Below are 114041 nucleotides of genomic sequence, written 5' to 3'. Positions count from 1 at the left end.
CGAACTGGTCGCGGTAGGGGTCGATGTCGGTGGAGTTCTCCGGCAGGACGACCAGGTCGGGCTTGGGGAGCTTGCCCTCGCGTACGGCCTGGGCCAGGCGCTTGGTCTCGTTCGCGTGGTTGCGCAGGACGACGGCGGGCTCGTCGCCGAGCACGTTCATGCCCCGGCCGGGCACGTTGCCCTGCACGATGCCGATGTTGACCGTACGGCCCTCGTCGCCGGGCCTCGGCACGGCCAGGCTCAGCACGGGCACGGCCAGGGCCAGCGCCACGGGAGCCGCCCTGCGCCAGAGCGCGCGCCCGCCGCGCGACAGGAAGGCGCGGGCCAGCAGGGCGCCGCACAACACGACGGCGAACGACACCAGCGGCACGCCGCCCAGCGCCGCGTAGGTCGTGAACAGCGACTCTCCCTGGCTGAAACCCACCCGCGCCCACGGGAACCCGCCGAAGGGCACCAGGCCGCGCAGCCACTCCATGGCCACCCACAGGCCGCCGAACCACACCGGCCAGCCCGGCAGGCGGAACACGAGCGCCGCCGCGGCGGCCATGGCGGCGTAGAAGAGGCTCTCCGCGCCGACGAGCATGAGCCAGACGTCGTCGCCGATCGTGCGCACCCACGCCACGCCGGGGAACAGGAACGCCGCGGCGCCCACGTAGCCGAGCCAGGCGGCCCTTCCGGGGCGGGTGCCGTGGAGGGAGGCGACGATCAAGGCGATGCCCAGCGGGGCCAGCCACCACCAGTCGAGCGGCGGGAAGGCGGCGAACAGCGCCAGCCCGCCGGCCACGGCCGCCGCGACCCTGGCCGCCAGCACGCGCCGCGGCTCGCGTCCCGGCCCGCCGGCGGCCTTGGGACCACGCACGTCCTGGCTCGCCTCGGACGCGGGCGCGGGCGCGGGCTCAAGCCCGGGCCCGGACCCGGCCGGGGACGGGGACGTCGGGCCAGGCCCGGACCCGGACCCAGACCCAGGCTCGGACTCCGGCCCGGACCCGGACCCAGACCCAGACCCAGGCTCGGAGGTGGGCGCGGGCTGGGATTTCGGCTCGGGTCCGGACCGCGACTCGGACGTGGGCTCGGGTCCGGGCAGGTCCGGTGCGGCGGCCGGGCCAGAGGGCGCCGCCGCGGCGGCCTGGGGCGACGCGGCGGCAGGGGCGTGACCACCGCCAGGGGTCGAGTCGCGCCCGGGTGTGGGCGGTAGGCTCGCTCTGTCCTGAACCACTCCGGGGTCTCCTCCGCCGTCATCGCACGCCTGCTTGCGAAAACGCTACCGTCCCACAGCCCCACTTCATGCAGCGCGGCGCGGGGAGATCGAAAAAAGGCGGGCGGTCGCGGCAGGGTGATCCCGCGGGTGACGGGACCACCCATGCGCACGGCGGTCCTGCGCACGAGAACGGGAAGAGGGCCCGGAAACCCTTCGGACCGGACCCGTCTCGTCGGCGGCGAGCGCGGAATTCCGTTGTCTACTGGGCTCCCGGGCCCGTCCCGGGTCCAACCCCCCGCCCGGTTGGGGTGCCCCGACTCGACGGACCGACGGCCCTGCACCTGGCTGTGTGGACGAAGTCACACTCCGTCACGGACGCAGGATCCGGCGATGTCAGAGACGGCCAACCGGCCAAGTCCCGTGCTGGACTGCGCAGCAAACTACCGACTCCACCTCAGATGTCAACCGTGTCCCGATCAGCAGAAACATCAAGTTTTCGCAGGTGGTACATGATCGGCGGCCCGCGGTAAAGCGGATCAAAGCCCTTTTGCGGGCGCCTGCGAGCGGCCGGGCAAGCCCCTCAGCGCCTCGGAGAGCGGCTGCTCGTGCACGACACCGAGCCGTTGCGTGGCACGGGTGAGAGCAACATACAGGTCGCTCGGCCCTCGTGGCGACTGGGCGGCGATGACGTCGGGCTCGGCCACGACGACCGAGTCGAACTCCAGCCCCTTCGCGTCCGTCACCCCCATCACGGCCACCGGCGCGTCGAGCGCCTCCGCGCCCTTCGCCCGGCCCGCACCCGGCGCCACCACCACGGTGCCGGCCACGGCCGCGGCGACCTCGGCGCCGAGCGTGCCGAGCAACCTGTCGGGCACCACCACGGCCACCTTGCCGCCCTCTCCCACCTCGGCCTTGACCAGCTCGGCCAGCGCGGAGAGCGGCGCGGACCAGGGTTGCACGCCCAGCTCGCGGACGGACACCGGGGCCTCGAGCGCGGGGTCGACGGTGGCCAGGACGCGCGCCGCGACCGCCATCAGCTCCACCGGCGTGCGGTAGTTGACGGTCAGCCGCTCCTGGCGCCAGCGCCCGGCCACGTACGGGTCGAGCACCTCCGCCCAGGAGCGCGCGCCGGCCACCGAGCCGGTCTGCGCGATGTCGCCGACGATCGTCATCGAACGCGTGGGGCAGCGCCGCATGACGGCCCGCCAGGCCATCGGCGAGAGTTCCTGGGCCTCGTCCACGATCACGTGCCCGTAGGCCCAGGTGCGGTCGGCGGCGGCGCGCTCGGCGGTGGTGAGGAGGGGGCCGTCGCCACGCTGGCGTTCGGCGAGGCGCTCGGCCTCCATGACGTCGGACAGGCCCGTCAGCTCCAGGACCTCGCGGGCGTAGGCGAGCTCGGCCTCGCGCTCGCTCTCCTCGGCCTGCCTGGCGGCGGCCAGCTCCTCCTCCGCCTGCATGGCGCTGGCGCGCAGCACCTGCTCGTCGATGTCGCCGAGCAGGTCGGCCGCCTCGTCGAGCAGCGGCACGTCGGACTCGGTCCACGCGCCGCCGTCCCGGCGCAGCAGCGCGCGCTCGCCGGGGGCGAGGGAGGAGGCCGCGTACTCCAGGCGCTCGGGCGAGCCGTACAGGCCGAGCAGGAGGCGCTGCGGGGTGAGGTACGGCCACAGCCGGTTGAGCGCGGACTTGACGACCGGCTCGGTGCGCAGCTCCTCGCGCATGTCGGCCAGGTCGTCCTCGTCGATGAGCCCCTTGCCGATCTTGCGGGCCTGCTGCCGGGCCAGCGCGTTGAGCAGCGACCTGACGAACACGGCCCGGGCCTGGTTGTGCGGGCGGCGCGAGCGGGTCGCCTTGTTCCTGGCCGCGTCGAGCATGGCGCGGTCGATGGTGAGGGTGAGGCGGCCGAGGGTGAGCTCGACGGGCCGGCGCGGCACCCGCTGCCGGTCGCGTACGGCCTTGGCGATCACCGCGGCCATCCGCGCGTCCCCCTTCAGCGCCGCCACCTCGGCCCGCTCGCGGGCGGTGGCGGTGACGCCGGGATAGAGCTCGCCGACCGTGGACAGCAGCACGTCGTTCTCGCCGAGCGAGGGCAGGACCTGCTCGATGTAGCGCAGGAACGTGAGGTTGGGCCCGAGGATGAGCACGCCCCTGCGCTCCAGCCGCTCCCTGTGCGTGTAGAGCAGGTACGCGGCGCGGTGCAGGGCCACCACGGTCTTGCCGGTCCCGGGGCCGCCCTGCACGACCAGGACCCCGTTCAGGTCGCCGCGGATGACGCGGTCCTGCTCGGACTGGATGGTGGCCACGATGTCGCGCATGCGGCCCGTGCGCCGCTCGTCCAGCGCGGCCAGCAGGGCCGCCTCGCCGTTGAGCGTGGCGCGGTCGTCGTCGGTGAGCGAGTCGAGGTCGAGCAGGTCGTCGTCGACGCCGACCACCGCGCGGCCCTTGGTCTGCAGGTGGCGGCGCCTGGTCACGCCCATCGGGGCGGCGGGTGTGGCGCGGTAGAACGGCTGTGCGACCGGCGCCCGCCAGTCGATCAGCAGGCGCTGCTGCTCGTCGTCGGTGAGGCCGAGCTTGCCGATGTAGAGGCGGCCCTCCTCGACGTGGTCGAGCCGGCCGAAGACCAGGCCGCGCTCGACCGCCCAGAGCCGGGCGAGCCTCACGGCGTACATCTCGGCGAACGTGTCGCGCTCCGACCTGTTCTGCATCGTGCCGACGGCGCCGCTGGCGAGCACCTCCTTCAGCTGTCGCTGGGTGCGCTCGCGCAGCTCGTCGAGACGGTCGTAGAGGCGGGTGACGTACGCCTGCTCTCTGGCGCGTTCCGTTTGACGCGTTACCGCCTGACCATTAATGTGGTTAATGGGACACTCCGGGCCATTCTGCTTGTTGTTACGACAAACGATGACATTAGCACGCCTGATGCGGCACTCCCATCGCTTCGTCCCGTTCACTGCGACTCTCGGATTATCGGTGATCCGCCGCGTAGCGGATATCCGGACCCGCGCCCGGTCATCCATAGCAGGTGCGGCAGGCGCGCTCACCACACGACACACACGGCGGAAGCCTGGTGTGCCCGGGCGCCCGCTACTGACGGCCCCGGTGGGCGCCGCGGGCCGGGCCCACCGGGGCCGTGCGTGACCTGCGGAGAACGGCGCCCGCCAGGACCGCCGCGCCGGCGGCGGCGTAGGCGGGCGTGCCGGCCTCCGGGGCGAGGTAGGCCACCGCCCCCGCCAGGGGGACGCCGAGCCACTCCCAGCGGCCGTCCAGGGCCACCAGGGCGACGATGAGCAGCGCGTACCACGGATATCCGGGGGTCAGCAGCAGGAACGCCGTGCCGGTGACCGCCAGCGCGCCCCGCCACGGCCGGTCCGGGTCGCCGCGCGTGACGACGTGGAACGTCACCGCCGCCATGACGAGGACAACGGCGGGCACGGCCCAGGAGTCGGGCAGCACCAGCCGCAGCAGCCCGTAGCGGCCGCGCGCCCCGGCCTCGCCGTAACCCTCCTCGGCCACGTACCCGGACAGGTAGCCCAGCACCGAACCCCGCGACACCAGGACGTAGGGCAGGTAGGCGGCGGCCACGACGAGAACGGCGAGCGCCGTCGTCCACACGGCCCGCCGTGCCGCCCGGCCGCTCGACGGCGCACCGGACAGCGCACCCGGCAGCACCACGGCAGGCACCAGCTTGACCGCGATCGCCCCGCCGAGCAGCGCCCCCCGCAAGGAAGGCCTCGCCCGCCCGCCGAGGGCGAGCACCACGGCGGCGACGGCGAGCATGTCGACGTGGGCGTTGTTCACCGCCTCCATGGGAACGGCCGGGCACCACGCCCAGCACGCGGCCCGCCGCGCATCGTTCCCGCGCAGCAGGACCAGCAGCGTGCCCGCGGCCAGCAGCGCACCGGCGACCTGGAGCGGCTTGTGCCGGGCGTCGCCGGGCGACAGCCGGTCCACCACCATGAAGTACGCCTCCGCCAGCGGCGGGTAGATCGTGTGCGCGGACGGCCTGTTGATCCTCGTGCACGCGCCCCCTTCGATCGGGTAGAAGTGCCCCTCCGAGCAGCGGGGGAACAGCCACAGGTCCCGGAGCGAGGCGAGGGCGGGGTCGGCCGGGGCGTGGTCGTAGGGCGAGATGCCGGCCGACTGGACGCGGCCGTCCCAGGCGTAGCGGAAGGAGTCGGTGCTGGTCGCCGGAGGCCCGAGCAGCCCGGTGGCGATCACGGCCAGGCCGCCCGCCAGCACCAGCCTTCCCGCCGCCGGGCCCGGCACGCCGCGCGACGCCCACACCGCGGCTCCGAACAACACCCACGTGATCGCGTACCACCCCACCAGGATGCTGCCGGGGGGCGCTTGGAAGATCCCGGCCAGCACGGCCGCCTGGAGGGCGAGCAGCGCGGCGACGGCCGGGCCCCGCCACTTCCCGCCCGGACCACCACGCCGCTCACCACCACGCGGCGCAACCCCACGCGACGGCCCGCCGTGTGGCGCCCCGACGCGCGGAGGGTCGGCGCGCGGAGGGTCGGCGCGCGGAGGGTCGGCGCGCGGAGGGTCCGCCGCGCGGCGACGGGGGCCCCGCCGTCCGGACTCCCCCATCGCCCGCCTCGCCTTCCCCGCCACGCCCGCGGCGTCTCCCCTGACAGGGACACGTCCACATCATCGGCCACGCTCCCCCGGAAGGCGCCGATCTCCGGCTCCCCTGGCGTGCCTCGCGAGGACCTCAGCGATCCTCCGGCGGGACGGGGTCAGCCGGTGCGTTCCGCCGGGGCTTCGCCGGCCAGTTCGGGGGCGCGGTGCTCGTAGGGGGTGCTCAGCACGACCGTGGTGCGGGTCGAGACGTTGGCCGAGGCCCGGATCTGCTGCAGCAGGTCTTCGAGCGCCACCGGCGAGGCCACGCGGACCTTCAGGATGTAGCTTTCGTCACCCGCCACGCTGTGGCACGCCTCGATGGCCGTCAGGTGCGCCAGCCGGTCCGGGGCGTCGTCGGGGGCGGCGGGGTCGATGGGCTTGATCGACACGAACGCGGTCATCGGCAGCCCGACGGCGTCGTGATCGATGATCGCTGCGTATCCGCGGACGACTCCTCGCTTCTCGAGCCTGCGTACGCGCTGGTGCACGGCCGAGACCGAGAGCCCGGTCTCCCTGGCCAGATCGGTGAAGCTCATGCGGCCGTCGCGGGCCAGCAGCGTGACGATCCGGCGGTCGATTTCCTCCACCGGTCAAAGGTAGCCGGTCATGGTCACGACATGGTCCCGACCGGGGTGACGCCCCTGCGGATGGCGTGCTCCATCAGCGTGATGAGCACCTCCCTGCCGGAGTCGCGCCTGCGGGCGTCGCAGAGCACGATCGGGATGTCCGGCTCCAGGCCGATCGCCGAGCGCACCTCTCCGACGGTGAAGGGCCTGCTGCCGTCGAAGCAGTTGAGCGCCACGACGAACGGCTGGTCGCGCTTCTCGAAATAGTCGACGGAGGGGAAGCAGTCGTCGAGGCGGCGGGTGTCGGCCAGCACCACGGCGCCGAGCGCGCCCACGGCCAGCTCGTCCCAGACGAACCAGAACCGTTCCTGGCCGGGGGTGCCGAACAGGTAGAGCATGTAGTCGTTGCGGATCGTGATGCGGCCGAAGTCCATGGCCACGGTGGTGGTGAGCTTGCGCTCGACGCCCGCGAGGTCGTCGATGTGCGCCCCGATATGGGTGAGCGCCTCTTCCGTGCGCAGGGGCCGGGTCTCGGACACGGCTCCGACCATGGTGGTCTTTCCCGCGCCGAAGCCCCCGGCGATCAGAATCTTGATCGCCGTGGGAAGCCGCCAACGGTCAGTGTGACCGAATTCCATCCAGCACCGCCTGTACCTCTCCCGCGCATGCACAACCCCGCCCCTGTGGTGCCGTGGTCAGTGGTACCTGTCAAGGCGCGTTGAGGAGGTCGATCCACATGCCTGGCATCGAGACACCCTAGCAACGCCACATTTTCCTCTCAAGCCGCAAGCTTTTACAAGAAACAAAATGTCACGGTTTGTTGCCTATAACACCCTTATTCGCCGATACTGCCGGGCCGGTGTCAAGCTCGCCTGTCAAGGAATCCGACAAGTCTTTTACGCTGTCCGGTCGAAGTCCGAAATTCCGTTGATGCCGGCGGTGAAGCCGATCTGTCGTCGCAGGTAGGTGGCGGTACGCGGGCTGCGCTCGCGTACCGGCTCGATGAGGTCCGCGGCCTCGCGTGCCAGCCCGGCCATCGCCTCCCTCACCTCGGTGCTGCTGACGCCGAGCGACAACACGTTCAGGTCGCCCCAGCTCACGTCCTTGCGGTAGGAGGTGACGTCGCCGAGCAGGTGCAGGTAGCGCTGGACCAGCCTGCTGACGTCCCGCAGGTCCTCCAGGTGCGCCCTGGCCCAGCGGTCGGCGGTGTAGATCCAGTGCGACAGGTCGACGAAGCACGAGCCGCGGCTGTCGGCGTTGTCGAGGTAGCGCTCCAGCGTCGGCACGGCGTTCCTGTCGCGCCACACCCACGCCCTGACCATGCACGCCAGCATCCTGGCGAGCTGGTCGCGCCAGAGCCACCGCAGCTCGCCGAACTCCCCGGCCGTGGCCAGTTCGTCCCGCAGGTCGGCGAGGAAACGGGTGGCCGCCGACCGGGGCACCGCTCCGTCGGCGACGGACAGGCACTCGCGGACCACGCGGCCGGCCTGCTCACGGGTGATCGCGGTGTGGTTGACCAGCTGGTCGACGGCCATCACCCACAACGCGGCCCTGTTGGCCACCTTAAGGCGGTCGGCGCTGGCCCAGGGCGCGCTGAAGGCCATGGTGAGGGTGAGGGCGTCGTAACACCCCGCGTCGAAGGCCGCCGCGGGGAACAGCCCGCTGTACATCTCCGCGCACCGTCGCAGGTCCGGCTCTGTGCTGTTACCGAATTGTTTCATGATCGCGCGCGTGCGATCAAGGTATCAGCAGCGTGACCGATCAGCCCGCTCCGATATCTGCGGGCGACACTCCCCTGGCCGGCCCCAGCCCGGCGGAGGACCCCCGGGGCGCCCTCCGCCCTGGGCGAAGACCCGGGCAGGTCTAGCCGTCCAGGCGTCCCCAGGCCACGGTGGCGTCGTCGTGCGGCTTGCCCGACACCGGCCCGCGGGCCGACTCCAGCTCCCGCACGGCCGCGATCAGCGCGGCGGGCCCCCTGTCGGCCAGCGCCGCCGGCACGTCCGACCAGCTCCATCCGTACCAGTCGACGAGCCGCGCCACCCCGTCGGTGAGCACGGCCGCCCCGGTGGCGGCCACCGCCCCGCACACGCTCTCCCTGGCCGCCTCGGGGCGCGCGCCCGCCACCCAGAAGCCGCCGGGCGCGTTGCGCGTCCGCCGCACCAGCTCCAGCGAGTACGGCCGCCCGCCAGGCAACCGCTCCAGCCGGTCGTCGACCACCGCCATGACCCCGCCATCGGCCAGGGAGCACACGACCGGCGAATCCCCCAGCACGAGGTAGTCGACCCGCCCCCGATCCGCCCGCACCATCGCCACCGTCGAGGACGGCGAATCGGGGTTGCCCAGGTCGCAGCCACCGCCGTGGGCCGCCGTCAGCTCCTCGATGGAGGCTTCCAGGATCGCGGCCAGCGCGTCGCCCTGGCCGGTGGCCAGCCGCGCCGCCAGCGCTCCCCCGAGCCGCGCCACGAGCCACGGGACGTCGTGCGCGCACCCGCTGTCCACCCCGGCCGCCGCGGTGGCCCCGTCGAGCACGACGATCCACGACGGCCCGGCGATCACCAGGTCCTCGTTCCTGCGCGGGGAACCGGCGCTGGTGGCGTACGTGACCTCAGAGAACATGGCAGCGACTGTGCCACACCCGCCCGGTCAGCGGGCGGACGGCACGCGCCGGCGCTCCTCGCCGAGGGCGGCGCCGCCCACCGGCCGGGCCCGGATCTCTCTGAGTTCGGCCCGGCTGTCGCGGATGCCGGTGATCAGCACGTACGCGACCAGCAGCAGCCCGAGGCAGAGGGCGTCGGCCGCCCACCAGGGGATCTCGGCGAGCAGCAGGTAGCCGTCGCGGTCGCTCAGCTCCCTGATCACCACCGTGACCACGGCGATCACCACGGTCACCAGTAACCAGGTGCGCAGCCGGGGCAGGCTGCCCTTGCTCCACAGCCGGAGCCGCCAGTTCATGAACACGGCGAGCACGCCGAGCAGCGCGCAGAACCCGATCAGCCACCAGGGCAGGGCGAAGGCGGTCTGGTCGGCGATCTGCTGCTGCGTGGTGCGCAGCTCCGCCTCGGCCTTGCGCTGGGCCGCCACGGCCGCGTCGAGCTCGCGTTCGAGCTGGGCCACGGTCTTCTGCTGCCGCTGGGGCGGCGTGGCGTCCTCCGTCGGCAACATCCGCGCCACGACGGTCAGCATGATCGCGATGAACGACAGCGCGAGCACGATGGCCATGAACAGGTCGATGAAGCGCAGGTCGAGCGGCGGCGCGAACGAGGTGGAGGGCCGCTTCCTCACGGCTCCCTCACCAGGGTGTACTTCTGCGGGCGGGTCTCGGCCGCGCTCATCCGCTCGACGGCGGTGCGCAGCGCGTCAAGGCCCTTGACCAGCTCTTCGGTCCTGCCCCTCGTCTGGGCCATCTCCTGCCGGGACTGGGCCAGCTCCTGCGTGAGGCCGTGCATGGCGGGAGCCGCCTGCTTGGCGGGCAGGCGCGCGATGTAGATGAGGAACACGTCGTCGGCGGCCACCACGCTGGCCCGCTCGGACCGCTCGACCAGCGCCATCGCGCCGAACGCGACCACGCTCAGGAACAGCGCGATCAGGGTGACGCCGAACGCCGAGGCCAGCTCGGGCAGCACGTGCTGCTTCAGCGCGTCGATCAGCACGCTGGGGTCGCCCTGGTCGTCCAGGGCGTTGGAGAACGAGGTGACCATTCCGGCCATGGTCAGGGCGGTGCCGATGAACCCGAAGACGGGCAGCGCCCAGATGAGCGCGTGGTCGAGATGGTGCTTGTTGGCCATCTCGCTGTCGTCGAGCGCGGAGCGGGCGCTCAGCACCGCCTCGCAGTCGTTGCCCGCCTCGGCCGCCTCCCTGAACAGGCGCAGCCGGCGCCCCACCAGGGTGTCGTCACCGGGCTTCACCGCCTGCACGTTCGCCACCGCCCGCGCCGTCGCGGCGCTCTCCCGCCGGATGTCGGGCACGGCCCTGACGATCCGGAGAACGGCGGTGAGGAACACCGCGATGATGAGCGTGACCACGAACGCCGCGCCCGCCGGCGCCGTCGTCGCGCCCACGAATGTCAGCAGCGCTCCCACCGCCCCCGACACCAGCAACAGCATCGAGACCATCAGGCTCACCGCCGGCGCGAACGCCGAATGACACCAGCCGTACCTTGACACCCTTCAACTCCACTCCGGCACACAACAAGTCAAAGGAATACCTAAGCACACGTAAAGGAGTCGTAGAGTCACGACTGGCGACCGATTCGCGGGAATCCGGACCGTCGTTCAGACGATCACCAGGTCACGCGGGGTGGTGTTCAGCCGTTCCCCGCCGTTTTCGGTGCAGACCACGATGTCCTCGATCCTGGCGCCGTGCCGCCCCCGCAGGTAGATGCCCGGCTCGACCGAGAACGCGAACCCGGGCTCCATCACCTCACCGTTGCCGGCGACGATGTAGGGCTCCTCGTGCGTCTCGATGCCGATGCCGTGTCCGGTGCGGTGGATGAAGGCCTCGCCGTAGCCCGCCCCGGCGATCAGGTCGCGGGCCGCGGCGTCGATCGACTCGCAGGGCACCCCCGGCCGCACCGCCGCGCAGGCCGCGTCCTGGGCCCGGCGCAGCACCTCGTAGTAGGCGGCGAAATCGGCGGGCGGCTCGCCCACGCTGTAGGTGCGCGTGGAGTCGGAGCAGTAGCCGTTGTGCAGCTGGCCGCCGATGTCGACCACGACCGGCTCCCCGGCCCCGATCACCCGGTCGGAGACGTCGTGGTGCGGGCTGGCGGCGTTGGGGCCCGAGGCCACGATGACGAAGTCGACGGTCGCGTGCCCGGAGGCCAGGATCGCCTCGGCGATGTCGCGCCCCACCTCGCGCTCGGTGCGCCCGGCCCGCAGGAACTCCGGCACCTGCCGGTGCACCGAGTCGATGGCCTGACCCGCCTCGCGCAGCGCCGCCGCCTCGGCCGGCGACTTGCGCATGCGAAGCTCCCGCAGCACGCTCCCGGCCAGCATCTGCTCGGCGTCCGGCAGCACCTCGCGGAAACGCAGCGACGACATGGCCCACATGCGGTCGGCCAGGCCCACCCTGGCCACCCGGCCCAGGCGCGCGGCCACGACCGCGTAGGGGTCGTCGGTCTCGTCCCACGCCACGAACTCCAGCCCCAGCCGCGCGGCGGGCGACGCCTCGGCGGCCGGCAGCTCCAGCCTGGGCACCATCATGAAGGCCTCGCCGGAGGCGGGCACCACCAGGCACGTCAGCCGCTCCAGCGGCTTGGCGTCGTAGCCGCTGACGTAGCGCAGGTCGGGACCGGGAGTGAGGAGCAGGGCGTCGAGACCGCTCTTGGCGGTGGCCTCGTGAACGGCGGCAAGGCGGGAGGTGGGATAAAGATCTGAGGACGTCACAGGCCCAAATCTACTCCTGACGGCGCCTCCTAAAATCCGCGAAAAGCTCTCACGACACCGGAAGACGTCGCTACACTCCGCCCCACGTCGCTCACGTAATGTGAGGCCAATTGTCCAGTTCCACTGCGCTTTGAGAGTGAGACCCCATGGTCGACGTCATAGGCGCCGCCGGGCTGCTCGGGCACGGGAGCGACGCCGAGCTGCTGGCCGTACGACTGGCGCACGCCCAGCGGCTGGGCAACATGGGCTGGGCGGAGTGGCACCCGCACACCGGCGAGACCATCTGGTCCGACCAGGTCTACGTGATCTTCGGGCGGGACCCCGCCCTGGGCCCGATCCCGCTGCCCGAGCTGGCCGAGCTCGTCGAACCCGCCGACATGGGCGCGCTCGACCGCCTGCTGTGGTCGGTCGTGCGCGGCTCCGAACCGGTGCAGGCCGAGTTCCGCATCCGCCGCGGAACGGGCTCCGGCGAGCTGCGCGACCTGCGGGTCGTCCTCGAGCCGCTGACCATGCCCGGCGGCCCTATGGGCATGCACGGCGTCATCCAGGACATCACCGGCCGCCGCCGCGCCGAACGCATGGTCTCCGAATCGCGCCGGCAGCTCCTCGAATCCCGCGAGCAGGCCGCCGAGGAACGCCACGTCATGCTCGCGATGCGCGACGCCGTCCTGCCCGGCCCCGCCGGACGCCTCGACCTGCCGCACGCCAGGATCGCCGTACGCTACGTGCCCGCGGAGAAGAGCGCCAACCTGGGCGGCGACTGGTTCGAGGCCGCTCACGCGCCCGACGGCCGGCTGCTGCTGGCCGTCGGCGACGTCTCCGGCCACGGCCTGCCCGCCATCGCGCGCATGGCCCAGCTCCGCCACGCCCTCGTCGCCCTCGCCATGACCGGCCGGCCCGCCCACCGCCTGCTGGCCTGGCTCAACGAGCTGGTCATGCACCAGGTGAAGGACACCACCGCCACCGCGATCGTCGGCCACCTCGACCCCGGCACGCGCGTGCTCACCTGGAGCCAGGCGGGCAACCTGGCGCCCGTCCTGGTGCGCGACGGCGTGGCGAGCCGGCTCGCCCAGCCCCGCGGTGTGCTGCTCGGCGCCGGCTGGCCGGGCCCGTACCAGCCGGCGACCACCCGGCTGCTGCCCGGCGACCTGCTGCTGATGTTCACCGACGGGCTGGTCGAGCGGCGCACCCGCGACATCGACGTCGGCCTCGACCTGGTCATGGCCGCCGCCCGCGACGTGTCCGTCCGCGACCTGGAGTCGGGTCTCGACCGCCTGCTGGCCGACATCGGCGGCCCCAACCCCGAGGACGACGCGTGCCTGCTCGCCGTCGGCGTGCCCGCGTGCGAGGAGGAGCGGTCCGGGTGAGCGGCGAGAGTGCGACGATAGAGGCGTGCTCATGCTTCTGGACACCCCATCGCTCTACTTCCGCGCCTTCTACGGCGTCCCCGAGTCGGTCAAGGGGCCGGACGGCTCGCCCGTCAACGCCGTACGCGGCCTGCTCGACATGATCGCCACCCTCGTGCGCGGCCACTCCCCCACCGCGATGGCGGCCACCATGGACGCCGACTGGCGGCCCGCGTTCCGGGTGGCGGCGATCCCGACGTACAAAGCGCACAGGGTCGCCCACGGTGACACCGAGGAGGTGCCCGAGGCGCTCGTGCCGCAGATCGCGGTCATCCAGGAGGTGCTCGACGCGCTCGGCATCGCCCTCCTGGAGTCGCCGGGCTACGAAGCCGACGACGTGATCGGCACGCTCACCCACCAGGCCGCGGGCGCCGTCGACATCGTGACCGGAGACCGCGACCTGTTCCAGCTCGTCGACGACGCGCGCCCCGTACGCGTCCTCTACACCGCCCGCGGGATCCGCAACCTGCAGATCGTCGACGAGGCGTTCGTCACCGCCAAGTACGGCATCCCCGGGCGTGCCTACGCCGACTTCGCGACGCTGCGCGGCGACCCCAGCGACGGCCTGCCCGGCGTCGCCGGCGTCGGCGACAAGACCGCCGCGGCGCTCATCACCCGCTTCGGCTCGCTCGACGCCCTGCTCGAAGCGCTCGACGCGGGCGTCACCGACGGTTTCCCCGCCGGCAGCCGCACCCGCCTGGCCGCGGCCCGCGACTACCTGCGCGCCGCACCCGCCGTCGTCGAGGTGGCCTCCGGCGCGCCGCTGCCGGCCGCCGACCTGACCCTGCCGGCCAAGCCGCGCGACCCCGAGGCGCTCGTCCGCCTGGCCGACCGCCACGGGCTCGACAGCCCGCTCAACCGGCTGCTCGACGCCCTGGGCGGTTAGCTCTCGAGCAGGGCCAGGACGGCCGCCTGGGCGGCGTCGCGCAGGCGGCCGTGCACGAGCACGTTCTCCTCGCGGTCGGTGCGCACCTCGACCAGGCGCGGCCCTTCGCCGCGCAGCGCCTTGGGCAACTCGGTGATCTCGCCCACCAGCGTGTACGGCGTCCCCGTCGCGGCCGCCACATGGCCGAGGTCCACCCCGTGCGGCGTGCCGAAGACCCGCTCGAACGGATCGCGGACCGCCGCCTGGGGCAGCAGCGAGAAGATGCCGCCCCCGTCGTTGTTGACGACCACGAAGCACAGGTCGGGCCGGGGCTCGCGAGGCCCGAGGATCAGGCCGTTCTGGTCGTGCAGGAACGACAGGTCGCCCATCAGCGCGTACGCCGGGCCGTTGTGCGACAGCGCCGCCCCCATGGCCGTCGACACCAGCCCGTCGATGCCGGAGGCGCCCCTGTTGGCCATCAGCCGGATGCCGCGCCGCGGCCGCATCGCCTGGTCGAGATCGCGGATCGGCATCGAGGAGCCGCAGAACAGCAGGGCTCCGTTGGGCAGCGCGTCGACCAGGTCCCTGGCCAGGCGGGGCTCGCTCGTGCCCGATACGTCGAGCACCTCGTCGAGCGCCGTTCTCGCCGCCTGGTCGGCCTGGCGCCAGGAGTGCAGCCACGTGTCGTCACCGGAGGCCACCGGGATCTCCACGGCCTGCGCCACCTGCGTGGCCGACCTGGTGGGGTCGGGCCAGCGGTCGAGGTCGGGCGCCACGACGATGTGCTCCCCCGCACGCCGCAACCACGACAACAGCGGCCGCGACAGCCCGGGACGGCCCAGCGTCACCACCACGTCGGGCAGGTGCGTGTCGGCGAACGCGGGCGTGCCCAGCAGATAGTGGTAGGTGGAGACGGCGTGGTCGCCGTAGCGTCCGCCGCCGTTGGGCTCCGACAGCACCGGCCAGCCCGCCATGCCGGCCGCGGCGACGTAGCGGCGCACGTTGGCGGCTCCGTCGCCGACCACGAGCACGCCGCGTCTGGTCGGCGGGAGGTGCAGGGCGACCGGTGGAGGCGCGACCCTGGCCCGCACCCAGGGGCCGTTGGCGCCGCCGTCGAGCGGCTCGCACCAGGCGGTGTCGCCGTCGGGGATCAGCGGTTCCCTGAAGGCCAGGTTGAGGTGGACGGGCCCGGGCGCGGCCGGGCCCGACGCCCGCTGGTAGGCGCGGCAGGCCAGCGACCGCCAGTAGGCCACCTGGCCCGGCCGGTCCTCCGGCACGCCGACCTCGGCGAACCAGCGGGTGGCGTCGCCGTACAGCTTGATCTGGTCGATCGTCTGGTTGGCGCCGGTGCCCCGCAGCTCGGGCGGGCGGTCGGCGGTGAGCACCAGCAGCGGCACGTCCGCCTCGCCCGCCTCGATCACGGCGGGGTGGAAGTTGGCGACGGCCGTGCCGGAGGAGCAGATCAGCGCCACCGGGCGCTCGGAGCGCTTGGCCAGCCCCAGTGCCAGGTAGGACGCGGAACGCTCGTCGATGCGCACGTGCAGGCGCACCCGTGACTCGGCGTGCAGCGCCAGCGCCAGGGGCGCGGAGCGGGAGCCGGGGGCCAGCACGACGTCGGTCAGGCCGCAGCGCACCAGCTCGTCGATCAGCACCGTGGCCAGCGCGGTAGCGGGGTTCAACGTGACGCCTCCTGCATCCGGCTCAGCCACTGGGGAGAGTCGATTTCATATGCCGACAAATGCTGATAATTCACCGTCGGACGCCGTACGGCCAGCCGCCCGTCCACCGGCACCAGCGAGTCGTCCACGACGTCACCCGACAACAAGGGCATCGTGCCCAGCCCGCACGCGTACGGCAGGGACGGCAGCGCCGCGGCCAGCGCCAGCCCCGCGGCCAGCCCCACCGACGTCTCGACGGCGCTGGAGACCACCGCGGGCAGCCCGCACGCCTCCACCACCTGCAACGCCGCGCGCACCCCGCCCAGCGGCTGCACCTTGACCACCGCGATGTCGGCCGCCTCCGCCGCCTTGACCCGCAGCGGGTCCTCCGCCCTGCGGATCGACTCGTCGGCCGCGATCGGCACGTCGCACGCCCGCCGCACCGCCGCCAGCTCGTCGAGGGTGGCGCACGGCTGCTCGGCGTATTCCAGCCCGAACCGGTCGAGGCGCTTGAGCCGCTGCACGGCCTCGCCGACCTCCCACGCGCCGTTGACGTCGACCCGCAGCCGGCCGGACGGGCCGAGCGCGTCGCGCACGGCCTCGACCCTGGCCACGTCGTCGTCGAACGTCTGGCCCCGCTCGGCCACCTTCACCTTCGCCGTGCCGCAGCCGGAGCGGCGCACCATGTCGTGGGCCCGCACGGGATCGACGGCGGGCACGGTCGTGTTGACGGGCACGCTGTCGCGCACCGGCTCGGGCCAGCCCTCGAAGGCCGCCTCTCGGGCGCAGGCCAGCCAGCGGGCGCACTCGCGCGGGCCGTATTCGGGGAACGGGGAGAACTCGCCCCAACCGGCGGGACCCTGGAGCAGGACCCCTTCCCTGACGGTCTGCCCGCGAAAACGCGTGCGCATCGGGATGCGGAAGACATGGACCCGGTGGTGATCACGGTGGTGATCATGGTGACCTGGCCCGTGCTCGGGCTCCATGGGAGAACGCGTCACGACCCTCCCTGCGCTTCTGTCCGACCTGTCGCCACTAACCTTACGAGCATGTGGAGGAACCCGTCGCATCCGGACCGTCCGCTTCACGCCATTGTGCAATCTCCAGGACCTGCCCTGTTCGCGGCGATCCGGGACGCGCTCGCGGGCGACGGCCCGGCCGTGCTCCCCCTTCCGCCCGGCCACTCCGAGGCCGCGCTGGCGACCCTGCGCCCCACCCACGTCAACGGAGCCCTCCATGCCGGCGGCGAAGGCGTGCCGGGCGACGTCGCGGTCGTCATCGCCACCAGCGGCAGCACCGGCACACCCAAGGGGGTGCTGCTCTCGGCCACGGCCCTGCGCACCTCGGCCGCGGCCTCCCTGCGCCGCGTCGAGGCCTCCAAGGGCGAGCGCTGGTTGTGCTGCCTGCCCGTCTCCCACGTCTCGGGGCTGCAGGTGCTCGTGCGCGCCCTGCTGTCCGGGAGCGAGCCGATCATCCACCCGTCGTTCGACCCGCACGCGGTCCTCGCCTCCGGCGCCCACCACGTCTCCCTGGTGCCCACCCAGCTGCACCGGCTCGTCGGGCTGGGCGCGGACCTGTCGGTCTTCCGCACGATCCTGCTCGGTGGCGCGGCGCCGCGGCCCGGGCTGCTGGAGCAGGCGAGGGATCTCGGGGCGCGGCTGGTGACGACGTACGGGATGAGCGAGACGTGCGGCGGCTGCGTGTACGACGGCCAGCCCCTTTACAATGTAGATCTCAAGGTCGGCGACGACGGCCTGATCAGGATCGCCGGCCCCGTGTTGTTCTCGGGCTACCGTTTCGGCGGGCCGGCCCCGCTCGAGGACGGCTGGTTCGTCACCTCCGACCTCGGCGAGCTGACCGGGGGCCGCCTGCGCGTGCTGGGCCGCGCCGACGACGTCATCAACACCGGCGGCGAGAAGGTCGTGGCCGGCGCCGTGACCGCCGTGTTGTGCACGCATCCCGAGGTGGCCGACGCCGCCGTGTTCGGCACGCCCGACCCCGAATGGGGCGAGCGGGTCACGGCCGTCGTCGTTCCCGTCAACCCCGACACACCCCCCACGCTTGCACAATTAACGGCATACTGCCGCGATAGGCTTCCCCCCTATGCCGCCCCACGCGAGCTGCGCCTGGAGCTCCGGCTGCCGCTGTTGCCGAACGGAAAGACCGACCTTGTGCGGTTGAGGGCAGGAACCTGATGAGTTGCGGCTGCGTCAAACCGGGGAAAGGGAGGGAGCCTTCATGGACCAGACCCGCAAGATGTGGGCATCCGTCGCCGTCGTCGGCGTGATCGTGGTCGGAGGCGCCTCCATCGCGGCGGCCGCCTCGGCGGGCAAGCTCTCGCAGGTGGGCGAGGAGACCAGGGCCGTGGTGGAGCAGGCGTCGCCGTCCGGCGGGCCCGAGACCTCCACGTCCGATCCCAGTGGCGACCCCAGTGGCGACCCCACCGGCGACCCCACCGGCGACGACGTCGTCGTCTCCCGCGAGGTCAACCCCGATCCCGGCCAGGTCATCGAATACTGGACCGGCGAGCGCATGGAAGACGCCGATCCCATGCCGATGCCCGAGGTCTCGATCGAGGTGGGCGACTAGCGAGCGAGCCGAAGGGGTGGTCCGCCAGAAGAGGCGATCCGCCCCTTTTTCATGACATTCGTCCGCACGGGGAACAAATGGCGGCGATTGGCGTTATTGATACTGGTGCGCCGTGCGGACGACGAAGCCGCCCCACCACAACCTGCCTGATCGCTTCTACTCCGTACGGAGGAGGTGTCCTCATGCCCAGAACCGCCTTGGCGACCCCGCCCGTGTCTCTCGACCAGTTGCTCGAACGAGGGCGAGCCCAGGGTCACCTATCTCTGGCGGAGCTGCGGGACGCGTTCGGCAACGCCGGGATCAGCCCCTCTGAGGGCCGCACGATATTGCGTGAGCTGTCAGAGGCCGGCGTGAGCCTGGCCGCCGAGAACGAGCCGTCTCTCAGCACGACCGCCACCCCCGCGAAGACCACCCAGAAGAAGGCGGCGACTCCCAAGAAGGCTTCGCGGGCCAAGACTACCGGCCGCAAGGCAGCAGAGGCAAAAACCCTTTCCCCGGCGGACGCGAAGTCCGTCATCCCCCCGGACCCCAAGCCGGAGCACGAGGAGGACGTGCCGGAGGAGATCGAGCTGAGCGCCGAGGACGACGGCGACGCCGTCGACCTCGACGACACCCAGTCGGTCATGGGCGACTCGGTGCACACCTACCTGAAGTCCATCGGCCGCCGCACGCTGCTCACCGCGGCGCAGGAGGTCGAGCTGGCCAGGCGGATCGAGGCCGGCCTGTACGCCGAGTACAAGCTCGAGACCCAGCCCGATCTGCCGCCCGCCGCGCGGGAGGACCTGCGCCTGGTCGTCGAGGACGGCAAGCAGGCCAAGGACCACATGCTGGAGGCCAACCTGCGCCTGGTCGTGTCGGTGGCCAAGAAGTACACCGACCGCGGCATGTCGCTGCTCGACGTGGTCCAGGAAGGCAACCTGGGGCTCATCAGGGCGGTGGAGAAGTTCGACTACACCAAGGGCTTCAAGTTCTCGACGTACGCCATGTGGTGGATCAGGCAGGCCATCCAGCGCGGCTTCGCCGACTCGGCGCGGACGATCCGGCTGCCGGTGCACGTGCTGGAGATGTTGTCCAAGCTGTCACGCATCGAGCGCGACATGCACCAGCGCCTGGGACGCGAGCCCACCCCCGAGGAGCTGGCGGTCGAGCTGGACAAGACCCCGGACCAGATCGAGGAGCTGCTGCGCACCAGCCGCCAGCCGATCTCGCTGAACGCGACGATCGGCGAGGACGGCGAGACCACGATCGGCGACCTCATCGAGGACGTCGACTCCCCCGAGGCGTCGGAGATCGTCGACCGCCAGCTGCTGGGCGACCAGCTGCGCGGCGTGCTCGACAACCTCTCACCGCGCGAGTCGAAGATCATGGCACTGCGCTTCGGCCTGGTGGACGGCAAGCCGCACACGCTGGACGAGATCGGCAGGCACCTGGGGCTGACCCGGGAGCGGATCCGCCAGCTGGAGAAGGAGTCGCTGTCCAAGCTGCGCCACCCGAGCAACACCCGCCCGCTGCTCGACTGGGCCAGCTGACAACGGAGCCCCGGCACACCACGTGCCGGGGCTCTCGTTTTCCTGGACGCCTGGTGACCGGCGCTCAGACGGTGGCGGGCACCGGGCGCGGCACCCGCGGGATGCCCCACATCCGGTTGTCCTCGCGCAGCGTGCGCAGGCGCTCGACCTGGGCCGTCCACATGGCCCCCGCGGGGGTCGCCTTGGCCTTGCGGCGCGCGATCCGGTCGTCGTAGGCCTTCACCCCGAACGTGGCCCGCTGCCCCGCCTCCGCGGCCCGCAGCGCGTCGGTCAGCGCCCGGTCGAGGGCCTGGCCCGCCGCCAGCAGCTCGATCTCGTCGGCCGCCGAGGCCTGCAGCTCGCGCAGCGTCCGCTCGGCCTCGCGGGCCTTCTCGAGCAGCTCGGGGAAGCTCCTGGAGATCTCCTGGTCCGCGTGGAAGCGAACCTCGGCCTCCCGGCTCACCCGCGGACGGAAAAACGCCATCGACTCGGCCCCTTCACGCTGTCGTCATTCGTTCCGACGCTTAGCGTACGCCGTCCCGCGACACGTGCGGAAATCGGCCAGGAGCGAGCGCCTTTACATAGTAAGATGATCTCCATGCCCGCCAAGCGACCACCCGTCCCCCTCTCCCGCGAGCGCATCATCGAGGCCGCGCTCCACATCGCCGACGGCCAGGGCCTGCGCAGGCTCACCATGCGCCGCCTGGGCGACGCCCTGCAGGTGGAGGCGATGGCCATCTATCACCACCTGCCCCGGGGCAAGGAAGCGCTGATGGACGCGCTGGCCGAGCACGTCACCGCCATCCACGTCGAGCAGCGCTCCACCTGGCAGGAGACGGCCAGGGCCTGGTGCCGGGCGAGCAGGGAGGCGCTGCGCGAGCATCCCGGCGTGCTGGCCCTGGCCCTCACCAAGCCGCCCAAGGGCGCCACGGCGGTCGCCGTCAAGGAGCAGACCGAGCAGCTCGCCGACGCGGGGCTCCAGGGCGCCGCCGAGGCCGTGCGCACGCTGCGGGCCTTCGTCTTCGGCAGCGTCGCCGTCGAGGTGCAGCAGTCAGGCTGGGCCGACCCAGACGTCGATGAATGGGTCAGACGGGACGAAAGAGCTGATATCGACTTCGAGCGCGGGCTCGACGCTCTCCTCAAGGGATTGCAAACGTGATGCGCGTGTCGCGCTTGGCCGGTTATCCTGCATAAGGCACGCTGTGTCGAAGGTCACACGCACCAGGGATCCTCCTGTAACAGCCCGAACGGGCTATGTCGGAACGCGTGACACAGTCGCACACTTGCCAGGACAACAACCCGAGCCGGCTCCCGCCCCTCCAGAACGGGAGCATCCCACGAGATATCGGAGGCACGCCGATGTGCCCGCACGACCCGGCCTGTCCGGATGCCGAGGCGCCTGACCGCGAGGCGGCACGCACCCTCGCCTGCCACCCCGAGCAGGGGTGGAGCCTGCTCTGCAACGGCGTCGTCCTGTTCGAGGACACCGGCGAGCTGCTGCCCAGCGGCACCGTCATCGCACCTCATCGGCCCGATCCGCTGGTGGGCGCGGCCTGATCCGCACGCGGGCGGCGCCGCCGGCCGGTGCTGCCCTGCCGTGGCGGCCCGCCGTAGCGGGTGATCCACTCCGCCACGACCTCGCCCACCCGGGCGGGGTCCTTTTTCAGGTCATGGCCCTCTCCCGGCAGCACCACCAGGCGCGCGGCATCCGCGGCGTCCGGCACTCCGAAGGGGTCACGATCACCGTTCACGACCAGCACGTCCACCCCGGCGCCGCGTAGCTCCCCGGCCCGGGAGCGCTCCGGCTTCCCCGGCGGATGCAGCGGAAAGGCCAGCGCCACCGCCGCCGCCGCGCCGACCGCCTTCGCCGTACGGCACGCCACCCGAGCCCCGTTGCTCCGCCCGCCCTGCACGAGGGGCAGCCCCGGCAGGCGCGCGCGCAGCTCGGACAGCACGATCTCCCACGCCTCGTCCTGCCTCGCCGGCGGGCCGGGCGCCCGCGCCCCCGCCATCCTGAACGCCTGCGTCACCCGCGCCACGCTGGCTCCCACGCCCATGGCGGCGTCGCGCACGGCCAGCAGATCGGGAGCGTCCACTCCCCCGGCCGAGCCATGGGTCAGGACCAGCAGCAGCCGCGCGCCCGGCACCTCGTCGATCTCCACGAGCGCGGGCCCGCGCGGGGTCATCACCTCCATGCCAGCACCGTACCTGGGGAGGATGACGCGCTAGCCCTCAGGTCGGATGACGACACCACTTCCGGGATGGATGATGACCTTATGCCGGACCAGCGTCCCATCAGGGAAGACCTTCAGGCCACGCTCGACGCCCGCCGCGATCTCGGGCCCGACTACGAGGCGGCGCTCGTCGACTCGTTCACCGAGCGCCTCGAGGCCACCATCGCCGCCCGGGTGCGGGCCGAGCTCGACCGCCACGGGCCCCCGCCGCACAAGAAGTCCGCGCCGGGCGCGACGATGATCCCGGTCGCGCTGGGCTCGATGGGCATGGGCATCCCGCTGACGGCCATCGGGGTGGTCAACGCCGGACTGGTGGGGCTGATCATCACGTGGCTGGCCATCGTCATCATCAACGTGGCCGCCGCGGCGGCCATCATGCGCCGCGGCTGACCTCCGGCCGGCGGAGGGAACGGGAGCACCTCCGCCGGCCCGCGGGCACGCCCGGGAGGAGCGCCTCGGTGGCGTGGGCCGGGACGTCACGCACACCGGGCCCCGGGCGTCAGGTGTCGCGCTGGTAGCGGAGCCTGACCTCCGCGGCCAGCGTCTCGTCGGCGTGCTCCAGCCCGTACGACCAGACCCGCCCCGCGTCGTCGTCGCGCCCGCGCAGGGGCAGGGTGCGGGCGAGCAGCTCGATGGCCAGCGCGCTCGTCTGCGCGTCCGCGCCTCCCTCCACGGTCTCCGCGAACTCCGCGCAGGCCAGCTCCAGGTGCGCGATGCCGAGCCGGACCCGCAGCCCCGGCGTCTCCTCCTCGGGCACGGCCTCCAGGGCGTCCAGGAGGAGCTCAGCCGCCGCCCCGGGCTCTCCGTGCTCCATCAGCAGGTCGGCCAGCTCCTGCGCGGCGCGCGCGGCGACCTCGCCGTCGCCGACCGCCATCGCGGCCCGCAGCTCCTGCTCCGCCTCCTCGAGGTTGAGCGCCCGCACGGCCAGCCGGGCCAGCGCGAGATGGGCCAGCGGGACGTACGCGGCCGCGCCGACCCCCAGCACGGCCTGCCAGGCGGCCCTGGCCTGCTCGGCCCGCCCTTCGCGCTCGAACCCCTGGGCCAGGTGGCAGGCGGCCTGCGAGGCGTATTCGGGGTGCCCCGTCGCCAGCGCGGTCCTGGCGGCGGTCCTGGCGGCCTCGACGTCGCCGCGCTCCTCCAGCACCACGGCCAGCCCGACGGCGGCCTGAGCCCTGTCGGGCTCGTCGGGGTCGGCGGCGAGCTCGCTGAGGATGGCGGCGGCGCCGTCGAGGTCGCCGCGTTCGGCCAGACGCCGGGCGGTGTCGAGAGGCGGGGTCTCCAGCTCTGAGGACGTCAAGAGAGCTCCTTCTGGCGACGGTCGCCCCGAGCCTAACGACTTCCGGCGATCATGTCTGCCCCGTTGACGCCGAAGGTCTGGCCCTCCCGGTGACTAGTCCTCGTACGCCTCCAGCGGGGGGCACGAGCACACCAGGTTGCGGTCGCCGTAGGCCTGGTCGATGCGGCGCACCGGCACCCAGTACTTGCCGTCGCGCAGCGACGGCAGCGGGTAGGCGGCCTCGGTCCGCGTGTACGGGTGGTGCCACTCGTCGGCGCTCACCGACTCCGCGGTGTGCGGCGCGTTGCGCAGGGGGTTGTCGGCCTTGTCGTAGTCGCCGGACGCCACCTTGGCGATCTCGCCCCTGATGGCGATCATCGCGTCGGCGAACCGGTCGAGCTCGCCGAGGTCCTCGCTCTCGGTCGGCTCGATCATGAGGGTCCCGGCGACGGGGAACGACATGGTGGGCGCGTGGAAGCCGTAGTCGATGAGGCGCTTGGCCACGTCGTCCACGGTGACGCCGGTCTCCTTGGTGATCTGGCGCAGGTCGATGATGCACTCGTGGGCCACCAGCCCGCCGCGTCCGGTGTAGAGCACCGGGAAGTGGGGGGCCAGCCGCTTGGCGAGGTAGTTGGCCGACAGGATGGCCTGCTCGGTGGCCGCCGTGAGCCCGTCGGAGCCCATCATCCGGATGTACGCCCACGAGATCGGCAGGATCCCTGCCGACCCGTAGGGCGCCGCGGAGACGGGCCCCACCGGCGAGCCGTCGCGCAGCGGGTGACCGGGCAGGTAGGGCGCCAGGTGGCCGCGGACCGCGACCGGGCCGACGCCGGGGCCGCCGCCGCCGTGCGGGATGCAGAACGTCTTGTGCAGGTTGAGGTGGGACACGTCGGCCCCGAACTCGCCGGGCTTGGCCAGCCCGACCAGCGCGTTGAGGTTGGCACCGTCGACGTAGACCTGGCCGCCGGCCTGGTGGACCTTGGCGCAGATCTCGGTGATGGTCTCCTCGTAGACGCCGTGCGTCGACGGGTAGGTCACCATGATCGCGGCGAGCGCGTCGCGGTGCTTGGCGATCTTGGCGTCGAGGTCGGCCAGGTCGACGTTACCCTCGGAGTCACAGGCCACGACCACGACCCGCATGCCGGCCATGACGGCGCTGGCGGCGTTGGTGCCGTGGGCCGAGGAGGGGATGAGGCAGACGTCCCGCCCGCTGTCACCGCCCGCGTGGTGGTAGGCGCGGATGGCCAGCAGCCCGGCGAACTCGCCCTGGGAGCCGGCGTTGGGCTGGATGGAGACGGCGTCGTAGCCGGTCACCTCGGCCAGCCAGTGCTCCAGCGTGCCGATCAGCTCGAGGTAGCCCTCGGCCTGGGCGGCGGGCGCGTAGGGGTGGACGGCGGCGAACTCCGGCCAGGTGATCGGCTCCATCTCGGTGGTCGCGTTGAGCTTCATCGTGCAGGAGCCCAGCGGGATCATGGACCGGTCGAGCGCGATGTCCTTGTCCTGCAGCCGGCGCAGGTAGCGCAGCATCGCGGTCTCGGAGCGGTGGTCGTGGAAGACCGGGTGGGTCAGGTAGGCGGACTCGCGCAGCAGCGGGGCGGGCAGCGCGTCGGCGGCGCCCTCGACGTCGGTGCGGGGGGTCGTGACCCCGAACGCGGCCTGCACCGTGACCAGGTCGGCGGCTCCGGTCTTCTCGTCGCAGGCGATCGAGACGTGGTCGGCGTCCACCTGCCAGAGGTTGACGCCCCGCTCGGCGGCGGCGGCGACCACGGCGGACGCCCGCCCGGGCACGCGCACGAGCACCGTGTCGAAGAACTCGGCGTGCACGACCTCCACGCCCGCCCGGCGCAGCCCCTCCGCCAGGGCGGCGGCGTGGCGGTGCACCCGGTGGGCGATGCGGCGCAGGCCCTCCGGGCCGTGGTAGACGGCGTACATGCTCGCGATGACGGCGAGCAGGACCTGCGCGGTGCAGATGTTGCTGGTGGCCTTCTCGCGGCGGATGTGCTGCTCGCGGGTCTGCAGGGCCAGGCGGTAGGCGGGGTCGCCGTCGGCGTCGACGGAGACGCCGACCAGGCGGCCGGGCAGCTGCCGCTGCAGGCCCTCGCGTACGGACATGTAGGCGGCGTGCGGCCCGCCGAACCCGAAGGGCACCCCGAACCGCTGCGAGGAGCCCACGGCGATGTCGGCGCCCAGCTCGCCGGGGGCGGCCACGAGCGTCAGTGCCAGCAGGTCGGCGGCGGCCACGACGAGGGCGCCCGCCTCGTGCGCGGCGGCGGCCACGGCGCGGAAGTCACGCAGCCGGCCGGACGCTCCTGGGTACTGGACGAGCACGCCGAAGCACTCGGGCAGCTCGCCGTCGAGGGAGTGCTCCACGAGCGTGATGCCGAGCGGCTCGGCCCTGGTGGCGAGGACGGCCTTGGTCTGGGGCAGCGCGTCGGCGTCGACCACGAACACGGCGCTCTTGGACTTGCCCGCCCTGCGGGCCAGCGTCATGGCCTCGGCCGCGGCGGTCGCCTCGTCGAGGAGCGAGGCTCCGGACACGGGCAGGCCGGTGAGGTCGGAGACGACGGTCTGGAAGTTGAGCAGCGCCTCGAGGCGGCCCTGCGAGATCTCCGGCTGGTAGGGGGTGTAGGCGGTGTACCAGCCCGGGTTCTCCAGCAGGTTGCGGCGGATGACGGCGGGCGTGACCGTGTCGTGGTAGCCCAGCCCGATCATCGAGGTCAGCACCTGGTTACGGTCGGCCAGGGCGCGCAGCTCGGCGATGGCCTCGGCCTCGCCGGCGGGGGCGGGCAGCGTGAGCCGGTCCTTCGCCCTGATGGACTCGGGGACGGCGACCGCCACCAGATCCGCCACGGACTCGAAGCCCACGGCCTCGAGCATGCGCTGCTGTTCGGACTCGGAGGGGCCGATGTGCCGGGACGAGAACGGCGGGGCGGACAGATCGGTCATGGAGATGCCTCCCGAGGCTGTGGAGACCGGCGCCAGGGCGCGGGCGTGTGCCGGATCTCCCCCTCTGTCAGCGCGGGCCCCGGACAAGCGCGGGGCCGCGACCTGAGAGCTTCACCCCGGTGGGGCTTGCACCGTCGGTGAGGCGCGCCTGGCGGGTGCGCCTGCTTTCCAGAGTTGCCTCGCCCGAGCGGTACGGGATGCCTGAGAGATTCCGGGGAGGGTTGCTCCTTCGGCGCCCCGGAGCCCAGGGGGCCCGGAGACTCTCCCGCACGGGGTCGTCGGCCTTTCTGCCCTCAGGTTACTACGCCCGATTCGTACGGCTGCCAGGAGCCGTGCTCACCCCGTGCGGCGGGCGCGGCGGCGCCGGGCGAGTTCGTCAGCGGGATGGTCGGCCGGGACGGTGTCCTCGACCGCCGCGCGTTCCCCCGGCAGCTCCGCGAGGGAGCCCTCGACCTCGCGCCAGACCCGGCCGAGCGCGATGCCGAACACGCCCTGCCCGCCCTGGAGCAGGTCTATCACCTCGTCGGCCGAGGTGCACTCGTAGACGCTGACGCCGTCGCTCATGAGCGTGATCTGCGCGAGGTCGGCGACCCCGCGGTCACGCAGATGTTGCACGGCCGTGCGGATCTGCTGCAACGACACCCCGGTGTCGAGGAGCCGCTTGACGACCTTGAGGACCAGGATGTCGCGGAAGCTGTAGAGACGCTGGGAGCCGGAGCCCTGCGCGGCTCTTATCGTGGGCTCGACGAGGCCCGTGCGCGCCCAGTAGTCGAGCTGCCGATAGGTGATGCCGGCCGCCGAGCATGCCGTCGGCCCGCGGTATCCGATGTCGCCCGGCAGCGCCGCGGGCTGTTCGTCGAAGAGCAGACCCTGCTCCCCGGCACGCTGCCGCGCGCTTTCGCGCCGCACCGGATCTTCCTGGCCGGCCGTCTTTCCCTCGCCGCTGCTGACCGCCACGCGGACCTCCGGCTTTCTCTCATCCCGTGGCCTGATCTGGGGGTACGTGAAGCGCGGCCACGGGTTTCACTTGCACCGTAGGACCGCGACCATGCTCAGTCAACGATCCGGCTCGGCGCGTCGTGAAGCGTAAATGCACTGAAATACCTACCCCGCCCGGCCGAAGTCCTCGGGAGTGATCGTGTCAAGAAACTCCCTGAACTTCTCCACCTCGTCTTCCTGGTCGTCCGGGATGATCACCCCGGCCTCCTGGACGACCTCTTCGCTGGCGAAGATGCGCGCCCCGGTGCGCAGGGCGAGCGCGATCGAGTCGGACGGCCGCGCGCTCACCTCCACGCCGTTGGAGAACACCAGGTCGGCGAAGAAGATGCCGTCACGCAGGGCGACGATGTTGACCGCCCGCAGGCCTACGCCCAGCGCGCTCAGCACGTCACGGAAGAGGTCGTGGGTGAGCGGCCGCGGCGGAGGCTCCTCTGCCTGGGCCAGAGCGATGGCCGTGGCTTCCGTCATGCCAATCCATATAGGAAGGAACCGCTCCCCGTGTGCCTCCTTCAGCAAGACGATCGGCTGATTTGTGGGCATTTCAACCCGAACGCCCACAACCTCCATCTGCAACACGGGCTGCTCCGTATTCCTGACCGGTGACCCGGCACAGCTATTTGGTCGTTGCTTCTGCTGACTGGCTTCTGCATTTCAACGTAACACCCGGCGGGCCTGGAATGTGCCGCCGCCTCCCAGCTCGCCGCGGTCTCAGCGCCCCAGCACGGACCGGACACCCGTGCGCACAAGGGATGCGTGCAGGTCGAGCAGGAGTGCGGAAAGCTCCCTGGCCACCTCGTCGGCCTCGCCGATGGCACCGGGGGCGCGCCGCTTGAGTATCGGTGCGACGGTCTGCTCGACCAGGCCGCACTCGCGCTCGGCCGCCGCCTTGACCGCGCGCAGATGCCGGGCGCGCAGGCCGAAGCGGGCCAGGGCGCCGACGGTGCGGGCCACCGCGAGCGCCTCCTCGTCGTAGCGACGGGCCACCGGGGCGAGCAGGCCGTAGTCCTCCAGCTCGGCGAGGGTCTCCTCGTCGATGCTCGCGGCCTCGATCAGCTCGGCCCGGCTGAGCCTGATCTCCTGCTTGCCGTTGTCCTGCAGGGCGCGCGGGCGGCCGAAGCCCTCCGCCATCTTGTCCTTGATCACCCGCAGCGGCAGGTAGTGGTCGCGCTGCTCGGTGAGGATGAAGCGCAGCTGCTCCACGTGCAGGTGCGTGAACTTGCGGTAGCCGGACGGGCTGCGCTCGGGCTCGATCAACCCTTCGCCCTCCAGGAAACGGATCTTGGAGATGGTGACATCGGGGAACTCGCCCTGCAGGAGCGCGAGCACCTCCCCGATGCTCATGTGCGAGCGTGCCGCCTGCGACGTCATGCGCGCTCCTCCCCTTGCCGCATGGTCACGCACGAGACGGCGTCCGCCGGTCGCCCGCTTCGCCCCCTCATGCCCCGGAGCTGCCCCGCATCAGGAAGACAAGGCGGAACTTGCCGATCTGCACCTCGTCGCCGGAGTGCAGGGGAACCTCCTCGATCCGCTCCCTGTTGACGTAGGTGCCGTTGAGGCTGCCCACGTCGCGCACGGAGAACTGGCCGCCGCGGTGGCGGTAGAACTCGACGTGGCGGCGGGAGACGGTGATGTCGTCGAGGAAGATGTCACTCTCCGGATGGCGCCCGGTCGTGGTCAGGTCCTTGTCGAGCCGGAAGCGGCTGCCCTGGTTGGGCCCCCTGGTCACCGTGAGCAGCGCCGCGCCGGGCGGCAGCTGCTCGACCAGCGCCCGCTCGGCCAGGAGCATGTCGCCTGTCTCAGCCTCATACGCCTCGATTCCCGCCACCGAGATCGTCGATGTGGTGTCCCCGGAGACCTCGAGTCTGGTCAGCGGTGACCCACAGCGGGAACAGAAACGGGCATCCTCGGGGTTGGCGTGCCCGCACTGCGTGCAGTAGACGCTCGGCATCGATCGGCTCGGCCTCCTACCGCGAAGACGCGGCGACGGTGCTCTGGAGCGCGCCTCGCTTCGCTTTTTCAAGTTTGCGAATGCCGCAACTTACGCTGATCAGCGGCAAAGGTCAAGACGGGGCGCTGGACTGTGGTCAGGACGCAGACAAAGTTACCGCCGCCCCTGCCCTGCGGTCCATGCCGCCGCGCGTTTCTACATTACGATCTTGCGGGACCGTCCGCGCACAATCGCGGCCCGGCCGTTCTCGCGCCCGCCCGGCCGGGGTCACGTGGCGGCCTGTTCCACGACGCGGGCCCAGCGTTCGAGCAGCGCCTGCGCGCCGTCCACGTCGGAGGCCTCGGCCCACAGGTCGGTGACGGGCTCGGCCGCGGCCGGCAGCACCAGCACCCAGCTGCCGTCGTCGCGGGCCACCCGCACCCCGTCGGTGGTGTCGATGCGGCGGCCCTCCGGCTCGGCCTCGGCCGCCTCGATGACGGAGCGCATCACGGCTCCCTTGGCCGCCCACGGCGTGGGCACGGTCCGCCTGAGCAGCTTCACCTCGGGGATCCTCGCGTCGATCTGGCTGAGCGACAGGCGGGTGCGGGCGACCAGGCCGAGCAGGCGCAGGAACGCGGCCAGCCCGTCGATCGCGGGGCTGAACTCCGGCACCACGAAGCCGCCGCGCCCGTCGGCCGCGAAGATCATGTCGGGGCCGGCGGCGGCCGAGGTGAGGGCGTCGAGCGCGGTGGACGTCCACTGCACCTGCACGCCGTGGAAGCGGCACACCTGCTCGGCGACCCTGGTCGTGGTGACGGGCAGGGCCACCCGGCCGCTCCTGCGTTCGGCGGCCACGAGGTCGAGCACGACGAGCAGCGCGCGCTCCTCGCTGATGAGCTGGCCCATCTCGTCGACCAGGGCGATGCGCTCGCCGACCGGGTCGAACCTGACGCCGAAGGCCGCCCGCGAGGAGCTGACCAGCTCCGACAGGCGTTGCAGGTCGCGCCGCCGGCCGGCGAGCGTCTCCGTGGGCGAGACGTCGTCGAGGCGGGCGTTGACGGTGAGCACCTCGACGCCGACCCGGCCGAGCAGCGTGGGCAGCACCAGCGAGGAGGTGCCTCCCGCGCAGTCGACGACGACCTTCATGTCCTTGACGCCGGTCACGCCGGCGTGACGCAGCAGTTCGTGGGTGTAGTCCTCGACGGCCCTGGCCGGGTAGGCGAGCTCCGCGATCTCCCCGGGGAAGGCGCGGCGGAACTCCTGGCGGGAGAAGACCCGCTCCAGCTTGCGCTGGGCGGCCGGGGGCAGGTCGGCGCCGCGGTCGTCCATGATGACGATGTCCACGCTCTGCGGGTCGCCCGGCGTGGTGCGCAGCGCGATCCCGCCCGCCGCCGAGCCCCTGGCGGTGTGGAAGCGGGCCACCGGCAGCGGGGCCGCCTCCAGATCGAGCACGTTGATCGCGCCGGCGGTCAGCGCGCCGATGACGGCCCGCTTGAGCGCCCTGGCGGCCAGGGAGCAGTCGCGCGAGGTGACGACGTGCTCGCCCTTCCTGAGGGTGGTGGCGTACGCGCTGGCCAGGCGGACGCACAGTTCGGCGGTGATCTCGACGTTGACCAGGCCGCTGACGCCTCTCGTGCCGAAGAGGTTGCGCTGGCCGCGCGACTCCCAGATGACACTGGTGTTGACGACCGCGCCGGCCTCGATCGTCTTGAACGGGTAGACCCGGACGCCGCTGGAGACGTACGCCTCCGCCTCGATGACGCATTCGTCGCCGATGACGGAGTTCTCCTCGATGCGGGCGCCGGACATCACGTCGGTGCTCTTGCCGATGACGCAGCCCCGCAGGTGGGCGCCGGGGCCGAGGTAGACGTTGTCGTGGACGACCGCGCGGTGCAGGAAGGCGCCCTCGCGGACGACGACGTTGTTGCCGAGCACGGTGTATTCGCGCAGCTCGGCCCCCGCCTCGACCTTGGCGTAGTCGCCGATGAGCAGCGGGCCCTTGAGCACGGCGTCGGGGTCGACCGCGGCGGAGTCGGCGACCCAGACGCCCGGCGAGAGCTCGAAGCCGCCGATGTCCACCGCGACCCTGCCGGACAGGGCGTCGGCGTGGGCCTTGAGATAGCTTTCGTGGGTGCCGACGTCCTCCCAGTAGCCGTCGGCCACGTAGCCGTAGATGGCCGCGCCGCGGGCGAGGAGCGCGGGGAAGACGTCGGAGGACCAGTCGACGGGCTCGCCGGTGGCCACGGCGTCGAGGACCTCGGGTTCCATGACGTAGACGCCGGTGTTCACGGTGTCGGAGAAGACCTGTCCCCAGGTGGGCTTCTCCAGGAAGCGCTGCACCCTGCCCTCGTCGTCGACGATGATGATCCCGAACTCGAGCGGATTCGGCACACGTTTCAGCCCGATGGTCACCAGGGCGGCATTCTCGCGATGGAACCGGATCATGTCCGTTAAGTCAATATCCGTCAGAGCGTCGCCGGAGATGACCAGGAAACGATCGTCGCGGAGGCGGTCGGCGGCGTTCTTGACGCTGCCCGCGGTGCCGAGGGGCAGGTCCTCGGTGGCGTACTGGAGGTTCATGCCGAGCTCGTCGCCGTCGCCGAAGTAGGTGCGCACGAGGGCGGCCAGGAACTGGACGGTGACCACCGTCTCGGTGATGCCGTGCCGCTTGAGCAGGCGCAGGACGTGCTCCATGATCGGGCGGTTGGCCACGGGGAGCAGAGGCTTGGGCTGGTTGGCGGTCATCGGACGCAGCCGAGTGCCCTCCCCGCCCGCCATGACGACCGCCTTCACCCGATCACTCCTTCTTGGCCGAGATTACGAGCCGGCGCACCTGTACCACATACAGCACCCCCGCCCACCAGTACAGGCCCGTTCCCCATAGGGCGAACGCCCACCCGACAATTCGGGCTATATCGGCATACCACCCAGTGTGGGAGGCAAGGAAGAGGAGAGGGAAGGCGTACATGAGATTGAACATGGCGGCCTTGCCCAGGAAATGCACCTGAAGTGCCTTATAGCCATGTTTGCGAAGTACGGGGAAGGAACACGCGACGAAGAGTTCGCGACCGACGATGACCGCGACCAGCCACCACGGGATGACGTCGCGCAGCAGCAGCGCGAAGATGGTGGCGAAGACGTAGAGCTTGTCGGCGGCCGGGTCGATGATCCGGCCCAGCCTGCTCGTCTGGTTGAAGGCCCGGGCGATCTTTCCGTCGAGCCAGTCCGTGAAGCCGGCGACCGCGAGGATCCCGATCGCCCACCCGTCCGCCTTGGGCCCCAGAACCAGCCAGAGGAACACGGGGACGCCCAGGAGGCGCAGGAAGCTCAGCAGGTTAGGAACCGTCCAGATCCGGTCCTCGGCGGAAGTATCGCTCACGCAGGAGACCCTACTGCGTGGAACTCCACCGCAGCGGTCCCGCCCGAACTCCCTTCACGGCGGGCCCCCGCGGCCTCGACGGCGGTCCGGGGCGCCCGCCGGCCGCTCGCACACGAGCGCCCGCTCAGCGGCCCGCTTCCGGTCCGGCGAGCCCCTGGGCACCGCCTCCGCGGGTAGCCGGAGCGGGTAGCCGAGCGGGGTCGCCGGAGCGGGCCGTCAGAGCAGGCCGTCAGAGCAGGCCCGCCGGAGCAGGCCCGCCGGAGCAGGGCCGTCAGGCGCGGAGGAAGGCGTGGGTGGAACCGAGGGGTTCGAACCCGAGCCGGCCGTAGAAGTCTTTCGGCCAGTCGGCCGCATCGGCCACCAGGAAGATCAGCTCGGCCTCCGCCTGCTCCGCGAGCAGCGCGGTCATCAGGGCCCGCGCATGGCCCTTGCCCCGGTGCTGCTCGCCGGTGAAGACGCTCTCGATCTGGGCGACCCCGCCGTCGACGTACAGGTCGGCCCTGGCGGCGATCTCCCCCGCCTCCCCGTCGCCGGCGCGGACCCCGCGGAAACCCACCGTGCCCGCCGTGCCCGCCCCGCGCAGCCGGCGCTGCACGCGCCAGGCGAGCCCGTCGATCACGTCGTCGGGCGCCTGCGGCAGCGCCTGGCGCCAGTCGCGGCGCAGCACGGGCAGCAGCTCCTGCAGTTCCAGCCGGTCGGCCGCGGGCGGGTCGTGGGGTATCGCGCCGCGGTAGGCCATGATCAGGTTGGTCTCGTGCTCGTAGCCGGCGGCGGCGAAAGCGGGTGCGAGGGTGGCGCCGAGCCGGTCGTCGTCCACGCACACCAGCCGGTGGGCCCGCTCGGCGAGCACCTCGTCCGCCGCCCGGAGCAGCTCGTCCGCATCCGGGTCGCCGGACCAGACGATCAGCTTGTTGTCGTCGTAGGAGCGGGGGAAGCTGTCGTCCAGCACCGCGAACCCGCCAGGGACCGGCACCTCGACGGGCGCCCTGCGCCGGGCGAAGGCGTGGGTGAAGCCGATGGCACGGGCCAGGTCTCCCGGCGCGGCGGCGCCGGCGTGCCCGTCCATCAGCCGCGTACGGCCGTCAGGAACGCCCTGATGAGAGCCGGGTCCTTCACCCCGGGCGACGTCTCCACGCCGCTGGACACGTCGACCCCCCACGGCTCGGCCGCCGCGATCGCGTCGGCGACGTTGCCCGGGGCGAGGCCGCCCGCCAGCAACCACCGGCCGGACGGCCTGCCGCGCACGGCCGCCCACTCCCAGGGCAGGCCGGATCCGGCGTGTGGCGCGTCGACGATGAGCAGGTCCTCGTCGAAGGCGCCGCACCGCAGGTCCGCCTCCGCGTCGACGGCCCTGACCAGGCGCACGCCGAGGTCCTTCAGAGCGGTGAAGTCGCCGTGCGGATGCCTGCCGTGCAGCTGCACGGCACGCACCCCGGAGGCCAGCGCGGCCGCGCGCACCGTCTCGGGGTCCTCGCCCCGGAACACCCCGACGGTGAGCACGTGGGCGGGAACGAGCGCGGCCAGCGCGGCCGCCCGCTCGACGGTGATCCTTCGGGGGCTGCGGGTCATGACCAGCCCGATGGCGTCGGCTCCCGCCTCGACGGCGGCGGCAACGTGCTCCGGCTCGCTCAGCCCGCAGATCTTCACGTACACACTCCCGACCTTAGCGGCGGCGGCCGCCCTCCGGCGACCGCGGCCCTCCGGCGGTCAGGACCGTCCGGCGGCGACCCGCAGGACGTGCCGCCGGACGGTACGCCGACCGGTACGCCGGCCCGCGTACCGGCGGCGCTCAGCCGGAGGGCGGGGGCGGGCGCTCAGCCGCGGGGCGGGCGTACGGGGCGGAAGGAGGCGTCGACCAGGCCGGTGCGGTGGGCGACGACGGCGGCCTGGATGCGGTTGCGCAGGCCCAGCTTGTCCATCGCCGCCGCGATGTGGGTCTTGACGGTGGTGACGCCCACGTACAGTTCCTCGGCGATCTCGGCGTTGGACAGACCTGCCCCCACCAGGGCGAGCACCTCGACCTCCCGCTCGGTCAGCCCGGCGGGCGGGGCGGGCGCGACGTGCTGCTCCCCCGCGGCCAGGAACCGCTCCACGACCCTGCGCAACACGGACGGCGCCAGCAGTTGCTCCCCGGCCGCCGCGCGGCGCACGGCGTCCACCATGCGCTCGGGATCGTCGTCCTTGACCAGGAACCCGACCGCGCCGGCCCGCAGGGCGGCGTAGACGTTGGCGTCCTCGGCGAACGTCGTCAGCACCACGATCCTGACCCCCGGACGGGTCCTGACCACGCGTTTGATCGCCTCCAGGCCGTCGACCTTGGGCATGCGCAGGTCCATGAGGATCACGTCGGGCAGGTGGCGTTCGGCCAGCCGCACCGCCTCGGCGCCGTCGACGGCCTCGCCGATCACCTCCATGTCGCCCGCGACCTGCAGCAGCATGCGCACGCCCGCGCGGACGAGCGCCTGGTCGTCGGCGATCAGCACGCGGATCACGCGGTGCTCCCCTGGGACAGGCGCGCGGGCAGGCTGGCGGCCAGGAGCCAGCCGCCCTCGCCGTCGGGGCCGGCGGACAGGGTGCCGCCGAGGGCGCGGACGCGTTCGCGCATGCCGGCCAGCCCGCGCCCGGAGGAGGGCAGCCGCTCGATGTCGGTGGGCGGCCGGCCGTTGCGGATCTCCACGGAGAGCCCGTCGCGTGACGGGGTGACGCTGACGCGGACCTGCGTGCCTGGTCCGGCGTGTTTGAGCACGTTGGTGAGTCCTTCCTGGACGATACGGGCGGCGGAGGCGCGGGCGATGAGCGGGGCGCGGTCGGCGGCCGGGTCGAGGTCGAGCTCGACGTCGAGGCCGGCGGCGGCCATGCGGTCGGCCGACTCGCGGATGACGTCGGCGGGGTTGGCCAGCAGGCCGGGCTGCCTGTCGGGGTCGCGCAGCAGGTCGAGCAGCTCGCGCAGGTCCTGCAGCACCTGGTGGCCGGCGTCGCGGATGTCGGTGAGCGCGTCGGCGACGGGGCCGTCGGGCGCGGCGTAGCGGGCGGCGCCGGCGCGCAGCACCATGGCGCCGACGTGGTGGGCGACGATGTCGTGCACGTCGCGGGCGATGCGCTCGCGTTCGGCCAGCTGGTCGGCCCGCACCTGCGCGACGGCGGCGCGGGCGGACTCCTCGGCGCGCAGCCGTTCCGCGGCCAGGGCGGCCTGCCGCATCCCGAGGTAACGGCCGATCGCGATCGGCGTGGCCACCAGCGTCATCAGCACGCCGGCGCGGAACGGGGTGATCTCGGTCTCGGGGCCGACCACGGCGATCGCGGTGAGCAGGCAGCCGGTCAGGTAGGCGGCCCCGACCCAGGCCCACGACCCCACCCGCATGGAGAACACGCCGATCGCGGTCAGGGTGAGGATCACGCAGGTGTTGACGGTGTTGTTCAGGTAGGTGTCGGCGGAGACGAGCAGCACGCCCTGCAGCAGGAACACCAGTCCCGGCAGCCGCCTGGCGATGCCCAGCGACAGGCCGCCCACGACGGCCAGCAGCCCCACCACCCAGACGGGCTGCGCGCCCAGGTGCCAGGAGCTCCACGTGCTGAGCACGGTGATGGCGACCCCGCCGGCGGCGAGCAGCGCGTCGGGCGTGACGTCGCGCTCCTCCAGCCGCCCCGCCGTGCTGCGCAGGTAGGCGCCGAGCACGGCGGGGAAGACCGGCAGGAGGACGGAGTACATCCAGGTGTTGGCGGTCGGCGCGAAGCCGGGGTCGGCGATGTTGCACGCGGTGGCGAGGATCGTGACGGCCACGGCCGCGGTGGTGGCCCGCAGGCCGGAGCGGTGCCCCGCCACGCCGAGGGCGACGCAGATGAGGATCTGCGCGGTGTTGGAGGTGAACGAGCCGATCTGGTCGGTCACCATGAGCAGCGCGGCCAGGCAGAAGGTGACGGTCACCGGCCGGTGCCGGACGAGCCCCATGGGCAGGCCCACCAGCAGCGCCATCGGGAGGTTCATCTCGGCGGGCAGGAACTCGGTGTCGCCCGCGTGCGCCGTCGTCAGCAGGTCGAGGCCCACGCCGGAGACGGCGAGCAGGACATCGAGAGGGACACCGCGCCAGCGCATGCGCACAACCGTATCCGCCCAGCGTGGAAGGCCGATCCTTCCCGTGGACGGCTCCGCCTCCTCCTACTGGCCGCACATCCGCCCGGAGGAGGGAGCGACCCACCAAGATCCTGCCCATAAAGTCGTGCCATGTCGAACGACAGCGCACTCTTCCTTGGCCAGTTCCTGCGTGCCCCCTCCAAGATCGGCGCGGTCGCCCCGAGTTCGCGCCGGCTGGCCGCGAACGTCTGCGCGCCGATCCCCGAGCGCGGCGAGCCGACCGTGGTGGAGCTGGGACCCGGCACCGGCCCGTTCACCGCGGAGATCCAGCAGCGGCTCGCCGGGCGGGGCCACCACCTCGCCGTCGAGGTCAACGACCTGATGGCGCAGCTGCTCGCCGAGCGCTTCCCCACCGTGGACGTGGCGCACGCCGACGCGGCCCGGCTCGGCGAGTTGCTGCGCGAGCGAGGGCTGCGGCAGGCGGACGTGGTGGTCAGCGGGCTGCCGTGGGCGGCGTTCCCCGAGGAGACGCAGCGTGACCTGCTCGGTGCGGTGACGTCGGCGATGAGCCCGGTGGCGGCGTTCACCACGTTCTCCTACGTGCACGCCATCCCGCTCAGCTCGGCGCGGCGCTTCCGTGCGCTGCTGGCCGAGCGCTTCGAGGAGGTCGTGCCGGGGCGTACGGTGTGGCGCAACCCTCCCCCGGCCTTCGTCTTCCACGCGCGGCGGCCTCGACCCTGATCAGAACATGATTCTACGATGGCGTGATGGACTTCACCCTTCCCGAGAGCGCCCTCGCCGTCCAGCGGGGCATCGGCGCCATCTGCTCGCGATACGACCTCGCCTACTGGCAGCGGTGCGAGAGCGACAAGCGCTGGCCTGAGGAGGTCTGGGACGAGCTGGCCAAGGGCGGCTGGCTGGGCCTGGCGGTGCCGGAGGAGCACGGCGGCGGCGGGCAGGGGCTGCTGGAGCTGGCGGTGGCCACGGAGACGCTCTCGGCGTCGGGCGCGGCGGGCGGGTCGGCGTTCACGTACGTGCTGACCCCCGGCTTCGGCGCGCTCACGATCGACCGGCACGGCAGCGCCGGGCAGCGGGCGGAACTGCTGCCGAGGCTGGCCACGGGCGAGGTCGAGACCTGCTTCGCGCTGACCGAGCCGGACGCCGGATCCAACTCGCTGGCGATCACCACGTCGGCCCGGCGCGACGGCGGGGATTTCGTGGTCAACGGGCAGAAGATCTGGATCACCGGCGTGCAGCGGGCCACCTGGATGCTGCTGGTGACCAGGACGGTCCCGGCCGCCGAAGCGCGCCCGCGCAGCCACGGGCTGACGGTGCTGCTGGTGAACGTGCCCGAGGCGGTCGCCTCCGGAGGCCTGTCCTACCGGCCGATCCCCAAGATGGGCGCGAACACGACGCCGTCGAACATGGTGTTCATCGACGATCTGCGGGTGCCCGCCTCCAACGTGGTCGGTGAGGTGGACCAGGGTGTGGCGGTGTTGTGGGACATCCTCAACCCCGAGCGGGTGCTGCTGGCCGCCTCGGCGCTCGGCACGGCGGAGGTCGCGTTGCGGGTGGCCGTCGACTATGCCAGGGAGCGGGAGGTGTTCGGCCGGCCGATCGGCGCCAACCAGGCGATCTCCTTCCCGCTGGCGCAGGTGAAGGCCAAGATCGAGCTGGCCAGATTGATGATCTACAAGGCCGCGTGGTGCTTCGACCGGCGGCTGCCGTGCGGCACCGAGGCCAACATCGCCAAGCTCACGGCGTCACAGGCGGCCTGGGAGGCGGCAGACGCGGCGTTCCAGACGCACGGCGGGATGGCCTATTCCCACGAGTATCCGGTCGCCAGGCTGCTGACCGACGCCAGGATCGCGAAGGTGGCACCTGTGACCGAGGAGCTCCTGCTCAACTACCTCGCGACCCAGGTGCTCGGACTCCCCCGCAGCTTCTAGCGGCCGGGCCGGTCGGGCCGGCCGCGAGGCGTGGAGCGCCGACGCCCACCCGTTCTGGCGCGTTCGCCCCGCTCGTCCACCCTGCTCGTCCACTGGGCCATCGCCGCGCGCTCTCCCCCTTCGTCGTACGGCGTGCGCCGGACGCCCTGCGAGGCTTTCGGCTCCGCGTCCGCCGGGGCGACGTTCTCGGCCTCGGCGAACAGTGCCCGCCGGTGCCGGCGCGGTCATCTGGTCGACCTTGGGGCTGCGCCTACCCGGGCGGGCGGCAAGCACACCCGGCGCATCAGCCGAACGACGGCGGCCGCTTGTCCCGCAGGGCGCGCAGGCCCTCGGTCACGTCGGGCCCGGTGAAGCCGAGGAACTCCATGGCGAGGGAGGCGTCGAACGACGGGCCCGCCAGGCGCAGCCAGTTGTTGAGCGAGTATTTCGTCAGCCTGATCGCCTCCTGGGCGCCGGCGGCGAGGCGTACCGCGATCTCCAGCGCCCTGTCGTGCACCTGGTCGTCGTCGACGCAGAGGCTGACCAGCCCCATCCGCTCGGCCTGCTCGCCCGTCACGGGCTCGCACAGCAGCAGGTGGTATTTCGCCTTGGCCAGCCCGCACAGCAGCGGCCAGACGATCGCGGCATGGTCGCCCGCGGCGACGCCGAGCCTCGTGTGACCGTCGATGATCCGCGCGGTGCGCCCGGCGACGGAGATGTCGGCCAGGAGCGCGACGGCGAGCCCGGCGCCGACGGCGGGGCCCTGGATGGCCGAGACGATCGGCTTGGAGCAGTTGAGGACGTTGTAGACGATGTCGCGGGCCTCGGCGAAGACGCGCAGCCTGGTGGCGTGGTCGCGGGTCATCTCCTCGATCATGGACAGGTCGCCGCCGGCGGAGAACGCCGTGCCCTCTCCCCGGACGAGCACGGCCCTGACGCCGTCGTCGCGGTCGGCGTCGCGCCAGATCTCGCCCAGCTCGCGGTGGGCCGCGGCGTCGACGGCGTTGAGCCGGCCCGGCTCGCTGATCGTGACCCGCAGCACGCCGTCGGCCGGGGTGTCGATCTTCAGCTTGGTGTAGGTCACAGCGCCTCTCGCAGCCGCCCCGCGATGTGGTCGCGGGCCTCGCCCGCCTGGTCGAACAGGCCGGGCAGGCCGAAGAAGTTGTGCACCGCGCCGTCGAACCTGCGTAGCTCGACCGGCACGCCGGCGTCCGTCAGGCGCCGGGCGTAGCTCTCGCCCTCGTCGCGGAGCACGTCGTATTCGGCCGTCACGATGGTGGCGGGCGCCAGGCCGGCGACGTCGGGCAGGCACAGCGGGGACAGCCGCGGGTCGGCCGGGTCGGCGTCGGGGGCGTACTGGCGGGCGAACCACGCCATCTCCTCGGCCTCCAGCCCGAAGCCCTTGGCGAACTCCGTGTAGCTGGGCGTCCGCATCGCCACGTCGAGCACCGGGTAGACGAGCACCTGGTGGGCCAGCCGGAGCCCGGCGTCGCGGGCCTGCCATGCGGCGACGGCCGCCAGGTTGCCGCCCGCGCTGTCGCCGACGACGGCCACGCGGCCGTTGCTCTGGTAGAAGGCGGGCCTGGCGAAGATGTCGCGCACGACCGTCCACGCGTCGTCGGCGGCGGCCGGGAAGGCGTGCTCGGGGGCCAGCCGGTAGTCGACGGACACGACCACCGCGCCGGCGCGGATGGCCAGGTCGCGCCCCAACGCGTCGTTGCGCTTGACGCTGCCGAGGACCCACCCGCCCCCGTGGAAATAGACCACGACGGGCAGCTGGCCGTCGCCCGGGTCGGCGCGGTAGATCCGGATCGGCACGCCCTCGGCGCGCTCGTCGCGGACGAACGGCAGCTTGGTGAGCGGACCGCGCTGGGCCGCCAGGCCGTCATGTGCGCGCAACTCCTGGATCCCGGCCAGGTCGAGCATGGCCGGATCGGCGCCCAGATCCGACGGATGGACGGCGATGTAGTCCCGCGACTGAGGGTGCAGCGGCATGATCGAAGCTTATCGGGCCGCCTCCATGAACGCATCGAAGAGCCGATCCTCGAGATCGCGCTCGGGATGCCATTGCACGCCCACGCCGAACCTGTGGCCCTGCACCTCGACGCCCTCGACGATCTGGTCGTCGGCCCAGGCCACGGCCAGCAGCCCGGTGCCGAGGCGGCGGACGGACTGGTGGTGCGGCGCGACGACCTCGACCCGGTCGCCGATCGCCTTGCCGAGCTTGCTGGACACGCTGACCTGGAGCGTGTGGGGCGTGCCAGGCTCGGCGTGATGGTGGTCGCCGAGCACGTCGGGCAACCAGGGGATCAGCGTGCCGCCCTGGGCGACGTTGAGCACGTGCATGCCCCTGGCGATGGCCAGGATCGGCACGTCGGCCTTGACCGCCGCCCTGGCCAGGGCCAGTTCGAAGCGGTCGCGGTGCGGCTGCCCGTCGGGGACCCGGTCGTCGCGCTCGCCGTTGTAGGCGGAGGCGTCCACCTCGACCCCTCCGGCCAGAACCACCCCCCGCAGGCCGCGTACGTAGTCGTCGATGGCGTTCAGGCCGAGCGGCGGGAGCACCACGGGCGCGCCCCCGGCCCGGTCGACCGCCTTGGCGTAGGAGGGCGGCGAGAGCACGGCCTCCCGCACCCAGTCGCTCCAGCGGGCGGCCTCGAAGTAGGCGGTGATACCGATCAGCGGACGGGACATGCGATCTCCAGGGGCATGGTGGAGTTCGTTCGGCCACCAGCCGGTCGAGGTGACGGCTACATGCCCATCATGGCGCACAGCCTTTCCGATTTGTCACCCCTCCCCAAGATCCCCTCCCGCCACGTGCCTCCCACGGCCCCCGGCGATCGACCCGGTGATCGACCCGGCGACTGACCCGACGATCGACGGGGCCGTCCTCGAGGCGAGGCGCCGTGACGCCCGGAGGGCGCATCCGGCTCCCCCATCACATGAATGCGACTTTTATTCACGATTATTGTCCGAAAAACCTAGAAATATCGTACGGACAGCCCTGCGCAAGATTCTGCTTCGCACCTTATTGGAGGGAAATGGTTGTGACGCGTCATCGGTGGTGTAAGACTCATTTGCGAGCGCAGCAGAAGTGCCGGGGAGGGACGTGCGCTCATCACCCGGAACCGTCAGGGAGGTGAACGGCAAGACCGGAATGCGTTTCCGGTCACAAGTGGGGTGGGAATATGTCGTTGAATCCGCGCCTGGTCAAGGAGAGTTTCTCCGTCATCGAGCCGGTGGCCGAGCAGGCCACGGCCTACTTCTACGGCCGGCTGTTCGCTGAGAATCCACACCTGCGAGGCATGTTCCCGCCGGCTCTGGACGTCCAGCGCGACCGGTTGTTCAGCGCGTTGACCAGGATCGTGTGGAGCCTGGACAGCCCGGACAGCATGGCGGGGTTCCTCGGCCAGATGGGCCGGGACCACCGCAAGTACGGCGTGGTCGCCGACCACTACGCGGCCGTGGGCAAGGCGCTGCTCGCCACGGTCCGCCGCTTCGCCGCCGAGGTATGGAGCCCCGAGATCGAGGAGGCGTGGGTGGCGGCGTACGCGGCCGCCGCCAAGATGATGATCGACTCGGCCGAGGCCGACGCGGGGGTCTCGCCCGCCTGGTGGCTCGCCGAGGTCGTCGGCCACGAGCTGCGCCACCAGGACATCGCGGTCATCACGTTGCGGCCCGCGCAGCGGCTGCCGTACACGTCCGGCCAGTACGTCACCGTGCAGACGGCGCGCTGGCCCCGCGTGTGGCGCACGTTCTCCATCGCCAACGCGCCGCGCCAGGACAACACGATCAGCCTGCACGTGCGCTCGGTGCCCGGCGGCTGGGTGTCGACGACCCTGGCCAGGCACACGCGGGTCGGCGACACGGTCATGCTGGGGCCGCCGATGGGCACGATGACACCGCGCGAGCAGAGCGTGCGCGACGTGCTGTGCGTGGCGGGCGGCACGGGCCTGGCGCCGCTGAAGGCGATCGTGGAGTCCATCATCGCCTCCGGCCGGCGGCCCGCCATCCACCTGCTGCACGGCGCCCGCACCGCCGGCGAGCTGTACGACCTGCCCGACCTGATCAGGATGGAGTCGGCCTTCCCGTGGCTGCGGGTCGTGCCCGTGGTCTCGGACCAGCCGTCGTACGACGGGATGCGCGGCCACCTACCCGAGGTCACCCGGCGCCTGCGCTCCTGGACCGAGCACGACGTGTACGTCTGCGGCCCGTCGCCCATGGTGAACGAGACGGTCCGCTGCCTGCAGCGCGACGGCGTGCCCCTGTCGCGGATCCACCGCGACGTCGTGCGCGCGGAACGATGAGGGGGCCCGATCGGCGATCAGGAGGTTGACAGCGGCGGCGGAACGGTGCCAGCTGGAACTGACACGCCAAGTGGAGGTGGACTGTGCCATCCCCCGCCGGGCGCCGAGGAAACGGGCTCCTGTCCGTGCCGGCCGCCGTCGCCGCGACCCTCCTGCTCACCTCCTCCTCCCCCGCCGCCGCGGCGGTCCCGCTGACCGAGATCGGGTCCGACGCGTACGCCAACGCCACCAGCCAGCACGGCACCCAGGCCGGGCCCGACACCTTCCAGTGGGGCTCGGCCCTCGTGACCGCGCACCAGTCGGGCCGGTTCTTCGACGGCGGCGCCACCGGCATCGCGTTCGCCGCCTCCTCCGACAACGGCGGCACCTGGACGAAGGGGGTGCTGCCCGGGATCACCACGTTCGGCGGCGGCTCCCACGACCGGGTCAGCGACCCGTCGGTGGCCTACGACGCCCGGCACCGCGTCTGGCTGATCGCGTCGCTGGCGCTGTCGGAGGAGGGCGGGATCGCAGGGACGGCGGTGCTCGCCAGCCGCTCCGCCGACGGCGGCCGTACGTGGGACGCGCCCGTCACGGTGGCCACGGCGGGCGACGACGACGGCGACAGGGGCGGGGACGGGGACGGCGGGAACGGCGGCGATGAGGGCGGGGACGGGGGCGGCGACCTGGACAAGACCTGGATCGCCTGCGACAACAGCCTGTCCAGCCCTTTCCACGGCCACTGCCACGCGACCTTCGACGACCACGCCGCGGGCAACGCGATCACGATGGCGCGTTCCTCCGACGGCGGCCTGACCTGGACGGTGACCGCCACCCCCGCGAACGGGCTCGGCGGGCAGCCGGTCGTGCGGCCTGACGGGGTCGTGGTGGTGCCGTACCTGAGCGACGAGGGCGAGATCCGCTCCATCCGCTCCGGCGACGGCGGCGCGAGCTGGGAACCCAGCGTGCTGGTCACGGCGGTGCGGCGGCACACGGTCGCGGGCGGCCTGCGGGCGGCGCCGCTGCCGTCGGCGGAGACGGACGCGACCGGCGCCGTGTACGTCGCCTGGCACGACTGCCGCTTCCAGTACCGGTGCTCCGGCAACGACATCGTGCTGAGCAGGTCCGCCACCGGCGAGGAGTGGAGCCGTGTCATGCGGGCCACCAGCGACGGCGGCGACCACTTCATCCCCGGCCTGGGCGTCGACCGCGCCAGCGCGGGCGGCACGGTACGGCTCGCGCTCACCTACTACCGCTACCCCGACGCCGCCTGCACCGCCGCCACCTGCAGGCTGACGGTCGGCTACACCTCCTCCACCAACGGCGGGGCCACCTGGGCGGCCCCTCAGGAGCTGCACGGGGCGATGCCGCTGGACTGGTTCGCCGACACCGCGCAGGGCCGCATGGCGGGCGACTACATCTCCACCTCGGTCGTCCCCGGCGGCGCGGCCCACGCGGCCTTCACGGTGGCGGCGCCGCCTTCGGGCGGGGCGTACGACGTCCGCACCTGCACCGTCACCGGCGGCCTGCCGATCACGGGCGGGGGCCCGGCTCCGATCTCCGTCGAGGTGGCCACCGCGACGGGCGAGGAGACACCGGTCCCGCCCGCCACGGCCCGCTAGCCCCATCGCCGCGGGCGTAACGGCCAGGAGCGGTCAGCGGAAGGTGGCGGCGGTCTCCTCGTCGGCGGGCCAGAAGGTCTCGATGGCCAGCTCGGAGACCGTCACGTCCATCGGCGTGCCGAACGTCGCGATCGTGGTGAACATCGACAACACCCGGTCACCGGCGGCGACGCGCAGCGGCAGCAGGATGTCGCCGGGTCCCGGCACGTGCGCCACGTTCAGGTCCACGCCCGGATAGGCGTAGGACGCCAGCTCGTCGTGGAGCTCGGCCAGGCGCCCGTCGCCGGACGTCTCGGCCTGCCTGCGCAACCGGTGCAGCAGGTGGGCCCGCACCTCGGCCAGGTTGAGCAGCCGCCCGCCCATCGCGTCCGGGTGCAGCGACAACCGCATCACGTTGACCGGCTCCGCCAGCAGTTCCGCCGGCACGCCCTCCATGAACATCGCGGCCGCCTTGTTGGCCGCCACCAGGTTCCAGGCGGCGTCCACCACGAGCGCCGGATACGGCTCGTGCCCGGCCAGGATCCTGTCCAGGGCCTGCCGTACGAGGTGCATCTCCGGAGCCCGGACGGCGCGCTCGGGATAGATCGGGGCGAACCCCGCGGACACCAGCAGCCGGTTACGGTGCCGCAGCGGCACCTCCAGCTCCTCGGCCAGCTTCAGCACCATCTCGCGGCTGGGCCGGGCGCGCCCGGTCTCCAGGAAGCTGACGTGGCGCGCGGAGACGCCGGCCTCGATGGCCAGATCGAGCTGGCTCACCCGCCGTCGTTGCCGCCACGACCGCAACAAATCACCAAAAGATTCCTCATGTACGGCTACCGCTCCCATATCTGGAACGTTAGCGCCTGGCGGGAATGGCGACGATTACGTCCCGGGTCATGCGCGACCGGACCGGTGCGGAGCGACGGGAATCTCCCAGACCTCGGTAACTGTCGGTGGCGCGTGACACGATGGCCGCAAAGCGAACCTGGGAGCGTGTCATGAGTGACGCAGTGCTCGCGATCGGCACCCGCAAGGGCCTGTTCCTGGCCCGCTCGGCGGGCGGTGGCCCGTTCGAGATCCAGCCGATCCAGTTCTCCACGATCGCGGTGCCCTCGGTGGCTGTCGACACGCGCGGCGGCGCGCCCCGGCTGCTGGCCGGCGTCGAATACGGCCACTTCGGTCCGTCCGTCATGTATTCGGATGACCTCGGGCAGACCTGGCAGGAGGCGGAGCAGCCGCCCATCGCCTTCCCCGAGAAGACCGGGGCCACGCTCACGCGGGTGTGGCAGCTCGCGCCCTCGCCGTCCGAGCCCGGCGTGGTGTGGGCGGGCGTCGAGCCGGGCGCCCTGTTCCGCTCGGAGGATCGCGGGGTCACCTACCGGCTCGTCGAGGGCCTGTGGGAGCACCCCCACCGCCCGCTCTGGGAGCCCGGCGGCGGCGGGCTGTGCCTGCACACGATCGTCAGCCACCCCACCGACCCGGCGGTCATGGGGGTGGCCGTCTCGACCGGCGGCTTCTACCGCACGACCGACGGCGGCCTGACCTGGGAGGCGGCCAACCAGCACATCCGCGCCCCGTTCATGCCGGAGGGCAGGCAGTTCCCCGAGTTCGGGCAGTGCGTGCACAAGGTGACCACCGACGCGGCCCGGCCGGAGCGGCTCTACCTGCAGCACCACTTCGGCGTCTATCGCAGCGACGACTTCGGCGGCAGCTGGCACGACATCGGCTCGGCCCTGCCGTCCGACTTCGGGTTCCCGATCGTGGCCCATCCGTCGCGGCCGGACACGGTCTTCGTGCTGCCGCTCACGGCCGACATGGACCGCACGCCCGTCGGCCACCGCTACCGCGTCTTCCGCAGCGACGACGCCGGCGAGACGTGGCGGCCCTTCTCCGCGGGCCTGCCGGAAGGGCCGGTGCACGCGGCCGTGCTGCGTGACGCGATGACCGCGTCGGAGGCGGGGGTCTTCTTCGGCACGCGCGACGGCGAGGTCCACTGCTCGCGCGACGACGGCGAGACCTGGTCACTGGTCGCCCGGCACCTGCCCGACGTGCTCACCGTGCGCGCGGCGGTGCTCTAGCCGATGAGCAGGCCGGTGATGTTGGTCGTGTTCGTGCTGCCCAGTTCGTTGCGCAGGTGGGTGAGCGGGATGCAGGAGGTGAAGGTCTTCGCGGTCGGCGCCGACCGCGACTCCCCGCCCACCCTGGGCTCGGCCCTCGACATGCTCCGGCGCACGCATCCGCTGCTGGAGGAGCGGCTGCGCGACGAGTACGGCCGCATCCGCAGGCACATCAGCATGATCGTGTGCGGCGAGAACGCCCGGGGCCTGGGCAGCCTCGACTGCGCGCTGCCGCCGGGCGCCGAAGTCTACGTGCTGCCCGCCCTCGCCTGAGCCCGGCCGGCCGCCGCCGTCCGGGCCCGTGACAACGGTCGGCGCCCGACGGATGTCGGGCACGACGAACCAGGGCGACCTGCCCGGGGTCGCCCAGCGAGGCCGGCTCACTTCCCGGTGGCGACCGAGACGGTGGCGTCGACGATGCGGTGGTCGGAGCAGGGCTTGTCGCGGTTGCCGCCGCAGACGTGCCCGATCGGATGGGCGTCGGCGCTGTAGCGGGTCAGCCGCTCGGCGGGGACGAAGATCAGATCGACCTTCCCCGACTGGCCGCAGGCCCCGAGCTTGTTGCTCTCGGTGGTCTGCTCGCCCCAGCCGGGGCACACGGCCTCGCGGTCGTCGAGCTCGTGGTAGCGGCCGGTGTTGCCGTGGTTGGCGTCGGTGTTGACCGTGGCGTCGTACCAGGTGTCCAGCAGCGGTGAGTCCGGCTGCACGTTGAAGTCGCCCGCGATGATCGGGACGTCCCCCCTGGAGCGGTACGACTCCAGGACGCCGTGCACCTGGCCCAGCTGGGCGGACTTGGAGGCGGCGACCGTGGTCAGGTGGGTGGTGCAGAATCTGGTGCCGGGTCGCGCGGCGACGTGCGCGCAGAGGAGCTTGCGCTGCTTGCCCGACCCGTCGTACGGCAGGGTCTGCCGTAGGGTCTCGCCCAGCGCGAAACGGCTGAAGACCGCGATGCCGATGCCGTGCCCGGCACAGTAGCCGGGGTCGCCGGCCGCCGTCATCGGCTCGAAGCGGGCGAAGTTCGTGGCGTTCTGCGGCCAGCCCATGCCCTGCAGCGCGTCGATCACGGCGCCGTACTGGTTGCGGCAGATCTCGTTGATCGACACGAGGTCCGGCTTGCGATAGCTGATCGATCCGGCGATCGCCTGGATGATGCCGTTCGTGGTCGAGCCCAGGTGCGAATGGTGCCCGGCCATGTTCCAGTGCCAGATCTTGTACGTCGCGGTCGCCGAGGAGGCCGCCGACGCGGGAGCCGTCAGAAGGGCGGCGGTGGTGACGAGGGAGGCCACCACCGTCCACAACAGGCGCCCGAAGCCGGGCACACGCGAGATCCCCATGAGAGCCGTCCCCTTCTTCGTGACCAGCTCCCAGCGATCCTGCCGGAGGGGATCTTCCGGCACCAGACGGATAGCGGACAGAGATCCCTCCCGATCGGACGGCGAGCACGATGTCGTGCCCGGGTTCCTCAGGGAGAGCCGGCCGTCACGTCGTTGACCGGGCTACGGGCGCGTCGCCCGGTCAGGACCCGTACGGCCTCTTCCGCGGCGATGCGCCGCACTGTCGTGACGGCTTCCTCGGAGTAGTAGGCGGCATGGGGAGAGATGATCACGTTGGGCAGCGTGAACAGGGGGTTGCGCGGACGCCAGTCCCGCTGTTTCGCGGGCTCCTCCTCGAGGTCGTCCAGCGCCGCGCCCGCGATCCATCCCTCGGTCAGTGCCTGGTGGACCGCCGCGTCCTCCACGATCGGGCCGCGCCCGGTGTTGACGAGGATCGCGGTCGGCTTCATCCTGCGCAGCGTCGTACGGTCGAAGGTGTGGTGCGTCCCGGGGGTGAGCGGCGCCTGGATCACGAGGTAGTCGGCACCTTCCACGAGCTCGCCGAAGGACACCGGCCGCACCTGGCGCGATCGGATCTCGGACTCGTCGAGGAACGGGTCGTGCGCCCAGACCTCGACGCCGAACGCTCTGGCGCGTTCGGCGATGAGCTGGGCGATGAAGCCGAAGGACAGCAGCCCGAACACCCGTCCCCGCAGCCGCCAGATCGGCTCCCCGCTCTGCCACTGCCATACGCCCTCGCGGGTCTCCCGGTCATACACGCAGATCTTGCGGGCGGCGGCCAGCCAGAGCGCGACGGCGTGATCGGCGACCTCCTCCGCGCACCACTCGTTCGGCGCGTTCGTGACCTGGATGCCCCGCCGGGTCGCGGCGTCGACGTCGACGATGTCCACGCCCGTGCCGTAGCGGGCGATCACCCGGCACCGGGTGAACGCGTCGATGGCGCGGGCGCCGACCCGGACGTACTGGGTCAGCAGGCCGTCGACGTCCCGGCCCTTCTCGATCACCTCGTCCTCGCTCTTGCACTGCGCGGCGAGCAGCTCGAATCCGGCGCCCTCGACGATCGCGCGTTCGATGTCCACGTCGCCGAAGTCGTAGTCGGCGATCATGATGGTGCCTCTGGCGTCAGTGCGAGTCACGGGGAATCCCCTTGGTGTGTACGAGGTCCTGGTAGGCCAGAGCCAGCTCCAGGCAGCCTCCGCTGTCCAGTTGCCCGACTGTGGAGCGGTAGATCTCCTGCCACGGTGTCTGGTTCTCGACCACCGGCGGTGTGTGGTCGGCCCACCGCGCGGCGATCTCCTCATCCGGCAGGAGGACGTCGACGCGTGCGTTGTCCACGTCGATGCGGATGCGGTCGCCGGTGCGCAGGATGGCGAGATTGCCGCCGACCGCGGCCTCGGGGCTGGCGTTGAGAATCGACGGCGCGTCCGAGGTGCCGCTCTGGCGGCCGTCACCGAGCGTGGGCAACGTGGTGATGCCCCGCCGGAGCAGCGCGGCGGGGACCTCCATGTTGACGACCTCGGCCGAGCCCGGATAGCCGATCGGCCCGGTGTAGCGGATGACGAGGATGCAGTCCTCGTCCAGGCCCAGTTCTGGATCTTCGATGCGGGCGTGGTAGTCCTCGGGCCCGTCGAAGACGATGGCGCGATAGTCGGACACCGCGCGGAAGTCGCCGGTGAGGACCGAGGTCTTCATGACCGCGGAGTCGAACAGGTTGCCCGTCATGATGAGAAGCCCGCCGTGGGCGGCGAGAGGCTCGTCGAAGGGACGGATGACCGTCGGGTCGGCGGGCGGGGCATCGGCCAGGTTCTCGGCCACGGTACGGCCGGAGACGGTCACGGCGTCGCCGTGCAGGCGCCCCGCCGTCAGCAACGACCGCATGACGGCGGGGACACCGCCGGCGCGGTAGAAGTCCTCGCCGAGGAACTCACCGGCGGGGGCGACGTTCGCCAGCGCCGGGATGTCGGCTCCGACCCGTTGCCAGTCCTGGATCGACAACGGCACCCCGACGTGTCGCGCGATGGCGTTGATGTGGATGGGCACGTTGGTGGAGGCGGAGATGGCCGAGGCGACCATGATCGCGTTCTCGAAGGCCCGCAAGGTCATGATCTTGCGCGGGGTGAGGTCCTCGCGTACGAGATCCACCGCTCGACGGCCTGTGTCGTAGGCCATCTGCGCTCGCCGGCGATAGGGGGCCGGGATCGCCGCGCAGCCCGGCAGGGACATCCCCAGTGCCTCGGCCAGGCTGTTCATGGACAGCGCGGTCCCCATCGTGTTGCAGTGACCGATGCTGGGCGCGGAAGCGCACACGCGCGCCATGAACTCGTCGTAGTCGATCTCCCCGGTGGCCAGCAGCCGCTTCGACTGCCAGATCACCAGCCCTGAGCCGGACGCGCCGATCCGCTCGCCCTCGCGATAGCCGTTGAGCATCGGCCCTCCGGACAGGACGATCGCCGGGATGTTCACCGTCGCCGCCGCTGCCAGGCACGCGGGCGTGGTCTTGTCACAGCCGGTCGTCAGCACGACCCCGTCAAGTGGATACCCGTAGAGCACCTCGACCAGCCCGAGGTAGGCGAGGTTGCGATCCAGCGCGGCGGTCGGGCGTTTCCCGGTCTCCTGCAGCGGATGGACGGGGAACTCGAGCGGGATGCCACCGCCGTCGCGGATCCCGTCCCTGACCCGGCCGGCGAGGTCGAGGTGGTGGCGGTTGCAGGGCACCAGGTCGCTGCCCGTCTGGGCGATGCCGATGACCGGCCTGCCGGACCGGAGTTCGGCCGGGGTCAGCCCGAAGTTGAGATAGCGTTCGAGATACAGGGCCGTCATCTCCGGGTTGCCGGCGTTGTCCCACCAGATCTGGCTGCGCAGGGCGCCCGTGGCGCGCTCCGTCGACGGCATCAGCTGCTCCTCACCGAGGCAGGACCGTCCGATCCGGCCGGATACTCGCCAAGCGGCGCCAGATCCCTCGACCAGGCCGACATGACCGGCGCGAGGACCCGCCAGGCCTCTTCGGCCTCGTCGCCGCGGATGGACAGGGCCGCGTTCCCCAGCAGCACGTCCAGCAGCAGGCGGCCGTAGGCAGGCAGTTCGGAGGGCGCCGGCCGTGCGGTGAGGGTCAGCGGGGCGAGAGTGCGGGCGTCGGTGCCGATGCCGGCCAGCGCCAGGGTCATGCTCTCCGGCTCCAGCCCGAAGCGCAGCACGTTGGGCTCGGCCTCCTCCCCGAGGCCGAGGGGCAGGTGCGGGACGGGCCGGAAGCGTACGGCGACCTCTTTGCGGTCATGGCCGAGCGCCTTGCCGGTGCGGAGCCGGAAGGTCGTGCCGGACCAGCGCCAGCTCTCGAGCTCCAGCTCCACCTCGGCGAAGGTCTCGGTGCGGCGTCGCGGGTCCACGCCCTCCTCCTCGGCGTAGGCGGGCACGTCGCGGTCGCCGGCGCGGCCGGCCAGGTAGCGTGCGCGGCGAGTTCGGCGTACGACGTCGTCGTCGGTGAGCGGGCGCACCGAGCGGAGCACGTCGATCTTCCGGTCCCGCAGGTCGCGTTCGCCGAGGCTGAGCGGCGGTTCCATGGCCACCAGGCACAACACCTGGAGCAGATGGTTCTGCACCATGTCCTTCAGCGCCCCTACGCCGTCGTAGTAGCCCGCCCTGCCCTCCAGCGCGAGGGTCTCGTCCCAGATGATCTCCACCTCGGAGATGTGGGCGCTGTTCCAGAGGGGCTCCAGGACGCGGTTGGCCAGCCGGCTGCCGAGCACGTTCTGGACGGTCGTCATGGCCAGGAAGTGGTCGACACGGAACACCGCCTGCTCGGGCACGACCCCCGCCAGCAGCCGGTTCAGCTCCACCGCGCTGTCGAGGTCTTCGCCGAACGGCTTCTCCAGCACGATCCGGCTGCCCGGCGGCAGGTTCGCGGCGCCGAGGGCGGCGACCACGCCGGGAAAGATCGCCGGCGGGAGGGCGAGGTAGACGGCGACGGGACCGTCACCGGCGACGAGCGAGGCGATGTCGGCGGCGTCGGTGGCGTCCGTCCGCCGGTACCGGGCGCGGTCGGCGATCGCCTTCCTGGTCTCGCCGGACTCCGCCGCGGCGTGCCGGTCGAGCTGGTCGGACGCCCAGCGGCGGAACTCCTCGCCGGTCCAGTCCCGACGGTCGGCGCAGACGAGTTCGAACCGGTCGCCGACGTGGCCGGCCGCGCGCAGGGCGGCCAGGGCCGGCAGCAGGAAGCGGGCGTTGAGGTCGCCGGTGGCGCCGAGGATGACGAGGCGGTCGATCATGCCGGGGTGCCTCCTTCGGCTCGTGCCAGGTTGACGCCGCTGGCGATGATCCCGATGTGGCTGAACGCCTGCGGAAAGTTGCCCATGAATGTCCCCGTGGACGGGTCGATCTGCTCGGGCATCAGCCCGACCGGGTTGGCGCGGGCGCACAGCGTCGCGTACAGGTCCGCGGCCCGGTCCCGGTGGCCCTGCAGGATCAGGTTGTCGACCAGCCAGAAACTGCACAACACGAAGGCGCCCTCGTCGCCGGCCAATCCGTCTGGCGAGTCCCCGTGCAGGTAGCGGTAGAGCAGGCCGTCACCGGCCGACAGGCGTTCGGCGACGGCCGCGGTCGTGGCCGCCATGCGCGGGTGGTCGGCGGGGACGACCTTGCGCAGCGGCAGCGCGAGCAGGCTGGCGTCCAGGCCGCCGCTGCCGTCGAGGTGCTCGCTCAGGCACTGCTTGTCCTCGTTCCAGGCCTGGTCCAGGATGAGCCGGCGGAGTTTCTCCGCGGTGGCGCGCCAGGTGTCGATCGGCCCGGACAGGCCGAGCCGCTCGCCGATGGCCGCGGCCCGGGTCAGTGCCACCTGGCACATGCCGACCGAGTAGGTGAAGATCCGGCCTTCGCTGCGTACCTCCCAGATGCCCTGATCCGGCTGCTGCCACGTGTGCGCGGCGGCCTCGGCCAGCTCCGCCAGACCGGACCACAGCGCCGGCTGGAGCTCGCGGCCCGGAAGCAGCCACTGGTCGGCGCAGTCGAGCACCTCGCCGTAGACGTCGTGCTGGCGCTGGTCGGCGGCGCCGTTGCCCCAGCGCACCGGAGCCGAGCGCCGGTAACCCTCCAGGCCGGCGTCGTGGACCTCTTCCGGTACGGGGCGGCCGTCAAGGGTGTACATGATGCGCGGACGTCGGCTCTGCTCGAAGGCGTCGAGGACCCAGCCGAGGAAGGCGTCGGCCTCCTCCTCGAAGCCGACGCGGCGCAGCGCGAACACGGAGTAGGCGGCGTCACGGATCCAGGTGTAGCGGTAGTCCCAGTTGCGCCCCCCGCCGATCGGTGCGGGCAAGGAGGACGTGGGCGCCGCGACGAGTGAACCGTTGCCCCAGTCGTCGCACAGCTTGAGCGTGATCACCGAACGCCGGACCAGCGCTTCCTGCGGGCCTCGGTAGCTGCACTTGCGCATCCAGCGTCGCCAGGCCTCGATGGTCTGCCGCACCATCGCCTCGGGGTCGAAACGGTGATGGCGGTGGATGCGTCCCCACGACAACACCAGATCGAGGCGGTCGCCCTCCTGAAGGTCGTGCTCGGTGCGCAGGCCGGTCAACGGACGGTTGGAACGCAGATGCAGCCGCAGGTCAGGCCGCCGGGAGGCGCTCACCTCCAGGCCGCCGTAAAGGGCCCGCGCCCGCCCGCCGCCGCGCGGCTCCAGCTCCGCCCGCAGCCGCACGGTCCCGGCCCGCACGACCGCGGACCGGACCAGCTCGCCCCGGCCGCCTCCCGCGTCGTCGCTGAGGTCGGCGCCGGCGCGCAGGGCCAGCGCGTCGGTGATCCGGACCAGGCCGGTCGGGCCGCGCAACTCGGTCACCAGCACCGCGGTGTCCGGCTCGTAGAACTGCCGGGCCTCGCGCAGGTCGTCCACGGTCAACGTGAAGTGGCCGCCGTGCTCACGATCAAGCAGCCCGCACAGCAGCGGCTCGCTGTCGAAGCGGGGCAGGCACAGCCACGGGATCGAACCGTCGACGCCGGCCAGCGCCGCCGTCGTGCCGTCGCCGATGAGGCCCAGGTCCTCCAGCGCCGGATAGCCCTCCTGGCGGCGCACCGGGCGGAAAGGTGGATCGAGATCGAGCATGTCTGCGTTTCTCCTCCGTACCGACGTGCCACCGCCGGAGAGGGGGATGCTCCTGGTGAGCGGACGTCGCCGCTGTCCGTTACCGACAATGACCAGCTTCCGTCACGAGAACGTGATCAGCACTTTCACCATGTCGTCGAGCTTCTTGTCCGAGACCTCGAAGGCGCGCTCCATCTCGTCGAAGCGGAACGTGTGGGTGGTCATGCGCGTGGGATCGAGCCGCTTGCTCTCCAGTACGCGCAGCAGCCGTTCCATGCGCAGCCTGCCGCCGGGGCACAGGCCGCTCGTGATCGTCTTGTCGGCCATCCCGACGCCCCACTCGACGCGGGGGATGCGTACGAACTCGCCTTCTCCGTAATAGCCGGTGTTGGACACCGTCCCACCTGGTTTGGTGATCTTTATGGCGGTCTGGAAGGTGGCGTCCGCGCCGAGGGCTTCGATGGCGGTGTCCACGCCCTGCCCCCGGGTCAGGTCGAGGATGCGCTCGACGACGTCCTCGGTGGTGAAGTCGACGATCTCGTCGGCGCCGTAGTCGCGGGCGAGCCGCTGCCGGCCGGCCACCGATTCGACCCCGATGACCAGGCCGGCGCCGCGCAGCTTGGCGCCCGCGGTGGCCATGAGGCCCACCGGGCCCTGGGCGAGCACGGCCACCGTCCCACCGATGGGGATGTTGCCGTTCTCCGCGCCCATGAACCCGGTCGAGAGCATGTCGGCGCAGTAGACCGCCATCTCGTCGGGGACGCCGTCGGGGATCTTCGCCAGGTTGGCGTCGGCATCGTTGACGTGGAAATACTCGGCGAAGACCCCGTCCTTGGAATTGGCGAACTTGAACCCTCCGAGTGGTCCGCCGGACTGCGACGGATGACCGTTCTGGGAGGCGAGATCGCCCCAGTCGGGGGTGATGGCGCCCACCAGGACGCGGTCGCCCGGCCGGAAAGCCGTCACCTCGCCACCCACCTCGTGCACCACGCCGACGCCCTCGTGGCCGAGCGTCAGGTTCTCCCGCGGCCCGATGCCGCCCTTGACGGTGTGGGAGTCCGACGTGCAGATCAGGGCGGTGGTGGTTCGCACGACGGCGTCCAGGGGCCCGGGCCGCGGGACGGGCTTGTCCATCAAGCCGACCTGTCCGATCTGCTTCATCACGAACGCTTGCATCGTGCCCCCGAATGTTCCCCGTGTCCGGCGTCGCCGAGAACGCCGCAAACACGCCCAGCTCTACCCTGTCGATCTCGGCGTCTAACGTGAGCCCTTTCGTCGCGGACTGTCCGCGGATGGCCGTCGACGTGCACGGATGCCCGATCCGGGAAGCATGGCGTGAGGGGAGAACTCATGGGGAGGCCGATATGGCTCGACCGATCGTGGCCGCCGCGGACGGCTCCAAGGCAGCGAACGCGGCGGTGCAGTGGGCGGCGGGCGACGCCCGGCGGCGGCGACTGCCGCTGAGGGTCGTGCACGTGTGCGAAGGGGCGCTTGCCGGCGTCGACACCAGGACGTACTGCGAGGGGACGGTGGCCGCCGCCGCCGACCGCGCCCGCGCCGCGGGGGCGGACGTCGAGGTGAGCACCGAGCTGCTCAGCGGGAATGTCGTCGACGCGCTGATCGGCCAGTCGGTGTCCGCCGACTCCCTGGTGCTGGGCAACAGGGGCAGGGGAGGATTCGCCGGATTGCTTCTCGGCTCGGTCAGCATGGCGGTCGCAGGACATGCCGCCGGGCGCGTCGTCATCGTGCGTGAATCCGTCGCCGGGGAACACGGCCGGATCGTGGTGGGCGACGACGGCTCGGACTGCGCGGCGCAGGCGGTGGCCTACGCCGTCGAGCAGGCTCGCGCCCGGCGTGCGTCGCTGGCCGTCATCTACGCGTGGAACATGCCGATGGTCTCCGCCTACGCATCCGGGTACAGCGACCTTCTCGAGAACGCGAGCCGGGAGGACTCGCGTGCGGCTCGGGAGCGGGTGGTCCGCTGGCGGAAGGACCATCCCGACATCGAGATCGACGACCGGCAGGTGTGCGAGCACCCGGTCCTCGCCCTCGTCGACGCCTCCGCCGCGGCGGACCTGGTCGTGGTCGGCTCCCGCGGGCTGGGTGGTTTCACCTCCGCCATGCTCGGGTCGGTCGGGCACGGCGTGCTGCACCGTGCCGCGTGCCCGGTCGCGATAGTGCGGCCACGCGGAGAGACGTCATGAGCGTTCGCGCGTGCCGCGCAGGCGTACGGCGCTGACCTCGCGCTCGGGGCCTGAAGTCGCGGTGCCGGCTTGGCTGGAGGTCACGCGCTCCGGCCGTTCCCGCTGAACAGCCTGTCCAGATGCAGATCGATCGCGGCAAGGGCGTCCCCGGGCCCGATCACGCCCAGTTCGATCAGCGGGGTGAAGCCGGTGAGGGCGAGAAGCAGGTTGGTCTCGGTCGCCGGGTCGCGGCCGGGGTCGATGTGCCCGTCGGCGACCGCCTGGCGGACCAGCTGCTCGACCTGGGCCCGTCCGTGGGCGAGACCCCGGCGCGCCTGCTCGTGGACGGCCTCGTCGTGCAGCGCCTCCAGGACGTAGGCGGCGCTCATCCGGCTGGTCGCGCGGGCGTCGGCATGCAGGGGGAGCATTTCCGCGAGCGTCAGTCGCAGCACGTCACGGGGGTGCGGACGGTCACCGAGCTTCTCGAGTCCGTGGCCGACGCGTAGCGAGGTCTGCTCGGACGCGAAATCCATGGCGAAGGAGAGCATGGCGGCCCGGGAGGCGAAATAGTGCTGCAGCTGCCCGAGGGAGATGCCCGCCTCCCGCGCCACCACGCGCATCGTCAGATGCGCGACGCCGCGCTGCTCCACCACCCGCCACAGCGCGCGGGCGATCGTTTCGCGGCGTCCTCGGTGATCCACCTGTTTGGGCATTGCCGGCCTCTCTCTCGCACCCCGAACCTTTCTCATACAGTTGACATAATACAGTTGACTTATAACCTTGGTCTCCACTCGAGGAAGGAAGCGCCATGCCTGAACGACTGCCGGAACAGCCAAGGGTGCGGACCACGGAAGGTGTGGTGCAGGGGCGCCGACGGCAGGGGCACGCGGTGTTCCGCGGCATCCCGTACGCCCAGCCCCCGGTGGGAGCGCTCCGCTTCGCCGCGCCCGCGCCGCCGCACCGCTGGGAGGGGACCAGGCAGGCGACGGAGTTCGGCCCCGTCGTGCCGCTGTCCCTGCCGATCGACACGGGTCCGCCGCAGGGCACGGACTGGCTGACGCTCAACGTCGGCACTCCGGATCCGGGCGCGGCAGGACTGCCGGTGCTGGTGTGGATCCCCGTGGGCGGTTACCTCTCGGCGGCGTCGAGCGACCCGATGTTCGACCCGGCGGCGCTGGCCGAGGCGGGACTCGTCGTGGTGAGCATCAACTGCCGCGTGGGCGCGGAAGGTTTCGCGTTCCTCGACGACGCGCCGCCCAACCGCGGATTCCTCGACCAGATCGCGGCGCTGGAGTGGGTGCAGCGCAACATCGCCGCCTTCGGAGGCGACCCCGGCCGGGTCACCGTGGCCGGGGTGTCCGCCGGAGCGGGGTCGGTCGCCGCCCTGCTGACGATGAAGCCGGCGCGCGGCCTCTTCCGGCGGGCCATGGCCCACTCGGTGCCGGGCCTGCACAGCAGCCCCGCGCTGGCACGGCAGGTCACCGCCGCGCTCGCGGACCGGCTCGGCGCGGCGGCCCCCACCGCTGCGGCCCTGCGCGACATCGACCCCTGGCACCTGGCCGCGGAGCTCACCTCCTTCAACGCCGGCCTCCACGCACACCGGGAGAGCTGGGGACGGCTCACGGAGACCGGCACCGCCCTGTGCCCCGTCGTCGACGGTGAGGTCCTCCCCGAAACGCCTTGGCCCGCGCTGACCGGCGGGCGCGCGAGCGGGACCGAGCTGCTCGTCGGCCACACCCGGGACGAGTTCCGCTTCTTCAGCGTCATGAGCGGACGACAGGGCACCTACACCGAGCAGGACGCCCAGGCCGCCCTGGAACTGCTCGCCCCGCAGCCGCACGGCCCCGAGGCGTACCGCGCCGCGTTCCCGCAGGCCGGCCCGGAGGAGCTGGTGGAGACGGTGTACTCCGACGCCCTCTTCCGCATGCCGTCACAGAAGCTGGCCGAGGCCAACGCCGCAGCCGGCGGCACGTCGTACCTGTTCGAACTGCGCTGGACCGCCCCGGTCCTCGGCGGCGCCCTGGGCGCCTGCCACAGCCTCGACATCCCCCTGGCGTTCGGCACGCTGGGCAGCCCCGTCGGCACGCAGCTCATCGGCGACGAGCCCACCCCCGAGGCCGTCGCGCTCTCCCGCGAGCTCAAGGAGGCATGGGTCCGCTTCGTCACCACCGGGGACGCGGGATGGGCCGCCCACCGGCCCGATCAGCGGCTCACCCGCGTCCTGGACGCCGAGTCGCAGACCCGGCCCTACCCAGAACAGGCCTCCCGCCGGATCTGGGAAGGCCACTTCCCCGCCCCCTTCGACCTCTCGTAAGTGCGGGGACACCGCAGGCCAGGACGTCTCGACGCGCCCCTCGGAGCTCGCGTCACAGCCGGTAGATCCGGCGGGCGTTCCCCGAGCCGATCATGTGGGCGACCCTGGCCGCGTCCGCGACGCTCCACTCCCCCGAGCCGAGCCTGGCCCGCAGCGCCGCGCCCATCGCCCGCCGGTAGGAGAGCGCGCCCAGGTAGCCGGTCTCGGCCACGGAGTGGCAGCCGGAGCCGAACAGCTGCTTGTGGAAGGGCGCCAGCTCCAGCAGCTCCTCCACGACCCTCGCCGAGGCGGCGGCGGTGTGCGGGAGCGCGAGCCCGACGTCCACGTAGACGTGCGGGTAGAGGCCGGCCAGGTAGGCGGCCTGACGGTGGAACGGGTAGCAGTGCAGCAGGATGACCGGCACGGCGGCCGGCTGCAGCGCCCTGACCAGGGCGCCCAGCCTGGCCGGATCGCTGCGGTGCAGGTCGGGCCCGGAACCGCTGAAGCCCGTGTGGAACTGCACGGGCAGCCCCCGCTCCCTGGCCACGTCGATCGCGATCCACAGCAGGTGGCGCAGCAGGAAGGGGTCCGTCAGCGGCTCCTTGGGGTCGGACAGCCGCCGGTTGACCGCCGCGATCACCGAGCCCCTGCTGGGCCGGGACGGGTCGAAGTCGAGGCCGTAGAGCGACCCGATGACCGTCGTGAGCCCGACCGCCCTGGCGGCCCTCGCGGTCAGCTTCTCGCCGAGGTCGTCGAGGTAGTCGACGGAGATCTGCGCCGTCGCGGCCACGTCGCGCTCGACGGCCTCGATCCGTACGAGCTCGTCGGCGGCGGCGCCGCCGTGCCGGCCCATCTCGGTGGCCGACAGCAGCTCGCCGTCCTCCCAGGCGCCGGCCGGTTCGGTGTCCACCAGGAAGGCCACCACGCCGGCCGCCGCCAGGAGCCGCCGGTTGACCTCGCCCGCGCCCAGCTCGGCGCGGCGGGCGAGGTAGACGGCGGGCGGCGCGTGCGGTTCGAGGTCGAGCAGCGGCGCGCACCAGCGGCGCACCGCCGCGCCGAACGGCGTGTCGAAGTGGGTGGTGCCGGGCGGCGCCGGGCTGCCGCCCTCGTTGATGAGCAGCTCGAACTCGGCTCTGGTCAGGTCGTCCCGCCGCACCCCGTGACAGTGGTGGTCGACGAGCGGGGCGAGCAGCGCGTCGCGTACCGTGCCGGGCAGGTCTGCGGGGAGCATGCGGGAACTCTAGGCGAGCCCCGCACGCGCCCGCGGGCGTTTTACCTACGGCAGAGACGCAGCACGTTGGCGATGACCTTCGCGCCCGCGCCGCCCTCCTGCGTCAGGATCGACTCGGGGTGGAACTGCACGGCGAAGCGCCGCCGCTCGGCGTCCTCGATGGCCATGACGTTGCCGTCGGGCGTGAGCGCGGTCGGCGTGAAGCCGACGACGCCGGGTCGCTTGGCGTGCAGCGAGTGGTAGCGGGCCGCGGTGAACTCCGCGGGCAGCCCCTCCAGCAGCGCGCCGTCGCCTAGCCGCGCGACCTGGCCGCGCTTGCCGTGCTCGGGGTAGTCGAGCAGTTCCAGGGTGCCGCCGGCGTGCTCGACCATGGCCTGCAGGCCGAGGCAGACGCCGAAGACCGGCAGGTCGCGGGCGTAGATCTGGTCGAGCAGCGCCGACATGCCGAAGTCGGTCGGCCAGCCGGGGCCGGGCGAGAGCACCACCAGGTCGGGGGCGATCTCGTCGAGCATGCGGGGCGGGAAGCCGTGGCGCAGCGTCGTCACCGCGGCGCCCTCCTGGCGGAAATAGTCGGCCAGGGTGTTGACGAAGGAGTCCTCGTGGTCGACGAGCAGCACCTTCATGCCGTGGCCCGGCTGCTCCCTGGTCTCGGCGACGGCCTCCGCGCCGGTCCGCCCGACCGCCGCCAGGGCGCCGAGCAGGGCGCTGGCCTTCAGCTCGGTCTCGCGCTCCTCGGCCTCGGGGTCGGAGTCGAACAGCAGCGTGGCGCCGGCCCGCACAGTGGCCACGCCGTTCTTGATTTGGGCGGTACGCAGGGTCAGGCCGGTGTTCATGGAGCCGTCGAAGCCGATGACGCCGATGGCGCCGCCGTACCACCGGCGGGTGGTGGCCTCGTGGTCCTCGATGAACTGCATGGCCCACGTCTTGGGGGCGCCGGTGACCGTGACGGCCCACATGTGGGTCAGGAAGGCGTCTAGCGCGTCGAACTCGGGGCGCAGGCGGCCTTCGATGTGGTCGACGGTGTGGATCAGGCGGGAGTAGAGCTCGATCTGGCGGCGGCCGATGACCCTGACCGTGCCGGGCACGCAGATGCGCGACTTGTCGTTGCGGTCGACGTCGGTGCACATGGTCAGCTCCGACTCCTCCTTGACGCTGGACAGGAGGGTGCGGATGGCCTCGGCGTCCTCGACCGGGTTGCTGCCGCGGGCGATGGTGCCGGAGATGGGGCAGGTCTCGACGCGGTCGCCGCTCACCCTGACGTACATCTCGGGCGAGGCGCCGACGAGGTGCTCGCCCTCGCCGAGGCTGATGATGAACTCGTACGGGGCCGGGTTGCTCTGGCGCAGGCCGCGGTAGAAGGCGGACGGGTCGGCGCAGGTGGCGTGGAAGACCTGGCCGGGCACGACCTCGAACAGGTCGCCGCGCTTGAACTTCTCCTTGGCGGCGGCGACGACCTTGGCGTATTCGCCCTTCTCCGGGTCGGGCGGCACCTGGGCGGGGGCGACCGGGGCCTCGGTGGCGCCCGCCCTGTCGAGGCCGCGGGTGGTGGCGCCGTCGACGGTGAACTCGTAGCGGAACTCGAGGCTGGTCTCGCGCTGCCGGTCGATCACGACGAGCCGGTCGGGCAGGTGCAGCACGAGGTCGCGCTGGTCGTCGGGGCGGACGAGCTCCTGCCGGATCGGCTCGAACTGGAAGGCCAGGTCGTAGCCGAAGGCGCCGTAGAGGCCGAGGTGGGGGTCGTCGCCCTTGAAGGCGGCGATGACCTCGCGGATCGCGGTGAACACGGTGGGCCGGCGGCTGCGCATCTCCTCCGGCAGGAGGTCTCCGGGATCGCTGCCGGGCTCGGCCACGTGCACCTCGACGCGGTCGGCCGTGGGCTCGCTGACGGGCTTGCCCGCCGCCAGCAGGCAGGAGGCGACGGCGGGCAGCACGACCCTGCCGCGCTCGTTGAGCGCGACGGCCGCGATGGTGCGGCCCTTGGCGACCAGTTCCAGGCAGGGATCGACGTAGCCGAACGCCCAGCGGCTGTAGCGGCCCGGATAGTCCATGCCCGAGGAGAAGGCTCCCCCGCGTCTCTCTCCGAGGGCCGTCACGATCTCTTCGAGCGCCGCCTCGTCCACCTCGCGCGTCTCGCGCTCGACGACGATGCCCCCCGCGGTGGTATATCCGCTCGTCTCCACTTGCTGCCCCTTATCACGTCAACATGATGAGCCCCGGGGGCGGACACGAGAAAGGCCGCCATCCGGGGCGGCCGTCCTTTGAGGAATGCGAAACACGCGCCGCCTAGAAGCGGCGCCACCACTGGAGCTGAGCGTGATTTCGCATGGGGACAGGTTAGCTCCCGCACCATGATCGCGCAACGCGACCCGCTCGCCGCCCCCGGAGTCGCCCCTTTGAATACAGAGCAGTACTGTATTCAAATCTGACCGGTCGAGAGGAGACCCAGGATGACCGAGACCGGAGCGATCACGCTCCCCACCGCGCGGCCCACGCCCTTCGACCCGCCCGGCGACCTGGCCGAGCTGCGCCGGGCCCGGCCCATCACCCCGCTCGCCTACCCCGACGGCCACCGCGGCTGGCTGGTGACCTCCCACGCGCTGGCGCGGGACGTGCTGGCCGACAAGCGCTTCAGCGCCAGGTCCGAGCTACGGCACCACCCCGTCGAGGAGCCCGGTCAGGGGCCCGCCCAGGCCGCGCCTCCCGGGATGTTCGTCTCGACCGATCCGCCCGTCCACACGCGTTACCGCCACCTGCTGGCCGGCGAGTTCACCGTGCGCAGGATGCGCCGGCTCACCGAGCGCATCGAGGAACTCACCACGGCGCGGCTGGACACCATGGAGCGGCAGGGGCCGCCCGCCGACCTGGTGGAGACGTTCGCGATGCCGATCCCCGCGCTCGTGATCGGCGAGCTGCTCGGCGTGCCGGAGGAGGAGAGCGAGCGCTTCCAGGCCCAGGGCGGCAGGATGACGCGGATGGACCTCCCGCGCGAGGAACGGATCGCCACCTTCCTCGCCTTGCGGGCGCACATGGAGGAGCTGGTCCTGGCCAGGCGGGCCACGCCCACCGACGACCTGCTCAGCGGCCTGACCAGGAGCGACCTCACCGACGAAGAGCTGACCAACATCGGCTTCATGCTGCTGGGCGCCGGGCTCGACACCACCGCCAACATGATCGCCCTGGGCGCCTTCGCGCTGATGCGCCACCCCGGGCAGCTCGCCGTGCTGCGCGGGGAGCCGGACCGGATCGACCAGGTCGTGGAGGAGCTGCTGCGCTACCTCAGCATCATCCCCTTCCTCGTACGCACCGCGCTGGAGGACGTCGAGCTCGGCGGCGAGCTGGTACGGGCCGGGCAGTCGGTCACCATCTCGATCCCGGCCGCCAACCGCGACCCCGAGCGCTTCCCCGACCCCGACACCCTCGACCTGCACCGGCCGGGCGGCGGGCACGTCGCCTTCGGTCACGGCGTGCACCAGTGCCTCGGCCAGCAGCTGGCGCGGGTGGAGATGAGGGCGGCCTACCCGGCGTTGTTCGCGCGGTTCCCGTCGCTGCGGCTCGCCGTCGGGCCGGACGAGGTGCCGCTCCGCACCGACATGCTCATCTACGGCGTCCACCACCTCCCGGTCACCTGGGACGCGAGCTGAACGACCGGCGCGGCACGGCTCACTAGACTCCTGCGGGCCGCCCTTCCCGCGGGTTTCCTTGACCAGGGCCGCCGTCCCCGCGGGCCGGCGACCCGCAACGAATGACGAGGAGCGACCGACATGACCGACCGCACGACGTCCCCGCGGCCGGCCGGCCGGCCGCGCAGCCAGGAGGCGGACCTGGCCATCCTCACCGCCGCGCTCGACGTGCTCATCGAGCAGGGCGCCAGGCACACCAGCATCGAGCAGGTCGCCCGGCGGGCGGGGGTCACCAGGGCGACGGTCTACCGCCGCTTCGCCGACAAGACCGCGCTGCTGGTGCGGGCCCTGGAGTGGGCCAACCACGACCACGACCCGGCGTTCACCGGCTGGCGGGACATCGACCACATGCTCGACGAGTGGGCCGCCCATCTGGCGGTGCCGCGCAACCGCCGCCTGCTGCGCCGGGTCTACGGCGCCCGTGACGACTACCCGGAGCTGACCACGACGTACCGCCAGGTCAACAGCGGGCGGCGGGCCGCGGTGGTGCGCGAGCTGCTGCTCCGCACGCGCGAGAGCGGGTGCTTCCCGGCCGGCGTCGACCTGGACACCGTGCAGGAGGCGCTCAGCGGCGCCGTGCTCCACCACCTGGGCACCCACCCCGACGACGAGAGCGCCGCGGAGATCAAGGCCTACTTCCTGCGCGTCGCGTGGCAGCTCGGCTGGCGCCCGGCGGGAGCGGAGGGCTAGGCCGGCCGTCCCGGGGAGCTGCTCCACCTGGGACGGCCGGGCCGGAACGAACCCGGTCGGCGACGTGGCCTCTATGACGACATTTCAGCTGACCAGATTACATTTTTCCCCGCAAAGTAACATTTCATGACAAGTCTTGCTTTCCGGACAGGAGCTCTTCACCCTTCTCCACAGAGGCGTAAAGATCACCTCTTCTGTCCTAAGGAGAGCGCGTGCCCCACACCCCCCGCTGGCGTGCGATCCTCACCGGGATCGTCACCGCCGCCGGCCTCCTCGTCCCGCAGGCGGCCCAGGCGGCGCCCGACCCGGGCAAGATCGACAGTGTCGTCCAGGCGCAGCTGGCGCAGGACGACAAGGCCACCTTCTGGGTCCGGATGAAGGGATCCGCCGACCTGAGCGGCGCCCGCCGGGCCGAAACCAAGGACGCGAAGGCCGAGCAGGTCTTCAAGGCCAAGACCGAACGGGCCACGAGCTCCCAGGCGGGCCTACGCGAACTGCTGGACTCCCAGCACGCCGCGTACACCCCGTACTGGATCGTCAACGCGGTGCAGGTCACCGCGGACGAGAAGCTGGCGGCCGAGATCGCCAAATTACCTGACGTCGACCGCATCGACCCGATCCGCACCGTCGCGATCCCCAAGCCCGCGCCCGGCAAGGCCGAGGCCAGGGTGAACGCGGTCGAGTGGAACATCGACCGGGTCAACGCCCCGCGCGTCTGGAACGAGCTGGGCAACCGGGGCGAGGGCATCGTCATCGCCCACATCGACTCCGGCGCCCAGTTCGACCACCCCGAGCTGGTCGCCGGCTACCGGGGCAGGAACGCGGACGGCACGTTCAGTCACGACTACAACTGGTTCGACCCGGCCGGCGTCTGCCCGTCGCCCGCGCCGTGCGACAACAACGGCCACGGCACGCACACCATGGGCACCATGGTCGGCGCGAACGGCATCGGCGTCGCGCCGGGCGCCCGGTGGATCGCGGCCAAGGGCTGCGAGTCCAACTTCTGCAGCGACGCGTCGCTGATCGCCGCCGGCCAGTGGATGCTCGCCCCGACCGACGTGAACGGCGAGAACCCGCGCCCCGACCTGGCGCCCGACATCGTCAACAACTCGTGGGGCGGCGACGGGTTCGACCCGTGGTACAAGCCGGTCGTCGAGGCGTGGATCGCCGCGGGCATCTTCCCGGCCTTCGCCAACGGCAACGAAGGGCCCGCCTGCCAGACCTCCGGCTCCCCCGGCCAGTACGTCATGAGCTACAGCGCGGGCGGCTTCGACATCGACAACGCGCTCTACCGCAATTCGAGCAAGGGCGCGGGCGAGGACGGGGAGATCAAGCCGAACATCGCCGCGCCCGCCGTCAACGTGCGCTCCTCGACGCCCGGCGGCACCTACGACACCTACACCGGCACGTCGATGGCCTCCCCGCACGTGGCGGCCACGGTGGCGCTGATCTGGTCGGCCTCGCCCGCCCTCGCGGGTGACGTGGAGGGCACCCGGCCGCTGCTGGACACCACCGCCGTGGACGTCGAGGACACCAGCTGCGGCGGCACGGCCGCCGACAACAACGTGTGGGGCGAGGGCAGGCTCGACACCTTCGCCGCCGTACAGGCCGCTCCGGCCGGGGAGACCGGCGCTCTCGAGGGCGCCGTCACCGCGGGCGGCGAGCCCGTGGCCGGCGCGACGATCACGGTGACCGGGCCGCTCACCCGGAGCGTGACCACCGGCGAGGACGGCGCGTACGCCATCCCCCGCCTGCTGCCGGGCGAGTACGAGCTCAGCGCCGGGAAGTTCGGCTACGACACCGCCACCACCTCCGTGACGGTCGCCGCCGGGGAGACGGCGACCGCGGACGTGACCATGACCAGGAAGGCGTCGGGCGTGGTGTCCGGGACGGTCACCACGGCGGGCACGCCGGAGGCCGGCGCGACGGTGGCGGCCACCGGCACGCCGGTGAGCGCGGTGACCGACGCGTCGGGCCGCTACAGCCTGACGCTGCCGCACGGCGAGCACGAGCTGGTCGTCACCCCCGTCTCCCGCTGCTCCAGCGGCGCGACGGCCGAGGTGACGGTGGCCGGCGACGTGGTCAAGGACGTGGAGCTGCCGCTGCGCGGCGACAACTTCGGCTACACGTGCGCGATCGGCGACCAGGCGTACGTGGCGGGCACCGAGAAGCTGGCGCTGACCGGCGACGACGAGGCCCAGCAGGTGACGCTGCCGTTCGCGGTCCCGTTCTACGGCACCGGCCACACGAAGGCCTGGATCGCCACGAACGGGTTCGCCACCTTCGCCGCCGACCGGGTGACCGCCGCCGGCAACGGCACGCTCCCGTCCTCGGGCACCCCGAACAACGCGGTCTACCCGTACTGGGACGACCTCAGGGTGGACGACCAGGGCGGGGTCTACACGGCGGTGACGGGCACGGCGCCGAACCGCACGTTCGTCATCGAGTGGCGCAACGTCACCTTCTACAACGACACGGCCCAGCGGCTGTCGTTCGCGGCGCTGCTGGGCGAGAACGGCTCGATCGGCTTCCGGTACAAGGACGTGGACAGCGAGCGCGAGCAGGGCACCAGCGCCACCATCGGCGTGGAGAACGCCGCGGGCGACGACGGGCTGCTCTACGCCTACCAGGAGGCGGTGCTGTCCACCGGGCAGGCCCTGACGTTCACGGCCGGCAGGCACGGCCTGGTCACCGGGGCGGTCACCGACGCCAACGACGGCGAGCCGCTGGCCGGGGCGACGGTGAAGGTGGGCGACGTGGCCACGTTCACCACCGGCGAGGACGGCCGCTTCTACGGCCAGGTGCTGGCGGGCGACTACGAGGTCGAGGTGTCCAAGGAGCACTACGGCACGTTCACGCAGCCGGTGACGGTCGCGCCCACGGTCGTGACGTCGATCGACACGGCGCTGGTCACGGGACGGGTGAGCGCGTCGGCCGCCGAGCTGACCGTGGTGCTGCCGTCCGATGCCACGCGCACCCGGACGCTGGAGCTGACGAACCTGGGCTCGACCACGCCGTACACGGTGACGGGCGGCGAGTGGTTCACCGTGACGCCGGCGGAGGGCGAGCTGGCCAAGGGCGGGTCGGTGGAGCTGGAGGTGACGGTCTCCAGCGACGGCGTCGCCCCCGGCGCCGTACGCGAGGGGACGCTGCTGGTGAAGTCGGCCAGCGGCCGGCAGCCGACGATCGAGATCGCGGTGACGGTCGTGGTGCCCGAGCACCAGGTGGCCGTCGACGTGGGCGGCTCCAGGAGCGTGACCGACGGCGCCGGTGACGTCTGGACGCGGGACAGGAAGTACACCCCGGGCGGCCACGGCTACGTCGCCGACCGCAGCCGGACGCGCAGCACGTCCAGGACCATCCGCGGCACCGGCGACCAGTCGTTGTTCAGGACGGCCAGGGAGGACATGCTGGAGTACCGCTTCGACGGCGTCCCCGCGGGGACGTACACCGTCGAGCTGGACTTCGCCGAGATCCGCAACATGCAGATGGGCCGGCGGGTCTTCGACGTGCTGGTCGAGGGCCAGCTCGCGATCCCGGCGCTCGACCTGGCCCTGGAGGCGGGCACGTACACGGCCGTGTCCAGGCAGTACACGGTGAAGGTCACCGACGGCCAGCTCAACGTGCGCTTCGCGACGCGGGAGGGGTCGACGCTCGTCAACGCCGTGCGCATCTCGGAGCGCCCGGACAAGGAGTAGCGCTCCGGTGACGATCGCGCCCGCCCCGCGCCGCGCGGGGCGGGCGCTGCCACCCCCGGGTGCCACCTGCGCGGGCGCGTCTGTTACTGGTAAGTACATGAGACGTGTGCGGGTCCGGCGTGATCTTCCCGTCCCGATGCCGGACGGCGTGACGCTGCTGGCCGACCACTACGCTCCCGCCTCGGGCGAGCCGGCCCCCGTCATCCTGATGCGCTCGCCGTACGGCCGGCGCGGCTGGCTCGGCCTGGTCTACGGCCGTGGTTTCGCCCGGCAGGGCTTCCACGTCGTCATCCAGAGCTGCCGCGGCGGCTTCGGCTCCGGCGGCCTGCTCGATCCGCTCGGCGACGAGCACGAGGACGGCCTGGCCACCGTGGCGTGGCTGCGCGAGCAGCCGTGGTACGGCGGCTCGTTCGCCATGTTCGGCCCCTCCTACCTGGGATACACCCAGTGGGCGATCGCCCCCTACGCCGGGCCCGAGCTGAAGGCCATGGCCCTGCAGATCACCGCCTCCCAGTTCCGGGACGCCGCCTACGTGGGCGGCGCGTTCGCGCTGGAGTCGGCGCTGAGCTGGACGACGCTCACCGACGGCCTGTCGCGGCGGTTCGGCGGCGCCTCGGTGCTGACCGCGCCCCGGCTCACCCGCAGGGCGGTCCTGTCGGGCCGCCCGGTGGCCGAGCTGGACGTGGTCTCGGCCGGCCGGCCGCTCCGCTTCTACCAGGACCTGATCGCGCACCACGAGGACCCGCACGTCCCCTACTGGGACAAGCGTGACTTCTCCCCTAAGGTGGGCGAGGTGGACGCGGCGGTCACGATGCTGGGCGGCTGGTACGACGTCTTCCTCCCCTGGCAGCTCAAGGACTACGCGGCCCTGCGGGCGGCGGGACGGCGGCCCTACCTGACGATCGGGCCGTGGTACCACATCGACGCCCGGCACGGGCGTCCCACGCTGGCCGAGGCGACGGCCTGGTTCCGCGCGCACCTCCTCGGCGACCACTCACGGCTGCGGCCCGACCCGGTGCGGATCTACGTGACGGGCGCCGGGCAGTGGCGCGACCACTCCGACTGGCCCGTGCCCGGGACGCGGGAGCAGCGCTGGCACCTGCAGCACGGGTTCGGCCTCGGGGTGGAGGGCCCGCGCGAGGCCGAGCCCGACCGTTTCCGCTACCACCCCGCCCACCCGACGCCGGTGATCGGCGGGCCCGTGCTGCTCGGCGACTCCAGGCCGCGCGACCAGCGGCGGCTGGAACAGCGCCGCGACGTGCTGGTCTACAGCTCCCCGGCGTTGAGGGAGGCGGTCGAGATGATCGGCCCGGTCCGCGCGGAGCTGTTCGTGCGGTCGAGCACCCCGTACGTGGACGTCGTCGTGCGGGTGTGCGACGTGCGCCCGGACGGGCGCTCGATCAACGTGTGCGAGGGCGTGCGCCGCCTGGGGCCGGGCGACGGGCACAGCGACGGGCACAGCGACGGGCACAGCGACGGGCACGGCGACGGGCACGGCGACGGGCACGGCGACGGGCACGGCGTGCGCAGGGTGGAGGTGGACCTGTGGCCGATGGCGCATCGGTTCGGGCGCGAGCACCGGATCAGGCTGCACGTGGCGGCCGGGGCGTACCCGACGATCGCCCGCAACACCGGCACGGGCCACCCGCTCGCGGCGGACGGCTCGGGCGGCTGGGACGGCGAGCTGGTGCCCGCCGACGTCGAGGTGTTCCACTCCCCCGAGCGTCCCTCCGCCGTGGTGTTGCCGCTGTGCGCGCCTCGCGGTTGATGTCGCTGGTCCTGCTGCTGCAGGGCCGGGGCGGGATGACGGCGGCCGAGCTGGCCGCCGAACTGGAGGTCTCGGAGCGGACCGTGCACCGCGACGTGCTCGCGCTGTCGGAGGCGGGCGTGCCCGTCTACGCCGACCGGGGGCGGGGCGGCGGCTACCGGCTGCTCGACGGTTACCGTACGCGGCTGACCGGGCTGGACAGGGCGGAGGCGGAGGCGCTGTTCCTGTCGGGGGTGCCGGGGGCGCTGCGGGAGATGGGGCTGGCGGAGGTCGCGGCCACGGCCCGGCTGAAGGCCGCCGCCGCCCTCTCCCCCGCCCTGCGCGACGCTCCGGTGGTCGCCGCGCAACGTTTCCACCTGGACGCGCCCGGCTGGTTCGCCGGCGACGACCCGCCCCCGGCGGCGCTGGGGCCGCTGGCCAGGGCCGTGTGGAGCGACCGCCGCGTCCGCGCCGTCTACAAGGGCGCCGCCCGCACGCTGGAGCCGTACGGGCTGGTGCTCAAGGCGGGGACCTGGTACCTGGCCGCCCGGCGCGCGGCCCGGTTCCTCATCTTCCGGGTGCACCGGTTCGGCGAGGTCACCGAGCTGGCCGAACCCTTCGACCGCGACCCCGGCTTCGATCTGGCCGCCTTCTGGGCCGGGCGGTCGGCGGAGTTCAGCCGCTCGCTGCTCAGGGACACGATCACGCTGCGGCTCACCGAGCGCGGGGTGCGGATGTTGCGGCACGTCGCCGACCCGGCCGCGGTCGACGACGCGCTCGCCTCGCTCCAGCCCGACGGCACCGTGCGGCTGGCGGTGGAGTCGGCGCAGGTGGCGTACTCGCAGGTGCTGCGGTTCGGGCCGGAGGCGGAGGTGCTCGAACCGCAGGAGCTGCGCGCGATGCTCGCCGACGCCGCCGCCCGCATGGCCGCGCTCTATGGCCGCTGAGCGTCAGCGGTAGCCCTCCCAGCCGGCGTCGCCGCCCTTGTCGAGGACCTCGGTGATGTAGCGCCACACCTGGGGGCGGCTGCCGTCGACGTCGGTGACGCCGTACGCGTCGGCCAGTTCGCCGCTGTCCACCGATCGGCCCGACCAGCGCGCCTTGTCCGGGTCCTGGGCGAGCGCGGCCACGCCTCTGCCGATGTAGGCGGGCGTCTCGGAGACCATCCAGGCGCGGAGGTGGTCGCTCTCCATCGTCGCCTCCCGCCAGGTGTCCTCGGTGACGCCGTAGTGCTCGAGCATCGCCTCCGAGCGCAGGAATCCCGGCGTGACCACCACGGCCGTGCCGCCGTGCGGGCGCAGTTCGGTGGACCAGGCGAACGCCAGCCGGTTCACCGACCACTTGGCCAGGTCGTAGTAGACGTTCTCCCGGTAGTGGGTCTCGTTGTAGGCCCTGGTGCCGTCGGTGACCTCCACCACGAGCCCGCCCTCGTTCCTGACGAGCAGCGGGAACAGGTGCCTGGCGCTGATGATGTGGGTGTCGATGGCCAGCCTCAGCAGGCGCAGCCCGTTGTCCAGGTCGTGCTTCCAGACGGGGGTGTCCCACTCCCACAGGTGGTCGCCGCCCCACGCGTCGTTGACCAGCACGTCGAGCCGGCCGTGGTCGCTTTCGACCCGCGCGGCCAGCGCCGCCACCTGCTCCGGCACCAGGAAGTCGGTCCGGACCGGGATGCCCGTGCCGCCGGCCGCGGTCACCAGCTCGGCCGTCTCCTCGATGGTCTCCGGGCGGTCCATCTCCGAGCGCCCCGCGCGGGTGCTCCTGCCCGTGCAGTACACCGTCGCCCCGGCCGCGCCCAGCTCGACCGCCATGCCTCGTCCTGTTCCGCGGGTCGCGCCCGCCACTACGACAATCATGCGGCCGATCGTCGCGCCAAAAGAGGACACCTCATGTCATGTTTTCCGGCGGACCGTTCGGCGCATCCGACCGACCGCTCAGCGATCGGGCCTCACGCTCGCGGCCCGCCTGTCACTAGGGTCTGTACGGGCGACGTGACCTTGCCGGGGCCGAGGCGTCTCGGATGCCGGAAGCCCCACCGACATTTAGGCCAAACCGTAATATGCCGGACATTGGGTTACATATCCCCGCGAAGTTACTCTCCCTCTGCTGACTAATCGTCAGGAGCCGGTGACAAGCGGCTCTGATCCATTCATCGGAGGGTCGATGACTACCGGCGAACCCGGGCAGCCACGCACCGACCGCAGCCCATGGAACTGGCTGCTCGTCGTGCCGATCGTACTGCCGCTGCTGACGTTCCTGTTCAACGCCGACGAGCCGCGCCTGCTGGGCTTCCCGCTCTTCTACTGGCTCCAGCTGGCCTTCATCGTGGTGGGCGTCTCGTGCACCACCATCGTCTACAGGATGACCAAATGAGCGGGCACGTGACCGAGCTGGTCGTCTTCACCCTGCTGTTCGTCCTCGTCAGCGGGATGGGCTTCGTCGCCTCGCGCTGGCGGCGGCCCGACGACCTGGCCAGCCTCAAGGAATGGGGCCTCGGCGGGCGCAACTTCGGCTCGTGGATCACCTGGTTCCTGGTCGGCGGCGACCTCTACACCGCCTACACCTTCGTGGCGGTGCCCGCGCTGGTGTTCAGCGCCGGCGCCCTGGGCTTCTACGCGCTGCCGTACACCGTGGTCGTCTATCCGCTGGTGTTCCTGGTGCTGGCGCGGATGTGGTCGGTCTCGCACGTGCACGGGTTCGTCACGCCCGCCGACTTCGTGCGCGCCAGGTTCGGCTCCCCGACGCTGGCGCTGGCCATCGCGATCACCGGTCTCGTGGCCACGATGCCCTACATCGCGCTGCAGCTCGTGGGCATCGAGGCGGTGCTCAAGGCCATGGGCATCACGGGCCACCTGCCGATCATCATCGCGTTCGCGATCCTGGCGGCGTACACGTACCAGTCGGGGCTGCGCGCGCCCGCGCTCATCGCGTTCGTGAAGGACGCGCTCATCTACATCGTGATCCTGGCGGCGGTCATCTACATCCCGTCGCGCCTGGGCGGCTGGGACTCCATCTTCGACGCGGCCAAGGCCAAGTTCGAGGCCACGCCCGCGCAGGGTGACGGCTACATCCTCAACGCCGGCAACCAGCTCCAGTACGTGACGCTGGCCTTCGGCTCGGCGCTGGCGCTGTTCCTCTACCCGCACAGCCTCACGGGCGTCCTGGCCTCGAAGAACCGCAACGTCATCAAGCGGAACATGTCGGCGCTGCCCGCCTACAGCTTCGTGCTGGGCCTGATCGCGCTGCTCGGCTTCATGGCGATCGCGGCGGGCACCAAGCCGATCGTGGGCGAGAACGGCAAGGCCGACGCGAACACCATCGTGCCGGTGCTGTTCGACCAGATGTTCCCCGACTGGTTCGCGGGCGTCGCGTACGCCGCCGTCGGCATCGGCGCGCTCGTCCCCGCGGCGATCATGTCGATCGCGGCGGCGAACCTGTTCACCCGCAACATCTACCGCGAATACGTGAACAAGAACGCCACCGACTCCCAGGAGGCCAAGGTCTCCAAGATCGTGTCGCTGGTGGTCAAGGTGGGCGCGGTGCTGTGCATCCTGCTGCTCGACCCGCAGTTCTCGATCGACCTGCAGCTCATCGGCGGCGTGATCATCCTCCAGACGCTGCCGTCGGTGGCGCTGGGGCTCTACACGCGCTGGTTCCACAAGGGCGGCCTGATCGCGGGCTGGGCGGCCGGCCTGGCGGCGGGCATGTGGATGCTCTACCTGATCCCCAACCCGGCCAGCGGCAAGGCGCACTTCGGCGGCTCGGCGTTCGGGCTGTCCAACCTGGGCTTCGACACCAAGATGACGGTCTACGCCGGGTTCCTGGCGCTGATCGTCAACCTCGTGGTGGCGGTGCTCGGCACGCTGCTGTTCCGTGCCACGAAGGTGGCCGACGGCGACGACGCGACCGCGCGCGACGACTACTTCGCCGACGAGGGCGAGCCGAAGGTCAAGGACCTGGACCTGACCGGTTCCCACTGACGCGACGGCGTCCCGGCCCGCTCCCCACCGCCCGGGGGGCGGGCCGGCCCGCCTCCGGGCGGTGGCCGGGGGCGGGCGGGGAGCCGTCAGCCGGTCGCCGGGTAGTCCGGGTCGGCCACCGCCAGCTTCGCCAGCACGGCCTGCTCCAGCGCGGACATGAGCGCCTCACCGTCCTCGACGCGGCCCTCGCGGATGGCGGCGGCCAGCTCGGCGTCGTCGTCCACGCCGAGGGCGGCCAGCCGGGCGGCGTGCTCGCCGGCCTGGCCGGGGCCGAGCTCTATTTCCCTCTCCACCATGCCGAGCACGTTGATCGCCACGCGGGTGTGGTAGCGCGTCCTGCCGTCCACGGCGGGGAGCACGTCGGTCCGCAGGAAGTCGCGGACCGCGGCGACGAGCTGCGCCGCCGTGGGCACGTCATGCGGGCTGGAAGGGCTCACCCGTCCAGGGTAGGTCCGGCGGGACGCCGAACGAAGGTGCCGGGACACTTCCGATGGCATGGCGAAGGTGTGGGGCCTTTATTCGCATCCGATCATGGAGAGGCTAATCTGCGGCCATGACCACACAGTCTCCGCTCGCGCCCGCCCCGGTGCTCGGGCCCCGCCTCATCCGGGCCGAGGTCATCGTCGTGCTGTCGGTCTCGCTCGGCGCCAGCGCCCTGGTGGCGATCGTGCGGCTGATCGGGGCGCTCACCGCGCCGAAGGAGCTGAAGGGCCAGCAGGCCGTGCTCGTCGGGTCGATTGCGCCGGACCGGCCCTGGCTGGACCTGGCCCTGCAGCTCGTCCAGATCGCGATCGCGGTGGCGCCGGTCGGGCTGGTGGCGTACCTGCTGGTGCGGTCGGGCGAGTCGCTGCGCACGATCGGCGCCGACTTCCGCCGGCCCGGGGGCGACCTGCTGCGCGGGGCGGCGCTGGCGGCCGCGATCGGCGGCTCGGGGCTGGCGTTCTACCTCGCGGTGTGGGCGGCCGGGGTGAACCTGACCGTCGTGCCCGGCGCGCTGCCCGAGGTGTGGTGGCAGGTGCCGGTGCTGCTGCTCGCCGCCGCGCAGAACGGCGTGCTGGAGGAGGTGCTGGTCGCCGGATATCTGCTGCACCGGCTGGGGCAGGCCGGCTGGTCCCCGTGGAAGGCCGTCGCGGTGTCGTCGGTGTTGCGGGGGTCGTACCACCTGTATCAGGGGTTCGGGGGCTTCGTCGGCAACGTGGTGATGGGCGTGGTGTTCGGGCGGCTGTACCAGCGCTGGGGCCGGGCGATGCCGCTGATCGTGGCGCACACGCTGATCGACGCCGTGGCCTTCGTCGGGTACGCCTTCCTGCGCGGCAAGGTGAGCTGGCTGCCCTGAGGGTGGTTGACTGGGCAACGATTTGGCGTTGAGATCCTTGCATGAGCTTCGCCGTACCTGACCACATCCGCCCTGTTCGCGACGCCGTGCACGCGTTCATGACCGAACGGGTGGAGCCGGCGGAGCCGGTGCTGCACGCGGGCGGGCCGCCGGCCGCGCAGACCCTGGACGAGCTGCGGGCCGAGGCGAAGAAGGAGGGCCTGTGGGCGCTCGGCCATCCGCGCGAGCTGGGCGGCGGCGGGCTGCCGTTCCTCGACTACGTCTACGTCAACGAGGTGCAGGGGCGCAGCGAGTACGGCCAGCTCGCGCTCGGCACGTTCACCCTCCAGGACTCGCTGATGTTGCACGAGCACGCCTCGCCCCAGCAGCGGGAACGCTATCTCGAGCCGCTGGTGCGCGGCGACATCTGGCCCAGCTTCGCGATGACCGAACCGGCGGTGTCGAGCAGCGACCCCACGCAGATCGCGACCTCCGCCGTGCTGGACGGCGACGAATGGGTGATCAACGGGCACAAGTGGTTCACCACGGGAGCGTCGCGGGCGGCGTACACGACCGTGATGTGCAGGACCGAGCAGGACGCCCCGCCGCACCTGGCGTTCTCCATGATCCTGGTGCCGACCGGCACGCCCGGTTACACGATCGTGCGCGAGACGCCCGTGCTCGGGCTCGACGGGGCGCACTGCGAAGTGCGCTACGACGACGTCCGCGTGCCCTCAGGCAACCTGCTCGGGCCGCGCGGGCGGGGGTTCGTCATCGCGCAGAAGCGGCTCGGGCCGGGCCGGATCTTCCACTGCATGCGCTGGCTGGGGCAGGCCCAGCGGGCGTTCGACCTGATGTGCCGCAGGATGCACGAGCGCACCGCGTTCGGCGAGCCGCTGGCCGCCAAGCAGCTCATGCGGCAGCACGTGTTCGACTCCTACGCCGAGATCCAGGCCGCCAGGCTGCTCACGCTCGACGCCGCCGAGGCCATCGACGCGGGGTCGCAGGCGCGGGTGGAGATCGGGGCGATCAAGGTGGTGGGGGCACGCATGCTGCACAACGTGATCGACCGGGCCATCCAGGTGTACGGCGCCGCCGGGCTGACCCCCGACACGCCGCTGGATCGCATGTACCGGCACGCGCGGGCCGGGCGGATCTACGACGGGCCCGACGAGGTGCACATCGACGCGGTGGGGCGGCGCGTCCTGGGCACCTACGCGGCGGGCGGCACCTGGGCGTTCGGCCTGCGGTGAACGATCCGCACGCCATCGCCGCCGAGGCGTTCGGACCGGGCACGCGCGTCACGTCGAGCGTCAGGCTTCCGGGCGGAGCGTCACGGGAGACCTGGGCCCTCGACGTCGCCGGCCCGGACGGGAACCGGCACGAGCTGGTCCTGCGGCTCGACTCGCCCGGAGCGGCCCCGCAGGCCGGGGCCGGCGGAGGCCTGGCCGCCGAGGCGGGGCTGATGCGGGCCGCGGCGGACGCGGGTGTGCCGGTGCCCGGGATCGTCGCCTCCGGCGCTTCGTACCTCCTGATGACCCGGGTCCCCGGGGAGACGATCCCGCGCAGGATCCTGCGCGACGACGCCTACGCCGCGGCCAGGCCCCTGCTGGCCGCCCAGTGCGGGCGGGCGCTCGCGGCCGTCCACCGGATGCCGCTGTCCTGCGCGCCGCGGGACGAGCAGGAGGATCCCCTGCTGCGCTGGCGCGACCTGCTCGACCAGCTCGGCGAGCCGCATCCGGTGTTCGAGCTGGCCCTGCGCCGGCTCGCCGCCGACCGGCCGCCCGGCTCGCGGACGACCGTCGTGCACGGCGACTTCCGCAACGGCAACCTGATCGTCGGCCCCGAGGGGATCAGGGCGGTGCTCGACTGGGAGCTCGCCCACGCCGGCGACCCGCTGGAGGACCTCGGATGGTTGTGCGTGAAGGCGTGGCGGTTCGGCTCGCCGCTGCCGGTCGGCGGCTTCGGGCACTACGACGACCTGATCGACGCGTACGAGCGGGCGGGCGGCGCTCCGGTGGACCGGGAGGCGCTGCGCTGGTGGGAGACGTTCGGCGTGCTCAAGTGGGGCGTCATCTGCGTCATGCAGACCATGCGGCACCTGCGCGGCGGCGCGCGGTCGGTCGAGCTGGCCGCGATCGGGCGGCGGGTGTGCCAGAACGAGTGGGACCTGCTCCAGATGGTGCGCGAGCGCGCGGCCCGCGGGTGAAGGGCGTCCCTCAGCCCTTCCCCGCGGCGTGCGGGGCCCCGGCGCCGGAGATCGCGCCGGAGACAGCGGCGGCGATCACGTCCACCAGCCCCTCCACCACCTGCGTGCGGTCCACCTCCGGATGCTCCAGCCACCAGTCGCCGGTCGTCTGCACCATGCCGACGAAGGCGTGCCCGAGCACCTGCGCCCGCACCGGATCGGCCACCGCGCCCTCGGCGGCCAGCACCGCGCCCAGCTCCTCCCCCAGGCCGCGCACCAGGGAGGTCATGCGGGAGCGGATCGCGGTGTCCTCGGCCCCGGCCCGGAGGAACAGGAACCGGTAGAGGTTGAGATTGGCGGAGATCAGGTCGAGGTAGACGCTGATGGCGGCTCGCGCCCGGCCGCGCGGGTCCATGCCCGGCGCGGCGAGCCAGGGCCGCAGCCGGCCGATGACCGTGCGCACGTGCCGGTCGGCCAGCGCCTGGTAGAGGCCGCTCTTGTCGCCGAAGTGGCGGTAGAGGACAGGTTTGGTGACGCCCGCCGCGGCGGCGATGGCCGCCATCGACGCCTCGGGGCCGTCGTCGGTGATGACCCGGTCTGCCGCGTCGAGCAGCGACCTGCGCCGATCCGGATCCCGCCCGCTCACCTTCCCAGGATAGATCGCAACCGGACGGGCAGCAGCGCCGAGAGCACCAGCAGCGCTCCGATGAGCAGGTAGAGGCCCGTCATCCCGGCCAGCGTGCCGGGCGGCTCGCCCGGCTGCGCCCACGGCACGCCGTCCGGTCCCGGCCACGGCAGCCCGCCCGCCGCGGCCCAGGGCAGGCGGCCGGCGGCGCCGAGCGCGGCGTCCACGTCGAGGGCGAACAGGAGACCGGCCGACGCCAGCGGCACGCCGCAGCACAGCGCCGCCGCTGGCCAGGCGGTGAGGACGGTGACGATGACGGCCACCGCCCCCAGGCAGGCCAGGCCGGCCGGCGCCGGGCCGAACGTGGCGACGCCCGTGCGCAGGGCCCTGGCGGCCGCCTCGGTCAGGTAGTAGACGGGGATGAGCGCGGCCAGTCCGGCGACGGCGCCCATCACCTGCCGGGTCCCGTGGTTCACGTGCCGCCCCGCCCTCCCGCCGTCCGCCGCCCTGTGTCCGCCGGAAACCTTATCGGGCCAGCTCAGCGGCGTGCGGGGATTCGCGGATGTACGCGGGCGGCCGGGCGCGTCGAGCTCCGTACGGGCTCAGGTGAAGGTCAGCGCCGGGTACCCGAGGAGCATCACCGCGCCGAAGCCGAGCTTGAGCAGCGCGTCGGTCACGCCGAACACCGGCAGCGGGGCCTTGATCCGGAGTCCGGCGGCCGCGTTGGCCATGGTGAGCACGCCGAGGAGGGTGATCAGCGGGCCGTGGGCCATGCCCATCGGGAGGAAGTGCACGCCCACCACGAACAGGATCCACAACAGGACCGTGCGGTCGTCGGCGCCCTTGGTCCTGGAGAGCACGAGGTAGATCAGCCCGGCTTCGAGCACGAACGACCCGACGAGCCCCGCGATGTGGGCGAACGACGGCGAGCCGAGGCTGGGCAGCAGCGCGCTCAGGCCGCTGCCGACGAACCCGGCGGCGAAGCCGCCGATCAGAAACTGCAGCCAGTACGTACGGAAGATCCAGCTCAGGAGGAAGCCGGTGCCCACGCCGATCAGGAACAGCCCGCCCCCTCGGATCAGCGGATAGGGGTGATCCCCCGCGGCGGACAAGACCATATGAACGTGCGACATTCCGACTACTTTCGCAAAGGGGGAAGCCACCCTAGCGGATCGACGGCACGCCGCGGATCACCACCCGGCGAAGGCGGGCGAGCGCAGGGGATCCGCAGAGGGACGGGACGACTTCCGATCACGCGCCCGTCTTCCCGGAGGGATAGTTTCGAGGCATGCGCAACTCTGGCACGGGCCCCGGCCCCATCACCCCGGACGGATCCCCTGTCGACTTCTACAGCCTGCTCGAGCCGGGCGTCGAGCCGGAGATCGTCGCCCAGGTCACCCCGCCCGGCGGCAGCGTCCTGGAGCTGGGGGCGGGTGTCGGCCGCGTCACGCACCCGCTCATCGAGCGCGGCTTCGAGGTGGTGGCCGTCGACGAGTCAGCCGAGATGCTGGCCCGCGTGCGCGGCACGCACACGGTGCTGGGCCGGGTGGAGGACCTCCGGCTCGACCGGCGCTTCGACACGGTCATGCTGGCCTCCCAGCTGGTGAACACCGTGGACCCCGCGGTGAGGCGCGCTTTCCTGGCCACCTGCGCGCGGCACGTCAAGCCCGGGGGCGCGGTGCTCATCCAGTGGAAGCCGGCCCACGTGCACGACCGGTGGCACGCCGGCCAGAGCCGCCGGGACGGCGACGTCACGATCACCCTGGCGGCCGTCGAGGAGGTCTCCCCCGGGATCTTCCAGGCGACCATGCGCTACACCCACGGCGAGGACAAGGTGTGGACGCAGTCGTTCTCGTCCAGGCGGCTCACCGACGAGGAGCTGTCGGCCGACCTGGCCGCCGAGGGCCTGCGGCTCGATCGTTTCCTCACCGACGACCGCACCTGGGTCGTGGCGTCCCCGGCCTCCTGATCGGATTCGTTCGCGGCAGGCGCCTTTACGATGTAGATCATTAGACTGCCCTCGAAATCATGAAATTACTGGAAAATACTGGCATGGTTGATACAGTCGCGCCATGAGTGACCGGCTGGACGACCTCGAGCGGCGCATCGACGAGCTGCGAGCGGGCGTCCGCAAGGCGATGCGGGCCAGGGACGGCGCCAAGGCCCGCGTCCTGCGGGCCGAGCTGCGCAGCGCCGAGCACGCCTGGGACGCCCTGGTGAGCGGCGAGCGGCCCGCCAAGGAGGAGCCGCCGCGCCTGGTCACCGTGCGCGAGCAGGTGCACCAGGGGCTGCGGCTGCTGGGGGCGGCCGCCCAGCCGAGACTGATCGTGGCCGTCAGCGCCGCGTTCTTCGGCGGCACGATCAGCAGCAGCCGGCTCACCAGCCTGCGCAGGGACGAGGAGCGCTCGTTCAGGTCGTCGCCGTTCGGGCGGCCGTACTATCTGTGCGCCGCGCTCACCGACCGCCTCTCCCCCGCCCGCGGCCTCCTGACGCTCAGCGCCTGGCCGCTGGAACGGCGCGTGGTCGGCCCGCTCAGCCCTCGTGTCGACTTCCTGACCTGCGCCATCGCGGTGGCCGAGCAGGAGGCCGGCGACGAGCGGGCGGACAGGTTACTCGTCAGGATGGCCAGGAACATCCCCGGCGCGGCCGGCGGAACGCTGGGCCCGCCGCACCGCGGCAAGGTGATCGACGCGGCCAGGGCCGAGCTGCGCGTGCACGCCGAGCGCGACACGCGGGACCGCGCCGAGCTGGCGCAACGCGCCGTGACACAGCTCGATGACGCGGGCCGCCTGTTCGGCGCCGCTACGCTGGGCACGATCAAGAAGGAGAACGCGAAGTGAGCGGCTTGAAGCGCGCCGTGCGGAGCGGGCCCGTGAACCCGCCAGGCAGCGCGGCGACAACAGCGGAGGAAGGCGGCGGCACCGGGCGGCCGAGCGCGCGGGACGGAGCGCGGCCGTGACCCCACGACCCCGGCTCGACGCGCTGCGGGGCGTCACGCCGCCGCGGCCGCACGACGCCCGAGCGATCGCCGCCCTGGCCGCCAACCCCGGCTGTGCCCGCCGCGCCCTCATGGACGGCGCCGGCGTCGACAAGGACGCCGCCGCCCGGCACCTCGGATTCCCCGCGCCGTTCGGCCAGTCGCCGTTCGCGATCACGCGCGGCAACGTGTTCGAGGCGCTGGTCAAGGCCGACGGATGCGCGGAGCTGCTGCGGATGCTGCGCGAGCTGCTCGGCCTGCCCGTCGCCGAGGTCGCCTACCACGACGTGGAGAACGTCGGCGCCCACCTGCGCCACGCCCACACCAGGACGCTGATCGACCGGGCCGCCCGCGACGAGCACGACGCGGGCACGCTGTACGACCACCCGCTGCTCAGCCTGGAGATCGCCGGTCACACCGCCTACCTGGAACCGGACGTGGTGGCGTTCCAGCTCGGCGGCCGCTTCCACATCGTGGAGATCAAGTCGTTCGCGGTGATCGACGGGCAGGCCGACCCCTCGGCGGTGGCGGCGGCCGCCCGCCAGGCCGCCGTCTACGTGCTGGCGCTGCGCACGCTGCTGGAGGAGCTGGGCCACGACCCGCTGAAGGTCTCGCACGACGTGGTGCTGGTCTGCCCGGAGAACTTCGCCAACCGCCCCGTCGCCTCGCTGGTCGACGTGCGCAGGCAGCTGGCCGTGCTGCGCCGCCAGCTCACCAGGATGACCGCCCTCGACCGGCTGCTCGAAGGGCTGCCCGGCGATCTGACGTTCGACCTGCGGCCGGACGACGACGGCCGGCCCACCAGGCCGGTCGCCGAGCTGGCCGACGCGCTGCGCAGGACGACCGCCCGCTACGCCCCCGACTGCCTGTCCACGTGCGACATGTGCTTCTTCTGCCGCGACGAGGCCCGGCAGGAGGGCGCCTCCGACCTGCTCGGCCGGCAGGTGCGCGACGAGCTGGGCGGGGTGGCCTCGGTGGCGGAGGCGCTCGGCCTGGCCGACGGCGCCCGCGACCCCGCCGCGGGCCAGGAGGAGATCGCGCGGCTGCTCCGCAACGCCGAACGCCTGCGCAAGGAGTGCCTGACGTGAGCCCGCGAGGGAGACCCACGTGAGCCTGCTGACCTCGCTCGCCCGGCTGCGGGCCCTGGACGAGGGCATCGCGCAGCCCATCGCGACCGTCAGGCACTGCCACCTGGCGGACCGGCCGATGGTGTTCATCCCGCTCAAGCTGTCGGGCGAGGCCGCCGCGCCGCTCGCGGCCATGCTCGGCACCGACCGCGACCGGCCGCGCCTGCTGGTCGTGACCCAGCCGCGCAACCGCGACCTGCGCTTCGCGTGGGCGGCCGAGCTGGCGGGGGTGCTGCTGCCGTACGTCGAGGGGTTCCTGCACGACACCGAGACGGTGGAGCGCAGGAACGCCGACCCGTACGAGCGGGCGATCGACGCGCCGCAGATCCTCGTCCCCAACCCGGCGGGCGTGGCCTTCGTCCGGCTGCTGGGCCGCTCGATGCGCTTCCGCCGGGCCGACGGGCCCTACCCGGTGCCGGAGTCGGTGCCGCTGCTGGGGCGCTGGCTGACCTATTTCGCGGAGCGGGCGGCGTACCCCGGCTCGTCGCTGATGCCGGCCATGACGGAGGAGCTGGGGCGGCACTGGGCCAGCGGGCAGAGCGGCCTGGAGGACGCCAACCTGGCCGCGCTGCTGGCCTGGATCACCACCGGGCCGAGCGACGACGCCGAGGACCCGCTGATCTGGCCGCCCGCCGGGCCGGCGACCGACCCGGGGTTCGACGCGGAGGTGCTCGCGCCGGCGATGGACAGCGGCTCGGCCGAACGCGTCACGGAGGCGCTGCGCACCCAGCTGGAGCCCGGGTGGCGGCTCATGTGGCAGGCGATCGACCTGCTCGCCGGGCTGGAGGCGGGCGCCGGCGTGGCGTCGCGGTGGGAGCAGGACCGCGGCTCGTTCAGCGGCATGGCCGCGCACATCGCCGAGGGCGCGCCGCCGCAGCCCCGGCGCGACGGCGCGGTCGCCGCCGCCGCCAAGCTCGCCCGCATGGAACGCGCCCAGGCCGCCTACGACGCGCAGCGCGCCTACGACGACCCGCTCGTGATGGCCGAATACCGGCTGTCCGGGGAGGCGTTCGCGGGCGAGGTCCTCGACACCGACCCGGACAACACCGAGGGCGAGGGCCGCTCGCGCAAGCTCCGGCCGCTCGTGGTGGTCAAGACCGACGATCCCGTACGCCTCGCGCCCGGCACGTCCCTCGGCACCCCGCAGCGGCGCGCTCAGGGCGCGGAGCTGGTGTCGGCCGGTGAGGGCCTGGTCACCCTGAAGATCACCAAGGGCATGGGCCGCGGCAGGACGGCGGCGCCGGGCGCCGTGCCCGAGATCGGCGAGCGGGTCTGCTACACCTCGCTGACGGACGACTTCCAGGGCTCGCCCGCGCTGCCGGACGCCGAGGCGACCCCGTGGACGCACGGCGGGCCACCGCAGGAGTACGTGCCCGACGACGAGGACGCCCAGGAGGAGTGGTCGTGACCGCCGGCCCCGAGCAGGTCATCAGGAACGTCCTCGCCGACCTGCCCCGCCACCGGGGCGTGGTGGTCGACTCCCCGCCTGGTGCGGGCAAGTCCACGCTGGTCGTACGCGCCGCCGCGCACATCGCCGCCACCGGCGAGCCCCTGATGATCGTCGCCCAGACGAACGAGCAGGTCGACGACCTGGTGACGCGGATCTCCGACAAACATCCGCGCCTGACCGTGGGGCGGCTGTCGGCGAGCGGATACGTGCCGCCGCCGCGGATGCTGGAGCTGCCCGGCGTGCGGGTCGGCACGAGGATCCAGGATCTGGGCGACCCCGACATCGTCATCGCCACGGCGGACAAGTGGGCGTGGATCGGCGGCCGGGTGTGGCCGTGGGCGATCGTGGACGAGGCGTACCAGATGCGCTCGGACAAGCTGCTGCGGATCGCGGGGCTGTTCGAGCGGGCGTTGTTCGTGGGCGACCCCGGGCAGCTCGACCCGTTCTCGATCGTCGACGGTGACCGCTGGTCGGGGTTGTCGTGGGATCCGCTGCAGAGCGCGGTGTCGGTGCTGCTGCGGCACAACCCCGACCTGCCCGTGCACCGGCTGCCGGTGTCGTGGCGGCTGCCCGCGTCGGCCGCGCCGGTGGTGTCGCGGGCGTTCTACCCGTTCACCGGGTTCCGGTCGGGCACGTCCGACGGGGACCGGCGGCTGGAACTGGCCACCGGAGGCATGGGCACGCCGCACGACCGGGCGCTGGAGGAGGCGGCCAGGTCGGGGTGGGCGCTGCTGGAGCTGCCCAACCGGCACACCGTGCGCACCGACGCGGAGGCCGTGCAGGCGGTGGCGTCGCTGGCCGGGCGGCTGCTGCAGCGGGGTGCGGTGGCGAGCTCCGAGCAGGGCGAGCGGCCGGTGACGGCGGACCGCGTCGCGGTCGGCGCGGCGCACCGCGACCAGGTGGCCGCCATCCGCGCCGCCGGCGTGCCGCCGCAGATCACCGTGGACACCGCCAACCGGCTGCAGGGCCGCGAGTACGACGTGACGATCGTGCTGCACCCGCTGTCGGGGCGCAGGGACGCGACGGCCTTCCACCTGGAGTCGGGCCGGCTGTGCGTGCTGGCGTCGCGGCACCGGCACGCGTGCGTGGTGGTGGCCAGGGCGGGCATCGCCGAACTCCTGGACGCGCACCCGTCCGCGGAGCCGGTGCAGCTGGGGGTGCCGGTGAAGTTCCCCGACGGGTGGGAGGCGAACCAGTCAGTGCTGGAGCACCTCTCCCGCCACCGCGTCTGACCCGCCCGCGGTCCGGAGGCGGCGGCGCCAGACGTCGATGACCATGACCTGGCGCATGCCCGCGGATTCGTACAGCCCCAGCGCGGGCGTGGTGTTGTTGCTGTCGACGTGCAGGATCGTGCCCACGCGCCCGCGGGCGGCGTCGGCGGCGAACGCGTGGCGCAGCAGGAGGCGGCCGAGGCCCTTCCCCCGGTAGGCGGGCAGCACCGCCAGCGTGGCCACGTAGCCGCAGTTCTCGTCGGCCACGAACTGGTCGTTGCCCATCACCATCCCGGCCGGACGCCCGTCGACGCGGGCGAGCGTGAGCAGGCTCCAGTCGTTGACGCTCCGCGCCTGCCTGCGTTCGTGCCACAGGTCGTAGCCGACCGGGACGAACCCGAAGTGCTCGGCGAACGCCTCCTGCTGCACCGCGTGGGCCACCCGCCGCACCTGCTCGCTCTCCCCCGTGTGCAGGGTGATCCCGGCGGGCACCTCGACGGGCGCTTCTCCCGGGCCGTCGTGGTCGATGCGCATGCGGTGGAAGCATGTGCCCGGCTCGAAGCCGAGGGCCTCGACCGTGGCCTGCTTGCCGCGGTCGGCGCGGTAGACGCCGACGTGCAGGGTGACGCCGTCGTGGCCGCGCTCGGCCGCCATCTCGCGCGCGCGGTCGCGGACGAGCGGCCACAACCGTCCGGCCAGCGGCTCGGCGCCTGGCCGGACGATCACGTCGACGTCCACCAGGTCGCCGTCGCCGGGGCGGTACGCCCAGGCCCAGCCGTCGAGCCGGCCGCCGTCGTCGAACGCCAGCCAGCCGTCCCTGCCGCGGTCGAAGCCGGGGTCCGCGAGTTCGTCGGTCACGTCGTCGAGGGTCATGTCGGGTGCGCCGAGCACGGCGAGGTCGCGGGCACTGATGACCTCGTGAATGGCCGCCGCGTCGTCGGCCCGGGGACGCCTGATGCGATGCATAGGGGAATTGTCCATGTCCGCACCGCCCGCGCGCCTTCCCTTTTCCTGGCGGCGCACGGCGGCTTCAGCCCGCCGCGGGCGTGACGGCCTGCTCGTCGGAGGCGGCGGCCTGCGCAGGGGCGGCGCCGCGCAGCGGGATCTCCTGGATGAACGCCGCCAGCACCGGCACGGCCACCGCGAACGCGATGGCCCACCAGAAGACACCGGAGATCGACGCCGCCAGCGACTCCAGCAGCCCGGTGCGGACCTGGGCGGGCATGGCGGCGACCGCGCCCGGGTCCATCCTGGCGCCGGTCCTCGCCATGCGCTCGGCCGCCTGCGCGCCGAACCTGCCGGTCAGCTCGGACAGCAGCGCGCCGTTGAAGATCGCGCCGAACATCGAGACGCCGAAGGAGCCGCCGATCGACCGGAAGAAGGTGGTCGCGCTGCTGGAGACGCCGAGATCCTTCTGCTCGACGCTGTTCTGGGCGATGAGCATCGTGGTCTGCATCAGGAAGCCCATGCCGAGGCCGAGCACCGCGATGTAGACGCCGGTCAGCCAGGCCGGCGTGGTGACGTCCATGGTGGACAGCAGCCACATGCCGGCGGCCATGCCGGCGCCGCCGATCACCGGGTAGATCTTGTACTTGCCCGTGGCGGTGATGGCCTTGCCCACGAACAGCGACACCACCATGGAGGCGCCCATCATCGGCAGCAGCAGCAGGCCGGAGTTGGTGGCGGTGGCGCCCTGCACCATCTGCTGGAAGAGCGGCAGGAAGTTGATCGCGCCGAACATGGCGAAGCCGAGCAGGAAGCCGATGGCCGAGATCAGGGTGAAGTTGCGGATCCTGAAGAGCTGCAGCGGCATGATCGGCTCGGCCGCCCGCCGTTCCACCAGGACGAACACGGCCAGCGTGACCACGGCGAGCGCGGCCAGGGCGAGGATCTGCCAGGAGCCCCACGCGTACTCGTTGCCTCCCCAGGTGGTGATGAGCACCATCGCGGTGATGCTGACCGACAGCAGGATCGCGCCCGCCCAGTCGATGCGCACCCGCGTCTTCTCCACCTTGGGCAGGTGCAGCCTGAGCACCAGCAGGACCAGCGCGATCGCGCCGATCGGCAGGTTGACGTAGAAGGCCCAGCGCCAGTCGAGGTTGTCGGTGATGAAGCCGCCGACCAGCGGGCCCGCGATCATGGCCAGCGACATGACGCCGGCCATGATGCCCTGGTACTGGCCGCGTTCGCGGGGCGGCACGAGGTCGCCGATGATCGCCATGACGTTCACGATCAGGCCGCCCGCGCCCAGCCCCTGCACCGCGCGGAACGCGATCAGCTCGGTCATGCCGTCGTCCGGCCCGCCGAGCAGGTCGGAGCCGGCCATTCCGCAGAGCGCCGAACCGATCATGAAGATGACGATCGAGATGATGAAGATGGCCTTGCGCCCGTACAGGTCGCCGATCTTGCCCCAGATCGGCGTCGACACGGTCGTGCCCAGCACGTACGCCGTGACCACCCAGGACAGGTGTGCCAGGCCGCCGAGCTCTCCCACGATGCGCGGCATGGCCGTGCCCACGATCATGTTGTCGAGCATCGCCAGCATCATCGCGAGCATCAGCCCTGGCAGGACGACCATGACCTCGCGGCGCCGTCCGATTGCCTCAGCCACCACTTACCCCCCAGCGCGCACGCTCCTTACCTGCCGACCGGCAAGCGTAGAATAAGGTAGATACTTACTTGTCGGCCGTCAAGTCGAAATAGGTGCGAAGTGCGGGAAGACACGCGAACCCGGATCCAGGAGATCGCGCTCAGGCTCTTCACCGAGCAGGGCTACGAGGCGACCTCCCTGCGGGAGATCGCCGAGGAGCTCGGGGTGACGAAGGCCGCGCTCTACTACCACTTCAAGACCAAGGACGACATCGTCGCGAGCCTGGTCGATCTCCGGCTGACCGACATCGAGGAGCTGCTCGCGTGGGCGCGCAGCCGGCCCAAGACTCCGGAGATGCGCCGGGAGCTGGTCGAGCGTTACGCCGCCTACCTGCGGCGCACCCGGCACCTCGGCGTGGCGAGGTTCCTCGAGCGTAACCAGACGGCGCTGCGCGACCACCCGACGCTCATCAAGATCCGCGAGCGGATGAAGGAGGTGACGCACGAGATGAGCGGGCCCGAGGCGACGCCCGTCGAGCGCATCAGCCGCTCGCTGGCGCTGTTCGGGCTGCACGCGGGCAAGTGGCTGGCCCTGGAGGGCGAGCTGTCGGAGGAGGAGATCCACAAGGCCACGATCGAGGTGGCCATGCGGCTCATCGAGCCCTGATCATCCGGACTTGTAACGCCTGAAGGGACGATTGGGGCGCGAGATCAGGGGAAGTGGGATGACACGCATCGACAAGGGAGGAGGCGCGGTGGAGACCACGATAGCGCTTCGGTTGCCCCGCGATGCGGCGAGCGTCCCGCTGATCAGAGAGATGCTGGACGGCACGCTGCGCTCGCTCGGCGTCGATCCGCAGGTCCGCGACGACATCGAGCTCATGCTCACCGAGGCGTGCTCCAACGTGATCAAACACGCGGCGCCCAGCGACGACTACCGCGTCTGCGCCATCGTCGACGACGAGCGGTGTGTCATCCAGGTGGTGGACCACGGCGGCGGTTTCGACCCGCGCGAGATCGTCGACCACGGCCCGGGCTCCGAGCACGGACGCGGGCTGCAGATCATGCGGGCCCTCGCCGACGACATCCGCTTCGCCAACAAGCACGAGGACGGGGCCATGGTGTGCCTGGAGAAGCGCCTGCGGTACGCGCCCGGCGCGGCCGGCACGCACCTCATGACCACCTAGAGCTTGCTGGACCGCTCCGCCGGCCTGTGGTCGCGCAGCCGTACGCGGTGCGGGTGGCCGCCGGCGGACCCGCGCTCCGCGGGACGGCCGCCGAGGCGCAGCCGCCGGCGTACGCGGGGCGTGTTACCGCTCAGCTCGGCCCGCCGCCGCGCCGGCACGGTGCCGCCGCTCAGCTTGAGCTCCAGCCGGCGCTCCCGGCGGCTCAGCCGCCTCCACGCCGCACGCCAGTTGATCATCACGGCGGCCATCGTCACGAAGGTGACCATGGCGGCCACCGCGATGAGCAGCACGGCCATGACGACGAGGAGGACGACGACCGCCAGGGCACCGATCGCGCCGAGCACTTCCACCATTCGGCAGAAGATGCCCGCCGCCCAGCGGTCTATGCCTGATCTTGGGGATATAACGGGCTTACTCGGCCACACCGTTCGCCTGGTCGAGGCGGCCGGGCAGGAGGTCGAGGCGGCGCAGGATGACGCCCTCGCGCAGCGCCCACGGGCACACGTCGAGCCGCTCCACCTCGAACAGGTCCATGATCGCGTCGGCGACCAGCGCGCCCGCCGCCAGCTGCGCCGCCCGGCCCTCGGACACGCCGGACAGCTGGGCCCGCTCGGCGGCCTCCATGGTGGTCAGCTTGGCCGCCCAGTCGGCCATGTCCGCACGCGACAGCGTGCGCGCGACGTAGGGGCCCTCGCTGGAGGGCGCCGCGCCGGCGATCCTGGCCAGCTGCTTGAAGGTCTTGGACGTGGCCACCGCGCGGTCGGCCCCGCCGTATCTGACGATGTCGCCGACGGTGCGGGCGATCTCGGCGCGTACGTGCTTGCGCAGCTTGCGCACCTCGTCGGCGGAGGGCGGGTCGCCGGTGAGCCAGTCGCGCGTCAGCCGCCCGGCGCCCAGCGGCAGCGACACGGCCACGTCGGGCTCCTCGTCGACCCCGGCGGCGATCTCCAGCGAACCGCCCCCTATGTCGAAGGCCAGCAGCCGCCCCGACGACCATCCGAACCACCGCCGTACGGCCAGGAAGGTCAGCCTGGCCTCGTCGCGACCGGACAGCACGGTGATGTCCACCCCGCAGCGCTGGTCGATCTCGGCGAGCACCTGCTCGCCGTTGGAGGCCTCGCGCACGGCGGAGGTGGCGAAGGCCACGAGGTCCTCCACCCCCTTGTCCTCGGCGAGGGCGACGGCCTCCTCCACGAAGGCACCGAGCCGCTCGATGCCCTTGCCGGCCAGCCGGTTGTCGTCGCCGAGATGCTCCGACAGGCGCAGCTCGACCTTGTGGGAGTAGGCGGGCATGGGCCGGGCGCCGCGGTGGGCGTCGACGACCAGTAAGTGCACGGTGTTCGAGCCGATGTCCAGCACGCCGAGTCGCATGGTGAAACGCTACAGTCCTGCGGCTTCGACGACGACAGGGAGCCCGGCGCCCCCGGGCGCGCGGGGAGGGCGGCCGGCGCCGTGGCGTGGGGCGTCCGCGTCGTGACGGGCCTGCCGCAGGCATTACCCTTCCTTGGTGTCACGACACGTTGGGGGGATCTGTGAACGCTTGCTGCGGCCCGAGCAGAAACGCCACCTCCGGGCCCGTCCAGGAGGCCGTGAAGATCGCTGTGCGGCGGACGGCGCCGCGCGGCATGGTGCGCATCCCCGGCGGGACGTTCCTGATGGGCGGGGACGACCCCGACGGACGGCCCGACGACGGTGAGGGGCCGGTCCGCGAGGTGCGGCTCGACCCGTTCCTGATCGATCCGGCATGCGTGACGAACGCGCAGTTCGCCACGTTCGTCAAGGAGACCGGCTACGTCACGGAGGCCGAGCGGATCGGCTGGTCGTTCGTGTTCCACCAGTTCGCCACGGGTGGGGTGATGGACGCCTCCGTGCCGGGCGCGCCCTGGTGGGCCGGGGTGGAGGGAGCCACGTGGCGCTCGCCCGAGGGTCCCGGCTCCTCGATCGGCGACCGGCAGAACCATCCCGTGGTGCACGTGTCGTGGAACGACGCCGGCGCCTACGCCACGTGGGCGGGCAAGCGGCTGCCCACCGAGGCGGAGTGGGAGATGGCGGCCCGCGGCGGGCTGGAGCGCAAGAAGTACCCGTGGGGCGACGAGCTGGCGCCCAAGGGCCGGCAGCGGTGCAACATCTGGCAGGGCCGGTTCCCGACCGCGCCGAGCAAGGGGACGGTGCCCGTCAAGTCGTTCCAGCCCAACGGCTACGGCCTCTACAACGTCTCGGGCAACGTGTGGGAGTGGACGGCCGACTGGTGGGGCACGACGTGGGAGGCCTTCGCCGACAACCCCACGGGGCCGGCCGAGGGCGGCGCCAAGGTGATCCGCGGCGGGTCGTACATGTGCCACGACTCCTACTGCAACCGCTATCGTGTCGCCGCCCGCACCTCCAACACTCCTGACTCCGCCTCCGGGCACACGGGTTTCCGCTGTGCGGCTCTAATCTGATCGCATGTCACGAACCCTGCGACTGTTGATCACCGGCGGCGGCACCGGTGGTCACACCTATCCGGCCCTGACGACCCTGTCGGCCGTTCAGCGACGTCAGGTGCCGCACGACGTGCTCTGGGTGGGCACGGCCAACGGTCTCGAGGCCAGGATCACCGCCGAGCACGGCATCCCGTTCAAGGCGATCACGACGGGCAAGCTGCGCCGCCGCCCCAACCTCAAGGAGCTGGGCACCAACGTCGCCGACGTGTTCCGCATCCCGGTCGGGGTGTTGCAGGCGGTGGGGCACGCGGCCCGCTACCTGCCCGACGTGGTGCTGTCGACCGGGGGTTACGTCGCGGTCCCCATCGGCGTGGCGGCCAAGCTGATCCGCCGCCCGCTGGTGATGCACGAGCAGACGACCGTGGTCGGGCTGGCGAACAGGATCCTGTCCAGGCTGGCGACCAGGATCGCGCTGTCGCACGAGTCGTCGCTGGAATATCTGCCCCCGGCGGCCAGGAAGAAGGCCGTGGTGACGGGCAATCCGATCCGGCCGGAGCTGCTGCAGGGCAAGAGGGCGGCGGCCTACGACCTGTTCGGGCTGACGTTCGAGGTGCCGCTGATCTACGTGACGGGCGGGGCGCAGGGCAGCAAGCAGATCAACACCCTCATCGCCGAGGTGCTGCCCCGGCTGCTGCCGCACGCGCAGATCGTGCACCAGTGCGGGCCCGCCTGGATCGACCAGATGCGGGCCGTCGCGCTGCCCGGCGAGCTGGCCGAGCGCTACCACCCGGTGCCCTACGTGGGAGCGGAGCTGGCCGACCTGTTCGCCGCCGCCGACGTGGTGATCTCGCGCAGCGGCGCGGGCACGGTCTCGGAGCTGACGGCCATCGGCAAGCCGTCCGTGCTGATCCCGCTGATCCCGACCGGCGGTGACGAGCAGCGCAAGAACGCCGGCTACCTGGCCTCGGCCGGCGCGGCCAGGGCACTGCTGGAGCCGCGTCCGGCGGCCGACCAGTTGCTGGCCGAGCTGATGCCGCTGCTGGCCGACCCCGAGCTGCGGCACGCGATGGGGCAGGCGGCGGCCGCGCTCGGCCGCCTGGACGCGGCCGACACCCTGTGCGACGTGCTGCTGGAGGCCGCGGGTCAGGGTTCGAGGTAGCGGAAGGCCTCGTGGGCGGAGCTCACGCTCCGCCGCAGCGCCTGCTCCAGCCGGTCGGCGTCGCGTGCCAGCCGGTCGAGCTCGGGAACGGCGAACCCGTCGGCCCCGGTCTCGGCCACGAGCTCCTCATACTGGTGCATCCGGCCGCGCAGTTCCTCGATCTGCTCGTGGGCCACGAACGCGCGCTCGGCCTCGGTGACGTTGGCGGCGTACCGTTCCAGAGCCTCCACGCGGGCCAGCACCGCCGCCTCGCTGCTGTCGAGCGCCCCGGCCAGCGGCCTGGCCACGGCCTCCACCTCCGGCGTGAGCCCCTGCGAGACGGTCTCCCTGTGCTTGGTGCGCAGCGCTGACAGCTTGGCCAGCAGCCGGGCGATCTCCCACTCCTGCGCCGGCAACATCACGGCGTTGCGCACGTCGTCGAGCATGCCCTCGGCGTTGACCCGGGAGCCGGTCACGGTGGCGATGGCCCGCTGGGCGCGGGCGAGCAGCCGCCTGGACGACTCGTCGAGGTCGTCGGTCAGCACGTAGCGGCCTTCGTACCAGCGCAGCTGCTCGTACGTCTGCCGCTCGTACTCGTCCTCGTCCTCTTCGCCCAGATCGTTCCTGACGAACAGGACGACCATGACGGGGATGAGCATCAGCAGGAGCATGAGGATGCCGAGTCCCCTGCCGAGGCCGCCGACACCCATGATCAGTCCGAAGAACGCCACCGTGCCGAAGCCGGCGGCCATGCGATAGCGCGCGCTCGACGCGGCCCGCCGCTTGTCGGGCACCCAGCCCTGGCGCAGTTTCATCAGCACCAGCCGGCTCTGCCTGAGCAGCTGAGCGTCATCGGGCGGCACCCCGGGGTCTACCACCACATCCGCCACAAAACCGGATCCTAAGGGAAATCAACCCTTGAGGTGGCGAAATGCCTCGTGCGCGGAGCTCACGCTGTTGCGTAACGCCTGCTCAAGGCGGTCGGCGTCGTCCGACAATCGGCTCAGCTCCGGCACGGCCGACCCGTCGGCGCCCGACTCGGCGAGCAACTCCTCGTAGCGGGGCAGCCGGGCGCTGAGCCGCTCGATCTGATACCTGGCGCGGTAGGCGCGCTCGGCGTCGGCCACGTGGCCGGCGTACCGCTCCAGGGCCTCGACGCGGGCCAGCACCGCCCGCTGGCTGCTGTCGAGAGCCTCGGCGAGCGGCCCCGCAACGGCGGCCACCTCGGGGGTGACGCCCTCCGCGACGACCTCCTGGTGCTCGGCGCGCAGCGCCGACAGCTTGGCCAGCAGCCGGGCGATCTCCCACTCCTGCGCCGGCAGCATCACGCCGTTGCGCACGTCGTCGAGCAGCCCTTCGGCATTGACGCCGGAGCTCATGACCTGGTCGATCGCCGCCTGGGCGCGGCCCAGGAGCGGTCGCGCGGCGTCGTCGAGGTGCTCGCGGAGCACGAAGCGGCCGTCGTACCCGCCGGCGTGGTCGTAGACGACGCGCTCCAAGGCGTGCCGGCGCTCCACCTCGGCGTCGGGCCTGGGCCTGAGCAGGACGCTGACGATCAGCAGCGCCGCCCCCGTCATGATCACCACGAAGGCCGTGTACTGCTCGGCGACGAACAACGTCAGCCCGTACACCGCGGCCGCAACGGCCGTCACGGTGGCCGCCAGCCTGGCCACGGTGCCCGCCATGGGCCGGTGACCCCTGTGCGCGGGCGCCCAGCCCGCGTGGATGCGGACGAGCAGCTTGCGGTTGTCGCGTAAGAGGGCCGCGACGTCGTCAGGCACCGCCGGATCGATGATCACCTTCGCATGACGTCCGGCCACGTTACTGATCCTATGTCCCGGTCTGTCCGACTGTCAGCTCTCCAGGTAGCGGAAGGCCTCGTGCGCCGAGCGCACGCTGCGCCGGAGCGTGCGCTCCAGAACGTCGGCGTCCTCGGCCAGCCGCTCGATCTCGGGTACGGCCAGCGCGTCCGCACCCGACTCCGCCAGCAGCTCCTCGTACTTCGGCAGCCGGGCGCGCAGCTCCTCGATCTGGCCGCGGGCGTGGTAGGCGCGCTCTGCGTCGGCGACGTGGGCGGCGTAGCGCTCCAGCGCCTCCACGCGGGCGACCACGGCCGCCTCGCTGCCGGCCAGCGCCCGTTCGAGCGGCTCGATCACCGCGGCGACCTCGGGCGCGATGCCCCTGGACACCAGCTCCCTGTGCTCCAGGCGCAGCGCCGACAGCTTGGCCAGCAGCCGGGCGATCTCCCACTCCTGCGCCGGCAACATCACGGCGTTGCGCGCGTCGTCGAGGAGGCCTTCGGCGTTGACATGGGAGCGCAGCACGGACCCGATCGCCCGCTGCGCCCTGGCCAGCACCTGCCCGGCCTCCTCGTCGAAGTCCTCGGGCAGCAGGTAGCGGCCGTCGTGCCAGCGGGCCTGCTCGTACACGCCGCGCTCGTGCGGCCGGTCCTCCTCCACCACCTCGCCCATCGAGGCGATCTTGATGAGGACGATGAAAACGTACGTGCCCAGGAGCATGAACCCGGCGGGCGCGAGCGGCGAGGCCATCAGGACGGCCATGAACGCGATCACGGCGGGGGTGGCGGCCAGCAGCAGCGCGCTGGAGGCGCTCGGGTGGCGCGCCGGGGCCCGGGTGGCCGGGGGCACCCAGCCCGCCTTGATCCTGGACAGCAGGGGGGCGTTCGCGCGCAACAATCCGGCGACCTCCGGGGACACTCCCGGATCGACGACCACACCCACGTTCTGTCCTGGCACCCTGGCGCCCCCAACGCTCGTGATGTGTGGATATTACGTAACTTTTTCCCCGGATGTCAGCCTCCGAAAGGTCAGGTTGGGGAACCACCAATTGCGCGCACCGAGCACCTCCATGGCGGCGGGCACCAGAACCAGGCGGACCACCGTGGCGTCGACCAGCACCGCAGCGGCCAGCCCCACACCCATCACGCGCAGCGCGCGATCATCGAACGCGCCGAAGGCGGCGAACACGCAGAACATGATCGTGGCGGCCGCGGTGATGACCCTGGCGGTCGCGGCCAGCCCGCCGGCGACCGCGCGGCTGTTGTCGCCGTGCGTCAGATACTCCTCCCTGATCCTGGACAGCAGGAACACCTCATAGTCCATGGACAGCCCGAAGGTGATGACGAACAACATCGTCGGCACCCACGCGTCGATCGGCCCCGCGGTTCCCTGCCCGAGCACGTCCTGCTGGAAGACGGCCACGACGACGCCGTAGGCGGCTCCGATGGACAGCAGGTTCACCGCGATCGCCTTCACCGGCAGCACCACGCTCCTGAACACCCCGGCGAGCAGCACGAACGACGCCAGCAGGACCGCCCCGACCATCCACGGCATGCGGCCGGACGCATGCCGGGCGTAGTCGATGGCCGCGGCGGTGGACCCGGTGACGAGCACCGGGTCCGGCAGGCCGGCGCGCAGGCGGTGGATGAGGACGGTGGTCCGCTCGTCCTGCGGGCCGGTGGCGGGCACCACCATCGCCGAGTGCTTCCCCACGGGGAACGCCTGCGCAACGCCGGGTGTGGCGGCCGCCCGGCGCACCACGTCGCCCAGCGGAGCCCGTCCCGTGTCGCGTACGGCCAGGATCAGCGGCGCCTCCATGCCCGGCCCGAACCCCCGGGCGAGCAGGTCGTGGGCACGGCGCGTGGTGTCGCTCACCGGCCGGTTGCCCGCGTCGGACCAGCCGACCCGCAACTGCGTTCCGGGCAGGGCGAGAGCGGCCAGCGCCAGGAGTGCCACCGTTCCCATCAGCCACGGCCTGCGCTGCACGACCCGGCTCCACCGGTACGCCAGGGGCCGGGCCGCGGAACGGCGGGACAGCGCGAACCGGTCGATCCGCGTGCCGGCCAAGGCCAGCAGAGCGGGCAGCAGGGTGAGCGAGGCCAGCATCACCATGAGCACGCCGCACCCGGCGGACAGCGCGATCCCGCCGCCGATCGACGGGCCGAGGAACAGGATGCCGGACCCGGTCACGATGACGATCAGCCCGGCGAGCAGCACGGACCTGCCCGCCGTGCGCATGGCCCGCGTGACGGCCTCCGCCACGCCGAGCCCTTCGTCCAGGCCCGCGCGGAACCTGGTGACGATCAGCAGCGCGTAGTCGATGCCCACGCCGAGCCCCAGCATGATCGTGAGGTAGACGGCGAAGCCGGGCGTGTCGACGAGGTGGCCGAGCACCGTGAGCAGCGCGACGCCGCACGCCACCCCGACCACGCCGATGACCAGCGGAAGCACGGTCGCGATCAGCGAGCGGAACGCGACCAGCAGCACGATCGCGGCGGCGAGCAGCCCGATGCCCTCCGTCAGGCCGCCGGGGGTGAAGTCAGCGAAGTCGTCGCCCGCCAGTTCCACGGTGACGCCGGAAGCCTGGAAGCCGTCGCGGAGCCTTTTCAGCTCCGGGGCGGCGGGGTCCGGGTAGTCGATGGGGATGGAGGCGAGCGTCCCGTCCGGTGACACCCGCTGGGCGTCCAGGGAGACGCGTACGCCGGGGACGGCGTTCATGCGGCCGGCCAGCGCGGCCACGGCCCCGCGCGGCCCGGGCTCCCGGACCCCGCTCGGGGCGGAGACGACCAGGGTGCCCGGCGGTTCCTCAGCGGCGGGGCCGAGCAGTTCGGCGGCCTGCCGGCTCTCCGAGCCCGGCAAGGTGAAGTCGTCGTCGGACGGGGCCGGCCAGGTGGCGGCGGCCGCGATGAGGGCGGCGGCCAGGACCGGCCAGAGCACGACGACGAGCCATCGGTGACGGATGCAGAAACGGATCATGCGGCGACGGTAGGAAGCACGCGCGCCGCCCGGCGTCCCCCGTGCGCGGTCAGCCGGCTACTGCACCCGTGGTACTCCCGAACGGACGGGCTGACGGGGTGACGGGTGACGGGGCCACCCGGGATTCCGGCGGGCGCCCGGTGCGCCGGCAGCGGCCCGCTCGGAGCCTCAGGTCCTGGGGGCAGAGGCTCGGTGCGCGAGCAGGGCCCGCTCGGGTCGTCAGGTCCTGGGGTGGGCTGTCAGCCGGCGTCGCCGGGATGGACGAGGCCGCTCTCGTAACCGATGACGACGAGCTGCGCCCTGTCGTGCACCGCCAGCTTGGTCATCATGCGGTTGACGTGCGTCTTGACGGTCAGCGGGCTCATGGAGAGCTGCTCGGCGATCTGGACGTTGGACAATCCTCTGGCGACCCTGGCGAGCACCTCTCGCTCGCGGCCGGTCAGCGGCGCCAGCCGGCCGTCGTCCAGGCCGGTGAGCCGGCGCGCGGTGAACTGCTCGATCAGCCTGCGCGTGACCCCCGGTGACAGCAGGGCATCGCCCCGGGCGGCCACCCTGACGGCGTGCCGGATCTCGCCCGGCTCGGCGTCCTTGACCAGGAAGCCGCTGGCTCCGGACCTGAGCGCCTCGTACACGTACTCGTCGAGGTCGAACGTGGTGACCACGACGACGCGCACGCCCGTGGCGGTCAGGGCGCGGGTGGCCTGGAGCCCGTCGAACTCCGGCATCCGGACGTCCATCAGCACCACGTCGGGCCGGAGCCGGCCCGAGAGCCGCACCGCCTCGGCGCCGTCGGCGGCCTCCCCGACCACGATCATGTCGTCCTCCGTGTCGAGCAGCGCCCGCAGACCGGCTCGGACGAGCGGCTGGTCGTCGGCGATCAGGACCTCGATCACGCCGGCAACCATGCGGTGACGCGGAAGCCGCCGGCGGGGCCGTCGCCGGTGGTGAGCAGGCCGCCCACGGCGGCGACCCGCTCGGCCATGCCAGTGAGGCCGTGACCGCGCGGTGCCCTGCTCCCGTCGCCGTCGTCGTCCACCCGAACGGTCACCGCTCCCCTTTCGTAGCGCAGCGTCACGGTCGCCGTGGTGGCGTTCGCGTGCCGCATGGTGTTCGTCAGCGCCTCCTGGACGACACGGTAGACCGTCAGGTCGGCGGCCGGCGGCAACGGGCGGCGCTCACCCTCGACGTCGAGGGTCACCGGCAGGCCCGCCGTGCGCAGCAACCGCGGCAGCTCCGCCGAACCCGGCAGCGGCTCCCTCGGGCCACGGGCCTCGACCGGCCCCGGGCCCGGCCTCATGTGAGCGCCGAGGTCGAGGGCCGCTCCGGAGCCGGCAGGGTCCGGGGTACGGGAGCCGGCCGGGCCGGGGCGCAGGACGCCGAGAACGGCCTTCATCTCGCCGAGTGCCTGGCGGCTGGAGGTCCGGATGACCTGGAGGGCGGCGGCGGCCTCGGCCGGGCCCCCGGCGCGTTCCACGGCCTCGGCGGCGACGGAGGCGTGCAGCGCGATCACCGCCACCGTGTGCGAGGTGACATCGTGCAGTTCCCTGGCCACCCGAAGCCGCTCCTCCTGGGCCCGCCGCAGCGCCTCCTCCTCCCGGGTCCGCTCGGCGTCGGCGGCCCGCCGTTCGACCTCCGCGGTGTGGTCGCGCCGCGCCCGCGACACCTCCGCGGGCTGGGCGACGAGCAGCACGAGGGCGGCCCAGACGACGACCGCGATGGTGACGTCCGCCTCGGCGCGCAGCACGGCCGGCACCGCGGGCACAGCCACCAGGAACGCCGCGCCCGCCCAGCCGGCGGCCCGCCGCCCGGCCGCGATGGCCGAGAAGAGCGCGATCAGGGCCGGGACCGTCCACAGCGAGAGCGCGTACCCGACGCCGAAGATGCCGGCCGCCGACCCGGCGCACACGGCCAGCGCGACGTCGGGCCGCGTCCGCCACCAGACCAGCCCGAGCGCCGTCGCGACCAGCAGCGTGTAGCCGAGCAGGTCCAGCGGTCGGGCCTCCGGCTGGTTCTCGTAGGCCATGGCCGTCGAGAACATCACGACCCCCGCCATACCGCACACCAGGGCAATCGTCCGCATTCCCGTACGCTAGTGCGCTGCTCCCGGGCCGCGCGATACCGCCGCCGCGGTTCCCGCGTACGCCGCGCGCGGTACGCATCGCGTCCGGCCGGCGCGGCACGGCCGGCGGGCGGAGGCGCCGGAGCTCAGCGGCCGGGCCCGAGGTCCTCCGCCCCTGACGGCGGGTGCTGCTGGATCTCCCAGAGAGCCATCTCGGGCACGCCGGCCTTGACCAGCGCGTTCCAGGCGCCCATCCGGTCCACCGGGTCGGCCAGCACGGCACGCAGCAACGGGCGCAGCTCGGCGTGGCCGTCGCCGTCCTCCGCCCACATCGCCCCCAGCGCCTGGTGCAGCGCCGGCGACCTGACCGCCACCGTACGGACCAGCTCGTCGAGGATGCGGACCCGCTCCCGGTAGGGCAGGCCGCGCCCCTCCCCCAGGGCTCGCAGCAGCAGGTCGAGCAGGCGGCGGTGCCGGGGCGTGTGGCCGGTGGCGACCGCGACGACGACGTCGCCCATGCCGTCGCTCATCCCGGCGCTCATCCCGGCGCTCGTACTGTCGCTCCTCCCGGCTGCGCTCCTGGCGCCCTCCTCGCCCTCGAGCACGACGTCCTCCGTGCCGCCGTCGATCACCCGGTGCGCCGACAGCGCGGTGAGCAGGCCGTTCCAGCCCTCGTGCCCGAGGTTGCCCTTCCACAGGTGGGTGAGCGCGGACCAGCGGTCCAGGGGGTCGGGCCCCGCCAGGAGCGAGGAGACGCTGACGGGCTGGTCGGAGGCGGCGACGATGAGCAGGGTGAGGTTCGCGGAGTAGGCGGCCAGGCGGCGGGGCACCGTGTGACGTACCGGAAGGAAACCGGTGAAGTGGCGGCGGGGGCGCTCGTGCAGCGAGCGCCGCAGCGTCCCGGCCAGGAGCGTGACGCACCGCTCCCGCACCGCGGCGGGCACCTCGGCCAGCAGCTCCAGGATGAAACCGACGGTGGGCCCGCGCTCGGCCAGGCACGAGTGGGACGTGACGGCGTACAGCAGGTCGTCGTCCACCGCCTGGACGAGCGCGAGGGGCTCGTCGCCGGCCAGCCGGCACCTGCGGTCGAGGTCGCGCAGCGCGTAGACGGTCAGCCAGGCCACCAGGAACTCGCCGAACGTGGAGTGCAGGAACGCGTGGCCGTTCCTGCGGACGAAGAAGAACCGTTCCGTGGCCTTGCGCACCCAGTCGATCCGCTCGCCCTCGTCGCCGGGGTCCTCCTCGCCGCCGTGGCACAGGGCGGGCAGGTCGCGCTCGAGCGCCTCGTCGGTGAGGACCTGGCGGCCCCTGGCCAGCATGGACAGCGCCGCCGTGCCGAGCAACACCAGCTCCTGGTCGATCGCCACCCGCCGCGCCCCGCCGGTCTCCCGTTCGGTGTAGTCCCTGAGCAGCACCTCGTACAGGCGGGCGCGCCCGAGCGGGCCGTGGTCGCGCTGCAGCGCGTTGCCGCCGGCGTCGTAGAGGGCCAGCAGCAGCAGGAGCAGCGGCTGCCTGGCCATGTCGCCGTGCACGAGCGCCGCCCGCGCGGGCAGCGGCTTCAGGTCACGCCTGGCCAGCAGGGACCGGTTGGCCTGGTCCCAGATGTCCAGCCACTGCCGCACCTGGCCGTCGTCGAACGGCTGCAGCTGCAGCGCGAGCAGCCCCTCCGGAAACCTGATCCGGTCCGCCACCACCGTACGGCTGGTGACGATCACCGCGACGGGCCGCCCGAGCCCGGCCTCCCTGGCCTGGAACTCCTGGACGTGTTCGAGGTAGTCGAACCGGTTGACGCCGCCCTGCAGCAGCTCGTCCAGCCCGTCGAGCAGGACCACCGGCATCGCCCCGTCGCCGGCCGCCACCAGGTCGGCGTAGCCCACCTGCTCGTCCAGCACCCCCTTGAGAGCCTGCTCGATCTGCTCGGTGACGTCCGCGCGCGCGGCCACCGCGCCCAGCTCCACCCTGATCGGCAGGAACTCCGACCTGGCCAGCCGGGCCGCGAGCACCTCGGTCAGCTTCGTCTTGCCCGCACCCGGCTCGCCCAGCACCAGCAGCGGCGCCCGGGTGGCCCGCAGCGAGGTGAGGTGTCCCACGAGGAACGCCTCGGGGTCGGGCAACAGGCGCCGGTCGTCCCACCAGGCCCGCTCGGCGGGCGCAGCGTAGCGGGTCAGCTCCGCGACCCGGCAGCGGGGGGTGAGGTAGCCCTCGCCGAGCAGCGGGAGCGTGACGTCCTCGGGATGTTTGCCGGCGACCAGGAGCGGCTGGTCGAGCGCGTTGGCGGCCATCCTGGCCAGGTGGATCACGGGGCGGTCGCCGACCCTGGGCGGGGCCAGCTCGGCCAGCAACCACGCCACCCGCGACAGCGCGGTGCCGGGCGGCGGCCGCTCCGTGACGAGGCTGCGCACCCCGAACTCGTGGCTGTCGAGCGCCAGCGACCGGTAGTCCTCGTCGTAGATGCGCAGCGCGTGCGCGGGCGGGCCCTCGGCCAGCATGCGGGGCAGCAGGAGCTGGTCGTCGACGCTGAGCTCGTCCCAGACCGACAGGCCGCCCACGTATCCGGCCAGGGCCTCGGACATGTGCAGGAAGGCACGTTCCACGGCGCGCCGCGTCTCGGCGTACGGCAGGTGCGGCTCGGGCGTGGGCAGCCGCTCCAGCAGCAGCTCGGCCACCAGCCTGGCGAACCGCTCGGGCGTCGGCACGCCGTGGGAGATCTTCTCGCCGCGGTCGAGCCGGTCCAGCGTGAACGGCAGCTTCGCCTCGCCGAGCGCCTCGAAGTACGCCGACACGACGATCGCGGCGTGCGCCGCGGCCAGCCGCTCGGTGCGGGTGTGCCGGTCGACGCCGCCCTTGAGCTCGGGCATGCGGCGCACGACGTCCTTGCCGTAACGGACGATGCCGTCGCGCATGTCGTTCAGTCCGGCCGCCAGCCGCCCGCCGCCGGCCAGCGCCCAGCCGGTGCGCTCGGCGGCCGAGGCGAACCCGACGACCTTGACCAGCCTGCCGTCCTTGCAGCCGAGAATCCTCAGGGCGTCGGCGTAGCTCGGGGTATCGATCATGGCCTTCTCCCGGGGACAGGGGGTGTCCCATCATGCGCTCCACGCCCGCGATCGCGCAGGCTTCCACACCGTGCAGGTCTGCCGCCAGGTCTGTTGCCGGTCCGAACGTTATGTACCCTTCAGGGCGCGCGCGATCTCCGGCAGCGCCGCCGGATCCTCGATCGTGGACGGCGTGGTGTACGGGCGGCCGTCGGCGATGTCGCGCATCGTGGCGCGCAGGATCTTGCCCGAGCGGGTCTTCGGCAGCCGGGCGACCACCAGGGCGCGGCGGAAGGCGGCGACGGGCCCGACGCGCTCGCGTACGAGTGCGGCCACCTCGCGCTCCACCTCGGCGGGGTCGCGCTCCGCACCGGCCTTCAGCACCACGAACCCCATCGGCAGCTGCCCCTTCAGCTCGTCGGCCACGCCGATCACGGCGCACTCGGCCACGTCGGGGTGGGCGGCGATGACCTCCTCCATCGAGCCGGTGGACAGGCGGTGGCCGGCGACGTTGATCACGTCGTCGATGCGGCCCATGACGTAGAGGTAGCCGTCGGCGTCGAGGTGGCCGCCGTCGCCCGACAGGTAGTGGCCGGGGTAGCGCTCCAGGTAGGAGCGGGCGAAGCGGGCGTCGTCGCGGTAGAGGGTGGGCAGCGCGCCGGGCGGGAGCGGCAGCTTGACGGTGACCGCGCCGTCGACCCCCGGCGGGCAGTCGTTGCCGTCGGCGTCGAGGATGTGCACGTCCCAGCCGGGCACCGGCTTGGTGGGCGAGCCGGGTTTGATCGGCAGCCGTTCGATGCCGGCGCAGTTGGCGGTCACCGGCCAGCCGGTCTCGGTCTGCCACCAGTGGTCGATGACGGGGATGCCGAGCAGGTCCGACGCCCAGTGGTAGGTGTCGGGGTCGAGCCGCTCGCCGGCCAGGAAGAGGTACCGCAGCCCCGACAGATCCCACTTTTTCGCGAAATTTCCGGATGGATCCTCTTTCTTGATGGCCCTGATCGCGGTCGGCGCGGTGAACAGCGTACGCACCCCGTGCGTGGCCACCACCCGCCAGAACGCTCCCGGGTCCGGCGTGCCGACCGGCTTGCCTTCGTACAGCACGGTCGTGCAGCCCGCCAGCAGCGGCGCGTACACGATGTAGGAGTGGCCGACCACCCAGCCCACGTCGGAGGCCGCCCAGTAGACCTCGCCCGGAGCGGCGCCGAACACGTTGGCCATGCTCCAGTGCAGCGCCACCGCGTGCCCGCCGTTGTCGCGCACGACGCCCTTGGGCGAGCCGGTCGTGCCGGAGGTGTAGAGGATGTAGAGGGGGTCGGTGGCGGCCACGCTCACGCAGCCGGCCGGCTCGGCCTCGCGCACGGCCCGCTCCCAGTCGAGGTCGCGGCCCTGCGCGAGCTCGGCCACCGACTGCGGCCGCTGGAGGATCACGCAGTGGTCCGGCCGGTGCGCGGCCTGCTCAAGCGCCGCGTCCAGCAGCGGTTTGTACGCCACCACCCGCGCCGGCTCGATGCCGCACGACGCCGAGAGCACCACCTTGGGCCTGGCGTGGTCGATCCGCATCGCCAGCTCCCTGGCCGCGAACCCGCCGAACACCACCGAGTGCACCGCGCCCAGCCGCGCGCAGGCCAGCATCGCGACGACCGCCTCCGGCACCATCGGCATGTAGACGACCACGGTGTCGCCTGCCCGCACGCCCAGATCGCGCAGCATGCCCGCGGTCCTGGCCACCTGGTCGAGCAGGTCGGCGTAGGTGAGGACGCGGACCGTGCCGGTGACCGGGCTGTCGTGGATCAGCGCCGCCTGCTCGCCGCGCCCGGCCGCGACATGCCGGTCGACCGCGTTGTGGCAGGTGTTGAGCCGCCCGTCGGGAAACCAGCGGCCGCCGTCGCCGAGCGCGGTGGCCGGCGCCACGTCCCAGTCGATGTCGCGCGCCGCCTCGGCCCAGAACGCGCCAGGCTGTTCGATGCTCTGCCGGTAAGCCTCGTCGTAACCGCCCACTGATCGATCAGATCAGCCCGCGCCCCCATGGCGCAAGATACATGGGTGAGCGATGACTTGATCCTTTCCGTCGTCATGGGATCGCGGGCGTACGGGCTGGAAACCGAAAATTCCGACACCGACCGGCGGGGCGTGTTCGTGGCGCCGACCGCGGCGTTCTGGCGGCTGGAGAAACCCCCCACGCACCGCGACGGGCCGCTGCCCGAGCAGTTCTCGTGGGAGGTCGAGCGTTTCTGCGGCCTCGCCCTCGAGGCCAACCCGACCGTCCTCGAGTGCCTGTGGTCGCCTGTCGTGGAGGTGATCACCCCCGCCGGCCGGCGGCTGCGCGAGTTGCGGACGGCGTTCCTTTCGCGGCGGGCGCAGCGCTCGTTCGCCGGCTACGCCGAGGACCAGTTCCGCCGCATCGACCCGGTCGCGCCCAGGTGGAAGCAGGCCATGCACATGGTGCGGCTGCTGCTCAGCGGCCTGCACCTGGTCCGGCACGGCGAGCCGCTGGTCCGGGTGGGGCCGCACCGCGAGCGGCTGCTCGCGATCCGGCGCGGAGCCCTGCCGTGGGCGGAGGTGGACGCCTGGCGCGCCGCCCTGGCCGCCGAGCTGGCCGCGACGCCGAGCGTGCTGCCCGCCCGGCCGGACCGGGACCGGGTGGAGGACTTCCTGATCGGCGTACGGAAGGAGAACCTGTGAACGACCTGCCCGGATGGCTGGCGGAGATCCCCGGCGAGCAGCCGTACCCGCCGGTGTTCGCGACGGTGAGCGGGGCGCACCTGTACGGGTTCCCCTCGGCCGACTCCGACGTGGACCTGCGGGGCGCCCACCTGCTGCCGGTGGAGGAGGTGGCCGGGCTGCGGCACGGCCCGGAGACGCTGGAGCGGACGTGGACGCGCGACGGCGTCGAGGTGGACCTCGTGACGCACGACCTGGCCAAGTTCGGGCGGCTGCTGCTCGGCCGCAACGGCTACGTGCTGGAGCAGCTGCTCTCGCCGCTGGTCGTGGCGTCCTCGGCGGCGCACGAGGAACTGGTCGCCCTGGCCCCTGGCTGCCTGACGCGCCACCACGCGCACCACTACCTGGGGTTCGCGCGCACGCAGTGGCGGTTGTTCGGCAGGAGCGGCGAGCTGAAGCCGCTGCTCTACACCTTCCGCGTGCTGGCGACGGGGACGCACCTCATGCGCACCGGCGAGCTGGAGGCCGACCTGACCCGCCTGTACGCGTACGGGCCGGCGTACCTGCCCGAGCTCGTCGCCGCGAAGCGGGAGGCCGAGCACGGGCAGGCGCCGTCCGTGCCGGGAGTCCAGGAGGACGTGGCGCGGATGACGGCGGCGCTGGCGGAGGCCCGGGAGTCGTCGGCGCTCCCCGAGCGGGCCTCCGCCGGGGAGGCGCTGCACGACGTGGTGGTCAGGGCCCGGCTGCGCGGGCCCTCGCCGGGCATGGCGGAGCCCGGGGACCGGGCGGCCAGGGCCTGACGGGGAATCCGCCGTTACGGAGCCGCGGGATCGGCCGACAGGACGAGCCTGATGGCGAAGTTGCGGTAGCCGCCCCGCTCGAACGCCCTGGCCATCGGCACGTTGCCGGAGTCGGTGTCGGCCACGATCCGCTGGACGCCCCGCTCCGCGTGGAAGCGGGTGATCTCGGCGAGGAGGTCGTCGACGTACCCGTGGCCGCGCTGCTCGGGCACCACACCGAGATAGCCGACCACGGGCCCGGCGTCGTTGGCGGAGGGCAGGGCGACACCGACGAGGTCGCCGCCCTTGTCGTAGGCCAGCCGCCACCAGGACCGTTCGCCCCGCATGGACGCGCAGTCGCGGACGTCCTCGCGGGCCTGCTCCACCGGGTCCATGGTGCGCAGGGCCTGGCGGGTGGCGAAGTCGAGGGAGCCGGCGGCCACCCGCCGGAACGCCTCCACGAAGACCTCGTCGTCCTCCTCGCCGCGGAAGACGAGCCGGTCCGGCGGCTCGGGCACGGGCGCGTCGCCCGCCGTCCACGCATAGCGCAGGCGTTCGAGCTCCTCGGTCAGCCCGGCGCGGCCGGCGGCCTCCCAGCGCCAGCCGACGGCCGCCGTGGCCGCGGGGTCGCCGCGCCAGCCGTTGGGCACGAAGACGTGGTACTCGGGCGCCCGCCCGAAGGCGGCATGGGCGTGGCGCAGCAGGTCGGCGGCCACGCCCACGCGGTCGCCGACCGAGGGGTGCACGTAGAGACAGTCCAGCGCGAGCGGCCTGGCGCCGTCGGGGAAGCTCCACCAGACGGCGCGGGCGAGGATGTCGTCGGTGTCGTCATCGGTGGCCAGCCAGATGCGGTCGTAGCCGTAGTTGCGGCTCTCCACGTACGACAGCAGCCGCTCAGGGTGGGCCCAGCTGATGGGCTCGTCGACGACGCAGCCGAGCAGGCGGTCTAGGTCGTCCTTGACCGCGGGACGGAAACGCATGGTTCCTCCGAGAAGTGGAAGCGGGCGCGAGGAGCGCCCGTGGTGATGCCGGACATCTCAGCGCCTCCTTTCTTCCGACTTTTCGGTGTCGGCTGGCACTTTAACAGAAATATCGCGACAGGATGGGCTGGTGAGCTCCTACCACGACGACACGCTGCCCCTGCAACCACCGATCCGGCTGCCCGGCGAGGCCACGCTCGCGGCGGCGGTGCGCGCCGCCCCGCTGGCCGGGGAACTGAAGCCGGAGGGCGACGACTCCGAGGTGCTGGCCGCCTGGGCGGGACACTGCCGCGACCTGCTGGCCGCCGACGGCGCCCTGCTGCTCGAGCTGATCAGGATGTTCCTGACGCGCGAGCCGCACCAGGGCGAGGTGCCGGAGACGCTGACGGGGCTCGGGCTGGTCCGCCAGGAGGAGCCGTACACGATGAGCTGGCTCGGCCTGTGGGCGGCGCGGCTGATCGTCGCGGCGACCACCGGGCAGGAGGTCCCGGTCATGGGCTCGCTCGCGGACGGCGACGCCGCGGCGCTGCTGCACGGCCTGCGGTCCTACCCCGAGGCGGAACGCGACGAGGAGCTGGCCGGATGGCTGAAGGGCCGGGAGCGCGACGAGGCGGTGGCCGAGATCGCCGCGGCGCTGGCCACGGTCAGCCCGCTGAGCCGGGCGATCGGCGTGGAGTTGTTGTCGACCCGGTTCGGCGACGAGGGCCGGCTGGCGCTCTCCCGGCACCTGGAGAAGCGCAAGCTCGGCGCGGTGATCGCGGCCAGGACCGGCCGCACCGAGCGGCAGCCCGCGCCGGACGAGATCGCGTGGGTGCTGGTGGACATGGCGGCGGCGCTGCTGGAGTTCGGGGACGAGCCCGGCCAGGTGATCGAGTCGATCGCCCTGGGCATGGACGTGGAGGAGCAGGCGGGCACGATCCCGATCCTGGCCTTCGGCGACCATCCGTGGACGGGTCAGGTGCTGCGGTTGTTCATCGACCACCACCCGGACCAGCGGGTCTCGGCGGCCGCCCGCAAGGCGCTGCGCCGGCTGCGCGGGCTGGCCGACGTCCGCGGCTGACGTGTGGTCCGGCGCCGGCCGAGGCCCTGGCTGCTCAGGGCGTGCCGGCCTGCCGCTGCTGTTCCAGGCGCACCTTCTTCGGTACGCACATCCGCCAGGCCTCCAGCACCAGTTCGCGCATCTCGGCGGCGTCGATGGCGGCGAGCCGTACCTCGACCCAGTTGAAGCGCAGGTCCGACTCCCCCGGCATGAGGAACTTGTCCGGCTCGGCCGCCACCAGCGCCGCCCGCTCCTCCTTCGGGAACGCGAAGCCCATCTGCGTCTCGTCGCGCGAGAACGCCACGTAGACGATCTGCCCTATCCGGAACTTGACGCGGTCCCTGATGAGGTGCTCAGTGGAGCGCGGGAGCGTGTGCGCGAACCGCCGCACGTCGTCGACTGTGACCACGCGGGCAACGTTACCGATTTCCCTCGGCGGCCGAAATGTCGGCGAGCGCCGAGTCCGGGTCGCGCTCGACGGCCAGGTCTCCCAGGCTGACGATGCCGACGGCGCGGCCGTCCTCGACCACGGGAAGGCGGCGGACGGCGTGCGAGCGCATCATCCGCACGGCCTGCTCGATGCCGGTGTCGGGGTCGACGGCCTCGACGGCCGGGCTGCACGCCTCGCGTACCGGCGTGTCCGGGCCGCGCTCGGCGGCGACCACGCGCACGGCGATGTCACGGTCGGTGACGATGCCCTGCATGCGGCCGTTGTCGTTGACGATGATCGCCCCGGTGTCGTGCTCGCGCATGAGCGCCGCGGCGGCGGAAACCGGCTGGTCGCCCTCGATCGTGGCCGGGTGGGCTGTCATGACGTCTGCCACGGTCTTCGCCATGGGTCCTCCTGTGGGTCGGTGCCCGCCCCCTACCCGGGCGCTCGCCCGACTCACCAGGGGCCGTGGCCGCGCCGCGCACTTGTCTCGTACAGCGAGACAATCTCTTGAATAGCGAGATACGCGCTAGGGTCGCCGGCAACGGTCCGGCGAAGACGAAGGAGTTCGGCGAGGGAAGCCGTCTACCGATTTCGTCCGTAGTGCTCCGGCCTTCAGGCCGGGGTGAAGCGGACCGTCCCGCATGGTGGGGCAAGCACAGCCGATTCGCCGCCAGGTGAACCGGCGTCCACCCCGATCAGACCGGCCGGTTCTGCTGCTCGATGTACTGCTTGACCACGGTCAGCGGGGCCCCGCCAACCGAACCGGCGAAGTAGGAGCCGGACCAGAAGTGGTCATGCCACAGGTACGTGCGAACGTGGGTGCTGAACTCCTTGCGCAGCATCCGAGCCGAAACCCCCTTCAGCGAGTTGACCAGCTTGGACAAGGCGACCTTGGGCGGATAGTGGACCAGCAGGTGGACGTGGTCGTCTGCGCCGTTGAACTCGCGAAGTTCGGCCTCGAAGTCGGCGCATACCTCCCGCATGATCTGTTCGCATCGGACCAGCATCGGGTCGGTGAAAGCCCCCCGCCGATACTTGGTGACGAAAACCAAATGGGCGTGGAGGTGGTATACGACGTGCCGTCCGGTGCGCACATCTGGGTCTGGTTTCCATCTCGGTGACATAAACCAAATGATACGATCACAGCGTGGAGAAGGTGAAGCAGACGCGGGCGCATGTGGCCCGCCTGGAGTTGAGCGCGGCCCAGGTGGCAGTGCTGGACGGCCAGGCGACACACCGCCCGCGCGCTGTGGAACCTGCTGCACGAGTACTTCACCTTCCGGCAGGGCCGGTTCGCGTCGTTGAAGGAGTGCGACGAGGCGATCCGCGCAGCCCGCCGTGAAATCGATTGGATGGCGCAATTACCCGCTCAGGCGGCGCAGGCGGTGCTGAAGACGTATCGGCAGGCGTGGGCGAATTTCTTCAACCCTGATCACCCCGCCCAGCGCCCGACGTTCAAGGCCCGGTTCCGATCCCGGCCGGCCGTGGACATTCCGCAGGCCCGCGACCTGCAGATCAAGCGGGTCAACCGGCGGTGGGGCGCGGTCAGCGTGCCCAAGCTCGGGCGGGTACGGTTTCGGTGGACCAAGGACCTGCCCGGCCTCAGCAAGGGCGGCCCGGCCGGGCGAATCACCGGAGCCCGGCTGGTCAAGGACGCCTTCGGCTGGCAGATCGTGTTCCGGACCCAGACCATGGCCGCTCCGGTTCCAGATGCCCCTCCTGGTCCGGCCGTGGGGATCGACCGGGGGATCACCGTCGCCTTGGCCCTGTCGGATGGCACCATGCGTACGCACGGGCCCTGGCTGCGCGACGGCGAGAGCAAGCGCCTGCGCCGGCTGGAGAAGAAGTCAGCCCGCCAGCGGCGCACCCGGCATCATGGCGGGCAGGCCTCGCATCGGCTGGCCCGCACCTACGACCAGATCGCCCGGCTCCGCGCGACAGCCAAGCGCCGAGCCCTTGACTGGCAGCACCAGACCACCACCGAACTGGCCCGCACTTTCGGCATCGTCGTGGTGGAGGATCTGACGATCACGAACATGGTCCGTTCGGCCACCGGCACGGTCGCCAACCCCGGCGTGAACGTCGCGCAGAAGACCGGGCTGAACCGCTCGATCGCCGGGCAAGCGTGGGGCCGGACCATCACCCTGCTGGAATACAAGACCATCGACCGGGGCGGCCACGTCGTGAAGGTCCCCGCGCGGGGGACCTCACAGACCTGTCACCAATGCGGCCACCGTGACCCGGCGGCCCGGGACGGGATCAGGTTCTCCTGCGCCAACCCCGCGTGCGGCTGGACCGGCCACGCCGACACCAACGCCGCGATCAACATTCGCAACGCCGCAGGAACTGTGGTGTCAGGACGTGGAGACCTCGGGGCGCCACCACGAGTCGCGCGCGCTGCGGGAGATGCGCAGGGTCACCAGGCCGGGCGGGTTCGTGGCCGCCCGCGACAGCGACTACACGGCGTTCGCCTGGCACCCGCGGCTGCCGGTGCTGGACGAGTGGATGGAGCTGTACCAGAAGATCGCGCGAGGCAACGGCGGCGAGCCGGACGCGGGGCGGCGGCTGCTGTCGTGGGCGCGGGCCGCAGGGTTCGAGGACGTCACCGCCACGTCGTCGACCTGGTGCTTCGCCACGCCCGAAGACCGGGCCTGGTGGGGCGGGATGTGGTCCGAGCGGATCCTGCACTCCGCGATGGCCCGGCAGGCCCTGGCCACCGGCGCCGCCACGGAGGCGGACCTGCGGCGGATCTCGGAGGGGTGGCTGGCGTGGGCGGCCGACGGTGACGGCTGGATGTCGCTCCTGCACGGCGAGGTCCTCTGCCGCGCCTGAGCCGCACCGCCCTGAGCCCGGCGCGCTGTCAGATGCCGAGGGTCCTGGCGCGCTGCCACCGGGGGTCGCGGTAGAGGACCATGTCGGAGCCGATGAGCTCGTCCGGCGCCGACAACATGGTGATCTCGCCCGCGGCCTGCAGTTGCAGCAGCAGGTCGCGCACGCGCGGCCCGACGGGCAGCCGCCCGGCGGGCAGCCCCAGACCCGTCCTGACCGTGTCGGCGATCTCCGACAGGTGGAACGGCCCGTCGAAGCCCGCCACGATCCCGCGCACGATGGTCATCGTGATCAGGTGCTCGGCCTCGGCGTGCGCCAGCTGCCAGGTGACCTGCTCCCTGCGGCGACCGCTGCCCGCGCACGACGGGCACCCGCGCGTCATGCCGGCCGTCAGCTCTTCCTCCGCCGAGCCGAGGCACGCCGAGCACAGGCCGTTCTCGGCGGCGTGGAGCTCGGCCGGCATCCGGCCGGCCAGGGCCACGCCGCAGGCGCACCCGAACGTGTCACCGAGAATGCCGGCCTGCGGGGTGATCGCATGCTTCGTCATCGGGCCGACTCTACCGGCCCGCCCGCCCCGCGAGGCAACACCGGCCCCAGCGGTGACGCTCCCGCGGGCGGGCGTGGACGTCAGCCCGCGACGCTGCGGTAGAGGTCGCGGGTCAGCCTGGTGATGCGCTTGACCGAGCCGCTCCACGTGCCGCCCACCGGGTGCGCGGTGAGCACCGCCATGACGTACCGGTCGCCCCGGCCTGCCAGGCCGGTCGTGTGCAGCACCGGGCGGCCGTAGTCGGGCACGCCCGAGCCGGTGGCCCGCTGCGCCACCCACGAGATGGGCGCGCCGACGGCCTTGGCGTCCTTGCAGCGGCTCGGCGGCGTCATGCCGAACCCGGACCAGCCCTGCTTGACCGCCCACGGCCGGGGGATCGCGTCGGGGATGCCGAAGGTCTGGTCGAAGCCGTCGGCCCCGCACGGCGCGGCCTTGCGCAGGTGGCCCAGGATCAGGTTCCTGACCTTGGCGTCGGCCCGGTCGAACAGGTAGCGGTAGGTGCGCACGATGTCGTACGCGCTGAGCGAGGTGTAGCCCCAGAAGCCCGGCTTGGAGGCGGGCGGCGGTGTGGTGTCGGCCAGGCCGAGCCTGCGGGCCGTCCTGACGACGATCTTCCCTTCGCCCTCGCGCTCCCAGAATGTCGAGGCCGCGTCGTCGTCGCTGGCCCGCAGCATGCCCTTGAGCAGCTTGGCGTCGGCGGCGGGCACGCTCTTGTGCCGCTCCAGGTAGTCGATCGCGATCAGGATCTTGACGATGGAGGCCGAGCGGTACTTCCTGTGCGCGTTGCGCGTGGCCACGAACTTGCCCGCCTGCCGGTCGAAGACCAGCCACGCGGCCGTGGTGCCGGCGGGGACGGAGGGCGGCTTGGCCCTCTCGGCGTGAGCGGGTATGGCGGTCAGCGCCGTGGCGAGGACGACGGGCACGGCGGCAAGGGGCTTGATTCGCACCCGCCTACAACTACCAGATTCCGCCCGTATCCCCTTGACCGCACAACTAAGCGGGTATAAACACAGATGAAACCAACTCGAAACGGCGGTGAACCAACATCATGTACGCCGAGGAGCGGCAGCAGGAGATCCTGCGGAGAGCGCGGTCCGCGGGCCGCGTCGACGTGGTGACGCTGGCCGCCGAGCTCGACGTGACCACCGAGACGATCCGCCGCGACCTGACGTCGCTGGAGCGGGCGGGTGTGCTGCGCCGGGTCCACGGGGGCGCGATCCCCGTGGAGCGGCTGGGGTTCGAGCCCGCGCTGGCCACCCGTGACGAGGTGATGACGGGCGAGAAGGAGCGCATCGCCAAGGCGGCGCTCGCCGAGCTCCCCGACGACGGTTCCGTGATCATCGACGCGGGCACCACCACGGGACGGCTGGTCCAGGTGCTGCCCGCCGACCGGGAGCTCACCGTGGTGGTGAACTCTCCACCGCTGGCCACCGCCCTGGCGGCCCGCGCCAACCTGCACGTGATCATGCTCGGCGGCCGGCTGCGCGGCAAGACGCTCGCCACCGTCGACGACTGGGCGCTGCGCCCGCTGGCCCATCTCAACGTCGACGTGGCGTTCATGGCCACCAACGGCTGCTCGCTGAGCAGGGGCCTGACCACGCCCGACCCGGCGGAGGCGGCGATCAAGCGGGCCATGGTCAAGGCCGCGCAGCGCAGCGTGCTGCTGGCCGATCACACGAAGTTCACCAACACCTATCTCGCCACGTTCGCCGAGCTCGCCGAGATCGACGTGCTGATCACCGACACCGGCCTGGACGTCGCGCTGGCCGCCGACCTGGCCGCGGCGGGCCCGGAGGTGATCCGGGCGTGATCCTCACCCTGACGCTCAACCCCAGCCTCGACCGCACGATCGAGATCGCCGCCCTGGACAGGGGCGCGGTCATCCGCGCCGCCGCCGCCCACCTCGACCCGGGCGGCAAGGGGGTGAACGTCTCGCGCGCCCTGCTGGCCAACGCGGTCGCCTCGCGCGCGGTGGTGCCGTTCGGCGGCGACGAGGGCAGGCAGCTCGTACGGCTGCTCGCCGACGAGGGCCTCGACATGGTCACCGTCCCCGTCGCGGGCCCGACCAGGTCGAACGTCACCCTCGCCGAGCCCGACGGCACCGTCACGAAGGTCAACGAACCCGGCACGGCCCTCGCGCAGGACGAGCTCGACACGATCGCCGACGCCGTGCTGGAGGCCGCGCACTCCGGTGACCGGGGAGCCGACTGGGTGGTCGCCTCGGGCAGCCTTCCGCCCGAGGTCCCCGCCGACGTCTACGCGTCGTTGTGCCGCAGGTTCGCCGGGGCGGGCATCCACGTCGCGGTCGACACCAGCGGCCCGGCGCTGTCCTGCGCGCTCGGCGCCGCGCCGGCCCTGGTGAAGCCGAACGCCGAGGAGCTCTCCGCCGCCACCGGCATGCCCATCCGATGCGTGGGCGACGTCGTGGAGGCGGCGGCCACGTTACGCGCCGCGGGCGCGCGGGCGGTGCTGGCCAGCCTGGGCGGCGACGGCGCCGTCCTCGTCGGCCCGGACGGCATCTGGTACGGCGAGGCCCCCGTCGCCGAACCCCGCAGCTCCGTCGGCGCGGGCGACGCCATGCTGGCCGGTTTCCTCGCCGGAGGCGGGCGCGGCCCCGGCGCGCTGGCCCAGGCGCTGGCCTGGGGCGCCGCGGCGGTGCGCCTGCCCGGCAGCCGGATGCCCGGCCCCGCCGACATCGACCCCGGCGCCGTCACCGTCGGCTCCCCCGACCCGGCCCGTCTCCTCTCCTCCCCCGCCCTGCCGTCCCCGCCCGCACCCGCACTCCCCTGACCCAGCGAAGCGGCTGATCACTGCTCATCCCCCGAAGGAGCAAGTCCCATGGCCGAAAGTTACACGCCCCCGGTCACCGGAACCGGTGTCAAGGCCACCGTCCAGCGCATCGGCGGCCATCTGGCCGGCATGATCATGCCGAACATCGGCGCGTTCATCGCCTGGGGTCTGATCACCGCGCTGTTCATCCCGACCGGCTGGCTGCCCAACGAGACCCTCGCGAAGATGGTCGGCCCGATCATCGGGACCCTGCTTCCGGTGCTCATCGCCTACACCGGCGGCCGGATGGTGCACGGGCAGCGCGGCGCGGTCGTCGGTGCGGTGGCGGTCATGGGCGTCGTGGTGGGCACCGAGTCCCCGATGTTCCTCGGCGCCATGATCATCGGGCCACTCACCGCCTTGATCCTGAAATATGTGGACAAGTTCACGGAGCAGCG

At 72.3% G+C, this 114041-nt stretch carries 103 protein-coding genes, 2 pseudogenes and 1 riboswitch (2 of these 106 only partly in view); of the genes and pseudogenes, 43 read left to right on the top strand and 62 right to left on the bottom strand.

What is annotated here, in order from left to right; translation table 11 throughout:
* The 10 genes from lnt to ABGB14_RS19335 all read right to left on the bottom strand — a co-directional run.
* Positions 1–859 carry the 5' portion of an apolipoprotein N-acyltransferase gene (lnt, locus tag ABGB14_RS19380; protein WP_347645081.1) on the bottom strand. The gene continues 695 nt to the left of window position 1, outside the view, so only the first 859 of its 1554 coding nucleotides appear in the window; its start codon is at positions 857–859; the stop codon falls past the left edge of the window.
* 875 nt (positions 860–1734) lie between these two features.
* Positions 1735–3927, bottom strand: a complete 2193-nt coding sequence (locus ABGB14_RS19375) for an ATP-binding domain-containing protein (protein ID WP_347645080.1) — start codon at positions 3925–3927, stop codon at positions 1735–1737.
* A gap of 349 nt (positions 3928–4276) precedes the next feature.
* On the bottom strand, positions 4277–5806 hold the full coding sequence (locus tag ABGB14_RS19370) for a glycosyltransferase 87 family protein (RefSeq protein WP_347645079.1): 1530 nt from the start codon (positions 5804–5806) through the stop codon (positions 4277–4279).
* A 125-nt stretch (positions 5807–5931) separates the two neighbouring features.
* Positions 5932–6402, bottom strand: a complete 471-nt coding sequence (locus ABGB14_RS19365; protein WP_347645078.1) for an Lrp/AsnC family transcriptional regulator — start codon at positions 6400–6402, stop codon at positions 5932–5934.
* 23 nt (positions 6403–6425) lie between these two features.
* Complete coding sequence (locus ABGB14_RS19360) at positions 6426–7019, bottom strand: ATP/GTP-binding protein (protein ID WP_347645076.1); 594 nt, start codon at positions 7017–7019, stop codon at positions 6426–6428.
* Positions 7020–7277: 258 nt separating this feature from the next.
* Positions 7278–8051 (bottom strand): terpene synthase family protein, encoded by a 774-nt coding sequence (locus tag ABGB14_RS19355; protein ID WP_347645075.1) that lies wholly within the window; start codon positions 8049–8051, stop codon positions 7278–7280.
* A 193-nt stretch (positions 8052–8244) separates the two neighbouring features.
* Complete coding sequence (locus ABGB14_RS19350; protein ID WP_347645073.1) at positions 8245–8997, bottom strand: protein phosphatase 2C domain-containing protein; 753 nt, start codon at positions 8995–8997, stop codon at positions 8245–8247.
* 27 nt (positions 8998–9024) lie between these two features.
* Positions 9025–9663 carry a hypothetical protein gene (locus tag ABGB14_RS19345; RefSeq protein ID WP_347645072.1) on the bottom strand — a complete coding sequence of 213 codons (639 nt, stop codon included), beginning with the start codon at positions 9661–9663 and terminating at the stop codon, positions 9025–9027.
* Positions 9660–10493, bottom strand: coding sequence for a hypothetical protein (locus tag ABGB14_RS19340; protein WP_347645071.1), 834 nt, complete (start codon positions 10491–10493; stop codon positions 9660–9662). Before ABGB14_RS19340 ends, ABGB14_RS19345 begins: the two co-directional genes overlap by 4 nt.
* 159 nt (positions 10494–10652) lie before the next feature.
* Positions 10653–11762, bottom strand: a complete 1110-nt coding sequence (locus ABGB14_RS19335) for a Xaa-Pro peptidase family protein (protein WP_347645070.1) — start codon at positions 11760–11762, stop codon at positions 10653–10655.
* 146 nt (positions 11763–11908) lie between these two features.
* On the opposite strand from ABGB14_RS19335, the gene ABGB14_RS19330 reads away from it, so the two are divergent.
* Together ABGB14_RS19330 and ABGB14_RS19325 are read left to right on the top strand one after the other, a co-directional pair.
* Positions 11909–13129, top strand: coding sequence for a SpoIIE family protein phosphatase (locus ABGB14_RS19330; RefSeq protein ID WP_347645069.1), 1221 nt, complete (start codon positions 11909–11911; stop codon positions 13127–13129).
* A gap of 31 nt (positions 13130–13160) precedes the next feature.
* Positions 13161–14054, top strand: a complete 894-nt coding sequence (locus tag ABGB14_RS19325) for a 5'-3' exonuclease (protein WP_347645176.1) — start codon at positions 13161–13163, stop codon at positions 14052–14054.
* On the opposite strand, the gene menD is transcribed toward ABGB14_RS19325, so the two are convergent.
* Both menD and ABGB14_RS19315 read right to left on the bottom strand, forming a co-directional pair.
* Entirely contained in the window at positions 14051–15712 is a 1662-nt protein-coding gene (menD, locus tag ABGB14_RS19320) for a 2-succinyl-5-enolpyruvyl-6-hydroxy-3-cyclohexene-1-carboxylic-acid synthase (protein ID WP_347645068.1), read from the bottom strand. The genes ABGB14_RS19325 and menD overlap by 4 nt on opposite strands.
* Positions 15709–16677 carry an o-succinylbenzoate synthase gene (locus tag ABGB14_RS19315; protein ID WP_347645174.1) on the bottom strand — a complete coding sequence of 323 codons (969 nt, stop codon included), beginning with the start codon at positions 16675–16677 and terminating at the stop codon, positions 15709–15711. The genes menD and ABGB14_RS19315 overlap by 4 nt, the downstream gene beginning before the upstream one ends.
* A 108-nt stretch (positions 16678–16785) precedes the next feature.
* On the opposite strand from ABGB14_RS19315, the gene ABGB14_RS19310 reads away from it, so the two are divergent.
* The 3 genes from ABGB14_RS19310 (at position 16786) to ABGB14_RS19300 (ending at position 19809) form a co-directional block, all read left to right on the top strand.
* Entirely contained in the window at positions 16786–17886 is a 1101-nt protein-coding gene (locus ABGB14_RS19310) for an AMP-binding protein (protein ID WP_347645066.1), read from the top strand.
* 43 nt (positions 17887–17929) lie between these two features.
* Positions 17930–18280, top strand: coding sequence for a hypothetical protein (locus tag ABGB14_RS19305; RefSeq protein ID WP_347645065.1), 351 nt, complete (start codon positions 17930–17932; stop codon positions 18278–18280).
* A 182-nt stretch (positions 18281–18462) separates the two neighbouring features.
* A complete protein-coding gene (locus ABGB14_RS19300) occupies positions 18463–19809 on the top strand; it encodes an RNA polymerase sigma factor (RefSeq protein ID WP_347645064.1) in 1347 nt (448 codons plus the stop codon).
* A gap of 64 nt (positions 19810–19873) precedes the next feature.
* On the opposite strand, the gene ABGB14_RS19295 is transcribed toward ABGB14_RS19300, so the two are convergent.
* Entirely contained in the window at positions 19874–20272 is a 399-nt protein-coding gene (locus ABGB14_RS19295; protein WP_347645063.1) for a hypothetical protein, read from the bottom strand.
* 114 nt (positions 20273–20386) lie between these two features.
* On the opposite strand from ABGB14_RS19295, the gene ABGB14_RS19290 reads away from it, so the two are divergent.
* Both ABGB14_RS19290 and ABGB14_RS19285 read left to right on the top strand, forming a co-directional pair.
* Positions 20387–20947: a TetR/AcrR family transcriptional regulator C-terminal domain-containing protein gene (locus ABGB14_RS19290; protein WP_347645062.1), complete on the top strand. Its 561-nt coding sequence runs from the start codon at positions 20387–20389 to the stop codon at positions 20945–20947.
* A gap of 200 nt (positions 20948–21147) precedes the next feature.
* Positions 21148–21345, top strand: a complete 198-nt coding sequence (locus ABGB14_RS19285; RefSeq protein WP_132341476.1) for a DUF5999 family protein — start codon at positions 21148–21150, stop codon at positions 21343–21345.
* On the opposite strand, the gene ABGB14_RS19280 is transcribed toward ABGB14_RS19285, so the two are convergent.
* Entirely contained in the window at positions 21312–21983 is a 672-nt protein-coding gene (locus tag ABGB14_RS19280; protein WP_347645061.1) for an alpha/beta family hydrolase, read from the bottom strand. The genes ABGB14_RS19285 and ABGB14_RS19280 overlap by 34 nt on opposite strands.
* Positions 21984–22064: 81 nt before the next feature.
* Here ABGB14_RS19280 and ABGB14_RS19275 point away from each other — a divergent pair, with 81 nt between their 5' ends.
* Entirely contained in the window at positions 22065–22412 is a 348-nt protein-coding gene (locus ABGB14_RS19275) for a hypothetical protein (RefSeq protein ID WP_347645060.1), read from the top strand.
* Between the two features lie 109 nt (positions 22413–22521).
* Here the strand turns inward: ABGB14_RS19275 and ABGB14_RS19270 are convergent, their stop codons facing one another.
* The 12 genes from ABGB14_RS19270 to ABGB14_RS19215 form a co-directional block, all read right to left on the bottom strand.
* The gene (locus tag ABGB14_RS19270; protein WP_347645059.1) at positions 22522–23319 is read right to left on the bottom strand and encodes a tetratricopeptide repeat protein; all 798 of its coding nucleotides are present in this window, start codon (positions 23317–23319) and stop codon (positions 22522–22524) included.
* Positions 23320–23412: 93 nt separating this feature from the next.
* Entirely contained in the window at positions 23413–26244 is a 2832-nt protein-coding gene (gene gcvP, locus ABGB14_RS19265; RefSeq protein ID WP_347645057.1) for an aminomethyl-transferring glycine dehydrogenase, read from the bottom strand.
* Positions 26245–26422: 178 nt separating this feature from the next.
* Positions 26423–26522: riboswitch (glycine riboswitch) on the bottom strand.
* Between the two features lie 58 nt (positions 26523–26580).
* Positions 26581–27201, bottom strand: a complete 621-nt coding sequence (locus ABGB14_RS19260) for a MerR family transcriptional regulator (protein ID WP_132507171.1) — start codon at positions 27199–27201, stop codon at positions 26581–26583.
* Positions 27202–27348: 147 nt separating this feature from the next.
* The gene (locus ABGB14_RS19255; RefSeq protein WP_090771501.1) at positions 27349–27819 is read right to left on the bottom strand and encodes a bifunctional nuclease family protein; all 471 of its coding nucleotides are present in this window, start codon (positions 27817–27819) and stop codon (positions 27349–27351) included.
* A 132-nt stretch (positions 27820–27951) separates the two neighbouring features.
* Positions 27952–28611 carry a MerR family transcriptional regulator gene (locus ABGB14_RS19250; protein ID WP_347645056.1) on the bottom strand — a complete coding sequence of 220 codons (660 nt, stop codon included), beginning with the start codon at positions 28609–28611 and terminating at the stop codon, positions 27952–27954.
* Positions 28612–28678: 67 nt separating this feature from the next.
* On the bottom strand, positions 28679–29191 hold the full coding sequence (locus ABGB14_RS19245; protein ID WP_132603765.1) for an FHA domain-containing protein: 513 nt from the start codon (positions 29189–29191) through the stop codon (positions 28679–28681).
* A 267-nt stretch (positions 29192–29458) separates the two neighbouring features.
* Positions 29459–31963 carry a mannose-1-phosphate guanyltransferase gene (locus tag ABGB14_RS19240; protein WP_347645054.1) on the bottom strand — a complete coding sequence of 835 codons (2505 nt, stop codon included), beginning with the start codon at positions 31961–31963 and terminating at the stop codon, positions 29459–29461.
* A 4-nt stretch (positions 31964–31967) separates the two neighbouring features.
* On the bottom strand, positions 31968–32549 hold the full coding sequence (locus ABGB14_RS19235) for a CDP-alcohol phosphatidyltransferase family protein (RefSeq protein WP_347645053.1): 582 nt from the start codon (positions 32547–32549) through the stop codon (positions 31968–31970).
* A gap of 271 nt (positions 32550–32820) precedes the next feature.
* Complete coding sequence (locus ABGB14_RS19230) at positions 32821–33615, bottom strand: GNAT family N-acetyltransferase (RefSeq protein WP_347645052.1); 795 nt, start codon at positions 33613–33615, stop codon at positions 32821–32823.
* Positions 33615–34202: a phosphoribosylanthranilate isomerase gene (locus tag ABGB14_RS19225; protein WP_347645051.1), complete on the bottom strand. Its 588-nt coding sequence runs from the start codon at positions 34200–34202 to the stop codon at positions 33615–33617. The genes ABGB14_RS19230 and ABGB14_RS19225 overlap by 1 nt, the downstream gene beginning before the upstream one ends.
* A gap of 161 nt (positions 34203–34363) precedes the next feature.
* The gene (locus ABGB14_RS19220; RefSeq protein ID WP_347645050.1) at positions 34364–35041 is read right to left on the bottom strand and encodes a response regulator transcription factor; all 678 of its coding nucleotides are present in this window, start codon (positions 35039–35041) and stop codon (positions 34364–34366) included.
* Entirely contained in the window at positions 35038–36642 is a 1605-nt protein-coding gene (locus tag ABGB14_RS19215; protein WP_347645049.1) for a histidine kinase, read from the bottom strand. Before ABGB14_RS19215 ends, ABGB14_RS19220 begins: the two co-directional genes overlap by 4 nt.
* Positions 36643–36771: 129 nt before the next feature.
* On the opposite strand from ABGB14_RS19215, the gene ABGB14_RS19210 reads away from it, so the two are divergent.
* Together ABGB14_RS19210 and ABGB14_RS19205 are read left to right on the top strand one after the other, a co-directional pair.
* On the top strand, positions 36772–37362 hold the full coding sequence (locus tag ABGB14_RS19210; protein ID WP_347645047.1) for an SAM-dependent methyltransferase: 591 nt from the start codon (positions 36772–36774) through the stop codon (positions 37360–37362).
* Between the two features lie 26 nt (positions 37363–37388).
* A complete protein-coding gene (locus tag ABGB14_RS19205; RefSeq protein ID WP_347645046.1) occupies positions 37389–38570 on the top strand; it encodes an acyl-CoA dehydrogenase family protein in 1182 nt (393 codons plus the stop codon).
* Positions 38571–38853: 283 nt separating this feature from the next.
* Here the strand turns inward: ABGB14_RS19205 and ABGB14_RS19200 are convergent, their stop codons facing one another.
* From ABGB14_RS19200 to ABGB14_RS19190, 3 genes are read right to left on the bottom strand one after another with little or no spacing between them, the layout of a single operon-like run.
* Entirely contained in the window at positions 38854–39633 is a 780-nt protein-coding gene (locus ABGB14_RS19200; protein ID WP_347645045.1) for an enoyl-CoA hydratase/isomerase family protein, read from the bottom strand.
* Complete coding sequence (locus ABGB14_RS19195; protein ID WP_347645043.1) at positions 39630–40544, bottom strand: alpha/beta hydrolase; 915 nt, start codon at positions 40542–40544, stop codon at positions 39630–39632. Before ABGB14_RS19195 ends, ABGB14_RS19200 begins: the two co-directional genes overlap by 4 nt.
* Before the next feature lie 9 nt (positions 40545–40553).
* Positions 40554–41240 carry a gamma-glutamyl-gamma-aminobutyrate hydrolase family protein gene (locus ABGB14_RS19190; RefSeq protein ID WP_347645042.1) on the bottom strand — a complete coding sequence of 229 codons (687 nt, stop codon included), beginning with the start codon at positions 41238–41240 and terminating at the stop codon, positions 40554–40556.
* 494 nt (positions 41241–41734) lie between these two features.
* Between ABGB14_RS19190 and ABGB14_RS19185 the strand changes: the two genes are divergently transcribed.
* Positions 41735–42853 (top strand): globin domain-containing protein, encoded by a 1119-nt coding sequence (locus tag ABGB14_RS19185; protein ID WP_347645041.1) that lies wholly within the window; start codon positions 41735–41737, stop codon positions 42851–42853.
* 83 nt (positions 42854–42936) lie between these two features.
* Positions 42937–44454 carry a sialidase family protein gene (locus ABGB14_RS19180; RefSeq protein WP_347645040.1) on the top strand — a complete coding sequence of 506 codons (1518 nt, stop codon included), beginning with the start codon at positions 42937–42939 and terminating at the stop codon, positions 44452–44454.
* Between the two features lie 33 nt (positions 44455–44487).
* On the opposite strand, the gene ABGB14_RS19175 is transcribed toward ABGB14_RS19180, so the two are convergent.
* Positions 44488–45279, bottom strand: coding sequence for a helix-turn-helix transcriptional regulator (locus ABGB14_RS19175; protein WP_347645039.1), 792 nt, complete (start codon positions 45277–45279; stop codon positions 44488–44490).
* A 152-nt stretch (positions 45280–45431) separates the two neighbouring features.
* Here ABGB14_RS19175 and ABGB14_RS19170 point away from each other — a divergent pair, with 152 nt between their 5' ends.
* Positions 45432–46511 carry an exo-alpha-sialidase gene (locus ABGB14_RS19170; RefSeq protein ID WP_347645038.1) on the top strand — a complete coding sequence of 360 codons (1080 nt, stop codon included), beginning with the start codon at positions 45432–45434 and terminating at the stop codon, positions 46509–46511.
* Positions 46512–46514: 3 nt separating this feature from the next.
* Positions 46515–46823 (top strand): hypothetical protein, encoded by a 309-nt coding sequence (locus ABGB14_RS19165; protein WP_201761224.1) that lies wholly within the window; start codon positions 46515–46517, stop codon positions 46821–46823.
* 107 nt (positions 46824–46930) lie between these two features.
* On the opposite strand, the gene ABGB14_RS19160 is transcribed toward ABGB14_RS19165, so the two are convergent.
* From ABGB14_RS19160 to ABGB14_RS19135, 6 genes are all read right to left on the bottom strand, one after another.
* Positions 46931–47884 (bottom strand): endonuclease/exonuclease/phosphatase family protein, encoded by a 954-nt coding sequence (locus ABGB14_RS19160; protein WP_347645037.1) that lies wholly within the window; start codon positions 47882–47884, stop codon positions 46931–46933.
* Positions 47885–48012: 128 nt separating this feature from the next.
* Positions 48013–49020 carry a C-terminal binding protein gene (locus ABGB14_RS19155; protein WP_347645036.1) on the bottom strand — a complete coding sequence of 336 codons (1008 nt, stop codon included), beginning with the start codon at positions 49018–49020 and terminating at the stop codon, positions 48013–48015.
* A complete protein-coding gene (locus tag ABGB14_RS19150) occupies positions 49007–50776 on the bottom strand; it encodes an IlvD/Edd family dehydratase (RefSeq protein ID WP_347645034.1) in 1770 nt (589 codons plus the stop codon). The genes ABGB14_RS19155 and ABGB14_RS19150 overlap by 14 nt, the downstream gene beginning before the upstream one ends.
* The gene (locus ABGB14_RS19145) at positions 50776–52146 is read right to left on the bottom strand and encodes a glucose-6-phosphate dehydrogenase (protein WP_347645033.1); all 1371 of its coding nucleotides are present in this window, start codon (positions 52144–52146) and stop codon (positions 50776–50778) included. The genes ABGB14_RS19150 and ABGB14_RS19145 overlap by 1 nt, the downstream gene beginning before the upstream one ends.
* A complete protein-coding gene (locus tag ABGB14_RS19140; protein ID WP_347645032.1) occupies positions 52143–53972 on the bottom strand; it encodes a glycoside hydrolase family 15 protein in 1830 nt (609 codons plus the stop codon). The genes ABGB14_RS19145 and ABGB14_RS19140 overlap by 4 nt, the downstream gene beginning before the upstream one ends.
* A 102-nt stretch (positions 53973–54074) precedes the next feature.
* Positions 54075–55112: an NAD(P)-dependent alcohol dehydrogenase gene (locus ABGB14_RS19135; RefSeq protein ID WP_347645173.1), complete on the bottom strand. Its 1038-nt coding sequence runs from the start codon at positions 55110–55112 to the stop codon at positions 54075–54077.
* A gap of 203 nt (positions 55113–55315) precedes the next feature.
* Between ABGB14_RS19135 and ABGB14_RS19130 the strand changes: the two genes are divergently transcribed.
* The gene (locus tag ABGB14_RS19130) at positions 55316–56155 is read left to right on the top strand and encodes a universal stress protein (protein ID WP_347645031.1); all 840 of its coding nucleotides are present in this window, start codon (positions 55316–55318) and stop codon (positions 56153–56155) included.
* 80 nt (positions 56156–56235) lie between these two features.
* Here the strand turns inward: ABGB14_RS19130 and ABGB14_RS19125 are convergent, their stop codons facing one another.
* Positions 56236–56847, bottom strand: coding sequence for a TetR family transcriptional regulator C-terminal domain-containing protein (locus tag ABGB14_RS19125; RefSeq protein ID WP_347645030.1), 612 nt, complete (start codon positions 56845–56847; stop codon positions 56236–56238).
* Between the two features lie 95 nt (positions 56848–56942).
* Between ABGB14_RS19125 and ABGB14_RS19120 the strand changes: the two genes are divergently transcribed.
* Positions 56943–58448 carry a carboxylesterase family protein gene (locus tag ABGB14_RS19120; protein WP_347645029.1) on the top strand — a complete coding sequence of 502 codons (1506 nt, stop codon included), beginning with the start codon at positions 56943–56945 and terminating at the stop codon, positions 58446–58448.
* Between the two features lie 52 nt (positions 58449–58500).
* On the opposite strand, the gene ABGB14_RS19115 is transcribed toward ABGB14_RS19120, so the two are convergent.
* Both ABGB14_RS19115 and ABGB14_RS19110 read right to left on the bottom strand, forming a co-directional pair.
* Positions 58501–59658 carry an amidohydrolase family protein gene (locus ABGB14_RS19115; protein ID WP_347645027.1) on the bottom strand — a complete coding sequence of 386 codons (1158 nt, stop codon included), beginning with the start codon at positions 59656–59658 and terminating at the stop codon, positions 58501–58503.
* 41 nt (positions 59659–59699) lie between these two features.
* A complete protein-coding gene (locus tag ABGB14_RS19110; protein ID WP_347645026.1) occupies positions 59700–61838 on the bottom strand; it encodes an anthranilate synthase component I in 2139 nt (712 codons plus the stop codon).
* A 267-nt stretch (positions 61839–62105) separates the two neighbouring features.
* On the opposite strand from ABGB14_RS19110, the gene ABGB14_RS19105 reads away from it, so the two are divergent.
* From ABGB14_RS19105 to ABGB14_RS19085, 5 genes are all read left to right on the top strand, one after another.
* Positions 62106–63299 (top strand): cytochrome P450, encoded by a 1194-nt coding sequence (locus tag ABGB14_RS19105; protein WP_347645025.1) that lies wholly within the window; start codon positions 62106–62108, stop codon positions 63297–63299.
* Positions 63300–63419: 120 nt separating this feature from the next.
* The gene (locus tag ABGB14_RS19100; RefSeq protein ID WP_347645024.1) at positions 63420–64028 is read left to right on the top strand and encodes a TetR/AcrR family transcriptional regulator; all 609 of its coding nucleotides are present in this window, start codon (positions 63420–63422) and stop codon (positions 64026–64028) included.
* Positions 64029–64240: 212 nt separating this feature from the next.
* Complete coding sequence (locus tag ABGB14_RS19095) at positions 64241–67726, top strand: S8 family serine peptidase (protein WP_347645023.1); 3486 nt, start codon at positions 64241–64243, stop codon at positions 67724–67726.
* Positions 67727–67823: 97 nt separating this feature from the next.
* A complete protein-coding gene (locus ABGB14_RS19090) occupies positions 67824–69494 on the top strand; it encodes a CocE/NonD family hydrolase (RefSeq protein ID WP_347645022.1) in 1671 nt (556 codons plus the stop codon).
* On the top strand, positions 69476–70420 hold the full coding sequence (locus ABGB14_RS19085) for a WYL domain-containing protein (protein WP_347645021.1): 945 nt from the start codon (positions 69476–69478) through the stop codon (positions 70418–70420). The genes ABGB14_RS19090 and ABGB14_RS19085 overlap by 19 nt, the downstream gene beginning before the upstream one ends.
* A gap of 3 nt (positions 70421–70423) precedes the next feature.
* Here ABGB14_RS19085 and ABGB14_RS19080 read toward each other — a convergent pair whose 3' ends face one another.
* Positions 70424–71326, bottom strand: coding sequence for an SDR family oxidoreductase (locus ABGB14_RS19080; protein ID WP_347645020.1), 903 nt, complete (start codon positions 71324–71326; stop codon positions 70424–70426).
* 307 nt (positions 71327–71633) lie between these two features.
* On the opposite strand from ABGB14_RS19080, the gene ABGB14_RS19075 reads away from it, so the two are divergent.
* Positions 71634–71843 carry a DUF3311 domain-containing protein gene (locus ABGB14_RS19075; protein WP_347645019.1) on the top strand — a complete coding sequence of 70 codons (210 nt, stop codon included), beginning with the start codon at positions 71634–71636 and terminating at the stop codon, positions 71841–71843.
* Positions 71840–73450, top strand: coding sequence for a sodium:solute symporter (locus ABGB14_RS19070; protein WP_347645018.1), 1611 nt, complete (start codon positions 71840–71842; stop codon positions 73448–73450). The genes ABGB14_RS19075 and ABGB14_RS19070 overlap by 4 nt, the downstream gene beginning before the upstream one ends.
* An 86-nt stretch (positions 73451–73536) precedes the next feature.
* Here the strand turns inward: ABGB14_RS19070 and ABGB14_RS19065 are convergent, their stop codons facing one another.
* Positions 73537–73887, bottom strand: a complete 351-nt coding sequence (locus tag ABGB14_RS19065; RefSeq protein WP_347645017.1) for a DUF6285 domain-containing protein — start codon at positions 73885–73887, stop codon at positions 73537–73539.
* Positions 73888–74003: 116 nt separating this feature from the next.
* On the opposite strand from ABGB14_RS19065, the gene ABGB14_RS19060 reads away from it, so the two are divergent.
* The 3 genes from ABGB14_RS19060 to ABGB14_RS19050 are packed head-to-tail and all read left to right on the top strand — an operon-like array spanning position 74004 to position 76974.
* Positions 74004–74786, top strand: coding sequence for a CPBP family intramembrane glutamic endopeptidase (locus tag ABGB14_RS19060; protein WP_347645016.1), 783 nt, complete (start codon positions 74004–74006; stop codon positions 74784–74786).
* A gap of 41 nt (positions 74787–74827) precedes the next feature.
* Positions 74828–76018 carry an acyl-CoA dehydrogenase family protein gene (locus ABGB14_RS19055; protein ID WP_347645015.1) on the top strand — a complete coding sequence of 397 codons (1191 nt, stop codon included), beginning with the start codon at positions 74828–74830 and terminating at the stop codon, positions 76016–76018.
* Positions 76015–76974 (top strand): phosphotransferase family protein, encoded by a 960-nt coding sequence (locus ABGB14_RS19050; protein WP_347645014.1) that lies wholly within the window; start codon positions 76015–76017, stop codon positions 76972–76974. The genes ABGB14_RS19055 and ABGB14_RS19050 overlap by 4 nt, the downstream gene beginning before the upstream one ends.
* Before the next feature lie 10 nt (positions 76975–76984).
* Here ABGB14_RS19050 and ABGB14_RS19045 read toward each other — a convergent pair whose 3' ends face one another.
* The 3 genes from ABGB14_RS19045 to ABGB14_RS19035 form a co-directional block, all read right to left on the bottom strand.
* Positions 76985–77599, bottom strand: coding sequence for a TetR family transcriptional regulator (locus ABGB14_RS19045; protein WP_347645013.1), 615 nt, complete (start codon positions 77597–77599; stop codon positions 76985–76987).
* Complete coding sequence (locus ABGB14_RS19040) at positions 77596–78054, bottom strand: hypothetical protein (RefSeq protein ID WP_347645012.1); 459 nt, start codon at positions 78052–78054, stop codon at positions 77596–77598. Before ABGB14_RS19040 ends, ABGB14_RS19045 begins: the two co-directional genes overlap by 4 nt.
* Positions 78055–78180: 126 nt before the next feature.
* The gene (locus tag ABGB14_RS19035; RefSeq protein ID WP_347645011.1) at positions 78181–78711 is read right to left on the bottom strand and encodes a DUF6609 family protein; all 531 of its coding nucleotides are present in this window, start codon (positions 78709–78711) and stop codon (positions 78181–78183) included.
* Between the two features lie 155 nt (positions 78712–78866).
* Here ABGB14_RS19035 and ABGB14_RS19030 point away from each other — a divergent pair, with 155 nt between their 5' ends.
* From ABGB14_RS19030 to ABGB14_RS19010, 5 genes are all read left to right on the top strand, one after another.
* The gene (locus tag ABGB14_RS19030; RefSeq protein ID WP_347645010.1) at positions 78867–79547 is read left to right on the top strand and encodes a class I SAM-dependent methyltransferase; all 681 of its coding nucleotides are present in this window, start codon (positions 78867–78869) and stop codon (positions 79545–79547) included.
* A 103-nt stretch (positions 79548–79650) separates the two neighbouring features.
* Positions 79651–80418, top strand: coding sequence for a hypothetical protein (locus tag ABGB14_RS19025; protein ID WP_347645009.1), 768 nt, complete (start codon positions 79651–79653; stop codon positions 80416–80418).
* 115 nt (positions 80419–80533) lie between these two features.
* The gene (locus tag ABGB14_RS19020; RefSeq protein ID WP_347645008.1) at positions 80534–81643 is read left to right on the top strand and encodes a hypothetical protein; all 1110 of its coding nucleotides are present in this window, start codon (positions 80534–80536) and stop codon (positions 81641–81643) included.
* A 19-nt stretch (positions 81644–81662) separates the two neighbouring features.
* The gene (locus tag ABGB14_RS19015) at positions 81663–83090 is read left to right on the top strand and encodes a hypothetical protein (RefSeq protein ID WP_347645007.1); all 1428 of its coding nucleotides are present in this window, start codon (positions 81663–81665) and stop codon (positions 83088–83090) included.
* Complete coding sequence (locus ABGB14_RS19010; RefSeq protein WP_347645006.1) at positions 83087–84364, top strand: AAA family ATPase; 1278 nt, start codon at positions 83087–83089, stop codon at positions 84362–84364. Before ABGB14_RS19015 ends, ABGB14_RS19010 begins: the two co-directional genes overlap by 4 nt.
* Here the strand turns inward: ABGB14_RS19010 and ABGB14_RS19005 are convergent.
* A complete protein-coding gene (locus tag ABGB14_RS19005; RefSeq protein WP_347645005.1) occupies positions 84329–85309 on the bottom strand; it encodes a GNAT family N-acetyltransferase in 981 nt (326 codons plus the stop codon). The genes ABGB14_RS19010 and ABGB14_RS19005 overlap by 36 nt on opposite strands.
* 64 nt (positions 85310–85373) lie before the next feature.
* A complete protein-coding gene (locus ABGB14_RS19000; protein ID WP_347645004.1) occupies positions 85374–86954 on the bottom strand; it encodes an MDR family MFS transporter in 1581 nt (526 codons plus the stop codon).
* A gap of 99 nt (positions 86955–87053) precedes the next feature.
* On the opposite strand from ABGB14_RS19000, the gene ABGB14_RS18995 reads away from it, so the two are divergent.
* Both ABGB14_RS18995 and ABGB14_RS18990 read left to right on the top strand, forming a co-directional pair.
* Positions 87054–87599 carry a helix-turn-helix domain-containing protein gene (locus ABGB14_RS18995; RefSeq protein ID WP_347645003.1) on the top strand — a complete coding sequence of 182 codons (546 nt, stop codon included), beginning with the start codon at positions 87054–87056 and terminating at the stop codon, positions 87597–87599.
* Positions 87600–87687: 88 nt separating this feature from the next.
* Positions 87688–88119, top strand: a complete 432-nt coding sequence (locus ABGB14_RS18990) for an ATP-binding protein (RefSeq protein ID WP_347645002.1) — start codon at positions 87688–87690, stop codon at positions 88117–88119.
* Here the strand turns inward: ABGB14_RS18990 and ABGB14_RS18985 are convergent.
* Both ABGB14_RS18985 and ABGB14_RS18980 read right to left on the bottom strand, forming a co-directional pair.
* Positions 88116–88472 carry a hypothetical protein gene (locus ABGB14_RS18985; RefSeq protein ID WP_347645001.1) on the bottom strand — a complete coding sequence of 119 codons (357 nt, stop codon included), beginning with the start codon at positions 88470–88472 and terminating at the stop codon, positions 88116–88118. The two genes, ABGB14_RS18990 and ABGB14_RS18985, sit on opposite strands and share 4 nt — an antisense overlap.
* Positions 88473–88530: 58 nt before the next feature.
* Positions 88531–89490 carry a Ppx/GppA phosphatase family protein gene (locus ABGB14_RS18980; protein ID WP_347645000.1) on the bottom strand — a complete coding sequence of 320 codons (960 nt, stop codon included), beginning with the start codon at positions 89488–89490 and terminating at the stop codon, positions 88531–88533.
* Between the two features lie 218 nt (positions 89491–89708).
* On the opposite strand from ABGB14_RS18980, the gene ABGB14_RS18975 reads away from it, so the two are divergent.
* Both ABGB14_RS18975 and ABGB14_RS18970 read left to right on the top strand, forming a co-directional pair.
* Positions 89709–90560 (top strand): formylglycine-generating enzyme family protein, encoded by an 852-nt coding sequence (locus tag ABGB14_RS18975; protein WP_347644999.1) that lies wholly within the window; start codon positions 89709–89711, stop codon positions 90558–90560.
* 4 nt (positions 90561–90564) lie between these two features.
* Positions 90565–91701, top strand: a complete 1137-nt coding sequence (locus ABGB14_RS18970; RefSeq protein WP_347644998.1) for a UDP-N-acetylglucosamine--N-acetylmuramyl-(pentapeptide) pyrophosphoryl-undecaprenol N-acetylglucosamine transferase — start codon at positions 90565–90567, stop codon at positions 91699–91701.
* On the opposite strand, the gene ABGB14_RS18965 is transcribed toward ABGB14_RS18970, so the two are convergent.
* The 8 genes from ABGB14_RS18965 to ABGB14_RS18930 form a co-directional block, all read right to left on the bottom strand.
* Positions 91686–92570: a hypothetical protein gene (locus tag ABGB14_RS18965; protein WP_347644997.1), complete on the bottom strand. Its 885-nt coding sequence runs from the start codon at positions 92568–92570 to the stop codon at positions 91686–91688. The two genes, ABGB14_RS18970 and ABGB14_RS18965, sit on opposite strands and share 16 nt — an antisense overlap.
* 21 nt (positions 92571–92591) lie before the next feature.
* Positions 92592–93500, bottom strand: coding sequence for a hypothetical protein (locus ABGB14_RS18960; RefSeq protein ID WP_347644996.1), 909 nt, complete (start codon positions 93498–93500; stop codon positions 92592–92594).
* A 33-nt stretch (positions 93501–93533) separates the two neighbouring features.
* Positions 93534–94421, bottom strand: coding sequence for a hypothetical protein (locus ABGB14_RS18955; protein ID WP_347644995.1), 888 nt, complete (start codon positions 94419–94421; stop codon positions 93534–93536).
* A 48-nt stretch (positions 94422–94469) separates the two neighbouring features.
* Positions 94470–96455 carry an MMPL family transporter gene (locus tag ABGB14_RS18950; RefSeq protein WP_347644994.1) on the bottom strand — a complete coding sequence of 662 codons (1986 nt, stop codon included), beginning with the start codon at positions 96453–96455 and terminating at the stop codon, positions 94470–94472.
* A 239-nt stretch (positions 96456–96694) separates the two neighbouring features.
* Positions 96695–97348, bottom strand: coding sequence for a response regulator transcription factor (locus ABGB14_RS18945; RefSeq protein WP_347644993.1), 654 nt, complete (start codon positions 97346–97348; stop codon positions 96695–96697).
* Positions 97345–98535 carry a sensor histidine kinase gene (locus ABGB14_RS18940; protein WP_347644992.1) on the bottom strand — a complete coding sequence of 397 codons (1191 nt, stop codon included), beginning with the start codon at positions 98533–98535 and terminating at the stop codon, positions 97345–97347. Before ABGB14_RS18940 ends, ABGB14_RS18945 begins: the two co-directional genes overlap by 4 nt.
* A 125-nt stretch (positions 98536–98660) precedes the next feature.
* Positions 98661–101567 carry a hypothetical protein gene (locus ABGB14_RS18935; protein ID WP_347644991.1) on the bottom strand — a complete coding sequence of 969 codons (2907 nt, stop codon included), beginning with the start codon at positions 101565–101567 and terminating at the stop codon, positions 98661–98663.
* Between the two features lie 108 nt (positions 101568–101675).
* Entirely contained in the window at positions 101676–103544 is a 1869-nt protein-coding gene (locus ABGB14_RS18930) for a propionyl-CoA synthetase (protein ID WP_347644990.1), read from the bottom strand.
* Between the two features lie 45 nt (positions 103545–103589).
* Between ABGB14_RS18930 and ABGB14_RS18925 the strand changes: the two genes are divergently transcribed.
* Together ABGB14_RS18925 and ABGB14_RS18920 are read left to right on the top strand one after the other, a co-directional pair.
* Positions 103590–104228, top strand: coding sequence for a nucleotidyltransferase domain-containing protein (locus ABGB14_RS18925; RefSeq protein WP_347644989.1), 639 nt, complete (start codon positions 103590–103592; stop codon positions 104226–104228).
* Entirely contained in the window at positions 104225–105007 is a 783-nt protein-coding gene (locus ABGB14_RS18920) for a nucleotidyltransferase domain-containing protein (protein ID WP_347644988.1), read from the top strand. Before ABGB14_RS18925 ends, ABGB14_RS18920 begins: the two co-directional genes overlap by 4 nt.
* A 14-nt stretch (positions 105008–105021) precedes the next feature.
* Here the strand turns inward: ABGB14_RS18920 and ABGB14_RS18915 are convergent, their stop codons facing one another.
* Entirely contained in the window at positions 105022–105966 is a 945-nt protein-coding gene (locus ABGB14_RS18915) for a GNAT family N-acetyltransferase (protein WP_347644987.1), read from the bottom strand.
* A gap of 130 nt (positions 105967–106096) precedes the next feature.
* On the opposite strand from ABGB14_RS18915, the gene ABGB14_RS18910 reads away from it, so the two are divergent.
* Positions 106097–107026 (top strand): hypothetical protein, encoded by a 930-nt coding sequence (locus ABGB14_RS18910; protein WP_347644986.1) that lies wholly within the window; start codon positions 106097–106099, stop codon positions 107024–107026.
* A 34-nt stretch (positions 107027–107060) separates the two neighbouring features.
* Here the strand turns inward: ABGB14_RS18910 and ABGB14_RS18905 are convergent, their stop codons facing one another.
* From ABGB14_RS18905 to tnpA, 3 genes are all read right to left on the bottom strand, one after another.
* The gene (locus ABGB14_RS18905; RefSeq protein ID WP_347644985.1) at positions 107061–107414 is read right to left on the bottom strand and encodes an MmcQ/YjbR family DNA-binding protein; all 354 of its coding nucleotides are present in this window, start codon (positions 107412–107414) and stop codon (positions 107061–107063) included.
* Positions 107415–107424: 10 nt separating this feature from the next.
* Entirely contained in the window at positions 107425–107841 is a 417-nt protein-coding gene (locus tag ABGB14_RS18900) for a CBS domain-containing protein (protein ID WP_347644984.1), read from the bottom strand.
* Between the two features lie 292 nt (positions 107842–108133).
* Complete coding sequence (gene tnpA, locus ABGB14_RS18895; RefSeq protein WP_347644983.1) at positions 108134–108562, bottom strand: IS200/IS605 family transposase; 429 nt, start codon at positions 108560–108562, stop codon at positions 108134–108136.
* A gap of 123 nt (positions 108563–108685) precedes the next feature.
* Between tnpA and ABGB14_RS18890 the strand changes: the two are divergent.
* A pseudogene (locus ABGB14_RS18890) lies at positions 108686–109714 on the top strand (transposase); the annotation flags it as partial.
* A gap of 115 nt (positions 109715–109829) precedes the next feature.
* Positions 109830–110270: pseudogene (locus tag ABGB14_RS18885) on the top strand (SAM-dependent methyltransferase); the annotation flags it as partial.
* Positions 110271–110298: 28 nt separating this feature from the next.
* Here the strand turns inward: ABGB14_RS18885 and ABGB14_RS18880 are convergent.
* Both ABGB14_RS18880 and ABGB14_RS18875 read right to left on the bottom strand, forming a co-directional pair.
* Positions 110299–110814 (bottom strand): hypothetical protein, encoded by a 516-nt coding sequence (locus ABGB14_RS18880; protein ID WP_347644982.1) that lies wholly within the window; start codon positions 110812–110814, stop codon positions 110299–110301.
* A gap of 80 nt (positions 110815–110894) precedes the next feature.
* On the bottom strand, positions 110895–111761 hold the full coding sequence (locus ABGB14_RS18875; RefSeq protein ID WP_347644981.1) for a hypothetical protein: 867 nt from the start codon (positions 111759–111761) through the stop codon (positions 110895–110897).
* Positions 111762–111862: 101 nt separating this feature from the next.
* On the opposite strand from ABGB14_RS18875, the gene ABGB14_RS18870 reads away from it, so the two are divergent.
* The 3 genes in view from ABGB14_RS18870 to mtlA are tightly spaced (at most 48 nt apart) and all read left to right on the top strand, a layout consistent with a single transcriptional unit that may run on beyond the window.
* Positions 111863–112624: a DeoR/GlpR family DNA-binding transcription regulator gene (locus ABGB14_RS18870; protein ID WP_132598494.1), complete on the top strand. Its 762-nt coding sequence runs from the start codon at positions 111863–111865 to the stop codon at positions 112622–112624.
* Complete coding sequence (gene pfkB, locus ABGB14_RS18865; protein ID WP_347644980.1) at positions 112621–113604, top strand: 1-phosphofructokinase; 984 nt, start codon at positions 112621–112623, stop codon at positions 113602–113604. Before ABGB14_RS18870 ends, pfkB begins: the two co-directional genes overlap by 4 nt.
* 48 nt (positions 113605–113652) lie before the next feature.
* Positions 113653–114041 carry the 5' portion of a mannitol-specific PTS transporter subunit IIC gene (gene mtlA / locus ABGB14_RS18860; protein ID WP_347644979.1) on the top strand. It continues 802 nt past the right edge of the window, so 389 of the gene's 1191 nt are visible here — the first part of the coding sequence; it begins with the start codon at positions 113653–113655; its stop codon lies beyond the right edge, outside the window.

This window comes from Nonomuraea sp. B10E15 (assembly GCF_039871615.1).
In the GTDB taxonomy this organism is placed as follows: domain Bacteria; phylum Actinomycetota; class Actinomycetes; order Streptosporangiales; family Streptosporangiaceae; genus Nonomuraea.
The sequence above is the reverse complement of the archived record's forward strand: the minus strand, read 5'-3'. Positions and strand labels throughout refer to the sequence as shown.

What these genes read in the sequence shown, in the direction of transcription:
- ABGB14_RS19360 (WP_347645076.1), bottom strand. Translation starts at nt 7,019, where the DNA reads ATGGAATTCGGTCACACTGACCGTTGGCGGCTTCCCACGGCGATCAAG.
- ABGB14_RS19355 (WP_347645075.1), bottom strand. Translation starts at nt 8,051, where the DNA reads ATGTACAGCGGGCTGTTCCCCGCGGCGGCCTTCGACGCGGGGTGTTAC.
- ABGB14_RS19350 (WP_347645073.1), bottom strand. Translation starts at nt 8,997, where the DNA reads ATGTTCTCTGAGGTCACGTACGCCACCAGCGCCGGTTCCCCGCGCAGG.
- ABGB14_RS19340 (WP_347645071.1), bottom strand. Translation starts at nt 10,493, where the DNA reads ATGGTCTCGATGCTGTTGCTGGTGTCGGGGGCGGTGGGAGCGCTGCTG.
- ABGB14_RS19330 (WP_347645069.1), top strand. Translation starts at nt 11,909, where the DNA reads ATGGTCGACGTCATAGGCGCCGCCGGGCTGCTCGGGCACGGGAGCGAC.
- ABGB14_RS19325 (WP_347645176.1), top strand. Translation starts at nt 13,161, where the DNA reads ATGCTTCTGGACACCCCATCGCTCTACTTCCGCGCCTTCTACGGCGTC.
- ABGB14_RS19315 (WP_347645174.1), bottom strand. Translation starts at nt 16,677, where the DNA reads ATGGAGCCCGAGCACGGGCCAGGTCACCATGATCACCACCGTGATCAC.
- ABGB14_RS19305 (WP_347645065.1), top strand. Translation starts at nt 17,930, where the DNA reads ATGGACCAGACCCGCAAGATGTGGGCATCCGTCGCCGTCGTCGGCGTG.
- ABGB14_RS19300 (WP_347645064.1), top strand. Translation starts at nt 18,463, where the DNA reads ATGCCCAGAACCGCCTTGGCGACCCCGCCCGTGTCTCTCGACCAGTTG.
- ABGB14_RS19295 (WP_347645063.1), bottom strand. Translation starts at nt 20,272, where the DNA reads ATGGCGTTTTTCCGTCCGCGGGTGAGCCGGGAGGCCGAGGTTCGCTTC.
- ABGB14_RS19290 (WP_347645062.1), top strand. Translation starts at nt 20,387, where the DNA reads ATGCCCGCCAAGCGACCACCCGTCCCCCTCTCCCGCGAGCGCATCATC.
- ABGB14_RS19285 (WP_132341476.1), top strand. Translation starts at nt 21,148, where the DNA reads ATGTGCCCGCACGACCCGGCCTGTCCGGATGCCGAGGCGCCTGACCGC.
- ABGB14_RS19280 (WP_347645061.1), bottom strand. Translation starts at nt 21,983, where the DNA reads ATGGAGGTGATGACCCCGCGCGGGCCCGCGCTCGTGGAGATCGACGAG.
- ABGB14_RS19275 (WP_347645060.1), top strand. Translation starts at nt 22,065, where the DNA reads ATGCCGGACCAGCGTCCCATCAGGGAAGACCTTCAGGCCACGCTCGAC.
- gcvP (WP_347645057.1), bottom strand. Translation starts at nt 26,244, where the DNA reads ATGACCGATCTGTCCGCCCCGCCGTTCTCGTCCCGGCACATCGGCCCC.
- ABGB14_RS19250 (WP_347645056.1), bottom strand. Translation starts at nt 28,611, where the DNA reads ATGACGTCGCAGGCGGCACGCTCGCACATGAGCATCGGGGAGGTGCTC.
- ABGB14_RS19245 (WP_132603765.1), bottom strand. Translation starts at nt 29,191, where the DNA reads ATGCCGAGCGTCTACTGCACGCAGTGCGGGCACGCCAACCCCGAGGAT.
- ABGB14_RS19230 (WP_347645052.1), bottom strand. Translation starts at nt 33,615, where the DNA reads ATGGACGGGCACGCCGGCGCCGCCGCGCCGGGAGACCTGGCCCGTGCC.
- ABGB14_RS19215 (WP_347645049.1), bottom strand. Translation starts at nt 36,642, where the DNA reads ATGCGCTGGCGCGGTGTCCCTCTCGATGTCCTGCTCGCCGTCTCCGGC.
- ABGB14_RS19210 (WP_347645047.1), top strand. Translation starts at nt 36,772, where the DNA reads ATGTCGAACGACAGCGCACTCTTCCTTGGCCAGTTCCTGCGTGCCCCC.
- ABGB14_RS19205 (WP_347645046.1), top strand. Translation starts at nt 37,389, where the DNA reads ATGGACTTCACCCTTCCCGAGAGCGCCCTCGCCGTCCAGCGGGGCATC.
- ABGB14_RS19195 (WP_347645043.1), bottom strand. Translation starts at nt 40,544, where the DNA reads ATGCCGCTGCACCCTCAGTCGCGGGACTACATCGCCGTCCATCCGTCG.
- ABGB14_RS19190 (WP_347645042.1), bottom strand. Translation starts at nt 41,240, where the DNA reads ATGTCCCGTCCGCTGATCGGTATCACCGCCTACTTCGAGGCCGCCCGC.
- ABGB14_RS19185 (WP_347645041.1), top strand. Translation starts at nt 41,735, where the DNA reads ATGTCGTTGAATCCGCGCCTGGTCAAGGAGAGTTTCTCCGTCATCGAG.
- ABGB14_RS19175 (WP_347645039.1), bottom strand. Translation starts at nt 45,279, where the DNA reads ATGGGAGCGGTAGCCGTACATGAGGAATCTTTTGGTGATTTGTTGCGG.
- ABGB14_RS19170 (WP_347645038.1), top strand. Translation starts at nt 45,432, where the DNA reads ATGAGTGACGCAGTGCTCGCGATCGGCACCCGCAAGGGCCTGTTCCTG.
- ABGB14_RS19165 (WP_201761224.1), top strand. Translation starts at nt 46,515, where the DNA reads ATGAGCAGGCCGGTGATGTTGGTCGTGTTCGTGCTGCCCAGTTCGTTG.
- ABGB14_RS19160 (WP_347645037.1), bottom strand. Translation starts at nt 47,884, where the DNA reads ATGGGGATCTCGCGTGTGCCCGGCTTCGGGCGCCTGTTGTGGACGGTG.
- ABGB14_RS19150 (WP_347645034.1), bottom strand. Translation starts at nt 50,776, where the DNA reads ATGCCGTCGACGGAGCGCGCCACGGGCGCCCTGCGCAGCCAGATCTGG.
- ABGB14_RS19145 (WP_347645033.1), bottom strand. Translation starts at nt 52,146, where the DNA reads ATGATCGACCGCCTCGTCATCCTCGGCGCCACCGGCGACCTCAACGCC.
- ABGB14_RS19140 (WP_347645032.1), bottom strand. Translation starts at nt 53,972, where the DNA reads ATGCTCGATCTCGATCCACCTTTCCGCCCGGTGCGCCGCCAGGAGGGC.
- ABGB14_RS19135 (WP_347645173.1), bottom strand. Translation starts at nt 55,112, where the DNA reads ATGAAGCAGATCGGACAGGTCGGCTTGATGGACAAGCCCGTCCCGCGG.
- ABGB14_RS19130 (WP_347645031.1), top strand. Translation starts at nt 55,316, where the DNA reads ATGGCTCGACCGATCGTGGCCGCCGCGGACGGCTCCAAGGCAGCGAAC.
- ABGB14_RS19125 (WP_347645030.1), bottom strand. Translation starts at nt 56,847, where the DNA reads ATGCCCAAACAGGTGGATCACCGAGGACGCCGCGAAACGATCGCCCGC.
- ABGB14_RS19120 (WP_347645029.1), top strand. Translation starts at nt 56,943, where the DNA reads ATGCCTGAACGACTGCCGGAACAGCCAAGGGTGCGGACCACGGAAGGT.
- ABGB14_RS19115 (WP_347645027.1), bottom strand. Translation starts at nt 59,658, where the DNA reads ATGCTCCCCGCAGACCTGCCCGGCACGGTACGCGACGCGCTGCTCGCC.
- ABGB14_RS19105 (WP_347645025.1), top strand. Translation starts at nt 62,106, where the DNA reads ATGACCGAGACCGGAGCGATCACGCTCCCCACCGCGCGGCCCACGCCC.
- ABGB14_RS19100 (WP_347645024.1), top strand. Translation starts at nt 63,420, where the DNA reads ATGACCGACCGCACGACGTCCCCGCGGCCGGCCGGCCGGCCGCGCAGC.
- ABGB14_RS19090 (WP_347645022.1), top strand. Translation starts at nt 67,824, where the DNA reads ATGAGACGTGTGCGGGTCCGGCGTGATCTTCCCGTCCCGATGCCGGAC.
- ABGB14_RS19080 (WP_347645020.1), bottom strand. Translation starts at nt 71,326, where the DNA reads ATGATTGTCGTAGTGGCGGGCGCGACCCGCGGAACAGGACGAGGCATG.
- ABGB14_RS19075 (WP_347645019.1), top strand. Translation starts at nt 71,634, where the DNA reads ATGACTACCGGCGAACCCGGGCAGCCACGCACCGACCGCAGCCCATGG.
- ABGB14_RS19070 (WP_347645018.1), top strand. Translation starts at nt 71,840, where the DNA reads ATGAGCGGGCACGTGACCGAGCTGGTCGTCTTCACCCTGCTGTTCGTC.
- ABGB14_RS19060 (WP_347645016.1), top strand. Translation starts at nt 74,004, where the DNA reads ATGACCACACAGTCTCCGCTCGCGCCCGCCCCGGTGCTCGGGCCCCGC.
- ABGB14_RS19055 (WP_347645015.1), top strand. Translation starts at nt 74,828, where the DNA reads ATGAGCTTCGCCGTACCTGACCACATCCGCCCTGTTCGCGACGCCGTG.
- ABGB14_RS19035 (WP_347645011.1), bottom strand. Translation starts at nt 78,711, where the DNA reads ATGTCGCACGTTCATATGGTCTTGTCCGCCGCGGGGGATCACCCCTAT.
- ABGB14_RS19030 (WP_347645010.1), top strand. Translation starts at nt 78,867, where the DNA reads ATGCGCAACTCTGGCACGGGCCCCGGCCCCATCACCCCGGACGGATCC.
- ABGB14_RS19025 (WP_347645009.1), top strand. Translation starts at nt 79,651, where the DNA reads ATGAGTGACCGGCTGGACGACCTCGAGCGGCGCATCGACGAGCTGCGA.
- ABGB14_RS19005 (WP_347645005.1), bottom strand. Translation starts at nt 85,309, where the DNA reads ATGCATCGCATCAGGCGTCCCCGGGCCGACGACGCGGCGGCCATTCAC.
- ABGB14_RS18985 (WP_347645001.1), bottom strand. Translation starts at nt 88,472, where the DNA reads ATGGTGGAAGTGCTCGGCGCGATCGGTGCCCTGGCGGTCGTCGTCCTC.
- ABGB14_RS18980 (WP_347645000.1), bottom strand. Translation starts at nt 89,490, where the DNA reads ATGCGACTCGGCGTGCTGGACATCGGCTCGAACACCGTGCACTTACTG.
- ABGB14_RS18970 (WP_347644998.1), top strand. Translation starts at nt 90,565, where the DNA reads ATGTCACGAACCCTGCGACTGTTGATCACCGGCGGCGGCACCGGTGGT.
- ABGB14_RS18950 (WP_347644994.1), bottom strand. Translation starts at nt 96,455, where the DNA reads ATGATCCGTTTCTGCATCCGTCACCGATGGCTCGTCGTCGTGCTCTGG.
- ABGB14_RS18940 (WP_347644992.1), bottom strand. Translation starts at nt 98,535, where the DNA reads ATGCGGACGATTGCCCTGGTGTGCGGTATGGCGGGGGTCGTGATGTTC.
- ABGB14_RS18935 (WP_347644991.1), bottom strand. Translation starts at nt 101,567, where the DNA reads ATGATCGATACCCCGAGCTACGCCGACGCCCTGAGGATTCTCGGCTGC.
- ABGB14_RS18915 (WP_347644987.1), bottom strand. Translation starts at nt 105,966, where the DNA reads ATGCGTTTCCGTCCCGCGGTCAAGGACGACCTAGACCGCCTGCTCGGC.
- ABGB14_RS18900 (WP_347644984.1), bottom strand. Translation starts at nt 107,841, where the DNA reads ATGGCGAAGACCGTGGCAGACGTCATGACAGCCCACCCGGCCACGATC.
- tnpA (WP_347644983.1), bottom strand. Translation starts at nt 108,562, where the DNA reads ATGTCACCGAGATGGAAACCAGACCCAGATGTGCGCACCGGACGGCAC.
- ABGB14_RS18880 (WP_347644982.1), bottom strand. Translation starts at nt 110,814, where the DNA reads ATGACGAAGCATGCGATCACCCCGCAGGCCGGCATTCTCGGTGACACG.
- ABGB14_RS18870 (WP_132598494.1), top strand. Translation starts at nt 111,863, where the DNA reads ATGTACGCCGAGGAGCGGCAGCAGGAGATCCTGCGGAGAGCGCGGTCC.